Here is a 115,343-nt window from a genome sequence, read left to right on the forward strand (position 1 = left end):
GGCAAGGAGGCGAAAAAATTAGCGCGACTCAATCCTGGCGAAGAATTAACCTTTACAGTCAATGCGGATGGAAAATTGCAGGGTTTAGCGCTGCAAAAAGACCAACTCAGTCAGGTCAGATTTACCCGCGATGCGGAAAGCAGGTTCCAACACGATTTAGTCCAGCGTGAACCCGACAGCCATCCAGCTTATCGCCAGGGACAAATTGATAGCTCATTATTTGTTGCCGGTAGTGATGCCGGTTTGAGCGATAGCCTGATCATGGAAATGGCCGATGTCTTCAGTTCGGATATCGATTTCGCACTGGATATTCGCAAAGGCGACAGTTTCAGTGTGATGTTTGAAGAAAAATTCCTCGACGGAGAGAAAATCGGCAATGGTCCTATTCTCGCCGTCAGCTTTACCAATCAGGGGCATACTTACAGCGCAGTTCGCTATGTCGATAGTAGTGGCGATGCCAATTACTTCACACCTGAAGGTAAAAGCATGCGCAAGGCGTTTATTCGCACGCCATTGGATATAGTGCGTATCAGCTCACACTTTAATCCTCGCCGTCTACATCCAGTGTTCAAGTCGCGTCGTCCTCACAACGGTACCGATTATGCGGCTCCGCGCGGCACTCCAGTTTACTCAACGGGCGACGGCCGAGTCATTGCATCCGGCTACAGTAAGCCCAATGGCAACTATGTATTTATTCAGCATGGCGAACGCTACGTTACCCGCTATTTGCACCTAACAAAGCGCAAAGTGAAGAGAGGCCAGCGAGTAAAACAGCGCCAGGTTATTGGTACTGTCGGCTCTACTGGCTATGCCACCGGCCCCCACTTGCACTATGAATTCCTGGTGGATGGCAGACACCGCAACCCGGCCACAATCGTGCGTAAACTGCCCAAGGCCAAGTCTGTGCCCTCAGCGGAAATGACGCGCTTTAAAAACCAAACCCAGCCGCTGCTGGCTAAGCTGGAAAATTATCAGGGCCCCGCCCTGGCAAAACTCGAAGACGACAACTAAACAAGCACTATTTTTATGTCCGATCTTTTTATCGGCCTGATGTCCGGTACCAGCGTCGATGCTATCGACGCGGTACTGGTCGATTTTGGCGGCGAAGAGAAAATCAAGCCGCGCATCCTGGCAGCTCTAAGCCACCCTATCCACCCTTCATTGCGCAGTGCCATCCTCGCTCTATGCTCTCCAGGTCCCTCAGAATTAGACCGTGCGGGACAGCTGGATCGACAGCTTGGCCAAGTATTTGCCGAGGCAACGAATACCCTATTAGCTCGTGCCGGTATAGAACCGAGCGATGTCACCGCAGTCGGAAGCCACGGACAAACTGTCAGGCACCGGCCACCCGGCACCGTTAGCTCCCCCTTTACCCTACAGTTGGGCGACCCCAATACCATTGCAGCACTGACGGGTATCAGCACTATCGCAGATTTTCGTCGACGCGATATGGCCCTGGGAGGCCAAGGGGCACCATTGATGCCCGCCTTCCACCGCGCCGCATTCAAAACCGAAAGCAACCGTGCCGTTGTCAATATTGGCGGCATGGCCAATATCACCGAGCTGAAAGCCGATGGCAGCATTTGTGGTTACGATACTGGCCCCGGCAATGCCCTGCTGGATTACTGGGTAGGTCTACACAAAAAACAGCCTTTCGATCGGGACGGCGGATGGGCAGCCAGCGGACGCGTAAGTCCCGAGTTGCTCAATCGTTTGATGTCAGCCCCCTACTTTTCCGCTGAGCCTCCCAAGAGCACTGGGCGTGAAACTTTCAATGCCAACTGGCTAGAACAGGCCCTGGCTGGGCTAGAGCTAGCTCCCGCAGACGTACAGGCAACTCTATCGGAAGTTACCGCTGCGAGTATTGCTGAAGCCGTGCATTCATTCGCTGATGGTGGAGAGTTGCTAATATGCGGTGGCGGGGCCAGGAATAAGGATTTGTTATCCAGGTTGCAGAGGCGGTTGCCCACTTGGTCGATTGCCGATACCGGCACCTACGGTATTGATGCCGATTGGCTTGAGGCAGTGGGCTTTGCCTGGCTGGCACGGCAGACATTACTCGGCCTGCCCGGTAATTGCCCCGGTGTGACCGGAGCAAAAAAAGAAGCCGTGCTAGGGGCTATCTATCCCCCTTGAGCGGCTAGCTGACGAGCGGCTCAGATTGAGAAAGATGAGCCGCAGCCACAGGTCGAAGAGGCATTGGGGTTTTGCACCACAAAGCGGGAACCGGCTAGTCCCTCTTCGTAGTCCACATTGGCACCCACTAAATAGGGGTAGCTCATCGCATCAACCAGCACCTGGATACCATCCTTTTCGATAATGGCATCGTCTTCGGCAACCAGTTCATCGAAGGTAAAACCGTACTGGAATCCAGAGCAGCCGCCACCGGTTACAAAGACCCTGAGCTTTAATTCCGGGTTGCCCTCCTCTTCCAACAGGCTCTTGACCTTAGCCACCGCTTTATCGGTGACCACTAGTGGTGCAGGAGAAAAGGATACAGCTTCTGACATAAGTCTCTCTCAACTCATCGGGACGTTCGCAGCTCGTATAAAAACCATACTGAGCACAGCCTCGGGGGCGTCATCTTGCTTAAACCCAGCAAATCAGTCAAGTATTTGGCACAACAGACCCCAGCATCAGTGAGAACCGGGGCAGTAATTTAAGGTTTAGTTTATGAGGCTTCTATCACCGTCTCGTCTTCGGAATACCCAATCATAGGGGGCTCACCCGCAGAACTGAGGTCGGCATTGGAAACCAAGGCGCCATTGACCTGGGCACCTTTCATCATCTCAATCAACTTGTAGTGTACATTGCCCTCTACCATCGCCTTGGAAGCCAATTCCAAATGACGGGCAGCAAATACATCTCCACTCACATTACCATTGATGACCACCTGGGGCACACGGATTTCTCCCTCTATAACGCCACCCTCGACAATCTGTAAGCGGGCATCGCTGTCGCTATGAGCGGAAACATTGCCCTTTACTTTGCCCTCGATTACCAGGTTACCTCGAAAGTGTATATCGCCAGTGACTTCCGTCTGGCGCGCGATCAGAGTGGTATGGTTACTACCGGTGCTGGCCATAGTTACGTGCTTCTCTTTTTTTCTTAACATAATCCCTAAAACCTCATGCCTTTGGCATCAATGCTAGCTTTTCTGTACCAACCAGCCGTAGCGCTGTTCAATATTGAAACCCGTGCGCCCACTGGACTTGAGCGACAGCTCCACACCCTCTGGAATAAATCCTTCCGGTAGGCTCAACTCACCCTCAATGTTCTGAAAATATTTAAAACGCAGCGGTATAGACTCTGTATCCACCTGCTCCGATAAGTCTTTGAGGGCGTAGCGCATTGGCTCACCATCCTGACGACCCACAACTGTAAAAGTGGCAGCCCCCTTGATTACATTGCGGCGCGCTGCCGACTGCTGCACTTGCAGCTTGTACTGATAGCTGTGCGCATCAGCAGTCTGGGAGAGAATAAAACGTCCAATTGAAACCCCTTCCCCTCCTTCTGCTGGCGCCATGACCCCTCGATAAAAAGAGATTTCCTGCTTCAGCTCGGCAATCTGACTCTCTTTCTGTACCAACTCAGTTCGCACCGCTTCACTGGCCTGCTCACCGATTACCAAAGACTGCTCGGCGGTAGCTGCACGCAGGCGCAACTCTTCATTCTCGCTATTAAGCGCCTCGAGTTTCTCCAGCACCCGGGTGTACTCCAGAGTCTTTTCATCGAGGTTTTTACGTAGATGGTATTGGCCCGCAAAATAAGAGCCAGCAGCGGTGACCAAAACCAACAAGGTGACTCCACCTACCGCAATCACGCCGGAGAAGGGGCGATGAGGCACCACTTTCATACGGTACTGCTTGCTGCCTTTCACTTTGAGCTCCATAAAATTCGCTGGGGCTAAACCGGAATTGCCGGTTGTCGTAATTATTTGATTTTAAGGCAGCAGCGCAGGGCTCTCCAAGCCCAACGTCTCAGTTAAGCCAAACATAATGTTCATATTTTGGACCGCCTGAGCCGAGGCGCCCTTGGCAAGATTGTCGATCACCGACATTACCACCAGGGTATCCCGATCCTGGGGCTGCATCACGGAAATCCTGCACATATTTGTTCCGCGCACACTACGGGTTTGAGGGTGACTTCCAGCCGGCAGTACATCCACAAAGGGCTCATCTTTGTAACGCTGCTCAAATAGCATCTGCAATTCACTTGCCGACAGGCTCGCTGAGGAGCTGGTTTTAGCAAAAAGTGTGGCGTGGATGCCCCTGACCATAGGAAGTAGGTGCGGCACAAATGTCACCTTTATCGGGTTGGCACCGAGTGGTTGTATATCCCGCAACCCCTGCTCAATCTCTGGTAAATGGCGATGGCCCGCAGCGGAGTAAGCGCGGAAGTTATCGCTATTTTCCGCCAGAATTAGATCGGTCTTGGCCTGACGCCCGGCACCACTAGCACCACTGGCCGCACTGGCAATCAGTTCTGATGGTTCCACTACCCCCGCTTCCACTAGAGGGATCCAGCCCAACTGAATCGCAGTGGGATAGCAACCGGGACAAGCCACCAGTTGCGCAGCTGCAATATCGGCGCGGTTGACTTCGGGTAACCCGTAAACCGCCTCCTTGGCCAAGGCCGGAGCTGCGTGCTGCTGACCGTACCAGGCTTCCCAGGAGGGAATGTCCTTGAGACGAAAATCAGCGGAGAGGTCGACCACCCGCACGCCGCGTTCAATCAGCGCCGGCACCTGCGCTTGTGCAACTCCATGGGGAGTCGCAAAAAATACAAGATCACAGCTAGCCAGCTGCTCAACATTCGGTTCACAAAAAGCCAGGTCATAATGACCACGCAGACTGGGAAATAATTCAGCGACAAGTGTTCCCTTCAGGGATCGTGAGGTGATTGCGGTTACCTTTACCTGAGGATGTGTCGCCAAAATCCGCAGCAGTTCCACTCCCGTGTAGCCGGTGCCTCCGACAATTGCTACCTTAATCACCTTGCAAAACTCTCCCGATAAATTCGTCAATTGAGACGATAATCATAAAATCAGCCAAGCACTCTAACACAAGCCCCGGACCTTGAAGGATGTGCGGTGTCACAGCGCCCCAGGATTTCACTTAAAAGCACCCTGAGCCGTTACTTACCAAAGACAAACGGCCTGGAACAGATCCGCCTGCAACTCTCTGCCCGGGAAGCCCTGGCGCCACTGCTTGGCATGGCTTTGATTACCGGAGCACTCGCCGGTGGAGTCACAGTGTTATTCCGTTTTGCTATGGAGTGGCCAACAACTTTTTTTCTTTCAGTCCCCCAAAATTATGAGTCGTTGCCCCCACAGTGGCGGTTTGCCCTACCGATAATCGGCTCTCTACTCATCGGGGTTATTTACCTGGCGCTCAGTCCCAAGCGCTACGACGTCGGTGTAGTGCATGTGCTCGACCGTCTCTATAACCACCAGGGCAATATGCCGATATCCAACGCAATACTGCAATTTTTCGCCGGTGCCATCGCCCTAATTAGCGGGCATTCGGTCGGGCGAGAAGGCCCAGCTGTACATCTGGGTGCCGCCAGCGGTAGCTGGTTAGCCCGTACACTGCGACTACCCAATAATTCTGCGCGCAACCTGCTAGGTTGTGGTGTTGCCGCCGCGATTGCCGCTTCTTTCAACACCCCCCTGGCCGGTGTGGTATTCGCTATGGAAGTGGTAATGCTGGAATATTCCGTGGCCGGTTTTTTACCGGTTATGTTGGCGGCGGTAACTGGGAGCGCAATCACCCAGCTCACTTTTGGGCGCGAACCAGACTTTAATGTGCCGGCAATCCATCTCAACTCCCTGGCCGAACTGCCAATTTTATTTTTGTGTGCACTGGCTATCGGCTTTCTGGCTGCACTTTTCATACTGGCCCACCGCAAACTCACCAAGCAGAATAATCGATCCCCACTATTGCGTTTTTTAGTGGTCGGACTGGTTACAGGCACCATAGGAATCTGGGTCCCAGAAATTCTCGGTGGGGGCTACGACACATTGCAAATGGCCATGCTGGGAGAGTTGGGCGTAAACACTTTGGTGGTTATTGTTGCGGCCAAGCTGGTTGCCACCGCTCTAGGGTCCGGGTTGGGTATTCCCGGAGGCGTCATTGGACCCAGTCTGATCCTCGGTGCCTGTCTCGGTGGCATCGCCGGCGGCCTTGCCAATATGTGGCTGGGTGAGCACACCGCAAGCCCTGGCTTTTACGCCATGGTGGGTATGGCAGCAATGATGGCTGCCATGCTCAACGCACCCCTCGCCGCCCTACTCGCTATTCTCGAATTGACCTACAACCCCAATGTGCTGTTCCCAGGCATGATGATGATCGTGGTAGCCACCTTGATCAGTCGACAATTTTTCGGCACCCAGGGAATTTACCTGGAGACACTGCGTGCATTAGACAAGGCCGGTACCCCAACCTGGCGTCAGCAGATGCTCAGTGGTGTGGGTGTTGCAAGTCAAATGGATCGGCGTTTTATTGTTGCTCAACAGGAAATTACTGTAGAGCAGGCACAGAGTTACATCGCACAACACCCCCAATGGATATTGATCGACCTATCTAATGAAAAACCGCCTGAACTCTTACGCGCCGCTGACTTGGCTACATTCCTCCAGGGCAGTGGAGAGGAGGGAAGTGAAGAGTCTCTTGTTGAGCACGAACAAAAAATCGGGGAAAAAGCAGCAACTATTGATTTGTTAAAAATTCCCGGTGAGCGCAAACAAATGGCGGAATTAAATTGGCGGGCAACTATGTTGGAGGCCCAGCAGGAACTGAAAAAAACCGGTGCCGACGCTCTCTACATCAGCCGCCATCAGAGCGGTTCTCTGGACAATCGCATCGCGGGCATTATTCTGCCGCTACAGATCGATAACTTTTACCGGAAATAATCGTTTCCGTTTTTATTTTTGAGGGGATATTCCATGTTGTGGATCAAGGCTTTTCACATTATTGCCATGGTATGTTGGTTTGCCGCGCTGTTTTATTTACCGCGTCTTTTCGTCTACCACGTAGATGCTACCGACGCCCTTAGCCGCGATCGTTTCTGCATCATGGAACGGCGACTGTATCGGGGGATCGCCATTCCGGCCATGCTCGCCACCGTCGGCCTGGGTATTTGGCTGTACAGCTTGAATCCCAGCTACTACACCTCAGCCGGCTGGATGCACGCGAAACTCACCTTCGTTGTATTGCTCCTGGCCTATCATCATATGTGTGGCGCCTACGTTCGTAAGTTCGCCCAGGGCACCAATACCCGCAGCGGGCGTTACTTCCGTATCTTTAATGAGGTTCCAACAGTGGCTCTATTCGCCATTGTAATTTTGGCAGTCGTGAAGCCATTTTAATTTGGCGCAAAATCATTCTTTGTGTGGGGCTTACAGGAACTAAAATTAGGCGCACAGCAATTGGCAGTCATGTAGATCTTTTATGGATACACCGCAGCCCATTATTTTGACCGTCACCCACCACGACCCCAGTGGCAGCGCAGGAATAGGCGCAGATACAGAAACGGCCGTCAGTTTAGGATGCCACGCAGCCTCCGTCGTCTCCGCCATTAGCGTCTGCAATACCGGGGAACTGCTCGGCGTAGCGCCAGTGGATGACAGCCTTTTAATTGAGCAGGCCCGCACGGTCCTTGAGGATATGCCGATAGCCGCTATCAAGGTTGGTTATCTCGGTTCGGTGGAAAATGTGCGGGCATTGCACAGCGTGCTGCGCGACTACCCGGACGTTCCAGTCATTATCGATCCAGATGCCACCCTGGCCGATAAAGAGAGTGTACTGGCCCCGCCTCTTTGGGAGGCCATGACCTCTCTGTTATTGCCATATGCCACCATGGTCTGCCCCAACCGCCGTGAGGCGCGCGCCATGGCAGTAGAGGCCGACACCCATGATGCTATGGCCCAGGAATTGTTGGAAAGCGGTTGTCGCTACCTGCTACTCACCGGAGTACCGCATGAGCAACAACTGCAGAATCGCCTCTACGATGAACGCGGCCTGATCCGTGAATTCCACTGGGAGCGGTTGCCGCCTGCAGCCTATGGGGTCTGCGGCACCCTCGCCACCGCCATCGCCTGTCATATCGCCCACGGCCTGACCATCACCGAGACAGTGAGCCGCAGCCAGCAATACGCCTGGAGCGCCATCCGCGACAGCCGTCGTCTGGGGATGGGACGGCCGATTCCCAACCGCTTATTCTGGTGTGAACGCTAGGGCACTTCTCACCTCATTGCACAATAGGATCCGCACCGACACTAAGGTCGGTGCGACTTACCAGCCAGCCTCCCCTACTGCGCCCTGACTCTTCACGCATTGTCCTTAGAGCTTCACCCCCTGATAATGGTCGCTGATTCTTGGCCTTTTTCGCAATTTCTGAATGAATTCTATGAGTAAATCCGAGCAGCTCTTTGCTGAAGCCCAGCAATTTATCCCCGGCGGCGTTAACTCACCGGTGCGCGCTTTCCGCGCTGTGGGCGGCACCCCTCTGTTTATCCGTCGCGCCGAAGGCGCCTACCTCTTCGATGCGGACGATAAGCGTTATATCGACTATGTACAGTCCTGGGGCCCGATGGTGCTGGGTCATGCACACCCGGAAGTGATTGAAGCGGTTGTGGAGCAGGCCCAGTCAGGCCTCAGCTTCGGTGCCCCCACCGAGCTGGAAACCGAGCTTGCCGAAGAGCTCTGCCGCCTATGGCCCAATATGGACCTGGTGCGCTTCGTCAACTCCGGTACCGAAGCCACCATGAGCGCTATCCGCCTCGCTCGCGGCTTCACCGGGCGCGATAAAATTGTGAAGTTTGAGGGCTGCTACCACGGTCATTCCGACTCACTACTGGTCAAAGCCGGCTCCGGAGCCCTAACCATGGGCGTGCCCTCCTCTCCCGGTGTTCCTGTCGCCCTGGCCGACCACACGATTACCCTTAGCTATAACGATGCTGACGGCGTGCGCGCCTGCTTCGATGAAATTGGCGACCAAATTGCCTGTATTATCGTGGAACCAGTTGCCGGCAATATGAACTGTATTCCTCCAGTCCCCGGTTTCCTCGAGACATTGCGCGAAGTCTGCGACCAGCACGGCGCCCTGCTGATTCTCGACGAAGTAATGACGGGCTTCCGTGTAAGCCTTACCGGAGCCCAGGGCCACTTCGGAATCGAGGCGGACCTGACCACCCTAGGTAAGGTTATCGGCGGAGGCATGCCGGTAGGCGCCTTCGGTGGAAAACGCGAAATTATGGAGCAAATCGCCCCCCTGGGACCGGTTTATCAGGCCGGCACTTTATCCGGCAATCCCGTGGCCATGGTTGCGGGCCTCGAAACTTTACGTTTAGTGGAGGAAGCCGGCTTTTATGAGCCTTTAGTAGCCAGAACAGATCGTCTGGTAGAAGGTATCTTGGCCGCAGGTAAAAAGGCCGGTATTCCCATCACCGCCAATAAAGCCGGCAGTATGTTCGGATTCTTCTTTACCGAAGAACCCCAAGTCACCAATTACCAGCAGGTAATGGCCTGTAATAACGAGCGCTTTAATCAATTCTTCCACGGAATGCTTGAGGAAGGCGTATACCTGGCACCTGCTTCCTATGAGGCCGGGTTTATGTCCGCCGCCCATAGCGACGAGGATATCGAAGAGACTATCGCTGCCGCAGAACGCGTCTTCGCCCGGCTCGACTAGCCCTTCTCTCTCAGGCATCCATCGCAGGGTGGGTGCCTGTACGCTCTCCCAGTATCACAACGGCCCCCCAAGCACTGTAGATCAACGCTTTGTCGAAGAAACGTTGTTCTTTTGTTATTAGTGATCAAAAATGTATACAAAATTAAAAAGGTATACATTTTGAGAAGCTTGCTTTCCGATACCAGCCTGTCCACGATCAGCGCTGGCTTTATCGCCGTGCTGGTCGCCGTAACCAGCTCCGCAGCCATTGTGTTTGAAGCAGCCCGCACAGCCGGCGCAGACGAAGCGATGATTGCTTCCTGGATCGGCGCTTTGGGGTTGGGGATGGGGCTCTCCGGTATCTTCTTCTCCTGGTATTATCGCGCACCGATTGTTACCGCATGGTCGACTCCCGGCGCAGCATTACTAGCAACCAGTCTCAGCGGTATCCCAATTGCCGAGGCCATCGGTGCATTTTTTTTCAGCGCTATGCTGACCCTTGTAGTAGGCCTCTCCGGAGCCTTCGAACGAGTAGCCAGGCTAGTACCCGCCCCAATTGCCGGCGCCATGCTGGCGGGCATATTGCTCCAGTTCGGCCTCGCTACTTTCACCTCATTACAATCCCAGCCTGTACTAGTGGGTGCCATGTTGTTGGCCTATTTCATCGGGCGGCGCTGGATACCCCGTTACGCCATTATTTTGGTACTCGCTTGTGGGGTGGCTGTCTGCTGGAAACTGCAATTGTTCGTACCTGACCAGATTCACTGGCAGGCTGCAAAGCCCATTTGGGTTACACCGGAATTCAAACTCTCAACCCTAATCAGCGTCGGCATCCCGTTGTTTATCGTCACAATGACTTCCCAATATCTACCAGGGGCTGCAACCCTGGCTGCCAGTGGTTACCAACGAGTGCCAGTTTCTCCACTGATTAGCGGAACAGGATTAACCAACCTGCTTCTCACTCCTTTCGGCGGCTTCACCCTGACCCTGGCGTCGATTACCGGGGCAATTTGTACCGGACCCGAAGCACACCCCAACCCAGACAAACGCTATACGGCCGGGATTGCCGCGGGCTTCTTCTATCTTCTGGTAGGATTATCCGGCGCCACCGTAGTGGCATTATTCAGTAATTTCCCCAAGGCACTCATAGCCGGCCTGGCTGGCCTGGCGCTGCTTGGGACACTAGGCAACTGCTTAGCGAGTGCTACCGCAGATACAGAAAACCGTGAGGCGGCGCTAATCACCTTTCTTGTCAGCGCTTCAGGCATCAGCTTCTTGGGCATAGGCGCTGCTTTTTGGGGCCTGGTCGGCGGACTGGGCTGTTATTGGTTTTTCAAGCAGGATAATAAATAAAGGGCCAATGAACCTTTACGAGAAAATCAAAGCCGATTTACAGCGGGGACATTTTCCCGCAGGCCAGGCATTGAAGCAGGCTGAACTGGCCGAGTTCTACGAGGTCAGTCGTATCCCCATAAGGGACGCCTTGCAGCGGTTGAAAAATGAAGGCTGGCTATCGCCCCATGGCAAGCGGGGTGTCGCTGTACCCGAGTTCGATCCGTTGGAAGTAGAAGATCTGTACCTGATGCGTATGCGCCTGGAACCTCTAATACAGACCCTTGCGCAAAAAAAACTCACCGGGGAAATTCTTGGTCGGGCACGAGACATTCTCGATACCATGGAGGGGAACCCCAACCTCTCAGCCGAGCAGATCGGCATTCTTAACTGGCAATTTCACGCCACTATCTACCTCGCCGCAGAGCGCCCCACCCTTTTCGCTACTGTGGAGCAGCTGCACAGACAATGTGAGCGCTATATTGGTTACCAATCCCGCAGCCTGGACTACCAAAACACCAGCCAGAAAGAGCATTACTCAATTCTCGAGGCCCTACAACAAAAGAAGGAACAGGAAGCGGCAACCCTGCTAGCCACGCATATCGAAACCGCCGGCAAGCAATTGGTGTCCTTTCTTCACACCACGCCAAACAGCCCCTAAAGCAAGTTGAGGGAAATCACCGGTGGCGGCAATTTGATATGATGGCCGCCAATTGCGGTCGCGGGATTGCTGCGGCCTTATCGATAGCCGGAGTAATTCCCTATGAGTCAAAATCTCGGCCGCGGAGCCTACCCCAACACCCGCTTGCGCCGCCTGCGGGCGCAGGATTTTTCCCGTCGACTGGTGAGGGAGAATCAGCTCAGCTGCGACGACCTGATCCTGCCCCTGTTTGTCATCGAGGGGCGCAGCGAAACTCAGAGGGTGGCTTCGATGCCCGGCGTCGAGCGCCTCAGTGTGGACCTGTTGGCCAATAAGGCCAAGTCCCTGCAACAGCTCGGTATTCCCGCCGTCGCGCTGTTTCCCGTAGTGGACCCCTCGGTAAAATCCGACTGCGCCAGCGCTGCCCACGATGCCAATGGCCTGGCCCAACGTGCCGTGCGGGAATTGAAGAATGCCGTGCCGGAGTTAGGGGTTATTACCGATGTGGCCCTGGACCCGTTCACCAGCCACGGTCAGGATGGCTTGATGGATCACAGCGGCTATATCGTCAATGATGAGACGGTTGAGGTACTGGTACAGCAGGCACTGTCCCACGCCGCAGCTGGGGCGGATATGGTAGCGCCGTCAGACATGATGGACGGCCGTATCGGCGCTATTCGTACAGCACTTGAAGGCGCCGGGCACAGCAATACCCTGATCATGTCCTATGCTGCCAAATACGCCTCCGCCTACTACGGCCCCTTCCGCGATGCTGTCGGCTCTGCCGGTAACCTCAAGGGAGGCAGCAAAGCCAGTTACCAGATGGACCCCGCCAACTCGGATGAAGCCTTGCACGAGTGTGCCCTAGATCTACAAGAAGGGGCGGATATGGTGATGGTGAAGCCCGGTATGCCCTATTTGGATATCGTGCGCCGGGTGAAAGAAGAGCTGCGAGTACCCACTTTTGCCTACCAGGTAAGCGGCGAGTACGCCATGCACTGCGCCGCGTTTGAAAATGGCTGGCTGCAGCGCGAGGCGGTAATTCTCGAGTCCCTATTGGCGTTTAAGCGCGCGGGCGCGGACGGAATCCTCACCTATTTTGCCGAGGAGGCCGCACAGCTACTGCAGGGCTGAACCCTTGTAAATTTTGCGCGGCCTGCGCCGCGCCACCGGTTCAGGGCCATTGGTCTTCCAGCGCGGGGCCCACCGGCTGGGCCTCCTCAACGGGGACACCCCGGTAGTCCACCTCTGTGGACTGTCCGCGAGGGAGCTCCAAAGGCTCCAGACTGGAATCCCCACCCAATGTCTCGGCATCATCACGGCGCAACTGCTCTCGCATTTGATGGCGGCGCTCACTTTCATATTGGCGCCGCTCTGTATCATTGCCCCAACCCGGTGTCATCTGTTCCCTTGGAGCCGCCTCGGAGCGCTCATTGCCAAACAGGTTGCGGAACCAGCGCCAGCGGTCGCGCCCGCGACATTCAGGCGCAGGTTGCAAGTGGGTTTCGTAGGAGAAGGGAATCTCATAGCCGCCCCGACAGTAATCCGGGTCCATAAACTGCCCGCGCGCATTCACCTCTTTGAACTCAACACCCCGCGGTGCCTCGACAGGACCATGCTGATGGGGCAACTTGCGCATGATTTCCGTCCAGATCGGCAGAGCTCCGGTAGAACCGGTTAGACGGGTGCGTACGTTGTCATCGCGCCCGAGCCACACCACGGCGGTAACCTCAGGGGAAAACCCTGCAAACCAGCTGTCGCGGTTATTGTTGGTAGTACCCGTCTTACCGGCAAAGGGCACACTACTGGGCAGACGCTTGGCCGACCTGCGCCCGGTGCCTTCGCGCATCGCCTGCTCCAGCCCCCAGCGCAATAGGTAGGCGGGCACCGGATCGATACCGCGATTAGTGCGCGGACGGAAGTGCTGTACCCGCCCTCCCTGTGCATCGGATACTGCCATCAAAGTGCGCGGTTGCACCGTCTCGCCATTATTGGCGATGGTCTGATACATGCCTGCTACCTCAAATGGCGTCATCTCCACTGCGCCTAACAACATTGCAGGCACATGCGGCAGACTGGTATCTACACCCAGACGTCGAATTGTCTGACGCACATTCTGCAGTCCCAGATCGAGCCCCAGATGGGCAGTAGCCAGATTGTAAGACTTGGCCAAGGCGACATAGAGAGGTACCTGACCGTGGGCGAGCTTATCGAAGTTCTGCGGCATCCATACATCGCCATCGGCTTCCTCAATTCGCACTGGCGCATCGTCGATCAAGGTTGCCAGGTTGTACTCTTCGGGACGCTCCAAGGCAGTTAAGAAGACTGCCGGTTTGATCAGAGAACCCACCTGGCGGCGCGCCTCCAGGGCTCGATTGAAGCCGGGATAATCCGGATCACGGTCTCCCACCATGGCCAACACATTACCCGTGTTGTTATCTAGCAATACCGTGGCAGCCTGAAGAGTATTCGCCTTAATTTTGCGATCTTTCTCCAATTTCTGTACGCCTTGACTGATGGACTCTTCCGCGAGTTTCTGCACCGACGGCGCAAGGGTTGTATAAACCCGCAAACCGGTGGTGCGCAGCTCCTCGTAGGAGTAATAAGGACGCAGCTCTGAAAGCAGGCGCTCGGTAAAGGCCGGGTAGGGATTCTGTGCGGTTACACCGCCTTTCACCACACCCAGTGGTTTGGCGGAGTAGTGCTCGAACTCTGCCTGGGTAATCAGGCCCTGCTCGCGCATCAGTTCCAGAACGGTGTTGCGACGCTTCAATGCGCGCTGGGGATGGCGCCAAGGGTTGTAGTAGGAGGCACCCTTGGCCAGCCCCACTAGCAGGGCGACCTGATGGGGCTCTAGAGTATCCAGCGGCTGTTGGAAATAGAACTCCGATGCCAGGCCAAAGCCATAAATACCTCTGGCTCCCTGCTGGCCCAACCACACCTCATTGATGTACTCCTGCAGGATATAACCCTTGTCGTAGTGAATCTCCATCAATACCGCCATCAAGGCTTCATTGATCTTGCGCTGCAGGCTCGGCTTATGGTCGAAAAAGATATTCTTAACCAGCTGCTGAGTAATGGTTGAGCCGCCCTGCACCAGACGACCCGCCTTGATATTCGCCACCATGGCGCGGGCAATGCCTCGCGGAGAGATGCCGAAGTGGTTGAGGAAGTCTTGGTCTTCCACCGCTATCAGGGTATTCGCCACCAACGGCGGGATATCCTTGAAACGCACCGGGTTGCGATCGTCTCCGCCCCCCAGCAATGAACCGATATTAGCGGCATCCAGGCGGAACTCGGCGATGCGCTGCCCATCTTCATCGCGCAGGTTGTCAATTTCATCGTTACGCAGGCGGAAAGTAACCATAGCCGCCGGCTCACGGCCATCGGCATGAATAAAGTCCCGGCGCCAGACCCGGTAATTCATCCCCTCGTGTGTCCAGGCGCCAGGTTCCGTCAGAGTCTTTTGTTTGCGGTAGTTGAGGGCGGCAAACTCGCTTTCCAGCTCATCAGGGTGCATTGCCATGCCTTCCCGCAGTACCAGAGGGCGCGCAAAAACCCGCGCCGGCAACTGGTACTGGCGGCTATCGAGACGCTCCCGCAGCTGTACGTCGAGGTATGCCATATAGCCGGCAAGGGCCATTGCCCCCACCAGGGCCAGCAGGAATAAGAACTTTAACCAGCGGTAGCGTCTTTTCGGTTTTGACGCTTTACTGCGCCGGCGTTTCGTCGAGGCCATATAAGAGTTTTCCAGCTGCCATCTCGGTACATCTCTAGACAGTGGGGATCTTCAGGAGTCTCATCACTATCACAGGCAGGACACCAGCAGGTGGCAGCTCCGCTGGTATCTTGCCGTAGACGCCTGAACCGGCGCCTTGGGGAACATCCGTGAACCGCCAGAATCCGGGCTGAGTATCCCGGTAGTCATACCACAAGCACATAAAGTACCTGTTCGAGGATTGACCGCAATTGCCTCCTATAAGTTCATATTGAGGCATATGACGCCTTTATAAACGCTGACCGCTTTAAGTCAAACCAACCACCTTGCACTTGCCATAATCACAGCCATAATGCGGCGGAAATCTATACAAATCGCCCGAAAAGGATGGATATGCAGCAATATGATCTCTACGGCATCGGCGCCGCCCTCTTGGACACGGAAATTGAGGTATCCGACAAGGATCTTGCGGAGCTCGGTGTTGAAAAGGGGATTATGACCCTAGTGGACGATGCCCGGCAAAAACAGCTGGTAGACGACCTTCGGGACCACATGATCACCGCCAAACGCGCCTGTGGTGGCTCTGGTGCCAATACAGTTATCGCCGCCAGCTATTTTGGCCTGAACACTTTCTATTCCTGCAAAGTTGCCGCCGACGATAACGGAGATTTCTATCGCAGCAACCTCAGCGCCGCTGGCGTTGACTATCCAACCACTTTGCAGCAAGCAGATGGCGGCACTACCGGTAAGTGCCTGGTAATGATTACCCCCGATGCCGAGCGCAGTATGAATACCTACCTGGGTATCAGCGAGCAACTCTCGGTAGCCGAACTGGATAGCGAAGCCCTGAAAGCCTCCAAGTGGGCCTATATCGAAGGTTATCTGGTCTCCTCCGAAACTGGGCGCCGCGCCGCTATCACTCTGCGTGAACAGGCCCAGCAAGCAGGTGTGAAAACCGCGCTGAGCCTTTCAGACCCGGCAATGGTGCAATTCTTTGGCGAGGGCTTGCGAGAAATGATTGGCGGCGGCGTAGATATGCTGTTCTGCAATCGCGATGAGGCCCTGGGCTTCACCGGCACCGACTCACTGGATGCTGCGGCAGAAGCAATGAGCGATTACTGCCGCAGCTTTGCCATCACTCTGGGCGCCGATGGTGCGCTACTGTGGGATGGCACCAAGCAATACCGAGTTGCCAGTCCGCAGGTGCGCGCAATAGACACCAACGGTGCCGGCGATATGTTCGCAGGCGCATTTCTATATGCACTCAACCGGGAGATGGGCTTTGCTGAGGCCGGCGAACTCGCCTGCCGCGCCGCCGCCCAGGTAGTCAGCCAATACGGTCCACGACTACAAGCAGAACAACACCCAGAGCTATTGGCAACGGTTATCTGAAGTCAGCGGTAGAGATTGAGGGCGGCCTTTACCGGCCGCTCAGCTTTAAACCTTAGGGCTCACCAATATCGGGCAATCCCGAAGCGGCAGCAATACCGAAGCCCTGGGCGTAATCCACCCCCATACGACAGAGTTTATCCATCAGTTCGGGGCTCTCGACATACTCGGCGATAGTGCTGATCCCCATACGCTTTGCCAGGTGATCAATGGTACTGACCATCGCGCTGTCGATCTCATCCGCAAGCATATTGCGCACAAAGCTCCCGTCGATTTTGAGGAAGTCCACCGGTAACTGACGCAGGTAAGCCAGCGAAGAGACTCCACGGCCAAAGTCGTCCAGGGCAAAACTACAGCCCGCAGCGCGCAGCTTGTGGATAAAAATCAGAGCCCTTTCAAGGTTGTTGATGGCACTGGTCTCGGTAATCTCAAATTGTACCCTTGAAGGCGTTACCCCCTCCTCACTCATTGATGCGAGTACAAAGTCTGCAAACGTATCATCGCCCAAGCTGATACCGGAAATATTGATGGCATAGCTGGCCGTAGCAATACCGATCAGTTGCTCCTGGGCCATATAACGGAACACGCGCTGAATAACCCAACGATCTACCTCCTCAATTAGGCCATAGCGCTCCGCCGCGGGTAGGAACAAGCCCGGCGAGATCACCCCTCCATCCCGTCCGCGCATGCGTACCAGAATTTCATAGTGATGAATCTGGCGCTCCCCTTTCAGGGAGACCACCGGCTGCCGATAGAGGATCAAGCGATCTTCTCGCAGGGCAGCGTGAATTTCTGCAACCCAGGTGGACTCACGACGCTTTTCCAACGCCTTGCGCGAATCTCCAAACAACTTTATCCGGTTGCGCCCCTGATCCCTGGCTGAGCAGCAGGCATCATTGGCGGTTGCCAGCAGCTGGCTGGCACTGGGAGTGAATCGGTCCACACCCACCACCCCAATTGATATCGCTACACGGTTATCATTACCCTGCCAGTGGAAGCTAAATTCCTGAACAGATTCGCGCAGACGCGCAACCACGCGCCCGCCCTCTTCAAGGGTGCAATCCCGCAGCAAAATGGCGAACTCATCACTGCCCACACGTGCAAACAAATCGGCCCCAGATAAGCCCTTCTGTAGCAGTGCAACCAGTTGCACCAACAACTGGTCACCGGCGACAAAACCCAGGGTGTCGTTGATTACTTTGAATTGATAGACATCCAAGTAAAGGAGTACATGATGCTGACGCTTATCGACGCACTGCGACAGGAGCTTTTGCAACTCGCTCTCGAAATACTGTCGATTGGGTAAGCGGGTTAACGCATCGTGGCTGGTCTGCCAGCTCAGGCGAGTAGACACTCGTCGGGCAGCAGAGGTATCCCGCAAGACCAACACATAATTTTTTAATGTGCCGGCATCCCACAAAGCCATCACCTGCACAGAGACTTCCAGCGGTGGACGATTTTCCCCAAGTCGCCAAATAAAGGCGCGAACCTCCCGCACGCTGGGTACTTCGTGAGAAGGGGAGTCTGGTATCAGCGCAGGCAACAGGGTGCCCTGACTATCGCGAAGCCGCAGGCCCTCGTTCACAGGCTGACCAGGCAGGAGTCCAACCAGGTCACCACTCATCTCACTGACCAACGGATTGGCATATTGCACAATACCGCGGGGATCGGTGACGATCACTCCATCGGCAATCTCCCCCAGCGCCGCCTCAGCGGCCTGTAGGCTGATCTGCTCACAGGGTTTGAGTTGAGCCTCCAGCTCCCCCAACAAACCGAGGTATTCGGCGGATTGAGTGTCAAATAAGGCCACAGCCACACTCCCAGTGGAAACCGAAATATCCCTGGAAAAGGGTGGCTGGCGCAGCCCTTGTAGGCATGTCACCGCAAGAAATGGCTAAAAATAGCCTTATCATCGCCCAAAATCGCCGATTGTATTCAATTATCCAGCCTCCAGCCGGCTCACTTCAGTAGATCCCTAAATTGCACATTCAAAGATTTGCGCGCAAGAATTTTTTCAGTTTCTCATCTTCGAATACCCGCTGCATAGTCGCACTCAGCAGGCTATTCACCCGGCTTTCCACCTCTTCGCGGCTGGGCTTAATCAGATTGCGGTCTTTGCCAGAGGAACTGTAAGTTCCAAAATAGGTGGCATGGCCCACCTTAACCTCCAAGTGAATCTCAGCAGAGGTATCAACCTGGGTGGTGTAGACCTGACTGGGGCTGTTATACGTCAGCTTCACCAACTTCGCCGTCACCTGCACCTCAGGTGCTGAGTCGGTGATACGGAATGACCAATTGGCAAAACCCTGGCTCAACCCTGCGGCGATAGCACTACCTGCATCGTTGGCAATACTCACCTGGGATGTGTCTGCATAGACTCCGCCGAGAGAACCGAGCCCCCCACCGGATAGTTCATTAACACCGCGAACATTGAGGCTATAGCCCGAACCAATGGATTCGGGAGCCACCTGAACCTGTGGATACAATTGGATTTGCAGTGGGCTGTGAGCACACCCAGCCACGACCAGGGCCCCCAGCAATAACAATAACTTCTTCATTTTTCTTACCTTTACTTCAACAGGATTTTTTTACCCAGCACCGCCATGATGATGGTGGTGATCTTTTTCAAGTCCATCTCGCCCCATGATCGGAACCACGACCTCCAAACTACTTCCGTCGTCAAAAAGCAGGCGTAGGGGCAGTGTATCTCCAGCCTGAAGGCGCACCCCGTGAATCATCAAGTGGATACCACCTGGCATCATCTGTAGTTTCTCTCCAGCGGCAATCGACAGTTTCTCCAGTGGACGCATACGGTTGACGCCCCGCTCACGCTCAGTGGTATGCAAATTGACAGCCCCCTCCACACCTCCGGGCAACTCCACCGCCGTCAACTGCAGCGGTTGTTTGCCGGTGTTGTGCAGGGAGAGGTACGCCGCGCTCATAGGTGCTCCCGGCGGAGTCTCTCTGGCATAACCCTCAATCATAAGAGACTGGGTGAGGGCCAAAGCCCCCAAGGTGTACAAAAGGCTGCTGGAAAGCAGAATCCACACAAATACATTTGGCTTTTTCACTGGACCCCTCCACTGGGTTTAATAAGAAGTAAACGCGCGGGACTGCCAATCTTTATATCCCCCCGCACCCGATAACCGGGCACCGCTTCACGCAGCTGCTGGTAAACCCAGCGACCTTCCGCGTCATTACCGGTGACAATTATGACGCGTAGTTGTTCTCTGCGAATACGCTGGGCCACTTGGCGCAGCTGTGTGACCAAATTTTCCGATCTCGCCCGCAGCCCAGCCGCAGGCAGGCCAATAGCCTCTCCCTGTGGTAGATCCAGCTGTGCGCGGCCGCGCTCATGGACTAGCTGTGTACGCACCTCAGCCACCAAAGGATTCCCCGGAGCCAGCATTTCTGCGCGCTGTAGTAGGCCACCCACTTCGGTAAAAGCACGCCTGCGCAGCGCTTCCCGTGCACGCTCAACGTAGGTAACCACAATTGTTTGAATTCCAGTCTGCGCCTTACGATTTCCAGGGTCCAACTTCTGCACGTTTAGGTAGTAGTCATAGGCACTGGCGCCGGCAGGCTTGGTAAGATGGCCTTTGCGTAACGCCTGTTCAGCACGCTTTAAGAAGTAGGCCACATTGTTACGCCGCACCTCATTAACGGATGGTTTGGCTTTCTGCGGAGGTGGGCTGGGCGCCGGGGGAGGGGGTTGTTGCGAAGCACAGGCACCAAGTAACGCCGCCATCAAGAGGCAGATAGCAAAGCTGTGAAGGCGTTCAAGTGACGGCAAAGCAATTCTCCGCTGTTGTTTTTTTGTACCACTAGCATCGCTATACTGCTGACGCGACTGAACCCCCGTCCGGCGTAGCAGTCAGAACCATGCGCCCGACTATAATGAATTTTTTCATCTATGGCTGTGATGACCAAAAGTTTCAGAAATAATTTCCTCGCACTGCTGGCAATATTGCTATGCCTATCCACAACCAACGCTTTTGCGCAGGCGGAAAGTAACCCTTTTGCGTCTTCTATCGGCCAGCAGCAAAATACCTTCCTGCCAGTGGACGAAGCCTACCGGCAGGACCTGCTGCTGAGTGGCAACCAGCTCAGTGCGCTGTTTGAAATAGCTCCAGAATATTATCTCTATCGCGACAAACTTGCCCTTTACCTTGTAGAAAACGGACAAAAGACCGCAGTTCCACTGAATCTCCCCAGCGGTGAAGTTATCTGGGATGAGTATTTCGAGAAGGAAACCGAGGTCTATCGCGGCCAGCTGGAATTCCCCATTCCCCTCAACGACAGCGCCAATAACTTACAATTAGAACTGCACTATCAGGGCTGTGCCGATGCGGGGCTCTGCTACCCGCCAGAGGTACGCCACTATCGCGTGGATATTGGCTCGGGAAGCATCCAGCCTATTGAGGGAGGCCCGCAAAATTCTTCTCCCCAAAGTACAGGTGGCAGCTCCTCGCCTCAGGGAAGTAACGCTAGCGCCATCACGCTCCCCCTGGCACTACTTTTCGCCTTTGCCGGCGGCCTGCTGCTCAACCTGATGCCCTGTGTTTTTCCAGTGCTTTCAATCAAGCTGCTGGCAGTTAGCCAGACAGCACAGAATGCCAATCAACGTCACCATCACGGCTGGGCCTACTCCGCCGGCGTTGTACTCAGCTTTGTCGCCATTGCCGCCACCATGCTGGCATTGCGCGCCGGCGGTGAGGCGATAGGTTGGGGGTTCCAGCTACAGTCTCCCTGGTTGGTAGCCGCATTGGCCTACCTGTTCTTTATCATGGGGCTCAGCTTGTCCGGTGTCACAGAGATCGGCAGCAGCCTGATGGGCGTTGGTAGCAATTTAAGTAACAGTCAGGGGTTGCGCGGCTCTTTTACCTCCGGCGCCCTGGCCACACTCGTGGCCAGCCCGTGCACAGCGCCCCTGATGGGTTCGGCGCTGGGCTTTGCAGTTACACAATCTCCAGCCGTGGCGCTCAGTGTTTTTGCCGCCCTTGGCGCCGGTATGGCCGCCCCTTTCTTGCTGCTCACCTATGTTCCCGCTCTAGTGGACAAACTGCCACGCCCCGGCCCCTGGATGGACCGCTTAAAGCAACTACTGGCCTTCCCCATGTACTTGACCGCAGTGTGGCTGCTGTGGGTATTGGGACGTCAGACTGGTGGCGATGGTATCGCTCTGGTTCTCAGCGGCGCTGTGGCAATCGCCTTTGCGTTATGGCTTTGGCCCAGCCCTCAGTGGCACTGGCTGCGGGGCTCGCTGGCGGTTGTGGCCCTGAGCTTTGCGCTAATGCTACTGCCACGCCTCAGTACTGCCCCCCAAGCACTTCAACAGACCAGTGACTACTGGCAGCCCTACTCCGCCGAACGGCTCGAGACAGCGCGGAGGGAGGGGCGCCCAGTGCTAACCAATATGACCGCAGCCTGGTGTATTACTTGCTTGGCCAATGAGAAAGTGGTGCTGTCGAGTGATGCTGTGAGCGACGCCATTGAGAGACTAGGGGTAGTAGCTCTTAAAGGGGACTGGACCAATCAGGACCCACATATCAGCGAGCTCCTGGCGAAATACGGCCGTACCAGCGTGCCGCTTTACTTGCTTTACCCCGCCAGTGGTGGCGAGGCCAAAATCCTGCCGCAAATCCTCTCCCGCGAGGAGCTATTGATGGAGCTGGAAGCCGCTGCCGGGAGCGAACTCAGTAGATCCTCTGCCCCTTAAAGGAAACTGCCGCCTTTGTAGCCAATCCCAAGGGTAAAAAGGCCACATTGCGGATATTTCGCGCTAATTTTTAGGCAAATATCGCCGAACTGCCGCTAACTTCGATAAACTGCCCAGCAGGCATGGACAGGGAGTCACTTTTGCGGCACACTCGCCTAAAGCACTCGGGCAAATAGGCCAAAAATTCGAGTTTGCCCGCAAGATAGCCAACTTTAGACCATTTTTTTGGGTTTTTCGGCAACTTTCCCCAGGGCATACTATGGCTAAAATTCTTCTCCTGCACGGCCCCAACCTCAACCTGCTCGGCAGTCGCGAGCCGCATATCTACGGCGCCGCCACCCTTGCGGAAATCAATCAGGCCGCCGAGCGCCAATGTGATGCTGCAGGCCACCAGCTGGAAACCCTCCAGAGCAATAGCGAGTCTGCCTTGGTGGAACGCATCCACTTAGCCGCCAATACCAGCGTGGATTTCATCGTAATCAATCCCGCCGCCTACACCCACACCAGCGTGGCTTTACGAGATGCTTTAGCGGGCGTTGCCATACCATTTATCGAGTTACACCTTTCCAATCCTCATGCCCGCGAGGCATTTAGGCACCATTCCTATTTATCCGATTTAGCCCGTGGTGTGGTGTGTGGCTTCGGGCCACACAGCTACACCCTGGCACTTCAGGCGGCCATACACCAACTGGGTATGGCGTCTCAAAATCAATGAATCAAACCTGCGAGTGAAAGAACTATGGATATCCGCAAAATTAAAAAACTAATTGAGCTGCTCGAAGAATCGGATATCGGCGAGCTGGAAATTAAAGAGGGCGAGGAATCGGTGCGTATCAGCCGCGGGGTCAGCGGTGCAAATCAACCGGTTGCTCCAATTTACACGGCTCCAATGGCACCGGCACCGGCTCCTGTTGCACCTGCCCAAGCTGCGCCAGCCCCGGCGGCGGTAGAAAAAGAATCCAAACCAACGATCAGCGGCCATGCGGTGAAATCCCCGATGGTGGGCACTTTTTACGCAGCTCCCAGCCCCGGTGCCGAGCCCTTCGTCAAAGTTGGCCAGCAGGTTAAGGTCGGCGACGTCGTGTGCATCGTTGAAGCCATGAAAATGATGAACCAGATCGAAGCCGACAAGGCCGGTACCATCGATTCCGTTCTGCTCGAAGATGGCCAGCCGGTAGAGTTCGATCAGCCGCTCGTGACCATCGTCTGAGTGGGGTAAGTCACTATGTTCGACAAAATCCTGATCGCCAACCGCGGTGAAATCGCCCTGCGGATTTTGCGCGCCTGCAAAGAAATGGGCATCGCCACAGTTGCGGTTCACTCTTTGGTGGACCGCAATCTCAAGCATGTACGCCTGGCCGATGAATCTGTCTGTATTGGTCCCAACCCCTCGCCGCAGAGCTACCTGAATATTCCTGCCCTGATTTCCGCTATGGAGATCACCGATGCAGTAGCCGTGCACCCAGGCTACGGCTTCCTCGCAGAAAATGCGGACTTCGCTGAGCAAGTACAAAAAAGCGGCTTCACTTTTATCGGCCCAGACCCGGATGTCATTCGCCTGATGGGTGACAAGGTATCCGCCATCGCCGCCATGAAAAAGGCAGGCGTCCCCACCGTACCCGGCTCCGATGGTCCCCTACCCGAAAATAGCGAGCGCTGCCTAGAAATAGGCGAAAAAATCGGCTATCCAGTCATTATCAAGGCCGCCGCCGGTGGCGGTGGTCGCGGTATGCGTGTCGTGGAGCGCGCCGAAGACCTGATCAACGCTATCGCTGTTACCAAGTCTGAGGCTCAAGCTGCCTTCGGTGATGGCACCGTGTACCTCGAGAAATTTCTGCAGAACCCACGCCACGTCGAAGTCCAGGTAATGTCCGACGGACAGGGTAATGCCATTCACCTAGGGGATCGCGACTGCTCCCTGCAGCGTCGTCACCAAAAAGTACTAGAAGAAGCTCCAGCTCCCGGAATCCCCGATGCCGTGCGTGAACAGGTACACGAATCCTGCGTGCAAGCTTGTATCGATATCGGCTACCGCGGCGCCGGCACTTTCGAGTTCCTCTACGAGAATGAACGCTTCTACTTTATCGAGATGAACACACGTATTCAGGTTGAGCACCCTGTTACTGAAATGGTGACTGGCGTAGACCTGATCAAGGAACAGATTCGTGTCTGTGCTGGAGAGAAGCTCTCTCTCAAGCAGGAGGATATTGTCGTTCGCGGGCACGCCTTTGAGTGCCGTATCAATGCGGAAGATCCCCAGACTTTCTTCCCCAGTCCCGGCAAGGTCAACAACTTTCATATGCCCGGCGGCCTGGGTGTGCGGGTCGATTCGCACCTCTACTCGGGTTATACGGTTCCCCCCAACTACGACTCGATGATCGCCAAGTTGATCACCTACGCCGAGGACCGCGAAACCGCACTGGCACGCATGCGCGTAGCCCTATCTGAGCTGGTTATTGATGGCATCAAGACCAATATCCCCCTGCAGGAGGATCTGGTACGCGATGAGGCCTTTGCCAAGGGTGGCGTCAATATTCACTACCTGGAGAAGAAGTTGGGACTCTAACCCTCGCCAGCCAGGGCAAAGTTGGAGAGAATTGCGGCCACAATACGATGATGCCGAACGCCAGGGATGGCGGCGGACATCGCAAAAGTAGGGTGGCCACTCCACCCAATAGCAGTTACTCACCACGGAATCCCTATGCCCTGGCTACAACTCCGCGTCGACACCGATCGTGCCCAAGCGGACAAAATTGAAAATGCACTGCTTTTTGCCGGTGCCGTATCCGTTACCCTGCAAGACAACGCAGACCAACCCATTCTCGAACCCGGACTCGGCGAAGTACCCCTGTGGGATCAAACACGGGTTACCGGTCTGTTCGATGCCGAGGTCGACACTGCTGTCACTGAGGCCAAAGCCGCTTCCTTCCTTTGCGAACTCCTACCCAATGCCCGCTGGGACCAACTTGAGGATAAAGACTGGGAACGCGAGTGGATGTCTCACTATAAACCCATTCAGTGCGGCGACAACTTGTGGATCTGCCCCAGCTGGTGCGAGCCGCCTCAACCGGAGGCGGTCAACCTGCTACTGGACCCTGGACTCGCCTTCGGCACCGGCACCCACCCCACGACCTACCTGTGCTTGCGTTGGCTGGCACAAGAGCCCTTGCAGGATAAGAGCGCCATCGACTTTGGCTGTGGTTCCGGCATCCTTGGCATCGGCGCCTTGCTACTCGGAGCCAAATGCGCCATGGGGACCGATATCGATCCACAGGCTCTGATTGCCAGTCGCGACAACGCGGTGCGCAACGGCATAGACCCGCAGCGCTTCCCAGTCTATTTGCCAGAACAAATGCCTCAGGAAGCCGCCGATCTCATGCTAGCCAATATCCTTGCCGGCCCATTGGTAGAGCTCTCCAAGCAGCTGATTGCGCTGACCAAAATCGGCGGGCGTATCTGCCTGTCCGGTATCCTCGCCTCCCAGGCCGAACAAGTAAAAACTGCCTACTCAGACCAGATCGATTTCGATGAGGATGCGGAGCACGAGGGTTGGGTACGCCTGAGTGGTACCCGTATTCGCTAAATACGCTAGCCAGTACTACGCGGGGACCGGGCAGACTGATAAACTTGAGCGCAAAATAAACTGCGCCATAGTCGAATGTCTCAACTGGTAACCCGCTGCCCCCATTGCAGCACCTCATTTCACGTTAATGACCAGCAGCTGCGCGCTGCCCGTGGCGCTGTGCGCTGTGGTTCCTGCCTGCAAGTTTTCCGTGCAGATGAGAACATTGTCTTTAATGACAATGGCCCCGACACACGCAGTGATCTGGAAACTCTTCTGGAAGACGATGACTTCCTGATTCATGACGATATCGAGCTGGAAGACGACGATCCGGCGGATGCGGATAAGGCAGCCCCCAACAGCGCCAATGCAAAGAAGCCTCCCATCGATTTTGAAGCCGGGGAACCCGCAGAAGACACCCAGCCTGAAGCACCACCAGCGAATTCCGAGAGCCTCATTGGTGACGCATTTGGCGATAACGAGTGGCAGGAGCTACAAGAAGAAAACCACCACGAGGAAACCCAGGAGGAAGACCTAGAGTCGGTACTCAAACCGGATTGGGACGATGTACCCGACTTCGATAACAGTACTACAGGCAATAGGGTTGACACCGATTATGACAATCGGGACACCACCCTTAAAAACGATAGCCTCAATGACCTGGATCCCTGGGAACAGCCCCTGGAGGCGCAAACAACTGCCACAGAGCCCAGCGATCTAAAATCAACATCCGAGACGCCCCCTAGCTCCGAAGAGATATTCCCTATATCCCAGCCTGAGGCAAGTGGTCAACGCAGGGAGCCTTACTTTGCCACAGAAGCTGAGGACACTCCTGAGCCGCAGGCCGAGCCCGCTCGCGAACAGCTGATCTCCGCCATTCAACCTGCCCCGCTGGAAATGAGCTGGGGTGCGACGCCATCGAAGAAAGCGGTGAGCCCCTGGCTGTGGCGACTTCTCTTGCCAGCTTTGGTAATTTTACTGTTGGTTCAAGTGGGCTACTTTCAGTTCGACCGTCTCAGCAAGCAGCAACCATGGCGCAAAATTTACGCTGTGGCCTGCCCACTATTCGGCTGTGCTCTCCCCCCATTACGCGATGCCAGAGCGATCCAGGCCTCCAACCTGATGGTGCGCAGCCATCCCCAGTTGGAGGGCGCTCTGATTGTGGACGCTGTGCTTCTAAATACAGCACCCTACCCCCAGGCGTTTCCCAATTTGCTGTTAAATTTCAGCGACCTGAAAAATAAAGCGGTAGCGAGTCGCCGCTTTAGTCCCCAAGAGTATTTACAAGGGGAGTTGGCTGGGCGCAAGCTAATGCCCCAGGGCAGCCCTATTCACATTGCCATTGAGGTGGTCGATCCAGGGGCCGAGGCGGTGAACTACGAGATGAAAATCGCTCCTTGAGGAAGGTTTGAGCGTCAAGACATTGGCCACCCTGGCGTACAAAGCCACTAAAATTGACCACTCTGCAAGCTAAACGCACAGGGATCGATCAATTTGCCCGCTTTTTCGCTTTGCCAACGCCGGGGCAGTCGTTATCATAGGCGGCCTTTTTGCCTGGGCCCAGAACGCCCTTCCAAAGCCCAAACGGAGCTACCGTGTCTATTGCTATAGGCCCCTACATTATCGACAACCCGGTAATCTTGGCGCCAATGGCCGGAGTTACTGATCGCCCCTTCCGTCAACTGTGTCGCCAACTCGGCGCCGGGCTGGTGGTATCGGAGATGGTGACCTCAGACACGCGTCTGTGGAATAGCCGCAAGTCACGACTGCGTCTGGACCACGGTGGTGAGGCAGCTCCCATATCGGTACAAATTGCCGGTGGTGATCCCGAGATGATGGCTCAGGCCGCTCGGGAGAACGTGCGTCGCGGCGCGCAAATCATTGATATAAATATGGGCTGCCCGGCAAAAAAAGTGTGTAAGAAAGCGGCGGGCTCCGCCCTGCTGCGGGATGAAAAGCTGGTTGCGGATATATTGCAGGCCGTGGTCCAGTCTGTCTCCGTCCCGGTGACGCTTAAGATCCGCACCGGCTGGTGTACGGATTCCCGTAATGGCGTCACCGTTGCTCAAATGGCCGAGGATGCTGGTATCGCTGCTTTGGCGGTTCACGGCCGCACTCGAGCCTGCGGCTACCACGGACAGGCTGAATTCGATACCATTGCCGATATTGTATCCAGAGTAGCAATCCCAGTTTTTGCCAACGGTGACATAACCAGTGCCGATAGAGCCCGCGAGGTGCTCAATTACACTGGTGCTGCGGCGGTCATGATTGGCCGTGCCGCACAAGGACGACCTTGGATTTTTCGGGAGATAGCCCACTACCTCGCCACCGGCGAGCGGCTGCCCGAACCAACATTGGACGAAGTGAAAAAAATACTGCTCACCCACTTGGGTGAACTGCACCGATTCTACGGTGAGGTGATGGGGGTCCGTATCGCCCGCAAACACGTGGGCTGGTACTTGAAGACACTCGCGGACAGCGAGTCCTTCCGCAAGACCTTTTTCCAAATAGAGAGCGCAGAAGTACAACATGCCAGCGTTCACGAGTGGTTTGAACGCCGAATAACGAGAGGGGCACAAGCGGCATGAATAATGAAGTATTGATTCCGGATACTGGCAGCGAAGAAGTATCCTCCAGGGGGCAGACGCAGCTGGCACAGCCGCAACAACAGTCCCTGCGCGATGCCGTTGAGCACGCGATGGAGAACTATTTCCGCCACCTGGATGGCCAGATGGTTACCGATGTCTATGACATGGTGCTGTCGGAGATCGAAGCGCCCATGCTCGAAGTGGTGATGAAATATACTCGCCACAACCAGACCCGCGCCGCGCAATTACTGGGTCTCAACCGTGGTACTCTGCGCAAGAAGCTGAAGCGCTACGGCCTGCTGTAAGCTTTCCACCGAGAGAAATTCTGAAGGGGGATGAGGTAACTCATCCCCCTTCGCTATTTTCCCGGCAGCAATTTTATACGTTGCCGCAGAGGACAACCCGCATAAACCCTTTAAATATCTTTTCCGAAAACCAGTTGGATCTAGTGCAATGACAGACAAGGTTTCCATCCGCCGCGCTTTAATTAGTGTCTCTGACAAGAGTGGCATCGTAGAGTTCGCCCAACAGCTCTCCGCAATGGGCGTAGAGATCCTCTCCACCGGCGGCACCCACCGCCAGCTCAAAGAAGCCGGGATTCCAGTCGTAGAAGTTTCCGACTATACCGGCTTCCCCGAGATGATGGACGGTCGCGTCAAGACGCTGCATCCGAAGGTACACGGCGGTATTTTGGGGCGCCGAGGCACCGATGACGCCATCATGGGCAAGCACGGTATCACCCCCATCGATATGGTTGTGGTCAACCTCTACCCTTTCGCTCAAACCGTAGCCAAGCCTGACTGTTCACTCGAAGACGCTATCGAGAATATCGATATCGGCGGCCCCACCATGGTTCGCGCTGCCGCCAAGAACCACAAAGATGTCACTATCGTGGTCAATGCCAGTGATTACGGCAACATCATTGAGGAAATGAAAGCTAACGATGGTGCCCTGAGCCACGCCAGCCGCTTTGACCTGGCGGTAAAAGCCTTCGAGCACACGGCGGGCTATGACGGCGCTATCGCCAATTACCTGGGCGCCATTAAAGGCGAAGAAAAGCAGCTGTTCCCACGCACCTACAACAGCCAATTTATCAAGAAACTGGATCTGCGCTACGGTGAGAACCCGCACCAGAAATCCGCTTTCTACACCGAAGCCAACCCAGCTGAGGCCAGCATTTCCACTGCCACCCAGCTGCAGGGTAAAGAGCTGTCCTACAACAATATCGCCGATACGGATGCCGCGTTGGAGTGTGTTAAGTCCTTCGAGCAACCCGCTTGCGTAATCGTTAAACACGCCAACCCCTGTGGTGTGGCAATCGCTGAAGATATTCACAAGGCCTACGACCTGGCTTTCGCTACCGACAGCGAATCCGCCTTTGGCGGTATCATCGCCTTCAACCGCGAGCTGGATGGCGCCACTGCCCGTGCGATCGTCGAGCGACAGTTTGTTGAAGTCATCATCGCACCGTCAGTCTCTGAAGAGGCAAAACAGGCCGTTGCCGAGAAGAAGAATCTGCGCTTGCTGGTATGCGGCCAGTGGAGCAACGAGCGCACCCCGGCACTGGATTACAAGCGCGTTAATGGCGGCCTGCTGGTTCAGGACCGCGACGACGGCCTGATCACCGCTGCCGACCTGAAAGTAGTCTCCAAGCACCAGCCCACTGAAGAAGAAATCCGCGATCTGTTGTTTACCTGGAAAGTGGCCAAGTTCGTAAAATCCAATGCCATCGTATACGGCAAAGACGGTCGCACTGTCGGTGTAGGCGCAGGCCAGATGAGCCGCGTAAACTCCGCGCGTATCGCCGCGATCAAGGCCGAGCATGCCGGCCTCGCCGTTGCAGGGTCCGTGATGGCCTCCGACGCTTTCTTCCCCTTCCGCGATGGTATTGATAACGCCGCCGCTGTCGGCATCCAGGCGGTTATCCAGCCTGGTGGCTCCATGCGCGATGAGGAAGTGATCGCCGCAGCGGATGAGCACAATATGGCCATGGTCTTTACCGGCATGCGCCACTTCCGCCACTAAACCGGCACTCTCCACGAAGCACTCTCTCGCTTCAAGGAGACTCGTGACAGTGACGCATCCTCTGCGTCACTGTTATCGAGTAGTTCCCAGCGCCCACTATCAAAGAGGCGCCTATTGCAGGCGTGTAACACCACCTGCAACGATTCCGCGCTAAACTAGCGCACCTGATACCTGTCCAATGGACCCAAGTGGTCGACTTAGGGGGATTTAAGAATGAATGTATTAATCATCGGCTCAGGTGGCCGCGAGCACGCCCTAGCGTGGAAAGCCGCGCAAAACCCAAAAGTGGGTACTGTGTTTGTAGCACCAGGCAATGCCGGCACCGCCCGCGAAGGCAAAGTGCAGAATCTGGCCATCGGTGTCGACAACTTCCCCGCATTGGCGGACTTCGCCGAGGAAAACGGCGTGGAACTCACTATCGTCGGCCCCGAGGCGCCACTAGTTGATGGCATCGTAGATTTCTTTAACGGGCGAGGCCTCGCCATCTTTGGCCCCAGCAAAGGCGCTGCACAGCTGGAAGGCTCCAAGGCTTTCACCAAGGATTTCCTTGAGCGCCACAAAATTCCCACCGCCGCTTATCGCAATTTCACCGAAGTTGAACCAGCCATCGAATATATTCGTGAGCGCGGAGCACCCATCGTAGTCAAAGCCGATGGCCTCGCCGCTGGTAAAGGCGTCATCGTCGCCGAGACCGAGCAACAGGCCGAGCTGGCTGTGCGCGATATGCTCTCCGGCAATGCCTTTGGCGACGCTGGCTGCCGAGTAGTGATCGAGGAATTCCTGCAGGGTGAAGAAGCGAGCTTTATCGTTATGGTAGATGGGGAGAATATCCTACCCATGGCCACCAGCCAGGACCACAAACGCGTCAGTGACGGCGATACTGGCCCCAATACCGGCGGCATGGGTGCCTACTCCCCGGCACCGGTAGTGACCGACAGTGTTTATCAGCGCATTATGCAAGAAGTGATTGAACCCACAGTAACAGGCCTCGCCGCTGAGGGTACGCCATATACCGGGTTTCTATACGCTGGCCTGATGATCGATCCGCAGGGTGCTCCCAGAGTGATCGAGTACAACTGCCGCTTCGGCGACCCCGAAACCCAGCCTATTATGATGCGTCTGAAATCCGACCTGGTGGATCTGTGCCTTGCCGCACTGGACAAAAAGCTCGATAGCGTGACGGCTGAATGGGACCCGCGCCCATCACTTGGGGTGGTACTGGCCGCACACGGCTACCCTGGCAGTTACCGCAAGGGCGATGCTATTAGTGGGCTTGAGAAAGCTGACGGCGATAATGCCAAAGTTTTCCACGCTGGTACTGCCCTGGACGGCGAACGTGTGGTCACCAATGGCGGCCGCGTACTCTGCGCCACCGCATTGGGCGACACTGTCGCCGAAGCTCAGGCCAATGCCTATGAAGCTGCCCGCGCCATCTATTGGGAAGGGGTCTTTTACCGGAAAGATATCGGTTATCGCGCGATCGAAAGAGAACAGACTAGTAGCGATAAGTAGTTTTACCCAGAATGGCGGTAGGGCTGACTACCGCCATACAGAGGAAGTCTTAAACATGAGTGAACGCAATTTGAGTGGCCTCGATCACCTGCTGATCCAGGCTGACCGCGCCCTGCGCACTCTGAGTCCCGGCGAGCCCTGTCACGGGCGCCCATCTCCGGCCAAAGGCGAAGCGGAGGCCGAGCTCAGCGATACCGAGCGCAAGCACGCAGCCGGTCTGATGCGGGTCAACCACAGCGGCGAAGTCTGTGCTCAGGCCCTCTACCAAGGCCAGGCACTTACAGCAAAACTGCCCGAGGTACGCGGTGAAATGGAGCGCGCTGCGGATGAGGAGATCGACCACCTGGCTTGGTGTGAGCAGCGCCTCAAAGAACTGGACAGCCGCCCAAGCCTGCTCAATCCACTCTGGTATGGATTGTCATTTGGACTGGGCGCCACCGCCGGCAAAATCAGCGATCGCATCAGTCTGGGATTTGTGGCAGCGACAGAAGAAAGGGTCTGCGAACACCTGGAGAGTCACCTGCAGAAGCTTCCAGCCCAGGACAAACGCAGTCGCGCCGTAGTGGAGCAAATGCTGGTCGATGAGAGCGAACACGCTCATGCCGCGCTAGCCGCCGGAGGCAAACGTTTCCCAGCACCGGTGAAAGGCGCTATGTCTCTGGTAGCCAAGGTGATGACCTCAGCCAGTTACAAAATTTAAAATATTAATAACCGGTTCGTAAAAATTGACTGGCCCGCTAAAAGCAACCGCTTTTGAGCAGGCCTTTTCTTTATCTGAGTATGCTCAGATCTCTTCTACTCGATAGCGATGCACAATCTCCACTCCCGCATTGCGCAACATAATTGAAGCAGAGCAATATTTCTCTGCAGATAGCTCCACAGCGCGGGCTACATGGGATTCTTTTATTCCCCGGCCTCGCACAACAAATTCCATTTCAATTCGCTCAAAAGGTGATGGGGTGGTATCCGGGCGAACGCCATTCAATTCGCAATGACAGGAAATAATATCCTGGCGCGCCTTCTGTAAAATGGAAACCACATCATAGGCTGCACAGCCACCAACTCCGAGGAGGATCATCTCCATCGGGCGCACACCGTTATTAGTGCGCCCCCCTTCCATCACTACCGAATTACCACTGCCGGCTTCGCCGATGAAGGTCAAATCATTAACCCAGGTTACCTTGCCCTGCATTGCCATTCTCCCGCTGAAATTCAAGCCGCGAAGCTTAGCACAGAGTACAAGATTATCCTGACAGGCAGAGTATTTCCGGTATAGTGTCCACAACACCTCCGCGCGAAATGTTCACTATTGAAGTTTCCCCCTTCGTTAGTGAACGCAATAGCCCGCTTGCAGTCCAATCGCACCCGCGCCAGAGTGTCACAGGTCACACTGCGGAACTTTGCCGCGACCAACCTCTGTTGGGGACTGTTTTTTCGCGCGATAATTCAATAGTGCTCAGCTGCTAAAGCCGGGATAGAGCACGAGACAAAAAATGAGGAATAAATCCGTGACGGTTGCTATCGAAGACCCCATGACTATCGGCAATATTGAAGACTTTCTGGCCCACTGCCACCGGCGACGCTATCCGGCCAAGAGCACGATTATCTATGCCGGCGACCGCTGTGAGTCCCTCTATTTCATTATGCGCGGTTCAGTCACCGTCTTAATCGAAGACGACGAGGGCCGCGAAATGATCGTAGCCTATCTAAACGACGGGGACTTTTTCGGTGAAATGGGGCTGTTTGATCAGGACACCCGCAGCGCCTGGGTGCGCACCAAAACCGAGTGTGAGGTTGCGGAAATCTCCTACACCAAATTCCAGGAACTGACTCGTCAACACCCAGAATTCCTGTTCGCTCTAGCCACACAAATGGCAGGGCGCCTGCGCAATACCACCCGAAAAGTCGGCGATCTAGCCTTCCTTGATGTTACCGGTCGTGTGGCGCGCACCCTTTTGGACCTGTGTAATGAGCCCGATGCGATGACCCATCCAGAAGGCATGCAAATCAAGATCACTCGCCAGGAAATTGGCCGTATTGTCGGATGTTCCCGTGAGATGGTTGGGCGCGTGCTGAAAACCCTGGAAGAGCAGGGCTTGGTATCGGTCAAAGGTAAAACCATGGTGGTTTACGGCACCCGTTAAATACCTGTCCCAGAGTCAAATATCACAGACACAAAAAAGGGCGATGTAATCAATCGCCCTTTTTTGTGTCTGTGATTTTATCTAGCTAACTTTCTAAAAACCCCACTAGCATCAGTTAAACATCTCCATCAATTTTCGTCCCGGTTCTTCCTCGCGCATAAAAGCCTCGCCAACCAAAAATGCATCGACACTGTGCCCGCGCATGGCCGCGACATCATCCGTCGTGTGGATACCGCTTTCTGTTACAACAATGCGGTCCTTGGGAATCAGATTGAGCAGTTTAAAAGTGTTCTCCAGCTGCACCTCAAAGGTGTGCAGATTACGATTGTTAATTCCAATTAGACGGTTGGGGAGAGCCAATGCCCTCTCCAGCTCTGCGCGATTGTGCACTTCCACCAGCACATCCAATCCCAGTTCCAGGGCCAAACCATTGAGTTCCTGCATTTGCTGATCTTCCAGGCAGGCGGCAATGAGCAGGATGCAGTCAGCTCCAATAGCGCGCGCCTCAAACACCTGGTAAGGGTCCACGGTAAAGTCCTTACGCAAAACCGGTAGACGAACCGCGTTGCGCGCCTGCTGCAAATAACTGTCATCGCCCTGGAAAAAATCCCTATCGGTGAGTACCGATAAGCATGCCGCGCCACCTCTCTCATAACTGGTCGCAATTTCTGCGGGAAGAAAGTCCTCGCGAATCACCCCCTTACTGGGGGAGGCCTTTTTGATTTCCGCAATCACTGCGGCTTCACCCTCGGCGATTTTGTATTCCAATGCCGCGACAAATCCCCGCGCCGGTAGTTGGTCCTGCGCGCTCAGACGTATTTCTTCCAGACTGCATTGAGATTTGCGCTCCGCCACTTCCTGCCACTTGCGCTCGATAATAGTTTTCAAAATGGTCGGTGTGCTCACGATTTCACTTCCTCGGGGCGAAAGGCGCTGGTAAAGGCTGCCAGGTCATTGATTTTTTCTGCGGCCAAACCGCTATCGATGGCGTCATGCGCCATGGCGACACCCTGCTCTGCCGTATTTGCGGTGCCGCTGACATAAATGGCCAGGCCGGCATTCAGGGCGATAATATCTGCAGCTTTTTTCCCTGCCTCAGTTTCACATTTACCCAATGCATCGCGAATCAAGGATAGAGACTCTGCGGCACCCGCAACAATCAAGCCATCCAGACTCTGGCGGGGCAGACCAAAGGCTTCCGGGCAGAGAGTAAACTCACTAATAACACCATCTTTCAATTCCACCGCAAAAGTATCCGCGGCGATACTGGCTTCGTCGAGGCCGTCATCGCTGTGCAGGACCAGCACGTGCTCAGAACCAAGTCGTTGCAGGACTTCAGCCAACAAACGACAGTAGCGTTTCTCATAAACACCAATAACCTTGCGCTTAACTCCGGCGGGGTTGGTCATGGGGCCGAGCAGATTAAAAATAGTGCGCAGCCCCAGTGCTTTGCGCGCTGGGCCTACATGACGAACGGCGCTATGGAAACTGGGCGCAAACATAAAGCCGATACCGAGCGTTTCCACACAGCGGGCCATTTGCTCCGCGCTTAAATCCAGATAAACCCCGGCGCGTTCGAGTAGATCAGCGGAGCCACTACTAGAAGACACCGAGCGGTTGCCGTGTTTGGCCACCCTGGCCCCAGCTGCAGCTGCAACAAAACTACTGGCACTGGATACATTAAATAGATTTGCGCCATCTCCGCCGGTGCCGACGATGTCTACGGTATTCTCAAGATCGAGTTCAACCTTAGTGGCCAGTGCGCGCATGGTTTCCACCGCACCGACGATCTCGTCGACAGTTTCACCGCGAATGCGCAACGCGATCAGCAGGGCCCCTATCTGCGCTTCCAGGGCTTCACCGCGCATGATTTGGCCTACAGTCTCACGCATCTCCTCACGGCTCAAATGCTCTCCATCCACCAGCTTGGCGATAGCATTTTGTATATTCATTGTGCCCCCCTTGTCCCGCTCAGTATTGATTGGTGCGAAGCGTAATTAACTGCCCCGCGTTTTGCCCTTCGCATCAGGACTCGAGAAAATTCTTCAACATATCGTGGCCATGCATGGTGAGAATGGACTCTGGATGAAACTGCACGCCCTCTATCGGTAATTCCCGGTGGCGCAGCCCCATAATTTCATCAATCTCGCCGTCAGGCGTCTCCGTCCAGGCGGTAATTTCCAGGCATTCAGGCAAGCTGCCCTTTTCCACCACCAGGGAGTGATAACGGGTGGCCTCGAAAGGATTGGATAGGCCGTGAAACACTCCCAGGTTGTTGTGCACTATAGGCGATGTTTTACCGTGCATAACCTGGCCGGCACGTACGACGCGACCACCAAAAACCTGGCCGATACTCTGGTGACCAAGGCAAATACCCAAAATGGGGATACGCCCGGCGAAATGACGAATCGTCTCCAGGGAAATTCCTGCCTCATTGGGTGTGCAGGGCCCTGGTGAAATCACAATTTTCGCCGGGGCCAACTGCTCTATGTCCTCAAGGGTAATTTCGTCATTACGCTTGACCACAACCTCAGCGCCCAGCTCCTCAAGGTACTGCACCACATTCCAGGTAAAGGAATCGTAGTTATCGATCATCAAAATCATTACTTGGCCCCCATAGCCTGTGCAGTATCGGTAGTTGCTTCCATGCGCTTTTGCAGTCGTGCGAGCGCCGCCTGGGTTGAGCGCAATTCGCGCAGTATTTCAGTTTGACTGGGTGGCAGACACATTTCATCCATCCGACGCAACTTGGCCTCCTCCAGATTATTGAGCACCACGCCAATAAACAGGTTAATCATGACAAAGGCGCCCATGACCACGAAGCTGACAAAGTAGAGCCAGGCCCAGGGCATTGCATCCATGGCGGTATACATAATGTCGGTCCAATCCTCGAAGGTCACTATACGGAACAGACTCAACAGGGCTATCGGCAGATTGCGCCAATGGGTTGGGTCTATCTCATGAAAGAGAAAGTAGCCCGCCACACCATAGATATAAAAGATAATTCCCATCAAGATTGCGATGTGCATCATGCTCGGCAAGCTGCGCAACAGTGTATCCACCAGAGTACGTAGTTCAGGGAAGGCAGAAACCAGGCGCAACACCCGCAGGATCCGTACCAGGCGCGCGAGTGTTGCTAGGGGCCCTGTGGCGGGAATCAAGCTTAAGGCGATGATGGTGAAATCGAAGCAGTTCCAGCCGCTGGCAAAATAACGCCAGGGGCGCGATCCGTGCGAAGTTATTTTTATCGCTGCCTCTAAAATAAAAGCAGTCAGTACCAATTGGTTAACAACGCCCAATGCAGTACCAAAACGCTCCATCACCCATATTGAAGTCTCCAGTCCTACCGCCAGTGCATTAACCAGGATCATGCCAATGATCACCTGATTAAACAGGGGAGCTTCGACTATCTGTTGACAACGGGCGGCAAGAGATACTTTTTGAGAAATACTAGCTTCGCTCATTTTGTTCGATCTTTACTTCTACTTCTTTACAACTACTCGCCAGAGCCATGCCCGCTGCACGGAACAACGCCCTAGCCTTATTCATGGTCTCATCCCACTCGGATTGGGGGTCTGAATCGGCCACCAGGCCGGCACCGGCCTGGATAAATAACTGTCCGTCCTTAATAACTGCGGTGCGAATTGCGATGGCTGTATCCATATTGCCATTCCAGGCCAAGTAACCCACCGCACCACCATAGATACCGCGCTTCTCTGGTTCCAATTCATCAATAATTTCCATAGCGCGGATCTTTGGCGCCCCGGATAAAGTGCCGGCCGGAAGCGCCGCGCGTAGGGCATCCATACCGGTGAGTCCCTCCCGCAACTGACCGGTGACATTGGAGGTGATATGCATCACATGGGAGTAGCGTTCCACCACCATCTGCTCAGTGACCCGCACGCTGCCAGTCGCCGCTACACGGCCCACATCATTGCGCCCCAGATCGATCAACATCAGGTGCTCGGCACACTCTTTCGGGTCTGCCAATAGCTCCTGCTCCAGGGCTTTATCCTCCTCCTCGGAAGTACCGCGACGACGGGTGCCTGCTAGCGGACGCACAGTCATCTCACCCTCTTCCAGGCGTACCAGAATCTCTGGACTGGAGCCCACAACCTGGTGATCCCCCAGGTCGAGGAAATACATATAGGGCGAGGGGTTCAGGCTGCGAAGGGCGCGATAAAAATTCAGTGGCGGGGCATCGAAAGGAGCCGACAAGCGCTGAGATGGCACCACCTGCATAACATCACCGGCGAGGACATATTCCTTTACCCTATCAACGGCCTTCTTGAAATTTTTCTCACCAAAGTGGGAGTGAAAAGCACCCTCCTCGATTCCCTTGCCATCCAGGTCCAGAGGCACTGTATCCGGTAAAGGCCGGGCCAACCTTTCCACCAGTTGATCCAGACGCTGCTGGGCCCGCTCATAGGCATCGGCCTGGGAAGGGTCCGCATGCACAATAAAGATAACCGCACCGGCGAGGTTGTCGAACACCACCAGCTCATCACTGACCATCAGCAGGATATCCGGATTACCCAGGCTATCCTGCGGTATACTGTGCGCTAAGCGCGGTTCAATATAACGCACACAGTCATAGCCAAAATACCCAACCAAGCCACCATTAAAACGCGGCAAATTGGCAAGTTCCGGTACCCGATAGCGCTGCTGGAACTGCTCAACAAATGCCAGCGGGTCGCGCTCGGTATAACTTTCTATCACCGCCCCGTCACACTCCACCGTAACCTCGTTGCCACGCACCCGGAGCAGAGTTCTGGCGGGCAATCCAATGATGGAGTAGCGCCCCCATTTCTCCCCGCCCTGTACCGACTCCAGCAGGTAACTGTAGCGACCTTCGGCAAGTTTCAGATAAGTGGACAGGGGGGTTTCAATATCCGCCAGCACACGGCGCACTAGCGGTATACGGTTATAGCCCTCAGACACAAGTTGGGCGTATTCACTAGGGGTCATAGAGACTCCGATCTATTGGGTATTTTTCTTGTTGGCGCCAAAGTATAGGCGGCGCCCACGGGAGAGGTGGCCGAACGGTATTGTTGACCAGTTGGCCTCAGCGGATCAGTGGCGCCATCGCCAACTGCTGGATGTGGGGATAGTGTGATTCACGGAAATTCCCTCTGTGCAGGCGCACAAGTTTACAAATCCCGTATGCGGCGGGCAAGGGGCTGCCCGCCAAGTTTTTCTCAGGACAGGCTTTCGCGCATAGCACCGATCACTTCAGCGTAGTCGGGGGCATTGAAGATTGCAGAGCCTGCAACAAAAGTATCCGCGCCGGCTGCGGCAATCTCCGCAATATTGTCACGGTTGACCCCGCCATCGATCTCAAGGCGAATATCGTAACCAGAAGCGTCGATCAGCTGGCGCGCCTCGCGCAGTTTTTCCAGAGTGCCCGGAATAAACTTTTGCCCACCAAAGCCAGGGTTGACTGACATCAACAAAATCATATCCAGCTTGTCCATCACATACTTGGCCGCATCCAGTCCTGTGGCTGGGTTAAAGACCAAACCGGCCTTACAACCAAGACTGCGGATCAACTGTAGGGAGCGGTCCGGATGACGCGAAGCCTCGGGGTGGAAAGTAATATAACTTGCGCCCGCATCGGCAAACATGCGAATCATATCGTCTATCGGCTCCACCATCAGATGCACATCAATGGGCGCCTCGACACCATGCTTGCGCAACGCCTGGCACACCATTGGGCCGATGGTGAGGTTGGGCACATAGTGGTTGTCCATCACATCGAAGTGCACCCAGTCAGCACCAGCGGCTAATACATTGTCCACCTCTTCACCAAGGCGGGCAAAGTCGGCGGAAAGAATCGAGGGGGCAATCTTGTAATCTGACATCATTATTTCCTTCAGTAACTCAATTTTCCGCGCTCAGGCGGCAATGCAGGTTTTCCAGGCGCTCGGGGGTGCCCACATCACACCAGTCCCCAGGGTGTAAGTCCGCCTGTAGTTTGTCCTCATTGAAAGTAAAGACCTCGCCAAGGCCGAAGCATTCACGCACTTTGGGGTAGCGGGTTAACACCTCGGGGCGCAGCCAACTGATACCGGCAAAGGTATAGCGGGGCTTGGCAGTCCCAGACAACAGGCCATTATCAATTCCGAAGTCTCCCTCGGGGTTATGTGGAGGGTTTGGCACCATAAGAAGTCGGCCGGGGCAACCCTTAGGTAGGGGACGATTCACCCACTGCGAAAGGTTAAAGTCACACCAGACATCCCCATTAACCACAAAGAATGGGGCCTCTCCCAGCAACGGCATCGCGTTGAGAATACCCCCTGCGGTCTCAAGGGGTCGGTCTTCTTGCTCCACAGAATACTGGATATCGAGCCCCCAGCGATCACCACTCCCCAGGTAATCACGAATCATATGGCCCAAGTGGCCCAGGTTGATCACTACCCGTTGAACTCCCACAGCCTGTAGCCGCTCAAGCACATGCTCAATGAGCGGCTTACCCGCCACAGACAATAAAGGCTTGGGGGTTTGGTCAGTAAGGGGGCGCATTCTACGCCCAAAGCCCGCAGCCAAGACCATAGCGGTAGTTGGGGCTATCTCAGTGAGCTGAGTCATTCAATTCATCTATCAGTTTTTATACAGCTTATTAGTGCTATTCACCGGCATAGCGATAATCACTGTACCAAGGCTGCTGCTCTATAAGCGGAAGTAGCTGTTGCTCAAACCACTGCGCAAACGGCTGAAGCTCCTCATAGCGCCCAGCAGTTTCCAGTACATAGCGTATCACCAGAGGCAAATCCCCCAGGTAGTTCTGCTTGCCATCACGCAATGATAGACGTGGAAAAAGGCCCAGTACTTTAATATGACGCTGGAGCCCCATCCAGTCGAACCAAGTTAAGAACTCTTTAGGCTCGACAGGTTCCAGCACCCCAGCAGCTTCTGCAGTAGCGGCATAGGCTAAAGCCCAGCGCTCGACCCGCTGGCGTGGCCAGCGGATATAGCAGTCTCGCAACAAAGAGACCAAATCGTAGGTAATCGGTCCCCACACGGCATCCTGGAAGTCCACGATTCCAGGGCGCTCACCTCCACGGATCATTAAATTACGGCTGTGGTAGTCTCTGTGCACCAGAGCTTGCGGTTGGCCTGCAGCACTCTTCAGCAACCGCTGAAAGGTCTCTTGTAGCAGGCGGTTTTCCACTTCACTCAGGGAATAGCCGAGTAACTTGCCTACCAGCCACTCGGGCATAATACGCATCTCTGTCAGCAATAGTTCCCGGTTGTAATCTGGAAACAGATCCTCTGTACGGGGTATCTGCTGGAGACTCAGCAGCTCACTCATTACCTCCGCATAGAGCCCCTCAACACTGTCATTACTCAGCACATCGAATAATTGGGTATCACCCAAGTCTTCCAATAGCAGGTACCCATTGGCTGTATCAGCTGCTATTACCATGGGGGTGTGCACACCATTGCGCCGCAGATAATCGGCAACTGCCACAAATCGGGCCGGGTTAGTACACTCAGGTGGAGAATCAACAGCGATTAACCTGGGCTCGGTAGAAGTGCGGAAATAGCGCCGAAAGCCCGCATCCCCGGCAAGGTTGGCCAAGTCTGCTGGAAATTCAATTTCCAGAGCCTTACCCACCCAAAGAGCCAAAGCCTCTTGTCGCAGGTCATCACTCACAGTACACCCTTCATTTATCATTCGGCCCATCAATGATTCTTTCTATCGCGGCAGTTTCCCATTAAGCAGCTCGTATTGAAACCCTGCCCCAGGGAGCTTGAAGCGACTATAACACTCTCGTCTCTTACATCCGTACCATCTGTGCGGCTATTAACCACTTCTACATTCAAGTAGAATCGGGCGATAATTTTTTGCGCGCCCCGGCTGGATAGCTGTCGCACGCATCTGCCGATACAAGAAACACCAAAGAATAGCCGGAACCTATCGATTGATGCTTGAAGTCTCCCGGTGGCGTCGCCTCGCTCTAGCAATAGCTCAGAATCCACGAGCCCACTCCCTAGCCCTCGGTTTGATGGCCGCGCACCCTATATGGACTCATGCGGACCAAACCGCCGTAGATCCCGAATACAACCCCTACCTGTACTTAGACTGGTTACCACGTTCTGAATTGACCCCTGAGGAAAGCGCCAGAGTACCGGCGATTTGCTCCGGAGCCTTTATCGAACCGCCTAGGGATTACCCCGATGCCAACTTGCCCCCTGAAGACGCACCACTACGTGCCACAGCCGAGCAGTCTCGCATCCTCGATGACGGATCTGCCGAATTAATTGGCAACGTCCATATCACCCAAGGCTATCGCCAGTTATTTGCCGATGAAGTGACCCTCAACCGCCAGACCAACACCGCTTTCCTAAGTGGTGCTATCGAACTGCGCGAACCCAATTTACTCGTTCGGGGGGACTCGGCAGAGGTTCACACCGATACCGAAGCGGCCTCCATTGAGGACGCAACATACGTTGTACACGACGAATTTATTCATGGTGACGCCGCCCAAGTCGCACGTCAGACCAGTGGTGAATTGACCCTTACCGATGGCACCTATACCCGCTGTGAGCCGGGCCGGGCTTTCTGGCGCCTGAGTGGCGGAGAAATCAATATCGATCAAGTGGAGAGCCAGGGAACCGCAAGGGATGTACGCCTGGAGATACTGGATGTTCCCGTACTCTACTTCCCTTATTTTCGCTTCCCGGTGGGCGATGCGCGCATGTCGGGCTTCCTTTTTCCTTCTCTAAGCAACAGCGATAAGAATGGCTGGGACTTATCTGTTCCGTATTACTGGAACATCGCCCCGGAGATGGATGCGACCATCACTCCACGCTACATCCAGTATCGCGGCACTGGTCTGGAAGTAGAATTCCGCCACCTAAGCCCTGTGTTCAACACCGAAATACGCCTAGCCGACCTCCCCAATGATAAGGGCGGCAATAGTGATCTCGCCCAGGAATTGATTGACCGGGGCTTCCCTGAGGATCTGGTTCTACCTTACAAAGGGGACGATCGCTGGTTAGTGAACCTGGAACAACAGGGTGGTTATAGTGGCAGTATCTGGCGTACCGACATCGACTACACCAAGGTGAGCGATCCCGACTATTTTCGCGATTTGAGTACCGCCAACCTTGATATCAACGCGGAAACCCAGGTTAGTCAAAAAGCCCAGGGTAGACTCACTTTTGAAAACTGGGCGATTAGCCTTCGTGCCCAGGATTACCAAGTGTTGGAAAATGATCGTTTCGATACTTTCGCTCAGCTGCCTCGGCTAGATGTGGATGGCAATTACCGCTGGGGTGACTGGCAGCTAGCCTTGCAAAATGAAGCCACTGTATGGCGACACCAGGACACTCAGACCATCAGGTTTATTAGAGATATTAATGACCCCGACAGTGTCACTGAACGAACAAGAAATTTTGTCACTGCAGACCGCTTGCGACTGGACTATGAGCTTTTTTGGGATAAAGAGTGGCTATGGGGTTACTTTAAGCCGGGGTTGGCAGGCCGCTATCTGGGTTATCAGGTCAGCGACACCTTCTTGCCAGAGGGCACCAACGACACCCCCAGCGCCTCTGCTGCGCAGCTCACTCTGGACACCGGCCTCTACTTCGAGCGAGATAGTTTCGCCTTTAATCATGAGTATATCCAGACTCTGGAGCCTCGCTTGTACGGGTTGCTTAGTAGTAATGCCAAACAAGAGGATTTTTTTAATATCACTGGTGCTGATATCAATAACCTAGGCCCCATTGATCCTCAAAGTAACAATCTACTCTACGATACCTCGCTGTTCACCTTCAGCTACGACCAGCTATTTCGCCACAGCCGTTTTACCGGCAATGATCGCATTGACGATGCAAGTAGGGTTGCTCTGGGGCTAACCACCCGCTTTATTGAGCCCATTAGTGGGCGAGACTTGCTGTCTGCCAGTATCGGCCAAGTCTTCTATTCCAGTGATACCCAGATCGGCCTGGAAGAGCTAATTGAAGAAACCCCTCGCTCTGAGCTTGCCGCTAGACTGGAAAGCCGCCCCATTCAATCCCTGCGTATTGGCAGTGAGCTGGTCTACGATGACACAGAGCACAATGTCAACCGCGGCAACTTCAGCTTGCGCTACTTTGATAATGAAGCACGTATTTTTAACCTCAGTTACTACTATAAGCGTGACAATGTCACATTTATCAATGAGGACGGTATTGAGCAGGTCGGCCCAACGCGCCAACTGAACAGCTCCGCTGTACTGCCTATCAACACGCATACCTCTATAATGGCTGGCGCAGCTTACGATTTGTCATTGAATCGGGAACTGGAATACCTGGCGGGTATCGAATATGACGACTGCTGCTATCGAGCTCGATTATTGTGGCGTCGCACTTTGGACAATGACCTAGCCGGTGTCGTTCGAGCTGAAGACCTCCGATACGATGAGGGTGTCTACCTCGAAATACAATTGAAGGGTTTAGCTGGGTTTGGCGCAACGGTCACTCAGATGCTAAGTCAAGGAATTGCCAATTTTGATCAGAGAGAAAAGCTGAAACCGTGATGAAAATAATGCAGAAATTGATGCCGAAATTAGGCTTGTCATCCGTTCTGGCTGCTTGTGTCCTGATCGCCGGCACGGTCACAGCCCAAGTACAAACCTTGGACCGGGTAGTCGCAGTTGTTGATGAAGATGTAGTTATGGCTAGTGAGCTGGCCCAGCGCATGAACACTATCGCCAGCCAGATTCAAGCCCAACAAGTTCAAGCACCGCCTGTGGATGTTTTGCGCCGCCAGGTATTAGAACAACTGATCATCGAGCGATTGCAGCTACAGATAGCCTCCCGGGCGGGCGTTACCATTTCTGAATCTGAACTCGATCAAGCCATCGCTCGCGTTCAACAAAATGCGAGTGTCAGTCCGGAAGAATTTCGTCAGCGCCTGCGTTCCGATGGTATGACCATGAAAAGCTTTCGCCAGCAGATCCGTCAGGAACTGATGATCCGCCGGGTAGAACAAGGCAGCGTCAACCGCCGAATCCAGATCACCGACCAAGACATCGACAATTTCCTTCGCTCTAAAGAGGGCGAGTTCTGGAAGTCCCCTCAGTATGAGCTGGGACATATCTTGATCCCCATCAGCTCCAGTGCTCCAGCCAGCGAAGTTACCCAGGCTCGCGAGAAAGCCGAGGAGCTGGTTCAGCAGGTGCGCGGCGGCACAGACTTTCGTCGCCTGGCGATCGCCAACTCTGCTGGGCAGAATGCCCTCGCCGGTGGCGACCTGGGTTGGCGCAAAACAGTGGAACTCCCCACCCTATTTGCTGATGCGCTAAGCGGCCTCAAGGTAGGTGATATCACCGAACCATTCCGCAGTGATGCCGGCTTCCACCTGCTCAAGATTCATGCACAAAAAGGTGCCAGCGAGCAATTAGTGGAGCAGACTAAAGTTCGCCATATCCTGCTCAAACCCTCAGCCATCCTCACGGATGATGAAGCCTACAACAAGCTGGTAGCCATGCGAGAAGAGGCGATGGCTAGCGATAACTTTACCGAGCTCGCTCGCGAGAATTCCGAAGATATTGGCTCCATGCTGTCCGGCGGTGATCTCGGCTGGTCTATGCCAGGACAATTTGTGCCCGAATTTACCCAGGCCATGAACACCACAAGCATCGGCGAAATCAGCCTGCCATTTCGCAGCCAATTCGGCTGGCATATCCTGATGGTCGAGGGGCGGCGCAAACAAGATATGACCGATCAATATATTCGAAACCAGGCTGCCAACCTCTTACGCAACCGCCGTTATGAAGAAGAACTGCAAAATTGGCGCAGGGAAATCCGCGACCAAGCTTATGTAGAAATTAAATTAAAAGATGAAAAGCAAGAAGGCCCTGAACAGGAAGCGCAATAAAAGCGTTTTTTAAGACCTCGAAGACCGGGCCAAAGCGCCCGGTTTTTTATTCGTATAAAGTGTGGCTCCTCTATGATACCCAGAATCGCGCTGACCCCTGGAGAACCCGCCGGTATTGGCCCAGAGATATGTGTAAAATTGTCTCAGCATGGCAGCCCTGCACAGCTGATTACCATTGCGGACCCAAGCCTGCTGGAACGGGCTGCTAAAAAGCTAGAACTTCCCCTTCAGCTTATATCTTTCTCTGAAGATACCCCGCTATCGGAAACACCACCAGGTAGCCTCTATATTTTAGAAAGTCCTTTAAAGCAGCCATCCCTACCTGGAAAGCTAAACACCGCCAACGCCTTCTATGTATTGAGGACATTGGAGATAGCCGCAGATGGATGTCAAAATGGTCAATTCGATGCGCTAGTGACGGGCCCTGTACATAAGGGGGTGATCAATGAAGCTGGATTTCCCTTCAGTGGCCATACCGAGTTTTTTGCGGAGCGAGCAGGCGTAGCACAAGTAGTCATGATGCTGGCTGCGCAGGAGCTTCGAGTAGCCCTTGTCACTACACATCTTCCACTTAAAGATGTGAGCACAGCAATAACTGGCAAACGTCTGGAGCTCATCACCGAGATTCTACACGGCGGTCTGCGCGATCAGTTCTGTATCCATTCACCTCACATTGGGGTTTGTGGGTTGAACCCTCATGCTGGAGAGGGGGGCCACTTGGGCCGGGAGGAAATCGAAGTGATTCAGCCAGCACTGGAAAGGCTGCGTCAACGTGGCCTTCATTTGACCGGACCACTACCGGCAGACACACTGTTTACCCCACCCCAGTTAGAGCATTTCGATGCAGTACTTGCCATGTATCACGATCAGGGCCTGCCAGTGTTAAAATTTCATGGCTTCGGCAAGGCGGTTAATATCACCCTGGGTTTACCTTATATTCGCACCTCGGTCGATCATGGCACCGCCCTGGACTTGGCGGGCACTGGCAAAGCCAGTTGTGGCAGTCTCGAAGCTGCCCTCACTCAGGCAATAGAACTGGCACAACTTCGGAAACAACAGGTGATATAGCATCCTGTTTGCCTAATACCACTATTTGAATTGCAGATTAATTAATGGACAATTTTTTCCAACATAAGGCACGCAAGCGTTTTGGCCAGAACTTTTTGGTCGACGGGAATATCATCGAGCGTATAGTTCGTTCAATAGCCCCTAAAGAAACCGATAAATTGGTCGAAATAGGCCCTGGCCAAGGGGCTATTACCGAATTGCTAATACAACGTTGTCCCTCACTCACAGCCGTGGAACTGGACCGGGACCTGATTCCTCTGTTGGAATTTAAATTCAGGGACTACCCCGATTTCAAGATTATTGAGCGAGACGCATTGAAATTCGATTTTGGAGAATTTGCCGGTGAGAACCCTCTGCGTATTGTTGGCAATCTCCCCTACAATATTTCCACGCCTCTTTTGTTTCATTTACTCAGTTTCAAAAGCAAAGTGCAGGACATGCACTTTATGCTACAAAAGGAGGTAGTCGATCGCCTCGGAGCCAGCCCTGGTACCAAGTCCTATGGCCGTCTCACAGTAATGGTACAGTATTACTGCCGTGTGCAAGGGCTATTTCCAGTACCACCTCAGTCCTTCAGGCCAGCCCCCAAAGTGGAATCTGCTATTGTCCGCCTAATACCCCATAGCAAAATTCCCTACATTGCCGAAGATGAAAAACTATTGGAAAGAATCGTCAATGTCGCTTTTCAGCAACGCCGTAAAACACTGCGCAATGCACTAAAGCCCCTGTTCCCAGACCTCGACCCAGATCAACTGCCAGTGGATGCCAGCCGTCGCCCAGAAACTCTGAGTGTGCAAGAGTTTGTACAGCTATCAAATTACTGCACAAAGCTTGGACAACACTGAGCAAGCTAAGCCTCGGGAGATAAGAGTTTGGCTACCTATGCTATTGGCGACATTCAGGGTTGTTTCGAATCTTTAAAGCGCCTATTAAAGAAAATCCATTTTAGTTTTGACATTGACAAACTATGGATCGCCGGAGATTTAGTGCACCGTGGCGAAGACAGTCTGGGTACTTTACGCTTTCTCTATGAACACCGTTATCAAGTTACCGCTGTTCTCGGCAATCACGATCTGCATCTCTTGGCCTTGGCACATGGGGCCAAGCATCTTGCAGAGAAAGAGCAAGATCTCGCAAAGATTCTAAGGGCAAAAGATTCAGATCGTCTGTTAAGCTGGCTACAGACCCTTCCCTTAATGGTACATAAAAAGGGATACACTATGGTCCACGCCGGTATCCCCCCTATCTGGAGTATTACCAAAGCCCAAAAGCTATCTCGTGAGGTAGAGCATGCTCTCTCGAATGAAGCCATGGCAAAGGCCTTTTTTTACGGCATGTATGGTAATGAACCCCATTGCTGGGATGATCACCTAATCGGAATTGAGCGGCTTCGTTCGATTACCAATTATTTCACGCGTATGCGCCTCTGCAAGGAGGATGGCACCCTCGACCTTGTTACCAAGCGTGGGCCTCAGGCATCCCATGGTGATTACAAGCCCTGGTTTAGTTTTTCTAATAGAAAGACCAAAAATGACAAAATAATTTTTGGCCACTGGGCCGCCCTTGAAGGAAGAGCCGATACCGAAAATATCTATGCTTTGGATACCGGTTGTGTATGGGGGGGATATCTAACAGCTATGCGCCTGGGAGACGAAGAGTTTTTTTGTACAGACTGCAGCCTCTGAGCCTCCACAAAACTATAAAAAATCTCAGGGGTCAATGGAGGCTACTAGAAATTTAGTTTTGTCCTTAGAGCTGTATACCTGACTTGAGGGTTTATACGCTCAACAATATCACCCCGGAGACAGCTAATAAAGGAGCTAAAATAACTCGCCCCCACCTATAAAGTGAAAGTAAAGAGAACCCCGTTATAGCAAGCATATAAATCAAAAAATGGGCCGCTGACTCCAACCCATTTATAAAGAAAACTGCCATAATCCCAGGCATGGATATTAGGATACCTTTGAAGTACTCCTGAATAACAATTTCACCCTTTCCACAAGATTTCATCATCATCCAAAAATTAACTTCAGCCTCATCCTCCAAAATGGAATTTATTGCGTAGGTAAAAATTATTGAAGAGCCAACTACCAATAAAATACGCAAGGCAATCAAAATCTCATTAGCCGCAAACACATAACAGTAAATAGTAATTGCAGACGCGATTAGCAATCTGATGACTATACGCGATTTTTTTAATAAAACTGCCCTTGATTGTGAAAACAGAATTTGCCTATATTTGAGCCCCATTAAAGACAAAAAAGAAAGCAATTGGATGCTACAGAATAAGAAAAACCAAATCAGGTACCCTAAGATACTAAATGGCTCCCCCAAGTACACCAACACTAAGAGCGGAAGCAACCATAGCGCCCAAAAAAGTGGATTGCATTTAAGCTGAACTATACATAGAGATTTAATCAAATCTAGAGGGTGAAAGCAGCTCAAATACCATTTTAACTCCGCAGGCTCAGGAGACAACAGAATTCCACAAACCGCAAAAACAATATGCGTCACTAGAAGAATAGAAAGAGAAGTCCTTATATCTCCACTTTCTCCTGTCAAGAGCAAGCTTACAGGAAGATGAATCATCATCAATACAGGGGTTATTATTGAGGCCAGCCCAATTAAAATCCATTGATTTACCTCAACCCAAATTCTCAGCCTAAAGGCAACCCCTGCAAACAACAAGTTATTCAAAGGCACGCTCACAACATTACCTCCGTTTCTTTTTCTGAAAAAGACACGGAATTATGACTCGCGTAAATAAGCATTCCAGAATAACCTGATAAGTGCTCGATCAAAGCTCTGCTAGAGTTCTCATCCAACGCATTGAAAGGCTCATCCAATAAAAGAACTCCATTTTCTTTAAATAAGGCACAAACTATAGCCACTTTTCTTCGCTGCCCTTCCGATAAGTCGGAAACTTTTGCACAAGAATGAATATCGCACAAAAACTCTTCTTTAAATTCTTTTAAACGGTCAGATTTTTGTATATGGCAGACAGATAGGACTTCCTCAACAGATAAATAACTTGGAAGAGTGATCGCATCAGAAAACACTCCACACCTTTCTCTTCGGCTTGACCTTTTTATTTCCCCAAGTAAATTAATAGTACCTGAGGATATAGAAATTAGACCTGATATCCCGAGCAAAAGACTTGTCTTTCCCGAACCATTCTTTCCCAATATTTTTATTATTCTGGCAGAGGCAGAGAAGGACAGATTTTCAATAACACTGTTTATTCCTCGATGGACATATAGAGCATCAACAACCAATTGATTCAAAACTTCTTCACTCCATAAAGAATAAGCTATCCTAAATAACAAAGAGTAGTGACTCCTTGTGGAGTTAATAGTTCCAGAGTTCTTAGAGAATTGGCAGTAAATAGTGGACTCCCTCCCACTACACAGCATTACAATCAGAGAAAATAGTTACTTAAGCTTCGTAACCATTTGGGTTTTGAGACTGCCATCGCCAGGTATCCTCTACCATCCGTTTCAGGCCATGCTCAGCCTTCCAGCCAAGCTCACTCTCCGCCAGAGTTGGATCTGCATAACATTCAGCAATATCTCCCGCTCGACGGGGTACAATTTTATAGGGTATAGACTTGCCACTAGCCGCCTCAAAAGCCCTTACCACCTCTAATACTGAGTTTCCCTTGCCTGTACCAAGATTATGGGTATAGCAACCTACGGGGGTTGAGGGTTTACTCAACATATTTAAAGCTGCAAGATGACCTCGAGCCAAGTCCACCACGTGGATATAATCTCTGACACCAGTACCATCTACCGTAGCGTAGTTATCCCCAAAAACCTGTAGGAATGGGCGCCGACCAACAGCAACCTGAGCAACATAAGGCAATAAATTATTAGGTGTACCACGAGGATCCTCACCAATTAAGCCACTCTTATGAGCACCAATTGGATTAAAATACCTTAAAAGACTTACCTTCCAACCGTTACCTGGCGCTGAGCAAATATCCCTCATTATATTCTCGACCATCAGCTTACTAGCACCATATGGGTTTGTAGCGCCAGTGGGAAAGCTTTCATGTATAGGTACCGTTTCTGGATCTCCATAGACCGTGGCAGAGGAACTGAAGATAATTTGTTTAGTGTCAAACTCCTCCATCACCTCCATAAGAGCCAAGGTACCTGCCACATTATTTTGGTAATAACGCAGAGGTTGAGCCACGGATTCACCCACTGCTTTAAGGCCTGCAAAATGAATTACTGCCTTTATCTTGTGATCAGTAAATACTTGGCGAAGCCTAGGCTTATCAGCAATATCCAGATCAAAAAAAGGTATATCCTCACCTGTGATCAGATTTACCCTATTTAAGGCCTCACGACTGCTATTGGAGAGGTTATCCACCACTACTGGCTGTAATCCAGCCAAAAGCATCTCAACACAGGTGTGGCTACCAATATAACCGGCGCCGCCAGTCACTAAAATCGTCATTTCAGTTCCTTATTAACCTACATACTCCTTATGGGTCGTAAGTAAAGACCAAAACTGCCATTAAATTCAACCTCTCTGAATGACAATCCAGTGCCGTAGTGAACCAAAAAGCTATGCTGGAAAAGCCGGAACCGTTTGATCGAATCCGGGGAAGGACAAGGTTAGCAACGGCGATAATGAATAGCGCTTTATGCCGGGCAACACTCAAACAAAGTAATGACTGGATAACCGCCAATCAAACACTTTGCGGGAGCCAAAGTAAATACAGTCTTCGAAACAACTAGTCAGTGCTCTGATTCAAAATGATAAGCAGGACGCTGGACTCTGCCCACCAGGCTACAGGGAGGTAAATTCCATGACAATTTTTAATCACTACCTGGAACGATACGAGTCAATCCAGGATGAAGAGCTCAGTATTCAAGAATACCTGGAACTCTGTAAGACAGACCGCAGTGCCTATGCGTCACCCGCTGAGAGAATGCTGATGGCCATTGGAGAGGCAGAGCTGATAGATACCTCTCGCGATCCTCGCTTATCACGTATTTTCTGTAATAAGGTTATCAAGCGCTATAAGGCTTTCGGCGAGTTCTATGGTATGGAAGAGGCAATTGAGCAAATCGTCTCCTTCTTCCGACATGCCGCTCAAGGGCTGGAAGAGAAAAAACAAATACTCTATTTATTAGGGCCTGTTGGGGGTGGTAAATCCTCACTGGCAGAACGTCTTAAAGCACTTATGGAGCAAGTGCCCATTTACGCAATCAAAGGGTCTCCGGTTTTTGAATCTCCTTTGAGCTTGTTCTCTCCCAATGAAGATGGGCGTATCCTTGAAGAAGACTACGGTATTGCTAGACGCTATGTAAATACTATCATGTCCCCTTGGGCTGTTAAGCGCCTTCATGAATTCAAAGGTGATATCAGTAAGTTTCGGGTAGTTAAGATTCGCCCATCTATTCTTGATCAGGTTGCCATCTCCAAAACTGAACCCGGCGACGAAAACAATCAGGACATCTCCTCCCTTGTTGGCAAAATTGATATCAGAAAACTAGAGGATTTTCCTCAGAATGACCCAGATGCCTACAGCTTTTCAGGTAGTCTCTGTCGTGCCAACCAAGGGCTGATGGAATTTGTTGAGATGTTTAAGGCCCCAATCAAAGTGCTTCACCCCCTCCTTACCGCAACCCAAGAGGGCAACTACAATAGCACCGAAGGACTCGGGTCTATACCATTTAATGGGACTATTCTGGCACATTCTAATGAGTCTGAGTGGCAATCCTTCCGGAATAATCGCAACAACGAGGCCTTCCTTGACAGAATTTATATTGTCAAAGTGCCCTATTGTGTTCGGGTTCAGGAAGAGATTCGAATCTATCAGAAGCTACTGGAAAACAGCTCCCTTTCAAAAGCTCCATGTGCGCCTGACACCTTACGTATGTTGGCTCAATTTTCGGTGCTCTCACGGATTAAAAACCCGGAAAATTCAAGCTTATACTCGAAAATGCGCATTTATGATGGAGAAAATCTGAAAGACACAGATCCCAAAGCCAAAACTATACAAGAGTATCGAGATAATGCCGGCGTCGATGAAGGAATGAATGGGCTGTCCACTCGCTTTGCCTTCAAAATACTCTCCAAAGTTTTTAATTTTGATGCTACAGAAGTAGCAGCCAATCCTGTGCATTTACTCTATGTCCTGGAACAACAAATAGAACAAGAACAGTTCCCTCCAGAAATACAAGAAAACTATCTTGGATTCATCAAGGAATATCTCGCTCCAAGATATGTAGAATTTATTGGCAAGGAAATCCAAACCGCATATCTCGAATCGTATGCCGAGTATGGACAAAATTTATTTGATAGATACGTCACTTATGCGGACTTCTGGATTCAGGATCAGGAATATCGAGATCCAGAGACTGGGGAAATCCTAGACCGTGGCGCTCTAAATGAAGAATTAGAGAAAACAGAAAAACCTGCTGGCATCTCTAATCCAAAAGACTTCCGCAATGAAATTGTCAACTTTGTTTTACGTGCTCGCGCCAACAATCAGGGGAAAAATCCAGATTGGCGATCCTATGAGAAATTGCGCGCTGTTATTGAGAAAAAGATGTTCTCAAACACCGAGGATCTCCTGCCAGTTATTTCCTTTAATACCAAAGCTTCTGCGGATGACAAGCGCAAGCATGCAGACTTTGTTGCCCGCATGGTAGAACGCGGCTATACAGAAAAACAGGTTCGCCTGTTATCAGAATGGTATCTCCGAGTACGTAAATCTCAGTAGCTGGATTAATTGCAATGACGGATAGAAACTTTCAAGTATCTATTCCTATTTTCCTAGAGCTGAAAAATTTCGTCTATTAGGCCCCCTACAGGGACCTAATAGACGACAAAAGCATTTCTGAATAGATTGTATGGTGGCCTTGCCAGATGGTTTTATTCAGACTAAAGGCAGAACTATGAGCTATATCATCGACCGCCGCCTAAATGGAAAAAAGAAAAGTACTGTAAATCGGCAACGCTTTTTAAGACGCTATAAAGCCCATATAAAGAAAGCCGTGGGTGACGCTATGAACAGCCGATCCATAATGGACATGGACAAGGGCGAACGTATCAGCATTCCTACCCGAGATATCAGTGAACCCCTTTTTTCACATGGCTCAGGGGGTCATGTCGAGCGTGTTTTACCTGGCAACAAAGAATTTATCACAGGGGATCGTATTCCACGCCAGCAACCTAAAGGTGGTGATGGCAGTGGCGGAGGAGCCAGTGATAGTGGCGAGGGAGTGGATGACTTTGTCTTTCAAATTTCACAGGAAGAATTTCTCGACTTTATGTTTGAGGGGCTACAACTGCCCAACATGGTTAAACAACGGCTCGCCGGTAATGAGTCCTTTCAAGTAGTCCGCGCTGGAATCAGTAACGAAGGCACCCCTGGTCGGCTAAATGTCATTCGCTCCTTAAGAGCAGCTCATGCTCGTCGTATCGCACTCACTAGTAGTAAAAGACGAAATATCCGTGAACTGGAGACATCCCTAGAGTTAGAGGAACAAAAAGATACTGCTTTGCGCGATCAGCGCAAGATAGAGGCTCTGAAAGGCGAAATCGCTGAGTTGCGCCGCCGTGTTGGGCGGGTGCCATTTTTGGATGATTTTGATCTGAAATACAATCTATTAATCAAACAACCAAAACCTCGTTCGCGTGCGGTTATGTTCTGCCTTATGGACGTATCCGGCTCTATGAATCAAGCCACTAAAGACATGGCTAAGCGCTTTTTCCTCCTGCTTTATCTATTCCTGCAACGCAGTTATGAATACACAGAAGTCGTTTTTATCCGCCACCACACTAGCGCCAAGGAAGTGGATGAAGAGGAATTTTTCTACTCTCGTGAGACAGGGGGAACCATCGTATCCAGCGCTCTGAAGTTAATGAGACGGATTATGCGCGATCGATACCCGGAGAGTGAATGGAATATTTACGGCGCCCAAGCTTCAGATGGCGACAACTGGAATGATGACTCCAGCACCTGCCATCGTATCCTAATTGACGACATCATGCCCCATGTACAGTACTACTCCTACGTGGAAATAACTCCCAGAGACCACCAAGCCTTGTGGGAAGAATACGAAAGTGTGCGTACCCTATTCCCAAATCACTTCGCCATGGAGCAAATTGTGGATGTGCAGGATATTTACCCTGTATTCCGTCAACTGTTCAGCCAGAAGGTAACCGCTCGATGCTAGATACATTTGCCAGCGGCAGCGATTCGCAAAAACCAGAATCAGCAAACCCTATCTCTACCACCTCAGAGTGGACATTTGAGCTGATCCAGGAATATGACCTCGCCATTGGCGCGTTGGCAGACGAATTTGGCCTGGATACCTACCCCAATCAAATTGAGGTTATCAGTTCAGAACAAATGATGGATGCCTACTCTTCGGTGGGTATGCCAGTGGGCTACAACCATTGGTCGTTTGGCAAGCAATTTATAAGTGTTGAGAATAATTATCAGCGCGGTTTAATGGGGCTCGCCTACGAAATTGTTATCAACTCCAACCCCTGCATCGCTTACCTCATGGAAGAAAACACCATGACAATGCAGGCCTTGGTGATCGCTCATGCCTCCTACGGGCACAATTCTTTTTTCAAGGGCAATTACCTTTTCCGCTCCTGGACGGATGCCAGTAGTATTATCGACTACCTAATCTTTGCCAAAAATTATATTTCCCGCTGTGAAGAACGCCACGGGCTTGATGAAGTCGAGGCCATTCTCGACTCCTGCCATGCCTTAATGAACTACGGCGTGGATCGCTATAAACGCCCTTACCCCATCTCAGCTATTGAAGAAGAGCGACAGCAACAGGAGCGTGAAGAATATCGGCAACGTCAACTCAACGATCTATGGCGAACGATCCCAAAACTTGGAGAAGGCACCGAGGAAACCAATGAGAAACGTTTTCCGGAGGAACCCCAGGAGAACCTCCTTTACTTTATCGAAAAAAATGCCCCCTTACTTGAAGGTTGGCAAAGAGAATTAGTACGTATCGTGCGCAAGCTCGCACAGTATTTTTATCCACAGCGCCAAACTCAAGTCATGAACGAGGGTTGGGCCACTTTTTGGCACTACACACTGCTAACAGAACTCTACCGGCGAGGACGAGTGACTGAAGGCTTTATGATGGAGTTCCTGCAAAGTCATACAAACGTGATCTATCAGCCCAGTTTTGACAGTCCTTATTACAATGGCATCAATCCATACACCTTGGGCTTCAGTATATTTAGTGATCTCCGGCGTATCTGTGAAGAACCAACCGATGAGGATCGCCGCTGGTTCCCAGATATCTCTGGAAGTAATTGGCGAGAAACACTCCAGTTTGCCATGCGCGACTTCAAGGATGAGAGTTTTATCCTACAGTTTCTCTCACCAAAAGTGATGCGTGATATGAAACTCTTTTGTGTCAGCGACAACGATCAGGAAAATGAAATTGTTGTCAGTGCAATCCATGACGAAAGTGGTTATCGACAACTTCGGGAGAATCTCGCGGGCCAGTACAACTTGGGTAATCGAGAACCCAACATACAGGTTTACTCTGTAGATACACGGGGAGATCGTTCACTTACCTTAAATCACACCCAGCATCGCCGCCGGCCACTTGGCAAAGATACTCCGGAAGTTTTAAAGCATCTACACAGACTCTGGGGTTTTGATATACATCTAAACAGCCTCAACGGCGATGAAATTACGGCTAGCTTCCACTGCCCTGAACAGGGCCGTGATCGGCAGGAAGGAGAAGAGGAGTCAATGCTGATTCCGAAACCTATCTGAATCTTTGCACGGGAGCTTTCTGTTAAAACTCCCGTGCAAACGGGGCGAATGGCCAGGAATAAATCCAGGCAGAAAACTTGGCTTAGTGATCAGCCTCTAGCAGCAACCTGGCTTTAGCAGCCAGTTCACCGCGTTCTTCACGATGTGCCAGAAGGGCATCGGCCCCCGCATCCAGCCAGCGGGCTTTATCCAGATCTTCCTCAGCAGCCACAACCAGGATACGTAGGCTGCTATACTCGCTGCGCGACCTCAAGTAATCCAGTACCTGAAAGCCCCCGTCACCAACCAATGCGGCATCGACAACCAACAGCGCCGGCTTGGCATTAGCTAATAAAACACCCGCAGAGAAACTGTCACCAGCCACTTCAATTTCGCAGCCTATATTTTTCAAGGCCTGGAGGCCTGAAGAAGTCAGTTCCGGATCTGTTGTCAGCAACAGAACTTTGCGACTGGGTATCGCCAGGTCATTCGGCACTGGCATAGAGTTATCCCGCAGGAAACCCACGAAGTCCTCTACACAAATCCGATGGTCGCCACGCCCAGGAAGCTTGTAAGCCTTGAGCTGCCCCCGCTCAATCCAGCGAATCACCGTTCGGAAGTTGACCCCACAATACCGAGCCGCTTCCCCGGTGGTTAGCACATGTAGTTCGCTCATATTTATTCTCCCCAACAACTGCAATCCTTGACGACCAGGTCAATTTCAAAAGCCCCAACTCCATCCCCCGAAGCCAGGCGCGAAATTATCCTGCCCAACAGGATCGCCCCTATAAATTATGCTGTTCAATGCTGCAAAACCAGCCCGAAATTCGGTCCATGTATTTAGTTAACGAACAGAGATACAACCCCCTCAAAAAATACTAAAAGATATAGTTGACAGGTATGACAGGTCACATAGAATGACTTCAGATTTAGCGGTACCAGTGTGTCGCCAGATCCTCTCCAGCGGGTATGGCCGGTAAGTCAGCGATCCCGCTATTGGCAATTAGATGTTTGCTAAGCGAATACCCTAAGACCCTGGGCCCCCTTGTTTTTTCGGGGCCTTTTTTTTATCTTGCCAAAACCTCTGACTCTCCTTCCCTGCATTCTTATCCAGCAGCACCCCTGCGGACATTGCCGGAATAAATGGACTTATGGCAGTACAATCACCTACCGAATTAATGATATCTCCAGCTCTGGAGAACAATTTTTGAAGATCTACCTTGTTGGCGGCGCAGTGCGCGACAGACTTTTGAATCGTCCAGTCACCGAGCGTGACTGGGTAGTGGTTGGGGCAGATGTAGATAGAATGCAGGATCTCGGATACAGCCCAGTCGGCAAAGATTTTCCAGTATTCCTACACCCTGAGACCGGTGAAGAATACGCGCTCGCTCGCACCGAAAGAAAGAGCGGACACGGCTATGGCGGTTTTACCGTTAACGCCGATGCCAATATCACCCTGGAAGAGGATCTCCTGCGGCGAGATCTCACTATTAATGCCATTGCAGAAGACACCGACGGCAAGCTAATTGACCCCTACGGCGGGCAGAAAGATCTGGAGGCACGGCTTTTGCGCCATGTTTCCCCTGCTTTTGCCGAAGACCCGCTAAGAGTTCTGCGAGTGGCCCGCTTTGCCGCCCGCTACCATCACCTTGGCTTTAGCGTTGCCCCTGAAACCATGATACTCATGCGCCAGATGGTAGAAGCGGGTGAAGTGGAATATCTGGTGGCCGAGAGAGTCTGGAAAGAGGTAAGCCGGGCGCTTACCGAGCCAGACCCCGATATTTTTATTCGAGTACTGCGAGACTGCGGTGCCCTCTCGGTACTGTTACCAGAATTAGAGAATTTGTTTGGTGTTCCCCAGCCGCCCAAACACCACCCCGAAGTGGACACTGGAGAACACGTACTGCTAGCCCTGCGCGCCGCACCGGCAGAGCTCCCCTTGCGTTTTGCAGTACTGCTACACGACCTGGGCAAAGGACTGACTCCCGAGGAGATTCTCCCCAGTCACCACGGCCATGAGGCCGCCGGCGTGCCCCTGGTAAAGGCCGTCTGTGAGCGCTGGCGTACCCCAAAAGACCTGACTGCACTAGCTGTCGGGGTCTGCGAATATCACCTGCATTGCCACAGAGCCTTCGAATTGCGCCCACAGAGCATTATGAAGATGATCCGCAGTCTGGATGCCTTTCGACGTCCCGAACGATTTGAAAACTTTCTTCGCGCCTGTGAGGCAGATGCCCGAGGTCGTGAGGGGCTGGAGAATCGAGATTATCCACAGGTGGAATTTTTACGCGCCGCTCGAGATGAGGCAGCGGCAGTAACTGCCGAGGAGTTGATTAAACAGGGCTACCAGGGTGCGAAACTGGGGCAAGCATTGGACCGGGAGCGTATCAAGGCAATCGCCAAAGTAAAGGATGACTACATTGCGTAATGTGTTGATTACCGGTGCCGCCGCACGCCTGGGCCGTGCTATTGCTGAGGAGCTACATAAAGATCACAGAGTTGTTATTCACTATCGCAACTCGGCTGATGCTGCCAAGGCCCTGGCAAACGAGCTGAACCAACTTCGCCCCAACTCTGCCATAGCGTTGCACAGTGAATTGAATAGCGCCGAAGCCTGTTCCAATCTGGCCCAGCGTGCACAAGAGGCCTGGGGCGGTATTGATGTTCTGGTCAACAATGCCTCAGCATTTCACCCCACACCTGTGGGAAAGGCGACCGAGGAGGACTGGGATCGGCTGGTAGGCAGCAACCTCAAAGCCCCCTTCTTTCTCACTCAGGCCCTGAAAGAAACACTCAGCCAACAGCTGGGTTGCGTTGTTAATATGGCGGATATTCACGCCGAGCGCCCGATGCCCAAGCATACTATTTACTGCGCCGCCAAGGCTGGGCTGGTAATGCTGACAAAAAGCCTCGCTCTGGAGCTATCGCCCCAGATTCGGGTCAATGCAGTCGCCCCCGGTGCCATTCTTTGGCCAGAACAAGAGGCAACTAACGAAGCCAAGAAAGCAAAAATCACCCAGCGCATTCCTTTGGCTCGAACCGGTGACCCCAGTGATATCGCCAAAACCGTGCGCTTCCTTGCCTGTGATGCCCCCTATATCAACGGTCAGGTTATTGCCGTTGACGGCGGCCGCAACCTTAATATCTAGGGCAGTCCAACCAATATCTAAAAAAGTTCAACAACGGGGCTTCACTTCAATTTCACCGACACTCTGTCAGAATGTTTTGTAACTTCCTCTGCCACAAGAGATTTGCCGGTGCGCTCACTGAAGATATTGTTGATTGAAGATAACCCCACTATCGCCCGCCAGCTTGCCGAATTCCTACATGCTGAGGGCTGGCAGATAGATTATGCCCACCGGGGTCGCCAGGGCTTACAGCTGACCCTGGAACAAATCTTCGACCTGATCATTCTCGACCTGGGCCTGCCGGATATGGACGGCTTAGAGGTCTGCGAAAAGATCAAGGCACAAGGGCCAGTTAACATGCCAATTCTGATGTTAACTGCCCGAGATGCTCTCGCAGATAAAGAACGCGGATTTGGTATCGGTGCCGATGACTACTTATGTAAGCCCTTCGAACCAAGGGAACTGATACTGAGATGCCGCGCCCTGGCACGTAGACACCAGCTGCATACCAGTGAAGAAATTAAGGTCGGTGATTTACACATAAACCAGCGCCAGCAAACGGCCTACCGGGATAAACAACCTCTGCCCCTGACAACTATCGGTTTTCGCATTCTCACTATGCTCGCCCAGGCGTCGCCAGCACCAGTAAGCCGCTCGGCAATAATCCACCATATTTGGGGTGATGAACCCCCAGAAACAGACGCCTTAAAATCCCACATTTATAATCTTCGCCAAACACTGGATAAGCCTTTCCAGGCCCCTATGTTGAAAACCATCACCAATCTCGGTTATCAGTTGGAAATTCCCAATGCGCGAAACCAGTAATTTACAGAGGAAGGTCTTCGCTATTTTTGGCAGTTTTACCCTGCTGCTATGTTTGGTGTTTTTTGCCATTTGTATGATGGTGGCCTATGTAGTTGAAGACCATTTACTCGATAACTTATTGGCCGGAGAAGTCCGCTACCTCGAACAGCAGGCAAGACTGACTAATGCGACCCCAGAGCCACGCCTACCCTATTTAACGCTATACACTGAAAACAAAATAATACCGGCCGAACTGCGCACTGCCCTACCAAGCTATGCAGAAAAGGCTGAGTGGTTTAGTGATACTGAACATCACTTCCATTTACGCAGAGTACATTTTCCAGACAACCATTCCGCCGTTCTCGTAGCTGAAGTCAGTGAATTGCTCACTGTTACCCGACAATCTTCAAAGCTTCTCTGGCTCTTTGCCAGCGCCTGTATCTTGACCCTACTCTTAGCCCTCTATTGTGCTTTTCGTATTTCCCGTAAAACCATCGCGCCTGTAGTAACCCTCGCTAAAGCAGTTCAGCAGCAGAGAAACTGCGATTCTCAAATTTCCCTGCCCTATAACAATGAACAAGATGAAATCGGTTATCTCGCAAGTACGTTGCAAGATACACTTAACCAGCTCAAGCTAACATTGCGCAGGGAAACTGAGTTTACCCGGGATACAAGCCATGAGTTGCGCACCGGGCTAACCATTCTGAAAAGCACACTGGCTCTCAGTCAAAATCGGGAAATGACTTTAGCTGAGAAAAATGAGCTATTAGAAACGGTTACCGGTATGGAAAAAACCGTTAAGACACTATTAGCCCTCGCCCGCTCTGAGTCTCTACAGTCGGAAGATATCCCATTGTGCGCTTTACTAGAGGAACGTCTTTTAGCTCAACACCAGTTAATTGTACAAAAGCATTTTAATGTTGATTTAAAGTTAGGGCACAAAGTCAGAGTTCTGGCCAATCGACACCTGGTAAGTCTGCTCTTCGACAACTTAATCAGCAATGCATTACAGCACGCTACCAGCACTGAGTTGGTTATTACTTATAAGGGGGACACACTCTTTTTTGAGAACGCCACAGACAACCAATTAGATCTAGAAACCTCCCTCTTACCCGGCCAAAAAAGGGAAGGCAGTGATGGTATTGGTCAAGGCCTTTTCCTGGCCAAGAGAATCTGTGAAGCCTTAAATTGGACCATCTCAATCCAATGTCGAAACAATACTTATCAGTGCGCTCTGTCTTTTACACAGTAGCGTTCTAAGATTCAAATTTTTACCGTATGCGCTCGATATGCACAGTGAATCGGCATCCATACCTTATACGATCTCGAGTGCAGCTTTTTCTTTCTTCCTAAATAGCAATTACAATCTCACCTGAATTTCACCTTCCATCCCTTATTCTCCTACGAACTCACTAGAAGATTTTCCGTCTACTACTGCAATTTTGGAGATTAATATGTTGAAGAAAATTGTTATTTCCCTGGCACTGACTTTGTCCGTATTTTTTGGTTTTATTATTTGGATTAAGGGCCTAATTCCACCCCAAGAGCAGGACTTTTCCACTACGACAGTAAGTGACCTGCCGTATTTACAACAATTACCCAGGGAAAGCCGAGGAAAAATCTTAGCTGTTGTCACCAGTACTGAAACGATGGGAGATAGTGGCAAGGCAACTGGTTATGAATTAACTGAACTGGCACGCCCCTATTACATCTTTTCAGCCAACGGATTTATTATCGATATTGCCAGTCCCAAAGGCGGCAAACCGCCTGCGGTGATCGATAAAGATGATCTGGGGCCTTTCGACTATGCCTTTCTCAATGACCCGGAGGCACAACAAAAGGTCAACAACAGTATTCCTATCGATCAGGTATCAGCAGAGGATTACCAAGCCGTATTTTTTGTCGGCGGTAAAGGCACTATGTTCGATTTCCCTGACAATCCCCATATCCAGTCCCTGGTGCGGGAAATCTATAACAGCGGCAAAATTATCGGAGCGGTATGCCACGGGCCAGCAGCCCTTGCCAATGTCACCCTGGATAATGGCAAGCTCTTAATCGCCGATCGGCAGATCAGTGCTTTTACTAACGAAGAGGAGCTTTTTCTTATCCCTGACGCCGAGCAACGATTTCCATTCCTGCTTGAGGATCGCTTACGTGAGCAAGGCGCGTTTTTTCAGGCTGGGCCCACTTACCTAGAACAAGTCAGCGTGGATGGCCAGCTTATTACCGGGCAAAACCCCTGGTCCACCTGGCTGGCGGCTGAGAGTATGGTAAGCGCGATGGGGTACACCCCTGTTCCACGCCAAATCACTCCGGCGGAGCAGACCGTCAAATTACTACTCACTTATGAGCAGAGTGGCTTTACCGAGGCCACAGAGAAATTACAAAAGCTTCAGAAGAAGGGGAAAATAGACCAGCGCCTACTGGCCATGCACGGAGTTGTCTCTGTTATGCGTTGGGAGCCGGGCAGGGCTCTGGACATAATCAGACTGCTGTACAAGAGCCAGGATTGATTGAGCCCCTCAAAAAGCCAACTAGCCAGCCTGATCCAGGGGCTGGCCATTTTCATCCACAAATAATACATCGCGAATACTGAGTTTTTGTCCCTGGGCATTCTGCACAGCCACTTCGGAGATAGGCTCACCACTGTTTTTATCGACCAGATGCATCCCATCTTTATTGCCGTTCCAGCGCAGATTCCACTGGCGTAGGGCGATTACCACCGTAAACAAGTCCCGACCTTTTTCCGTTAAGCGGTACTCGTAACGAGTGCCGTGTTCACCCGCATCAAAGCGCACCAGAACCTCGTTTTCCACCAGACGGGATAACCGATCCACAAGGATATTTTTGGCAATTCCCAGGCTTCTTTGGAAATCCACAAAACGGCGGGTACCCAGCATCGCTCGCTTAATTATCAGCAGGGACCACCAGTCCCCTACCTCATTCAGGGCGCAAGCCAGGGAACAATCCAGATCATCAAAGCGTTTACGTGACATATAGGGAGCCTCTAAATAACTCCGTGATACCTCTGGCATGCAGAGCGGTTCACAATCAAGGCGCGGCTTCGCAGGAATGTCTAGACCTTTCAAGAAGTCGCAACGCGGAGTGTGAATCGCTCTGCAAGCCCCGAAGGGCGGGCCTTGAAGGCCACAGCTGCTGCGTTGCAGCTCTTGCAAAGGACTGAGCCATTCGCGGCGAGCTGCGCCTAACATCTGAAGCCTTCAAGACCCGCAGAGGCATTACGGAGTTATTCAGAGGCTCCCTAGACCAGTATACCGGGAAAAGAGTTGCAATACGAAACCAGATATTGAACTCAACCTTAAAATAAGGTCTTATAACGCAACCGTTTTAATTGTGACCTAGTGGGACCAGTGAGTCCCAGTGTTGAATCGAGACATTCAGGAGAGAAATATGAGTGGTTCCCTGGACAACCTACTGCGTCCTTTCGAGCATAAATCCCTCAAGCTACGCAACCGGGTCGCAATGGCCCCCATGACACGCACTATGTCACCGGGCTATTCAGCCAATGACCAAGTGGCCGGCTATTACCGCCGTCGAGCTGAAGGTGAAGTGGGACTGATTATTACCGAAGGCACCTTCGTTAATCATAAAGCTGCCAACGGCTACGAGAATGTACCGGCAATCTACGGTGAAGCCGCTCTCGCCGGCTGGAAAAAAGTGGTAGACGAAGTACACGCTGCCGGTGGCCAGATTATCCCGCAGTTATGGCACGTAGGCTCCGTGCGCAAAGAGGGCATAGGCCCGGATAAATCAGTGCCCGGCTACTCCCCCTCAGGCCTGTTCAAACCCGGCAAGCCCAATGGCCAGTCGATGAGCAAAGAGGACATTCGGGAAGTTGTACAAGCTTTTGCAGACGCGGCGAAAGCAGCCAAGGAAATTGGGTTTGACGGCGTAGAGATTCACGGCGCCCACGGCTACCTGATCGACCAGTTTTTCTGGGAAGGTACCAACCAACGCGATGACGAGTACGGTGGCTCCATCGAAAATCGCACCCGCTTTGCAGTGGAAATTATCAAAGCGGTACGTGAGGCCGTAGGCGAAGATTTCGCCATAGTGCTGCGCTACTCCCAATGGAAGCAGCAGGATTACGAAGCCAAGTTGGCGCAAAACCCGGAAGAACTGAAACGCTTCCTGACTCCGCTAGTTGAAGCCGGCGTTGATATTTTCCACGCTTCTACAAGACGCTTCTGGGTGCCAGAATTTGAGGGTTCTGATCTCAACCTGGCAGGCTGGACCAAAGAGCTGACTGGAAAACCAGTAATTTCTGTCGGCAGTGTCGGCCTTGACGATGATTTTATCGGCGGCAATAACCAGGGCATGGGCGGCACTGCCAATCCTACCGATTTAAGCGAACTAACTCGCCGTATGGACAACCAGGAGTTCGACCTGATTGCCGTTGGCCGCGCACTATTACAAGACTCACACTGGTTCGCCAAGGTACGTGAAGATCGCGCGGAGGAAATCACGCCGTTCACCAAAGAGGCGCTAATGAGCCTGAGTTAATTTTTACTGATAAAAAAAGCAGCCTCTAAAGGCTGCTTTTTTATCTACATTTTTTAACAAATTATTGGAATCACGGCCAAATAAATTCTACCGGCCACAATTTTTGTGAAGCCTGGTCGTACTCATTCCACAGCTGACGGTAAGTTTTCTGCTCGATCGGATGCAATACTTCTGGAGCAATCTCTGCCAAAGGCTGTAAAACAAAAGCATTTTTTACAATCTCACCTCTAGGCAATTTCACTCCATCGATAGTCCCCGTAAGTTGATCATAGGTAAGAATATCAATATCCAGGGTGCGCGCACTGAATTTAGGTCCAGAGCGCAGGCGGCCGTTGGCATCTTCGATACCACGCAGACACAGGGCCAGCTGCCCTACCGGCAGGTCAGTTTGTAGTCCCACCACCAGGTTGTAAAAATTATCCCCAGGGAATCCTACCGCTTCGCTCTCGAAAACCTGGGACACCTCCAAGTCGCCAAACTGCCCTGCAAGGGCATCCAGCGCTGCGCGGATATATTGCGCGCGATTGATATTACTGCCGAGGCTGAGATACACCTGAGCCACGTTTACACTCCCGCAGACATCGCTGCTGCACCTTTTGCTGGCCTTTCGCCACGCTCAATAATGACACCCACATCCCTGGACCCTCGGACCGCACCCGGCTTGGACAAACGCAGTCGCAGCCAGCTTACGGAAAACTCTTCCCTGACAATTGCCGCAGCCTGTTCCGCCATAGTTTCCACCAGCAGGAACTCGCTGCTTTCAATAAAAGCGATCAAGCGCTTGGCCACTGCCTTATAATTCAGTGTGTGCTCGATATTGTCTGTACGCGCCGCCTCGCTGATATCGAAAGCCATTTCTATATCAAGGCTGACGGTCTGGCGTACTTCACGCTCCCACTCGTAAATACCGATAATGGTATTCACCTTTAAATCCCGTATATAAACAATATCCATTTATCGGCTCTTTTCTTTTTACTGCCAGGATGCCCCTGGGATTTCTTAAAGTTCGGTCTTGGGCAATTCTGTCATTGGCCAACGTGGACGCACATCAACTGCAAGGCTCGTCTGTTCTCCGGCTTGCAAACGCAAACTACCGGCATAGGCGATCATAGCGCCGTTATCGGTGCAAAACTCATGACGGGGGTAGTAGACGCTGGCACTATCCTTGCGCAGGCTCATTTCCAAACGTTCACGCAACAATTTATTCGCGGAAACCCCACCGGCAATTACCAGAGTTTTATAACCAGAGGCTTTAATTGCACGACGACATTTAATCACTAGAGTATCCACGACCGCCTCTTGGAAGGCTGCCGCAATATCCGCACAGGTCTGTTCATCCGGCAGGCCATCTTCGAGGGCGTGCTGACGCACAGTGGTCAGGGTGAAGGTTTTTAAGCCCGAAAAGCTGAAATCCAGCCCCGGTCGATCCGTCATAGGGCGAGGGAAGGTAAAGCGCTTGGGATCACCTTTTTCAGCCAAGGCTGCCAAACGCGGACCACCAGGGTAGTCCAGATCGAGCATCTTGGCGGCCTTGTCAAAAGCTTCACCAGCGGCATCGTCCAGGGATTCCCCCATCAGTTCGTAGTCGCCAAGACCGCGCACTTCGACCAATTGGGTATGACCACCAGAGACCAGCAAGGCCACAAAAGGAAAAGCCGGTGGATTGTCCTCCAGCATCGGAGCTAATAAATGCCCCTCCATATGATGTACAGCCACAGCGGGCACCCCCCAGCCATACGCCAAGGCGCGGCCGGCACAGGCGCCCACCATCAGGGCGCCAACCAAGCCTGGACCGGCGGTATAAGCTACTCCCTCCAAATCGGATGGCTTGGTATTGGTCTTCGCCATTACCTGCCGTACCAACGGCAACAGCTTGCGCACATGGTCGCGGCTTGCCAGTTCAGGGACTACACCGCCGTAATCGGCGTGCAGGTCAACCTGACTAAATAGAGCATGGCCGAGCAGACCGGACTCAGAATCGTAGATAGCGACGCCAGTTTCATCGCAGGAAGTTTCTATACCGAGGACGCGCACTTGATTTCATTCTCGTGACTACTTCGAGGGGCGGTTATCATACTGGAAAATGGGGTTGCGATCCCGTATAGGAGTGTTTAGAATTTGCGCCCTCGCTGTGAACCGGCCACCGGATGCAACTGCGAGAGCATTGCCGGAATGGCCGAGAGAAACGAATTTTAACAGGTATCCTAATGCCCTCTGTACGAATCAAAGACAACGAACCTTTCGATATCGCTCTGCGCCGCTTCAAGCGCTCCTGTGAAAAAGCAGGCGTACTGTCTGAAGTACGTCGTCGCGAGTTCTACGAGAAGCCCACCGCTGTTCGTAAGCGCAAAGCTGCTGCCGCTGTTAAGCGTCACGCTAAAAAGCTTCAGCGCGAAAACCGCAAGTTCCAGCGTCTCTACTAAGAGCCGCAGGCTGAATAAGCCTGTCGCAGCGAGGCGGCCGGACGGGCTTAGCCCGTAGCGGAGCTATAAAGAACGGCGTGCGAGCCCTACTCGCGCGCCGTTTTTCGTTCTGCCAACCGCATTCTCCATGCTCGGCGGACGCGCTATCCTTAGCGCTCAACCCAATAAACCACAATCAATGCCAATCCCGGAACACTCACTATGAGCACTCTCAAGGACACCCTGACTCAAGCGACCAAAGACGCAATGAAAGCACGCGACAAAGAGCGTCTTGCCACCCTGCGTTTAATCAATGCTGAGATCAAACGAGTTGAAGTGGATGAGCGCATCGATCTGGATGACGCGCGTATCCTCGCTCTGCTGGACAAGATGACCAAACAGCGCCGCGACTCCATCACCCAGTATGAAAAGGCCGGCCGCGCCGAGCTGGCTGCAGTGGAACAGGCGGAGATCGAAGTCATCCAAGAGTTCCTGCCCAAACAGTTGACCGAAGCGGAGATTAGCGAAATTGTCGCTTCCGCCGTGCAGAGCACCGGGGCCAGCGGCATGGCCGACATGGGTAAAGTGATTGCCCAGGTGAAGCCTCAGGTTCAAGGCCGTGCAGATATGGGCGCAGTCAGCAAATTGGTTAAGGCCCGACTGGCCTAACGCCCAGCCGGATTACAGAAAAGTATGCCCAGCAAGATTCCCCAGCACTTTATCGACGACCTGCTCGCCCGCGCAGATATCGTCGAGCTGGTGGACAGTAGGGTAAAACTGCGTAAGACCGGAAAAAACTACTCCGCCTGCTGCCCCTTCCACGACGAAAAAACCCCCTCTTTTACCGTGAGCCCAGACAAGCAGTTCTACTACTGCTTCGGCTGCGGCGCCAACGGCAATGCCATCGGCTTCCTGATGGAATACGATCGCCTGCCATTTCCCGAAGCCGTGGAAAAATTGGCGGCCACCCGCGGCTTGGAAGTACCCAGAGAGGCATTGGCTCCCGGGCAGGAAAAGCGCCAGAGGGAAAGCCAATCCCTGTATCAACTGACGGAAAAAGCTGCAGAATTCTACCGAGAACAACTACGCAACCACCCTGCGGCAGGTAACGCAGTGGCCTACTTGCGCAATCGCGGATTATCCGGGGAAATCGCCCGAGATTTCGACATCGGCTTGGCACCACCGGGCTGGGACAACCTGCTCAATGCCCTGGCCGACACTCCCGAAAAGGCCGACCAGCTTGAACTGGCTGGACTCGCCATTCGCCGCCAGGACAGTGACGGCAACAGCAAACCAGGCGGGCGTCACCACTACGACCGCTTCCGTAACCGCATCATCTTCCCCATTCGCGACCAGCGCGGCCGCACCATCGCCTTTGGCGGCCGGGTATTGGGGGACGAAAAGCCCAAGTACCTCAACTCCCCGGAAACCCCGATTTTCCACAAGAGCCGTGAACTCTACGGCCTATGGGAGGCGCGCCAGGCCAATCGCAACTTAGAGCGCTTGATCGTGGTGGAGGGCTATATGGATGTAGTGGCCCTGGCGCAGTTCGATATCCGCTACGCCGTCGCCACCCTTGGCACCGCCTGCGGCGAAGAGCACATTCAGCTGGCCTTTCGCCATACTAGTGAATTGCTATTCTGTTTTGATGGTGACCGCGCCGGCCGCGCCGCCGCCCGCCGCGCACTGGAATCTGCCCTGCCCCAGATGCAGGACGGCCGCAGCCTACGCTTTTTGTTGCTGCCGGAAGGAGAAGACCCGGACACTCTGGTGCGACAACTGGGTGGAGAACGTTTCCAGCAACTGATAGAAGAGCAGGCTCGCCCCCTGGAGGACTTTCTCTTCGACCTGCTCAGCGAAGACATCAACCTCCAGACCATGGACGGCCGCGCGCGCCTGTCCAAGCTGGCCGCCCCACTGCTGGATTTGCTGCCAGGAGGCGTATATCGCCAACTGATGTTCCAGCAGCTGGCCTCGCGTACCGGACTCGACAAAGACACTCTGCAGGAGGTGATTCACGCAGAGAAAGCTCGCAACACCCAGTTACAGCAAGCACAGGCACAGCCAACTGTCACCGGCGCACCCCTCTCTACCGAGCAGGATGAGGAACTCCAACACCGCACCCCGCCGGAACCCTGGCCCCGCGAAGACGAATCTGAATATTCCCCCACACTTGGGGACAGCCCACGCCGCACCGGCCAGTATCGCCTACCTCCTGAACGTATGCTAGTAGCGCTGATCCTCCACCACCCCGAGCTGGCCACGCAGATTGAGGACTTGCAACAGTTCCTCGGCGCCGACAACCCAGACCTGCTGCTATTTGCCCAGCTGGTGGAGCTTTTCAAGAGCCGCCCACAACTTAACTTTCGCCAATTGATCGGCCACTGGCGCGCCCATCACGGCGCCGAATCCAGCGATATTCTGGCTAAGCTGGCGATATCTCCCCTAGTTTCCGGGGTTCGTCACCTAGCCCAAGGCGATAGCAACCTGGAATACGATCCCCAGGCTGAATTTAACGACTGTCTACGTCACCTAGAAAAATCCGATGCCAAGCAGCGCAATCGCGATCTCTTGGCCCAGTTAAAAGCCGGTGCCCAGCTCAGCCAGGAAGAACAACTGGCTTTATTGGCCAACTGGCGCAGAAAAGACAATTAATCTGCAATAACCCCTTGAAAACTGCGGCCTCAACACTATATTCACTCACCCCGCCGGGCGGGAACGGGAACCTCAGCACCCTAAAATTCACACCAGAGCCGTTGCTTGACAGCTAGAGTGGTTATTGCTAGTGCATATACGCTATAATCCCGCGTCTTTGTCCCGTATTTTCATCCCCAGAATTCAGGGTTGTGCATGACCGACAAAACCCAGCAACAAACCTCCCGTATCAAGGAGTTGATCGCCCGCGGTAAAGAGCAGGGCTATCTCACCTATGCCGAGGTAAATGACCACCTCCCGGAAGATATTTCCGATCCCGATCAGGTGGAAGACATTATTGGCATGATCAACGACATGGGTATCAAGGTGTTCGAAAGCGCACCAGATGCCGAAGAGTTGTTGATGGCCGAGGGTGACAGCTCCGCCGACGAAATCGCCGCAGCCGAAGCCGCCGCCGCACTGGCCGCAGTTGAGTCTGATGTAGGCCGCACCACCGATCCGGTACGCATGTATATGCGCGAAATGGGCACCGTAGAGCTGCTCACGCGCGAGGGCGAAATCGCCATTGCCAAGCGTATCGAAGAGGGCCTACGCGAGCTGATGGCCGCCCTCGCCTACTGGCCTGGCGCAGTACAGCAAATCATCGATGAATACGCGCTAGTCGAGAAAGAAGAGCGCCGTATCCCCGATGTCATCGCCGGCTGGCTCGACCCAGCAGAAGATGTGCCCCCCGGAGCCCAGGCTGGCCAAGCCGCTGTAGTAAGCGACAACAGCAGCGAGTCCTCTGAAAACGAAGGCGAAGAGGACGATGACTCGGACGACGCCGACGATTCCTCCAGCGAGGAAGAAGAGGAAAACGCCGGCGGTCTCGACCCAGAGGAGCTGGCCGAGCGTATGAATGCGCTGATCGTCGCACAGAAAGCCGCCGATGAGGCCATCGCCGCCCACGGTCGTGACTCCAAGGAAGCCGGTACTGCTTTGGAAGCCGTCGCCGAGGTATTCCGCTACTTCAAACTGGCACCACGCCAGTTCGATCCTCTCTACGGCGAAGTTCGCGATATTCTCGATAGTGTGCGCAGGCAAGAGCGCATCACTATGAATTTGTGCATTAAGCGTGCACGTATGCCGCGCAAGACCTTTATCAAGGAATTTCCCGGCAACGAAACCAATGAAGAGTGGATCCCCGCGATCATCAAAAAGAAGCGCGACTACTCTGACGCCCTGCGTCATGTCGTAGACGATATCGTTCGCGCGCAACGCAAGCTGGCCCAGTGCCAAGAGCGCTCCGGTCTAGACGTAGGCCAGATCAAAGAGATCAACCGCCGTATGTCCATTGGCGAGGCCCGCTCCCGCCGCGCTAAAAAGGAAATGGTTGAAGCCAACCTACGCCTGGTTATCTCTATCGCCAAGAAGTACACCAATCGCGGCCTACAGTTCCTGGACCTGATTCAGGAGGGCAATATCGGCCTAATGAAGGCCGTGGATAAGTTCGAATACCGCCGTGGCTATAAGTTCTCCACCTACGCCACCTGGTGGATTCGCCAGGCTATTACCCGCTCTATCGCAGACCAGGCGCGCACCATTCGTATCCCGGTACATATGATTGAGACCATCAACAAGCTCAACCGTATCAGCCGCCAGATGTTGCAGGAAATGGGGCGCGAACCCACTCCGGAAGAGCTGGGCGAGCGTATGGATATGCCGGAAGACAAGGTGCGTAAAGTTCTCAAGATCGCCAAGGAGCCCATTTCTATGGAGACTCCTATCGGTGACGATGAAGACTCGCACCTGGGTGACTTTATTGAGGACCAGAACCAGTCCTCCCCGGTGGACACCGCCACCCAGACCGGCCTGCACGACGCCACCCGCTCCGTGCTCTCCGGTCTGACCGCGCGTGAAGCCAAGGTATTGCGTATGCGCTTCGGTATCGACATGAACACCGACCACACCTTGGAAGAGGTGGGTAAGCAGTTCGATGTAACCCGTGAACGTATCCGCCAGATCGAGGCTAAGGCCCTGCGTAAGCTGAGGCACCCATCCCGATCAGAGCACCTGCGGAGCTTCCTCGACGAGTAAGCCCCCACGAAAAAGCCCGGTTCGACCGGGCTTTTTTATGTGACACAATCATGACCGCCCGCAAGGGTCTACGGATGGCAGGAGAGCAGCATGCAAAAAGAAGTCGCCAATAAACCGGAAGAGTCTGAAGAAGTCGCCAACAAGCCAGGCAAAAAAGGCATTGCCCGCCTGATTGCCGCCGCCAAATATTCAAGCGAAGGTCTCAGCGCCGCCTGGCGTAATGAGGAAGCCTTTCGTATTGAAGTTATCCTCGCTATCTTCTTTGTCCCTTTTGCCCTATGGGTAGGAGACACCCCGGCTGAACGCGCCGTATTGATAGCTGTTAGCCTGGTGGTATTGCCTTTGGAGCTTATCAATAGCGCTATTGAAGCCACTGTGGACCGCATAGGAGCTGAGAAGCACCCACTAGCCAAGATCGCCAAAGACACCGGCTCTGCCGCAGTAGCGGTGGCCCTGCTAATGTGGTTTATCGTCTGGGGTTGTATTGTGATTCCCAAGTTGCCGATTTAACCGCACTACTTGAAAATCGTTAATTATAAAAAAGGGAGGCTACGTCTCCCTTTCCATAATCTGAACAATGGTACTAACTAACACCAACAAGCTGAACAGCCGTACCAACAAGCTCAAAATGGGATATCCATCCCTTACTTTCTAGACTGGGAAGTTAAAATTTAAAGACCGCTCAAATAATAGCTACTGAGATTGACGTTGTTGTGCAAACACCGCAAGAAGAAATTTCTGCCACAAAGGCATTGATTTGAAAGGAAAAATCTTGTACTTTTCCCAACCGCTTGCAACGATACCCGCAAGCAAAGTGTGGGCCCTTAGCTCAGTTGGTTAGAGCATCCGACTCATAATCGGCAGGTCCTGGGTTCAAGTCCCGGAGGGCCCACCATTTTAATCCCCAATTAACCCCTTCTCATGTGAGTGTAACGATAAGTTGTCGCAATACGACATTTTATGGTAACTATCACCTAACATCTCACAGAAAATCAAGCAGTTACGCCTGTGTGACAGCTTATGGTCCCTAAAGAAAAGTTCACCTTTCGCTAAATACCCCATAAGTTGTCATGTTTTACGGGATTGCTTTGGTACATTCCTGGAGCAGCCCCTTCGTGTACTTTCACAATACCTTTTAATCGCTTTCTCTTTAGCTAGGTTTAACTGCCTTTGGGATATCCCCAGAAAATCAGTAGACTTAAGTTCCGCCATAATATGAGGCCAGTCCAACGGGCGTTTTTTTGAAGCACAACGTTGAACTGCCAAGTTCATTTTATACTGCAGCGAGCTCTTGATACGTTTACGGCGATCCATTTTCAACTTTTCATACAGTTTGGAAACACTCTTCAACTCTTCCCGAAAGGCGTTTTCAAGCATTCCTGTACTAACCCCGAATTTCTTAGCAATTTCAGATCTAGCCTCCGGCTCCCTCTTTCCAGCCAAGGTCTCATTTAGATATCGTGAAATATCTGGCAAGTGTACCCGTAAGTCCTTTTTAACATTAAAGTTAAACTGCTTTGTCAGGTACCCCACGGACTGCAGAAGATCCTCCAGCCTACCAAATAAAAGACTCATTCTAGGCAACTGAAGCCCGTCGACTATTTTTGCCAAAGACTCAACTGAAACACCATGCCTATAAGAACACCAGTCTTTAAGTGTCATATTATTTATCCCAAAACACTCTGCCAAAGTATTTAGCCCATCAGCTCCTCCTTTATCTACAAGACCCCTTAAATTTCTGGATAGTATCTTTAGATCAAACTGGGAAATTTCAGTTGCTCCCGGTATAAAAATATCCATTTTTGCTAGATAGCTCTCTGCTTCAGCTTGGCTATGGCCATCTAAGTCGCAAATGATATGAGGTGCTTTCGTGAGAGAGGTGCCACAGTAATGGCAAAAACCAGGCTCATATTTATTTGATATAAATGGTTGACGTTGATAACAAACCCCACAGCAATAAGAGAGACTGCAAAGGTGCTTCGCACAATACTGGGAGATCGCGAGAGACCAATAAAGTTCATCGGCAACTTTCGCCTCAGATTCAGGACGTTTTATTTCCATTGATTCACGATAACATTGGGCACACCACTTCTTTTCCTTGGCAATAAACCCATGTGCCATCCTATCCAAAATATCACTTAAGTATACAAAGGATGACGGCCAGCCAATTTTCTTTCCAGTAATAGTCTCCAAGCGATTTGTGACTATTTCAGATTTAGCTGTTAATGAATTGCAAAAATTAGCTACATCTCGACCAAGACCTATACCATGTGAAGCATTATTCTGAAAAACAACATCTGATATAAATTTCGATGGATGCATTCGATATTTCCAGGAAATTCTTGCCATTAATGAAACATTTGACTCCGCCTCGACTCCCTCGTGAATTCTTATAAGGAACGGTGTAATCCTGTGATTTAAGAAAGGAATTACTCTCATCTCAACCCACCTTATCTCTTGTAGGAGAGCGCTGACCTGGGTTCTTGCCCCTAGAGGAGTTAGGCTTGTTGTTTCTTTTTTTCTCTGGCTTCCCTCCTAAAATATCCCAAATTTCATCATCACCCGGCTGTCTAAAGAAGGCTTCACCCTCTCGAATAGCTTCCGCAATAGTTTTTATTTGACTATTTTTCAGTCTTGTTTTATCGAGATGCTTGACAGTAAGGACTTTGTCTTTATCCTTCAAAGCCAAATTTAATGCTCTGCCTAACCATTCTTTTAAAATGCCAATACACCCACAACTCCCCATGAAAACAGCCTTAGCATTCTTAATAAGACTTGGCTCCATCATGATCGGCATATAAGCTAGTAGCCCTGAATAGGCTGAACTAAATTTAGCGACATCTCCCGGTCGTCTTATCGAGTAGGCAGGATAGTCCATAATTCCAACTCGCCGCGCTAATTGATCACTCATATCTAAAGAAAAAGAAATCTCATAAGTCCCAAGACCTACGAATCTACAACCGCTTCTGTTAGAAATGCCTTTGAGTATATCCATATTTTTTTCTCCAGACTGCCCACCATATTTAAAGATATGCTGGACTTCATCTACGATGATGTACTTTACACCGTAGTCTCGAATTCTGGAGAGAAAGTCTCTTTTTAAGGATATTTCATTTCTATTTTGAGAAAGGTACTTCCTCCCAATATTGGAACCTTCAATTTTGGGGTGGCCGTATATCTTTATATTTTGTAACTCACCCATAGCATTAAGAAGCTCTGAATAGAAATCTTTCCAGGAAAACTTGCTCCCCCCCAAGACATCAGCTTCAACATAGATCATTGGCAATTCATTCACCTGCTCATTCATTACATCTACATTCTTATAGGCTTCTCGCATTAAATATTCAGAAAGGCATGTTTTTCCAACACCTGTTGGCCCTTGAACTAGAACAACATCCTTTTCCGATGAGTCGAAAAAAAGTTCCTGAAGATGGTCATATGCACAATTAACAGCATCATGTCTCATGAAAAAGCCTGATTTAAAGTAATCAATCTTTTCCGTGTCACTGGCACTCTTCAAGCCTTCGGGAAATTTTGCATTTGGATGCCACATATTTAAACCTCATCATCTGAATCTGGGATAGATATATCCCAGTCAACTGATGACCACTCATCACACCCTGACCCTTCCAAACTAGGGGTGGCAAATTTATCATTATCAACTTTACAGTTATTACTTAATGAACCGGAGCTAAGCTTCCTTTTCTTGAGTTTAGCTTTTGCATCTTGATTTAGCTCTTCAACAAAACCTGCTAGATCTGCTCGACTAGTATCTTTTGATCTTTCATTGATATAGAGAGTCTGACGAGCTACTTCGGCGAGAATAGCACCCTCCAGCTCATCTACACGGCGATGTTGTGGCTTGGTTGCCTGGAAACGTATCCATCTATTTTGGTAAAAAACAAAGATATAATTGAGATCAAATGGATCAAACCGGATATCCACTGCAATACTTTCTCGAGAAGCAGATTTCAAACAAATATGCCAATAGCGAACTCTATTAACCTGAATCGCATGATTTCTCTTCAACTTTGTACCACTGCGTAATGGAGGCAACAGAACATTCATAAGAAAAATCTCATTAAATTCAATTTTTCTAGAGCAGCTAAGACCAAACCTTTCGATTGATTTATCACGTATTTGGGCAGGAGATAACCCACCGGCTTTGATACTCTGTTGATTAAACTTATCTATATACTGTAGAAGCCCATGATAAAAATCTACTGGCTCCCAAATAGAAAGGTTTTTAGGGTTATGGCTCTTTGAAACCTCTCTAATATTTTTCGCTAACTTATTGCTCCCACTTAGGTTGTCTAGAAATATCGTATTCAATGAACCAAAGTTACGCTCAACTGCCGACCCACTCCTTGGTTTTCCTTCTCTTGAAATTATCGTAGTCCTATAGCGGGCCATTAAAGTTTCAAAGTAAATGCTTTGAAATTCCTTTCCTCCATCAACCACAACAGCTTCGGGAAAGATCTCATGAGTTTTTACCATTAATCGTAGCGCCGACATCACAGAGATATTGGATGGATGCCTAAATGAAAGATAACAACTCAGAACATAACCTGAGTATTCATCAACTATGGTAGTTAACCAAGGCTTTCCAAGATGCACACCCTCGACCGAAACCAACTGCAAATCAATCTGCGTATGATCTATATGACAGCGCTGTAAAAAACGATTAACTCCAATTAGAGGAAGCTCTTTATGCTTCCCATCCATACCCTGATAGGCTGTATATTGATAGGCACTTTTTGCACCCTCTCGGACTTTCTTTGAAACTTCCTCTGCTATAGGTAGGATTCTCCTCCTAACAGATTTTTTAGAGGGCGGAACTAGTCCTCTCTCTTTACATTCTCCACAAATTAACCCATAAATATGTGGGAAATTTTGACTGTCGCTATTAAGGAAGTTGGACTCTATGGTTTGCTGAATAATCAACTCGAGTTCTTCAGGAAGTTTTTCTACATAATTACCTTTCTTATGGTGTTCAGGCTGCAGGCCATCGATCCCTTTCTTACGATAAGCACTTAACCAACGTTGCAGTGTACGTACGCTAATATTTGCTTTACTTGCCACATTTACAACACTCTCCCCAGCCAGGACAGAATTAACTAAATTAATACGCGCCAGGCTCTCCTCAATTTCTTTAGGTGAAGCATCTAGGATGATACGGTCACGTACAAATTCGGAAGTCTTCTGAGTCATTACCCCTTCTAGCTGGTTTGGTTCAGCAGCGATTAAAACTCTCTCTGGTTCATTTAGTCGACAATTCCGCAAGTCAATATAAAGTGACTGTTGAGCTATTGCCTGCATCACTTTATCGCGCGTAACTCCAGCTATTGAGCCTTCAAGTACATTGAAAGGCTGTGGACCTTTGGCCAGAAGTAACTCCTTACAAAGAGTCCATAAACGTTGATCTTCCTCAGAGGTCATATCGGGAAGGTAGTTATAAAGCAGTGCAAGATTATCTATGTAGATGGGGTTGATTTCTTTGTCACTTACTATCCGGTACGCTAGCCCAGTACCCTCTAAATAATCTGCCATCGGAGGGATCTCGAAGCATTTTAACTCTTCGTTCCATTGATAGCGGCCAGGTGTTTTACTGGCCAATTTCTGCAAGGCGTCAAACGGCTTACACTCTTCAAAACCAATAAAATCCTCAGCGATGACAAAAAAGTCCAGTGTCGTAGGCACCCTTACATAACGCTTGCCGCTACGGTATGACAGCACTACCTTGTGAAAGGGCTGATCCCAGTACCCCAGTACTTTGGGGTCGAACTCCTTTAGGTAAATGGAGGATAGTTCTAGTGTCCGACTCTCAGCCTGGATGGTGAGCCCCATCTTGTGACTAGGAAAGCGACTAGTGATGTTAGGCCCCATGGAGCGAGTTCGAACCCGACGCGCAGGCGGGTTGGATATGATTTCTTCCACAACCCTCAACCCTGTCTCAGTAACGCCTTTTGACTGACAAAAGGTTAAGTAACGCTCAAGATTTTGTAGTTCTTCCGACATAAAAGCTCCTACGAGACTGAGGGCAGCCCGATAATTAAGCAGCAGCTACCCTCGAACTCTCAGCTCGTGATACGTATTGCTTGACGGAAAACTGATAGAGAAAGATACTCAATGTGCCTATACGAAGAGCAATCTTCCCTAAAAGCCGGAATCAAGCGATTGATTTCGGTTTTTTTGTTTGAATTCAATTCATTTACTGACTTCCTTCCAATCAGCCTTCAAAGCAGAAACTGCCAGATAGCATTTAAACTACTATAAATTACACACCTACATCATACGCCATGATGCATAGAGTCACGAATAAAAGTAATTTGACGCCCGCTTCAAGCCGATTGATGCAAAAACTCTTGCTGCCCGTTGTCCTATCAAGCTAATATTTATGCATCAATGCCATTACTGCATAAGAATATGAATCTACTAGGCCCATTAGCCACGATCAGAGCGGGGCACGCTTTCCGAACAAAACTCATCGACGATCCAGGAAGTGAGACTCGTGTATTACAAATGAGGGACATTGACCCTTCTAATGGAGTGGATTGGCAGAGTGTTGTTAGGTGTCAGCCTGTCGGAGTAAAAAAGGAGTGGTTACGCACAAGCGATATCCTCTTAGTCGCCCGGGGGGGACGTAATTACGCTTACTATCTTGACGAGCAGCCACTATTTCCAACTCTGGCTGCCCCACATTTTTTTCATATCAGTCTGAGGGACTCAGCCAAGCAGATATTGCTGCCGGAATTTCTTGCCTGGCAACTTAACCAACAACCTGCCCAGGACTATTTTAAGCGCAATGCTGAGGGGTCTACTTCTAAAAGTATTCGGCGTACTATCGTTGAGAACACACCCATTATTATTCCTTCAATGTCACGCCAGAAGACCATATCCAGACTTCACACTGCTGTTGTTAGCGAACGTCGGCTCGCAGAACAACTGATTACGAACGGTGAAAATCTAATGTCCCGGATTTGTGCCGACCTTCTCAAAGAGGCTAATGAAGAAGACCGCATCAGAGGGTTACTTTATGACTGACAACATCAAGCAGGAGATGATCAATAAAGCTTTATGGGCTGCCTGCGATACCTTTCGCGGCACGATCAGCGCTGATTCCTACAAAGATTTCATCCTGACAATGCTATTCCTCAAGTACATCTCAGATGTCTGGCAGGATCACTACGAAGCCTACCAAACTCAGTATGGTGACGACTCAATATTAATTGAGGAGAAGATGAGGACCGAACAGTTTGCACTCCCCAGAGAGGCAAACTTTTATACACTGTTCGAAATGCGCCACGAACCAGACAATGGAAAACGCATTGATCAAGCACTAAAAATCCTTGAAGAAGCAAATTCCGGCATGCTGAAAAGCGCGGGGAAGAGGGTATTTCAAGACATATCTTTCAATACTGATAAGCTGGGAGAAGGCAAACACAAAGACCTTATTCTCCGTCATTTATTAGAGGACTTTGCAGGCCCTCAGCTCAACCTCAAGCCATCTCGTGTTGGTGCACTAGATGTGATAGGTAATGCCTATGAGTATCTGATCAGAAATTTTGCTGCTAGTGGTGGGCAGAAAGCAGGAGAATTTTATACACCACCAGAAGTTAGTGACTTATTGGCAGAATTACTCGACCCACAGCCTGGCGACGACATTTGCGATCCGACTGCTGGTTCCGCATCATTGCTATTGAAATGTGGGCAAAAAATATTTACCAATCATAAAAGCAATAAATATAAGTTGTATGGCCAAGAGGCCATCAGCTCTACTTGGTCATTGGCCAAAATGAACATGTTTCTACACGGTCAAGATAACCACCAAATTGAGTGGGGCGATACGATCCGTAATCCGAAGCTATTGGATCCCCATGGCAACCTATTGCAGTTTGATGTTGTTACTGCCAATCCACCATTTTCACTTGATAAATGGGGCTATGAAGAAGCCGCTCATGATGAATTCATGCGTTTCGAGCGAGGCTTACCGCCAAAAACGAAGGGGGATTACGCTTTCATTCTCCATATGGTCAATACCCTAAAGCCAGAAACTGGCAGAATGGGTGTGGTTGTCCCGCTTGGAGTACTCTTCCGTGGTTCTAATGAAGCTGTTATCCGAAAAGACTTAATCGAAGAAAATTTGCTTGATGCGGTAATTGGCCTCCCTGAAAAACTCTTTTACGGCAGCGGCATTGCCGCAGCAATCCTTATATTCAAAAAGAAAAAAACGAATACTAATGTAATTTTTATTGATGCTTCTCGAGAATACAAAGCTGGCAAAAATCAGAACCTGCTATCTAAAGAGAACATTGACAAGATTCTTGAGGCCTACAAAAATGCTGCAGATATGGATAAATACTCCCATATCGCAACTCTCGAAGACATTCGGAAAAATGGCTACAACCTTAACCTTCCACGCTATGTTGATAGTCTAAAAAAGAAAGAGGAAGGTACTTTTTCCGCCATATATTCGGAGCGTAAGAAGTTAAAATCCCAGCTAACCGAAGCAGAAAATGAGATAACAAGTCTACTAAGAAGACTTGGCTATGTCACCTAGGCCGCAACTTTAATATTATGGCAAGATGAAAATATGCTTTTTTATCTTTAAAAATCTAGATCTCGAGGTAATGTTGGCCTTCTATATTGAAGGCCAACGGCAACTATTCTTTCCAAAAAATCAAAAATTTAATTTCACTCTACTAACAAGCTATTAAAAGTTGATAGAGTAGATTTTTTACCTATGGTGCAGAGCATTAAACCTCACACCTACACACCGTCCAATTCAACCAGCTAACTCCATAAGTAAGATGATATGTATAGAACCAACCATCTCTTCTACAAGATTATTTTGGGCTGCATGCCTATAAGAACTTACATACTCATTCATCAAATTTTCATCAAAATCAAAAATTCCGTTTTTATTTAATTTACTGCTGTACACGTTGAATATTTCAGGATTCGTATAGATACCTGCTCTTATCAGAGACCCATATCCATCACAATACATATCGCAGCCTACTATTGAATTTCCTTTATTCTGGCCTAGTTCATTTTTAATTGAAGAAAAACTTCCACAATAAATTTTAACCAATTCATTTCTTACTATTTCTTTATTACTATAAGCCAACAGCTTCTCAGCTTCTTCAAGGCTGCTACATAGCCTTATACCCCCTATTGCTCTACCACTGCTAAATATTTCATTTCTAAGCTCGAGTAAATTTGGGGGTAATTTCTTACTGTAATAATCCTCATCTATGTCGAACCACTGCATTCGATCAACACCACCATAATATAAGCACCCAACTTTTGGAGCATATGGCAAAAAAGCTCCACGCCCAAGTTCATCAAAATTGAATTCTGGTTTGCGTAAAACAAGATAACCCGAAAAAATCATATTTAAGTATTGTCCTACTTAGTCGGTATGTGGTTGATGCCTGATCCGGGCACATGAATGTGCTCACCTCCTGCCCAGTGGTCTTTTCCTCTGTCGTCCCTTGCTCCCTCAATTCCTAGTTCATCTGCCCAGTCCAGAATTGTATCAGCATCAGAACCAGAAAGAGGTAAACGTCCACCGTATGTCAGATCATTAATTAGGTCATTAAGTGCTTGTTGATCAGGTGAATGCCTCTTATCAGTAGGTGCTGGACACTGGTTTCCACTTCCTGGAGCCTCTTCAGATGCCCCATCATCAGCTTCTTCCGAACAATAACCAATTAATAAGCATGAAAAGACACGTCCTGCAGGGCGCCCAAGGGCTCCTTGTAATCCACGTGATATTGCCGCTCCAGCAGCACGACCGCCTATTACCCTAACGCCTACACCAGCTAAAACATTCGCCCATAAACCTTCAGGATCAACTCGATTTATTGGGTTACCGACCACATATTCATAAATGTTGATTCCGCCCGACTCTGCTATTGGATCTCGCGTAAGCCATTTACTATTGGCAGGAATATAATATCGATAACCAAAATAAGATAATCCTGTACTTTCATCCCACCGCTTGGTGGAGAACCGGAATGGCTGGTCCAAGGTTCCAGTTTGGTTATTGATACTGCCATATTCGGTATAGGTGTATTCGGCTACCTTTTGCTGCAAGGAGTCCGTAACGCTGGTGACATTACCTCTACCATCATAATGATAATAGTAGTCCTGTCCTCCGGCACTCATACTTAACAGACCGCCGATACCGCCGCCTATGCTCTGACCCCAGAGGTAATCTCGCAATGGAGCATTACTTCCGTCTCGATCCTGAATAGGAAGAAAGCCTGCGCGTACAATTTTTTGTTCGTCAGTCAGTTGGCCATCTTGGTAAGACTGGATTTGAGCCAGCAGGCTATTCCAATAGTAGGTGTAGGCCTTTCTATGGAGAATTCCTGTGCTGTCTGTATAGGTTAGTTCCTTGAGCCGGTTTTCTGCATCGTAGCTAGCGGTAAAGACATGGCCTTCCGGCGTATAGCCCTGGGTCATATTACCGTCAGCATCGTAAAGGAAAGTCTCCTCTCCTTTTTCTGTGGTCTGGTTTAATTCATTGTTGGCAAACTGGACCTGCTCTTCAACGCCAACATACGGCAGGGTATCTGTGCGGGATTCCGTTGCAATCAGATCCCGATCATTGTAAGTGAACTGATAATCAGTCAGCAGCTGCTCATCAATGGTCTTATTGGTGAGCTGCTGCAAGCGGTTCATGCCATCATAAGCATACTTGCTCAGAGTCTGGTTAGGTAAGGTTAGCGAATCAATGAGTCCACTGTTACCAACATACTGATAAGTATAAGTCTGCGAACCCACCTTGATATCTTTAAGGCGATTGAGGGTATCGTAGATATACTCCCTTTGCGGACCATTCTCGACGACAAGAGTTTTAATTCGACTATGATCATCATAGGTATAGGCAATAGTGTCGGATTCCCAGGGACCATCTATCGTAGCAATAGTGGAATTGGTGTTATAGGAAAAAGTTGTGGTTCCTACACCATCCTGAATGCTAGCAAGCCTGTCGTGATCATCGTAAGTGTAAGTGATACTTGGGGTGTCATCACTATAGCTGGTGGTGAGCTGATTACCGTTATCATCATAGGTGTAACTGATTTCAATGCCACGGGCATTCGTAATTTTCGACAGTAAACCTCGGTTATTGTATTGATAGCTTACCCCCTGATCATCAGCATAAGTTTTTGCCTTCAGGCGATCATTTTTGTCGTAGCTAAAGCGAGTACGGTTTTGATTGGCATCGATAAATTCAACCAAATTGCTGTTGGCATCGTAGACATAGCGATTCTTCCAGCTTGAGCTATTGGACTCCTCCACCAACCGCTTCATCTTGTCATAGCTATAAGTAGTCGTACGACCGCCGCGTCGCGAACTGTCCTGCATTAAGCGCGGGCAGCTGGCATAGTTGTAAGACTCGGTGCCGCCGTCTGGATAGCTGACTTCTGTAAGGCTATTTAGGTCGTTGTAGCTGTATTCAAGAGTGAAATTCGTAGCGTCGGTACTGGTCTTTAAGCGTCCCTTCGCGTCATAAGTGTAAGATGCCAACAACTGATTACTAAGGTGTATCTGTTCTAGATGCTGGTTAGTGTTGTAACTGTAGCGAGTCACTTGCTGCAAAGCATCGGTGACTGTTTCTAATTGACCAAAAGCATTGTAGGTGACAGTAGTGGATTTAGTATCGATATCTTTAAAACTGGTAGGTCGACGCTTCTCATCGTAACCAATCTCCACACTTCCCAGCGCAGTGGTTATAGATGTTAAATCGACTCCGTTACTTTCTTCATAAGTGAAAGTAGTTACTTGACCATCAGGCAAAGTGATCTGTGTAACCTTACCTTTATCGTTATAAGAATAACGGGTCGTTTTACCGGCTGCGTCGCTTATCGCTGTTACTAGACCAGTACTGTTATCGTAGGTATAAGAAAGATAGTCACCTTCTGGATTAGTAACCTTCTTGATACGACCGACATTATTGAAGACCTTAGTAAACTCATACTTGGTCTGTGGGGCTGTTTTGAAGTTGTTGGTAGTCTGGTCAACATATTCAACATAGTGCTCAGGGCTTACGTACCAAGAGTACCCAGAATAACCGTTATAAAAATACTCCTCTTTGCCTCCTTCCGGATTGGTAATGGTAATCCGGTAATTTTCCCACATCGGATCACCGGGAGCAGGATATACAATAGTGCCATTAGACTGGCTGACAGCCGGCTCAAAGTAAAAACTCCACTCACCAAGCGGGTTCTTTACACTGGAGACATAAATATCGGCATCATAACCAATCTCGGTCCAGTAGCCGCCCATATCGGTCAGTTTGACAAGGTTACGGTCTGTGTCGTACTCAAAGGTGGCAGTACGCTGAAATGGGTCGGTAATGGTTTTAACCAGGCCTTCGGCGTTATAAGTCAGGTTAGTCACCTGATTGGTAGCATCGGTAATGCTAGTCAGGTGAATATTTGCATCGTAACCAAAAGTAAGGCTGAAGCCATTCTTATCAGTCTGGCGAACCAAGAATGGCTGCATGGAGTCAGTGTTGTCAGGAATTGCATATTCAAATTCACTACCATCTAAAAACTGCAATAGGAAGTGGTTTTCCTTTAGCTTGATAAGCTTGTTGTAAACACCATAGGGACTGGCGTAGACACCGTCCGAGTCCGGGATATAGACATCGCGGCGACCATCAGGCATGAACACAGTGACGGTTTCACCGGGATCTACCAGCAGATAGCTACTGTAATTGAAGGCCCATTTATTACCAAAGGGCTCATGCTGAGCGATAGAAGACTGGGAATTGTAACTCAGCTTAATACGTACTTTGGGTCCGTAAGCAGGTGTATACCATATCGGTGTATCCACCATGTAGAAGTTCATATTGACGGGGTTAACTCGCCATATTGGAGCACCTTCGGAACACTCATCATCATCCTCAGGTGAGCTATCGTCGCCATCTGGATCGCCCAGATCGTCTTCAGGGCGCTGTACGCCACAGCAACCACCGTAGATCTGGTCTCTTTCTTCTTTGGCTAGCACTCTGCCCGGCAGGCCATCAGCTTCAGAAAATACCAGAGCATTACCACTCCATTCCCTTTGAAATTCTTTCAAGGTTTGTTTGAAACGGCGGGGTATTTGAGGGTCGCGAAGAGTCACGACTCCCTTACGAATTTTTTCAACAATCCAGTAGTGCCCAATACCACCTTTACCATTTGAATTAATCTGAACAATGGCAGGCAAAGGAACAGACTTGAGCTGCTCCATATTCAGCTCCATGGCAGTAACCGCAATACCATATTGGTTAGCCATTGTTTTTAGCTCGGCTAGGCTCTGTCCCTTCTCACCGGGCTGAATGGCAAGTACTTCTTTAGCTTCTTTTACTCGTCCCTGTTTCTTGAGCAGGTGCGCCAGAGCACGCGAGCCGCAGTCCAGAAGCGACACGTCATTTGCATTCTGTCGCCCGATACGTTGTATCCAGTTGGAGGCATATGTCCTCAAACGCCAGTCTTTAGCGTTAGCTTTCAGATCGGAAAGGTACTTAATGGCCTCCCCACGATTATTTTCCAGAACCTTCAATACAGCGAGGCGACTTTTAGCCTTGTCGGCCAACATCTGACTACCCGCGTAGTCGCTTTTGCTGTACTGCTGAATAATTTCGTTAAAAGTTTGTTCTGCTTCTGTATAGCGGCCGTTGTACCTTGCCTCGCATGCCATATGCAATTTAGCTTCGCCGGCCCAAGGGCTATCCGGATAGTCTTCCGCATAAGTCTTGAATTGCTGATATGCACGTTTGTACTCATGGTGATTCCAGTTCTGAATAGCTTCACCAAACTTCAGACGCATATCCTGACGCTTGGCTTTAAGCACTTTGTCGTCCGAACTTTCGTGCTCTTCAGTGGGGTACAAGTGTCCGCCGAGCTGGCCCGCAGCAATCAAATCCTCACGAGATAAATCACGTTTCAGATCCATGGGCTGGATCGACATTCTAGTACCGAGCAACTTCTCAGGCTCTTTTTGCTCTGCAAATATTGATACTGAGCTGGCTGCCAATGAGAACGCGATAACGGCGCGACTAATATATGCAAGCGCCTTAGACTTCTGGTGCATAACTACCCCAAAGTTATTCTTTTATTCTGAACTCCGCTTACCAAATAGGTAAGCGGAAGTAAAAAATGCTGAGATTAAAGATTAATTTAATGGATCGGTGCCATTGAGATATTCATTCAGGTCACTAACCGTATCGCCATCAGTATCCAATGACATATCGTGATCTAACCCATCGAAATAGATGTATTCCCAGGAATCTTTGATACCGTCTGCATCTTCATCAATCGGGCCAGGGATATAGATATCATCGATCCAAGCGGCATCAGAACCGGTGTTCACTGATCCATCTTTTTTGTAAACCCATTTAAAATTGTGTATGCCAGCTGTTATCGGATAAGCAACCTTCTCGTACGGTACATTTCCAGACCAGCTTCCTTTCAGCTCTCCATCGATATAAAAGTTCAATTTATCAGCAGTTTCAGAGCTTACTGATAAATAGAAAAGCATTTCTCCTGATGGAGTATTAACAATAACTTCGGTGCTACTACTTTGACCATGAGAAATATCACCTGATCGAATTGCATAGGAGCCCGCATAGGGGACTTCAGTGTCAATTCTCCAACCCTGATTATCACTGTTCTTCCAGTACCAAGGAGTAAACTCTCCGGTTTCAAAGCCAAAGCCAACCGGTTGATCCATATTATCCTGAGGGTTCGTACCGGAAACATATTCGACATAATTGGTAAACCCATCTTCATCCGCGTCCTGGGAGCTGTTATTCATCCGCGGATCCAGATTGTTATTCACCTCCCAAAGGTCAGGCATACCGTCAGCATCAGTATCACTGGTACTAGGGTCTATTTCTAAAAGACCTTCATCTTCATCGGTTAAACCATCACCATCACTATCTATTGACAAATCGTGACCTAACCCACCGAAATAGATGTACTCCCAGGAATCTTTAATACCATCTGCATCTTCATCAATCGGGCCAGGGATATAGATATCATCTATCCAAGCGGCATCAGAACCGGTGTCCACTGATCCATCTTTTTTGTAAACCCATTTAAAATTGTGTATGCCAGCTGTTATCGGATAAGCAACCTTCTCGTACGGTACATTTCCAGACCAGCTTCCTTTCAGCTCTCCATCGATATAAAAGTTCAATTTATCAGCAGTTTCAGAGCTTACTGATAAATAGAAAAGCATTTCTCCTGATGGAGTATTAACAATAACTTCGGTGCTACTACTTTGACCATGAGAAATATCACCTGATCGAATTGCATAGGAGCCTGCATAGGGGGCTTCAGTGTCAATTGTCCAACCCTGATTATCACTGTTCTTCCAGTACCAAGGAGTAAACTCTCCGGTTTCAAAGCCAAAGCCAACCGGTTGATCCATATTATCCTGAGGGTTCGTACCGGAAACATATTCGACATAATTGGTAAACCCATCTTCATCCGCGTCCTGGGAGCTGTTATTCATCCGCGGATCCAGATTGTTATTCACCTCCCAAAGGTCAGGCATACCGTCAGCATCAGTATCACTGGTACTAGGGTCTATTTCTAAAAGACCTTCATCTTCATCGGTTAAACCATCACCATCACTATCTAGTGACAAATCGTGACCTAACCCACCGAAATAGATGTACTCCCAGGAATCTTTAATACCATCTGCATCTTCATCAATCGGGCCAGGGATATAGATATCATCGATCCAAGCGGCATCAGAACCGGTGTCCACTGATCCATCTTTTTTGTAAACCCATTTAAAATTGTGTATGCCAGCTGTTATCGGATAAACAACCTTCTCGTACGGTACATTTCCAGACCAGCTTCCTTTCAGCTCTCCATCGATATAAAAGTTCAATTTATCAGCAGTTTCAGAGCTTACTGATAAATAGAAAAGCATTTCTCCTGATGGAGTATTAACAATAACTTCGGTGCTACTACTTTGACCATGAGAAATATCACCTGATCGAATTGCATAGGAGCCTGCATAGGGGGCTTCAGTGTCAATTGTCCAACCCTGATTATCACTGTTCTTCCAGTACCAAGGAGTAAACTCTCCGGTTTCAAAGCCAAAGCCAACTGGTTGATCCATATTATCCTGAGGATTCGTACCGGAAACATATTCGACATAATTGGTAAACCCATCTTCATCCGCGTCCTGGGAGCTATCGTCCACTCGCGCATCAAGATTGTTTTCCACCTCCCAGAGGTCAGGCATACCGTCAGCATCAGTATCACTGGTACTAGGGTCTATTTCTAAAAGACCTTCATCTTCATCGGTTAAACCATCACCATCACTATCTATAGACAAATCGTGACCTAACCCACCGAAATAGATGTACTCCCAGGAATCTTTAATACCATCTGCATCTTCATCAATCGGGCCAGGGATATAGATATCATCTATCCAAGCGGCATCAGAACCGGTGTCCACTGATCCATCTTTTTTGTAAACCCATTTAAAATTGTGTATGCCAGCTGTTATCGGATAAGCAACCTTCTCGTACGGTACATTTCCAGACCAGCTTCCTTTCAGCTCTCCATCAATATAAAAGTTCAATTTATCAGCGGTTTCAGAGCTTACTGATAAATAGAAGAACATTTCACCATCAGGGGTATTAACAGAAACTTCGGTGCTACTACTTTGGCTATGAGAAATATCACCTGATCGAATTGCATAGGAACCTGCATAGGGGGCTTCAGTGTCAATTGTCCAACTCTGATTGTCACTGGTCATCCAGTACCAAGGAGTAAACTCTCCGGTTTCAAAGCCAAAGCCAACTGGTTGATCCATACTATCCTGAGGATTTGTATCGAAAAGATACTCGATATAATTGGTAACCCCATCATCATCCGTATCCAGCAAAGTGTCGTTGACCAGCGGATCTAGGTTGTTAGCCACTTCCCAAAAGTCTGGCATGCCATCACTATCACTATCACTGGTACTGGGATCAATTTCCAAAAGACCTTCATCTTCATCGGTTAAACCATCACCATCACTATCTAGTGACATATCGTGATCTAGCCCGCCGAAATAGATGTATTCCCACGAGTCTTTGACACCGTCCGCATCTTCATCAATCGGGCCAGGGATATAGATATCATCTATCCAAACCGCATCAGAACCGGTGTCTCTAGACCCATCTTTTGTGTATTCCCACTTGAAGTTGTGTACTCCAGCTGTTACCGGAAAAATAACTCTCTCGTATGGAAACTCTCCGAACCAGGTTCCCTTCAGCTCATCATCTATATAGAAATTCAACCTGTCAGAATTCTCAGAACTCCCAGATAAATAGAAGAATATTTCACCATCAGGGGTATTAACAGAAACTTCCGTACTGCTGATTTGGTTATGGGTGATATCGCCAGATTTAATCGCATAAGTGCCAGCGTAAGGATTCTCTGTATCTACAGACCATCCCTGGCTACCGCTATGCGCCCAATACCAAGGCATAAATGCACCGGCCTCAAAGCCAAACTCAATCGGTAAATCCAGTTTGTCCTGAGGATTCGTACCAAAGAGGTATTCAGCATAATTACTAACACCGTCCTCATCTGCATCCAGCAAAGTGTCGTTGACCAGCGGATCTAGGTTGTTAGCCACTTCCCAAAAATCTGGCATGCCATCACTATCACTATCACTGGTACTGGGATCAATTTCCAAAAGACCTTCATCTTCATCGGTTAAACCATCACCATCACTATCTAGTGACATATCGTGATCTAGCCCGCCGAAATAGATGTATTCCCACGAGTCTTTGATACCGTCCGCATCTTCATCAATCGGGCCAGGGATATAGATATCATCTATCCAAACCGCATCAGAACCGGTGTCTCTAGACCCATCTTTTGTGTATTCCCACTTGAAGTTGTGTACTCCAGCTGTTACCGGAAAAATAACTCTCTCGTATGGAAACTCTCCGAACCAGGTTCCCTTCAGCTCATCATCTATATAGAAATTCAACCTGTCAGAATTCTCAGAACTCCCAGATAAATAGAAGAATATTTCACCATCAGGGGTATTAACAGAAACTTCCGTACTGCTGATTTGGTTATGGGTGATATCGCCAGATTTAATCGCATAAGTGCCAGCGTAAGGATTCTCTGTATCTACAGACCATCCCTGGCTACCGCTATGCGCCCAATACCAAGGCATAAATTCACCGGCCTCAAAGCCAAACTCAATCGGTAAATCCAGTTTGTCCTGAGGATTCGTACCAAAGAGGTATTCAGCATAATTACTAACACCGTCCTCATCTGCATCCAGCAAAGTGTCGTTGACCAGCGGATCTAGGTTGTTAGCCACTTCCCAAAAATCTGGCATGCCATCACTATCACTATCTCTGGTACTGGGATCAATTTCCAAAAGACCTTCATCTTCATCGGTTAAACCATCACCATCACTATCTAGTGACATATCGTGATCTAGCCCGCCGAAATAGATGTATTCCCACGAGTCTTTGATACCGTCCGCATCTTCATCAATCGGGCCAGGGATATAGATATCATCTATCCAAACCGCATCAGAACCGGTGTCTCTAGACCCATCTTTTGTGTATTCCCACTTGAAGTTGTGTACTCCCGATGTTACCGGAAAAATAACTCTCTCGTATGGAAACTCTCCGAACCAGGTTCCCTTCAGCTCATCATCTATATAGAAATTCAACCTGTCAGAATTCTCAGAACTCCCCGATAAATAGAAGAACATTTCACCATCAGGAGTATTAACAGAAACTTCCGTGCTACTACTTTGATTGTGGGTGATGCTGCCTGATCGAATCGCATAAGTGCCGGTATTCGGGTTTTCTGTATCAATCAGCCAGCTTGCAGAGCCATCATGCTTCCAATACCAGGGATCAAATCTACCATCTTCAAAATCAGCCAAGTTAAAGTCTTCAGACGGAATGCTATCCAACAAGCTTGGGTCCGATCCGGCCATGTATTCCTTAATATTGGACCAACCATCTCCATCCATATCGGAAAAAGCATCATTCAATAAAGGGTCCAATTGGTTAGCTACTTCCCATCCATCTGGCATCCCATCGCCATCGGTATCTGCACTACAGGGATTTGTTTCCCCTACATCGACAACTCCATTTTTATTGAGATCTTCCTCACCATCGAGCAGTAAATCTCCATCGGAATCTTTTTTATTTTTGTCTGTGCACCGCAGGTCTTCGATATCATCTGGAGTGCCATCTAAATCAGTATCAAGCGGATTAAATGACCATATGGAGCTGGATTTTTCAGCACCATGGTCATCAATAGCAACAACTTTCCAATAATAGGTTTTCCACGGATCAAGACCTGATAATTTCTTGTTGGTACTGGTGAAACCTTGCTCAAATAAAGCTGGTTCTGGTGATTCACTGAGATAAATGTCGTATGTAACCGTATCATCCGGATCAGCGTCAGCCACTTTACTCCAACTAAGAGTTATATCTTTGTAGCTTGTGTATAGATTATTGATAGGATTAACTTGACTGGGCGCAGCTTCTGGGGCGGTATTTGCTGTATTAAAGCTCCATATTGGGCTTTCTATTACAGCATTATGGTTGTCTCTAGCAACCACTTTCCAGTAGTAGGCCCTCTCTGAATATAAACCGGATATAGTAATACTATCGGCCTTGAGTCCAGATTTATAAAGCTCGGGGCTTGGAGTTAGTCCAAGGTAGATATCATAAAAGACAAAATCATTACTATTCGCATCAGAGCTACTCCATGACAGGGTAGTTGCTCCTGGGCTAACTCCATTGGCTCCTGACTGAGGAATCTCATCAGTAGGTACGGAAGGCGGCGTATTTTGGTCCTCTGCGGAGGAAGTAAGAGATAGAATATTTCCTAAGGCATCGTAACTATAATCAGTATCTACCTCTCCCTGGTAGCTTGCCTGAATCAATCGATCTGAATCATCGTATTGGTAGGTAAGGTTTTCAGCGCTTGCAATCCAAGGAATACAAAATATAGTGCTAAATAGAATCCGTTGTGCTCGCAGCACCCCCTTAGAAAAGTTACCTTCCATTCTCTTCTTACCCAATATTTTTTTATTAATTCATTATGTTAAGCAATACATTGCTACGTAATGCCAATGTCGCTTATATAATGAGTATTCTTGGCCCGATAATTATGCATCGTGATTTTAACGACATTCTTACATGCATTAAATTTTTTTTTCAAATAAATCAACCGTATTGGAGCTTCAGTACCAACAACCTATTGAAAAGTGACCATTCATACTTCCTAAATAGCCAACGTAAGTGACAGACACTTATTGGCAAAGGCCTAAACAGATAGCAGGTAAAAGAACAGACTTGAGCTACTCCAAATTCAGCTCCAAGGCAGTAAGCGCAATACCATATTGGTTAGTCACTGCTTTTAACTCAGCTAGGCTCTGCCCCTTCTCACCGGGCTGAATGGCAAGAACTTCTTTAGCTTTTTTTACTCACCCTTGTTTCTTGATTAGCCGGCCTAAGGGCTATCCGGATAGTCTTCCGCAATGGGTTGGATCGACATTCAAGTATCGAGCAACTTCTCAGGTTCTTTTTGCTCAGCAATTATTGATACTGAGATGGCTGCCAATGAGAACGCGATAATGGCGCGACCAATACAAGCAAGCGCCTTAAACTTCTGGTGAGTAACTAACCCAAAGTTACTCTTTTATTCTGATCTCCGCTTACCAAATAGGTAAGCGGAGATAGAAAATGCTGAGATTAAAGATTAATTTAATGGATTGGTGCCATTGAGATACTCATCCAGGTCACTAACCGTATCGCCATCAGTATCCAGTGACATATCATGACCTAACTCCTCAAAATAGATATATTCCCAGGAGTCTTTGATATTATCACCATCCTCATCAATCGGTCCTGGAATAAAAATGTTATCAACCCAGGCAGTATCGGAACCTACATCTTTGCTTCCATCCTTTACATATTGCCATTTAAAGCTGTGCACGCCGGAGGACACCGGATAAGTAACCAGTTGATAGAGTAACGATCCCGACCAAGTTCCTTTTAACTCTCCATCTATATAAAACTCTAACTTGTCGTGAGTAGACTCTGAGCTGACAGAAAGATAAAAGTATATTGTTCCATCCGGGGTGCTTGCCGCAGTTTCTATGCTGCTAACCTCATTGGCTGAAATTGCTCCAGAACGTATTCCATAGGCTCCATCATAGGGATTTTCTGAATCTACTTCCCAATTTACTGGACCAGCATGTTTCCAATACCGTAATCCAAAGCCATTTGTTTCAAAACCATTGGGTTCAGTATTTGAATTGGCATCATTAGGATCAGTATCATGAAGGTACTCGAAGTAATTATTATTTCCGTCTTCATCAGTATCCAATAGGGCATCACTTTTATCTAACGGATTGAGATTCCTCTCTATCTCCCACAAATCAGGCAGACCATCATCATCACTATCACTACTACTGGGATTTAGTTCTAACAGACCTTCATCTTCATCACTGATACCATCATTATCTGAATCTTGTGACATATCATGGTCCAGCCCCCCGAAATAAATGTATTCCCAAGAATCTTTAATACCGTCTGCATCTTCATCAACAGGGCCAGGGATAAAGATGTCGTCAACCCAGGCAGTATCGGAACCTACATCTTTGCTTCCATCCTTTACATATTGCCATTTAAAGCTGTGCACGCCGGAGGACACCGGATAAGTAACCAGTTGATAGGGTATCGATCCCGACCAAGTTCCTTTTAACTCTCCATCTATATAAAACTCTAACTTGTCGTGAGTAGACTCTGAGCTGACAGAAAGATAAAAGTATATTGTTCCATCCGGGGTGCTTGCCGCAGTTTCTATGCTGCTAATCTCATTGGCTGAAATTGCTCCAGAACGTATTCCATAGGCTCCATCATAGGGATTTTCTGAATCTACTTCCCAATTTACTGGACCAGTATGTTTCCAATACCGTAATCCAAACCCATTTGTTTCAAAGCCATTGGGCTCAGTATTTGAATTGGCATCATTAGGATCAGTATCATGAAGGTACTCGAAGTAATTATTATTTCCGTCTTCATCAGTATCCAATAGAGCATCACTTTTATCTAACGGATTGAGATCCCTCTCTATCTCCCACAAATCAGGCAGACCATCATCATCACTATCACTACTACTGGGATTTAGCTCTAACAGACCTTCATCTTCATCACTGATACCATCATCATCTGTATCTTGTGACATATCATGACCTAACTCCTCAAAATAGATATACTCCCAGGAGTCTTTGATACTATCGCCATCCTCATCAATCGGTCCTGGAATAAAAATGTTATCAACCCAGGCAGTATCGGAACCTACATCTTTGCTTCCATCCTTTACATATTGCCATTTAAAGCTGTGCATGCCGGAGGACACCGGATAAGTAACCAGTTGATAGGGTATCGATCCCGACCAAGTTCCTTTTAACTCTCCATCTATATAAAACTCTAACTTGTCGTGAGTAGGCTCTGAGCTGACAGAAAGATAAAAGTATATTGTTCCATCCGGGGTGCTTGCCGCAGTTTCTATGCTGCTAACCTCATTGGCTGAAATTGCTCCAGAACGTATTCCATAGGCTCCATCATAGGGATTTTCTGAATCTACTTCCCAATTTACTGGACCAGCATGTTTCCAATACCGTAATCCAAACCCATTTGTTTCAAAACCATTGGGTTCAGTATTTGAATTGGCATCATTAGGATCAGTATCATGAAGGTACTCGAAGTAATTATTATTTCCGTCTTCATCAGTATCCAATAGGGCATCACTTTTATCTAACGGATTGAGATTCCTCTCTATCTCCCACAAATCGGGCAGACCATCATCATCACTATCACCACTACTGGGATTTAGCTCTAACAGACCTTCATCTTCATCACTGATACCATCATCATCTGAATCTTGTGACATATCATGGTCCAGCCCCCCGAAATAAATGTATTCCCAAGAATCTTTAATACCGTCTGCATCTTCATCAACAGGGCCAGGGATAAAGATGTCGTCAACCCAGGCAGTATCGGAACCTACATCTTTGCTTCCATCCTTTACATATTGCCATTTAAAGCTGTGCACGCCGGAGGACACCGGATAAGTAACCAGTTGATAGGGTATCGATCCCGACCAAGTTCCTTTTAACTCTCCATCTATATAAAACTCTAACTTGTCGTGAGTAGACTCTGAGCTGACAGAAAGATAAAAGTATATTGTTCCATCCGGGGTGCTTGCCGCAGTTTCTATGCTGCTAATCTCATTGGCTGAAATTGCTCCAGAACGTATTCCATAGGCTCCATCATAGGGATTTTCTGAATCTACTTCCCAATTTACTGGACCAGTATGTTTCCAATACCGTAATCCAAACCCATTTGTTTCAAAGCCATTGGGCTCAGTATTTGAATTGGCATCATTAGGATCAGTATCATGAAGGTACTCGAAGTAATTATTATTTCCGTCTTCATCAGTATCCAATAGAGCATCACTTTTATCTAACGGATTGAGATTCCTCTCTATCTCCCACAAATCAGGCAGACCATCATTATCACTATCACTACTGCTGGGGTTTAGCTCTAACAGCCATTCATCCTCATCACTGATACCATCATCATCTGAATCTTGTGACATATCATGGTCCAGCCCCCCGAAATAAATGTATTCCCAAGAATCTTTAATATCGTCTGCATCTTCATCAACAGGACCAGGGATAAAGATGTCGTCAATCCAGGCAGTATCGGAACCTGCATCACCGGATCCATCTTTTATATACTGCCATTTAAAGCGGTGCACACCGGTGGACACTGGAAAAGTAACTAGCTGATAAGGAACTGAGCCAGACCAGCTACCTTTTAACTCGTCATCTATATAAAACTCTAGCTTGTCGCAACAAGACTCCGAACTGACAGAAAGATAAAAAAACATATCCCCATCAGGGGTATATACAGCAGTTTCTATACTACTAACTTGGCTAGATGAAATATCTCCAGAACGTATTCCATAGTTTCCATCATAAGGATTTTCAGAATCTATGGCCCAACTTTCTGTACCACTATGCTCCCAGAACCAAACTTCAAAAAATCCTTCTTCAAAATCAACATGATGGGTATGATCACTTGTTACAAAGTTCCATATTGGACCCTCGGAGATTGTATTATGATTATCTCTAGCCACTAACCTCCAATAATAAGTTGCCTCTGAATGTAAATTAGCAACTTTAAAATTATTAGCTTTAATTCCTGATTTATAAAGCGGTGGATTTTCTTCCAACCCCAAATAGAGATCATAAAATAAAACATCACCCTCATTAGTATCATAACTATTCCAGGATAGAATAGTCTCTCGTGGGTTTAAATTTTTACTACCGTTTATAGGGTGCTCATCAGCAGGAACAGAAGGCTTGATATTTTGAGCCCTCGGATAAGAAGTCAAGGACAGTAGATTACCTAAAGCATCATAGCTATAGTCAATATCCATTCCGTCTTGATAACTGGCCTGAATCAATCGATCTGATTCATCGTATTGATAAGTAAGGTTTTCAGCGTTTGCAATCCAAGGAATACAAAATATAGTACTAAATAGAAACCTTTGTGCTCGCAGCAACCCCTTAAAAAACTTGCCTTTCATTCTATTGATATCCAATATTTTTCTATTAATTCATTATATTGAGAAATACATCACTACGTAATGTCAATGTCGCTTATATAAAGAGCACTCTTGGTCCGATAATTATGCATCGTGATTTTAACGACATTCTTACATGCTTTAAATTTTTTTAAAATAAAGCAGCTGTATTGGAGCTTTAGTACCAACAGCCTATTAGAAATGACTATTATTATTTTCTAAATAGTCAACGTATGTGACACACGCTCATTAACAAAGACCTAAACAGTTTGAAAGAACAGACTGGCGATACAAGCCGTATTGTTGAGAGCCATACGGCCGAGCTTTCCTGGTAGATTGAGCATATCAATCTCATATGCAACGATATGTCTCTTCTCCGCAACTAAACTATAGGTATCTATAAAACTCGTCCAGAGTGACTCTGATCTTTCTCGATGGAAACGAATACCAATTTGGATAAGACGGTGGTCACCTGGAGTAAAATAGTTATCTAGCGAGCTTAAAAGGCGTTCTTTTGACTTCGAGATATGAAGAAGTTCAGCTTATTTGAAGAGAGCACGTAACCCTTACTCCTGGGTCAGTTCATCTGTTTGATTGGCCCGACATAGAGATACTCCAGAAAGTCTCCCTAGATCAAAATGTGATCAACTAGCTTAGCTGTCTTTGCCAGTGTTTCTGGCTACTTAATCTTAAGCATGAGCAGTACCACCAAGGACTTGCCCCAGATGAGTCATAGAACTGGGATCTATGACTCACTTGTTGCTCGTTTTGTGAGTCATAGATCTTACAGCCCCTAACTACGACAACTTATGGGGGAACGAATACGCCAACTTATGGGTACACTCACATCTCATGTGACTCACTGGGTTTCTAGGCGTCTAGGAAAAGCACCCACTTACGCACTCCCAACGTTGAAGTAGCTAGCGATATATCACACCTTTTCTAAAACCCACTAAATTCAAACATCAAACTATTAATCCGCCATCACCACCAAAATCTCCAAGAAACATAGAAGGCCATAAAAACTTTTACAGCGGATGATATTCACCACTGATAGAGAGCGATTAGAAGCCTGAACTATTATGAAGAGATCCATATCAAAACTACCCCTAACAACTAGTCGAAGTGTTGTAATTTCAAATAGGGTGTTCAATCCTCTCAGTAAACCATTAAAAATAGTGTTCAGTTATTTGAAACAGCAGTATCTCTAAATAAATTTTGATCATTCATCCAAGGTATTTTTTCGGCGACATGACATGTCATACATGCAGAGCGGGCATTGGAAAATCCTTGCCAGGCTTTTTTTATATCCCTGCTCTCAAATGCACTAAGTACAGCTTCATATGTTGAGTTTATAAAAATTGCATCCGAATTTGACCTCCGGGCAGGACGTTTTAGATAACCATTTTCAATGACAGCTTTAATTTTTTTCCAATGATATATAGCTAGGTCAAAGTTCTCATTCTGAAGTGCCGAGTATATGGTTTTGTAACGATCCCCTACTTCCCACATGGAAACAGAAAAACCACCAAGATAGTTTTGCAGCAAAATAAAGCGATCTTTATCATTTTCTGCATTCAACAGCCAATCACGCTCATCGCCCGTATCGTAACTCTCAGAATACGCAAAATTTTCTACAGATAAATATACAACCAGAGCAATTAAAAATTTACTCCCATTCAAAGTCTTCATCATGAGCGATAACCAGTTAACCAGAGGTGTATGCCAGCTAAATACTTATAGCAGCTTGAAGCAGACAAGAGCGCCAAATACTCTTTAACTGATCAAATAGTTGTTGGTTTATGTAACTTTAGCCCTATGATCAAATTTATTATGAAAATTCAACACTTCAACAAGGTATAACAATTATTTATATAAAAAATTCCAAATTAAACTAATGTTTCTCCGCCATTATGATCTTATGAACTCTCTGAATTAGACCTATAAGATTGAATGAGATACCGGTAAACCCCCAGGGAATAAGTAAATGGCCGGTGACAAAATCGAGGAAATCACAATGAGCGAAATCATTTGGCCTCAGGGCTTTGTTCCAGGATTTACCGATAACTATTGCTCTAATGAGCTAATTGTCGCAGGATTATCTACTTTGGATATATGGCCATTACTCAACACCCCATCGCTATGGCCCCGCTACTATACAAACTCTGCCAATATCCAATTCCAGGATGGGTTGGGGCCTGAATTGAGAGAGGGAACCCGGTTTTCATTTGAAACTTTCGGCTTTCCGGTTGAAGCGCGCTGTGTAGAATACGTTGCCCCGGTCAAAGGGCAGCCCGCGCGAGTAGCTTGGCATGGATGGGCTGGTGAGGGAGGTGCTCGCCTAGATGTTCACCACGCCTGGTTGATAGAAGATCTATCCGGCGACCGAGTACGTATCCTCACCCAGGAAACACAGAATGGTTTACCTGCCATTGAATTAGCGAAAACGCGACCTAACCCTATGATTAATGGCCATCAAGATTGACTAGAGGGCCTGAGAACAGAGGCACTTAAGATTAAAGGAAGAAAATAATGAAAGCACTGACACTAAAAGCACCTGGCGGTCTTGAAAATATCTCCCTGAGTGAAATTGATGACCCCGGCAAACCGGGGCCTGGGCAGATCCGTGTTGCCATTGGCGCATCTTCGCTCAACTTCCATGATTTGCTGGTTGCCGACGGCAGTATATCTACCGAAGATGGCCGTATTTTAATGTCTGATGGTGCAGGAACAGTTGAGGCCGTTGGTGAGGGTGTCACCGAATTTAAGATCGGTGATTCCGTGGTTTCCTGCTTTTTCCCCCAATGGCAGGCAGGGCCGGCATGTCACAATGTTTGGGGCTTCGCCAATACACCCGGAGATGGCATTGATGGAATGGCAGCCCAGCATGTAGTACGTGATGCCACTGCATTTACCCTGGCACCCAAGGGCTGGAGTCATACTGAATCTGCCACTATTACCACAGCGGGCCTCACGGCCTGGAGGGCCTTGGTCAGCGATGGCAAGGTTAAACCAGGAGATATAATTTTAACCCTTGGTACTGGCGGCGTATCTATTGCCGTAATTCAAATTGCCAATATGTTGGGCGCCCAAGTAATTGTGACCTCATCCTCCGATGAGAAACTAGAACGCGCCAAGAAGCTGGGGGCAACTCACGGAATTAATTATAAGACCCATACACAGTGGTCAGAAAAAGTACTGGAGTTAACCCATGGCAAAGGGGCCGATCATATTATCGAGGTGGGTGGGCCCGCCACTTTGGAACAATCCATTCAGTCGGTTAGGGTGGGGGGGCACATTTCCCTCATTGGGGTGCTAACTGGCAGAGAGGGAGAAGTCCCAACAGCATTACTGATGGGAAAACAGGCACGCCTACAAGGGCTGGTTGTGGGGAATCGCCGTGAACAGCAGAATTATGTTGCGGCATTGGAAAGTAATACAGTACATCCAGTTATCGATAAGACATTTCCATTTGCCAATCTTGAGGAGGCTTTTGAGTACCAAACCAGCGGTTCACATTTCGGTAAGATTTGTGTGGAGTGGTAATCGTTTATTTTAAAGAGCTATTCTCTAGAAAACGATTAATACACTGCTATCAGTATTTATTATGAATAAACTCATGAATGCGCTCAATGAGTGTTGAAACCTAATAAGATTTCGAGTGCAGTGTATTATTTTTTCAGTACAATGAAAGTCAATATTTACTATGACTTTACCTGATTTTCACGATCCTTTTCTTGAATATGATTTAGTAACTGTAATAGTGCTCCGTCCCTACCCTACTTATAGTCACGCCAGCTTGTCGTCATCGGAAAATCAGGGTAGAGCGCATCGGTAGGAGATTGAATAAAGCGATAATAGCGCTTGGCAATACTTATCTCTCTCTTCGAGTTTTTAAGCTTAAAACGGTTAGTTTCAGAGGCTATATTAGGATCGGCGCCTGTCGGAGTACCCACCAAGTTGGCATTGAGAATTTGCTGATACTGGGCCGCATTACTCATCGCTGCTGATTGAGTACCTTCATCAATCATTACATATATACCATTGCGCCAATCGAATTGATCCAAATTTTGAATACAGGAGGAGAGAGCCAAGCCTACGTAAAAATCCCCGCCATGATTATCTCGAAAATCGATAACAAGATTCTGAACTCTACTACCACGTATGATATCAACAATATTCTCACACTGCTCTTGAAGATCACTGAAATCCGGATAACTATCAAAGTCCACGTAAACTGCGTCGTACTTTCCTAGTAAAGCCAGGCGGATACCAGACAGGTCGATATTAAAATAATTAATATCAGGAACCAAAACCGGATACTGTGTGCTCAACCACCAAATTTTTCCATAGGCACAGAGTGCACTTTCATTGAGATAGATCTACCATCTTTTAAAAACTGGTAAGTCACCTCATCTTGTCCATCAATAATGCCAGTGCCATAAAGAAACTTTGCCAATACTACGCATTAAACGCATTATTCCCACCTCTACTTCTGCTTCATTCATATCTGGCAGAGATTTAAGTAGATTATGAATTTACTCATAGAATTCATATTTATCAACATTAACAAGCGGATCTATATGATGTGTTTCAATTAATTTCTGTAATTACTGTATATCTTCCTTCCACAAACTAACCTTCTCCGTTTCAAGTGTGTTGGCTTTATATGAAAAAAATAACAAGTAGATAATTAAAAATAATCTTTGTTTTATGCTTGATTCCGGCTGAAATATGAGGGAGAGACCCCAAACTGAAGGTAAAAGGCCCGGCGAAAACTATCGTAACTGGAAAAGCCCACTCTTAGAGCTACTAGCTCCAAGCTCAAGGACTCGCAAGTAATCAGGTCCCGCGCCCGGTTGAGACGAATTTGATTTAAATACTGGCTAGGCGTGCTGTGTAAATGACGTTTGAACAAGCGTGTTAACTGGCGCTCACTGATAGATATTCTCTCGGCCATATCGGAGACACTGATAGGTTTTTGATAATCTTGAGCTAACCACTCCAGCAATGGGTTGAGACGCATGCTATCGCCAGATTGTACCTGTAATAAGTCTGAGTACTGTGCCTGACCACCACGGCGCTGTAGATAGACCACCAGTTCTTTGGCAACACTCGCAGCAATAGTATTGCCGTGGTCTCTGCGGATGATCTCTAAGGCTAGGTCGACGCCAGATAAAACACCGGCGGAAGACCAGATTCCTTCACTTTCAATAAACAGCGGGTCTTCTTCCACTTGATAATTAACTGCCTGTTGTGCCAATTCTCGGCAATGTCGCCAATGTGTAGTAACTCTATGACTCTGTTCAGGAAAAATCTTTGCCAGAATAAAAGCACCGGTACAGATACTCATTACCCTACGGGCATTTTCAGCTATCAGTCTCAAGGCATTGAGTTGCTTCAAGCTCAGTTCCAATTGCCGCATTCCAACACCGCCACAAATGACCAAGTAATCGACTTGTGGTAATTCAAAGATATCGCAGTCTACAGAAAGGGATTGTCCATACGCTGTTTCAACAACCCCTGAAGACAAACCTAATAAGTAGCAAGAATAGGCCTCACTGATAAAACTGTTAGTCTCCATAAATGCATCCAAGGGGCCAAATAAGTCCAGGGCCTGAAAGCCATCGGCAATGAAAAAACCAATCTTTCTGCTCATAGTAATTCCTCCTTGTACCTATTCTACTCCTCTAGAAATGTCACAAAAGACGCAATTACGACAAAAACAGACATACCGATTGCAACGCAAAATACGCTGTGGATAACAGCTCGATTTCTATGTCCCCTTATGTACTCGTGTCGCAAGCCACAGATATTCGCTATTCAGAAGTACTCATTCCTTCAAATTTCTCCTTTTATAATTTCAACTGAGAACCGTCGAAGCGGTTAATCAAATGGAGATATTGCAGAGCAAAGAAATCAGTATGGGGATAGGTGAGAATTCATGAGGAAAAATAGGTTTAGCAGAGTGACCGGTATAGACCTGTCACTCTGCTGTGAGAGAGTATAGATGGACAAAACTCTGGTATAGATCACTACAGCTCTGTATCCGACTTAGTTATACTTCCCGAGTGACAGCTTAGTGCCTCAATTACCCCGACTTCGGCCAAAGATCAAGATTTATGCTCTTTTCATCTACCTTACTAGCCATGGTTATGTCCACCACCACACCAAATAATTGTACAGATGGCATTGCCCTGGCAAGGGGGGTAGCCGCCATTGCAAACGAATACCCTTGGTTAAGCGCAAACAAGAAAGACTACGTATTACGTAACTATCATCGTATGTACATCATTGTGCCCAAAAAGCCCGATACCAATATCAAGGGCGGTGGTATGCCAACGGCTACAGTAGGCAAGGAGAACTGTGAGGTAATTAATGTTCACTTAGCTCGTTAATTTATTGTCGAACACTAATAAGTGTGTATTTTTAACCCTGCTTTTTATAAACCAGCATATTGTTAGTTTCATCGCATTCCTCCACTATATTTTTATAGTCTGCGGTCACTTCCAGTACCGCATCAGGATCAAATACCCAATAATTTAAGGTAAAGATGAGGGTTATCGTCGCACTAACGGCTAAGGCTGGGATTGCTTGAACATCATTGGCCAAAGTATCGGGATCGATGAGGCGAGCAAAACTTGCGGCAGCTGCCATTTGCCCGACATTGGTGATATCTACAGCAATCAGAGATTGCCCTGAACCAGAGTCCCAGATTGGATCATGAATTTTGCTCACGATCAGGTCTGGTTTATCACATACACATAAGCACATGTAGTGATCATCTTCAATTACTCCAAAGGGTGTACCCGCATAACAATTAGCTTTGTCGTCAAATTGATTACCATATAACCAATGGGCCAGTGGATCATCATATGGCTTTTCAATAATCTCTGGATTGCGAGTGATTTTACAAACATTGGTTCGTTCAAACTCCTCTGTCATTTCCTTTGTCAATTCAGATTCTGGTGTAGCACCGACCCAAATTGCACAAGTTCTACGACAGGTCAATGGACCCTGACCTTGATAGAAGTTAGGGTACCAACCAGCATTATAGTTCTGCATACTTATATCCTGAATCGGATCTGCATAACTGATTATCGTAAAAATCAAAGTCAGTAAACTAGCTAAAAAACTGATTATCGGTCTCAACATGTTACCCTCCAAAAAGTATTCTTTTACTAACTATTTTACCCTTCAGCCATATGTCAAATAAAAACTACATTCTATTGGCTGGAGAGATTGTAAAGCGACCTTATGGAATATCTATATATAGCTGGAAAATATTGGCGGGATTTAATCTTAAACAGTTGCAGCTCTCTTATTTATCATCATTTTTTTAACTTTAAATTCAGTTTTATAATTAAGACACTTCAGCGCTAGAGAAAATGTAAATATAACCAAGATGCAAAGCATATATCCTCATCCACCCACATTAACTTATCCTCTTATAATCAAGGGTATTAAACGTGTATTTTTAATACCCTAGCGCCCTAATTACTACTGAGTGAGAACACCCGAAAATAAACAGAAAATACTAAAATTCCGCGACGCTATATAAAACTGCCAATGTAGCTCCAATTGAAAGCATTAGCGGATACACAACAGCTAGGAAAGAATACTTAATCAAAGTCATAATCCACCCTTGCCTATATAAACGCTTCTGCATGATTAAAAGATATACCGGCATCCAAAAGACAAGGATAGATATCAAACTCCACGTGATCTGCTCAACCCATGGATAACCGCCAAACCAACCCTGAACATTAAGTAGAAGAGTCGTCAATAATAGTGCCAAACTAATAAATGCATGGCTATGTAATGCAACAATTAAGTGTTCCATATATAACCTTCGCTTGAACAGATAAAGCACCCATAACATGAGTGCAAAAATAGGCAGCATAATAAATAGTGTGGAAGGTAAAGAACCAAGAAAAATCTTCTTGAAACGATTGGGATCAGCTTCAACTAGATCACTATTTTTTTCGATCTTTAGCAAGAATTCAGCCACGCTATCCACCAGGGATTGTGGTACACCTGAAAATCTTGGGCGTTCCGCTTTGTTATCCCAGCAAGCTCCACCAACCTTTACATTGCAATGTTCATCCCCTTCACTATCAAAAATATCAACTACCAATTTGGGCTCAGCCCTCTGAAATTCATCGATTATTTCACCAACTTTTTTTGGAGCCTCATTCGGCAAAAGCTCAGTCTCGACATCCTGATTTGATGTGTCTGATATAGTATTCCTCCCTTCATCAAGGGGCTGCTTTATATCAGATACTTCCTCAACCACAGTCTCATCATTCTCAGATGAATAATTCTTCCAATCAGTACTAAGCTGAATTGTAAAAAAAGTTGTTATACATAAGAAAATAAACAAACGTACTGGGCTTACATAACGTACCCGCCGTCCAGAAAAATACTCGACTGTTAGAAAACCAGGACGAAACAGCAAAGGCGCCAGAGTGCGTACTATACGCGAATCAAGCGCTAGTAATGTGTCAAAAAAATCCCCGATTATGTTAGAAAATTGGCGCACCATTCCTTTTACAGGCTGACCACAAGAATAACAGTGTGGCCCCAAAAGTTCGGTCTTACAATTTGCACATTCAGCAACACTTCCTTTTATATGTTCCACTGTTTCTGAACAACTCATTACCTCTATCCTTTTTTCTACTTCTAAGTATCAACCATAAAAACGTTCTATTTCTTTGCATCTTATTATGTGAAGAACGTCCTAAAAATACTAACCACTGATCAATTTCTTTTATTTCAAGAATAGCTAAAAACTAGAACTAAAGCTCTGCCAAGCTCCAGAGGACAGTCAAAGCTGCACCCAAGGCCAGCAAAATCAAATAAGCCCCTCCCAGAAAAGAGTATTTACATAAGGTAATAAGCCATCCCTGCTGATATATACGCTTTTGCATCCAAAATAGATAAATGGGGACCCAAATAATTAGCAGAAAAAACAGATTATCAAAAAGTGAAGAGATTACATTGTAATCAGAAAATTTTTCGCTTGCACTGTAAAACAGATTGGCAGTTAAAATACTTAAACAAATAAAAGCATGACTGTGCAGTGCAACAATCAAATGCTCCATATAAAGTCGACGTTTGAAGATATAAGCTACCCACAACATCATGGCGAAAATTGGCAACATGATTATTAAAGTAGAAGGCAAGGCTCCCAGAAATGCTTTCTTAAGTCGATTTGGATCTTCAGTGACTCGTTCTACATTTTTATGGGCACTGTCTACTTTTTTATTAACCCAACCTTCCAAAGAATCAGGAAGCCAGTCAATTTGAAAAAACTCTTCATCTATTTCGGTAATGGTTTCATTTAGTCCCGAAGCAATAGCATCCTTAGTGAAATATTCGGATTGCTTTGATGCCCCTGTAACTCCGTTTAGATTGACATTAACTTTATCTAGATCCGTATTCAGTTCGTCTAAATCTGTCTTAATTTCAATGCGTTCTTCAACAAGCTCAGATTCTACCTCCTCTAAATTGATGACCACCAAATTGTCTTCAGCATGTTTTTTTTGGAGGTCTTTTAAATTCTCAACAGCCTGATCAAGACCTCTTTCGGCAGACTCCGTATCCACAACTACAGATTTATTGCCACCAAAGTTAATAGCCCAGTCACTATTAATCTGAGTAACAAAAAAACTGGTGATACAAAGAAAAATGAACAACCTTACAGGACTTACATAGCGGACTCTACGACCTGAAAAATATTCAGTAGTTAAAAATCCAGGTCGAAAGAATAAGGACGGCACTGTTTTCCATGTACGCGAGTCAAATGCCAGTAGAGTGTCAAAAAAGTCTCCAATTATGGAGGAGAAATGACGCACCATCCCCTTGACCGGCTGACCACATTTGTAACAGTGAGGTCCCAAAAGTTCAGTTTCGCAGTTAGCACAACGATTTGATTTTAGAGCAGAATGATTTGCGGATGCCGTAGTACTCATTACCTATTACCCCTCGACATTTAAAATAAATTTCCGAATTACACAAAACGTATTTATGAGTCCAAGTCCCAATTAACGAGCTAAATTAAAAAAACCTCAACTAGTGAAAGTTCACTGATTAAAGCTTTCAAAAGGAATATAATTTCGTGAAAATTTACAGGCGCAGGTCAGGAAAAAATAGAAACGCGCCAATTTTAGGCGCGTTTTGCAAGGCTTTTGGCAGTAATTGCTGGGTATTAATTATCCAGTAGGAAACGAGCAATAGTTCTCAAGCCATGTCCCTTGGCACCAGCGGCCCAAAGGTCATTGGCACTTGGCTGGTAAGAGCCAGAGAGATCTATATGTACCCAGTTGCGGCCCTCCTCCGATACAAAACGAGCAAGGAAGGCCGCCGCAGTTGAAGCCCCAGGGCTACCGTCAGCGCCTATATTAGAAATATCGGCAAAGTTAGAAGGGGTCTGCTCCAGATGGAAGGGCTCCAGTGGCAAGCGCCAGGCCTTCTCATTTTCATGTGCTGCAGCATTCAGTACCTTCTGTGCCATTTCATCTTCAAAACTGAAGACTGAATTAAAGTCGCGGCCTACAGCCATTTTGGCAGCACCCGTCAGGGTAGCGGCATCCAAAACAAAGCGAGGCTTATCTTCCCCTGCGGCGAGTAGGCCATCCGCTAATACCAGACGCCCTTCCGCATCGGTATTCAGCACTTCAACGGTGACACCATTCTTGTATTCAATAATATCGCCCAACTTAAATGCGTGGCCGGAAACCAGGTTCTCCGCACAGCAAAGATACAGCTTCACTCTTTTTTCCAGACCACGCGCAATGGCCAGCGCGAGGCCTCCAGTCACCATAGCGGCACCGCCCATATCAGATTTCATGGTGGCCATGTTGCTTGAGGGCTTAATGCTGTAGCCACCGGAATCGAAGGTGATCCCTTTGCCCACCAGACAGATATCCACCTCAGCATCCGCATTGCCTGTAGGGTTGTAGTCGAGCTGTAACATGACCGGCTCGCGCACGCTACCACGGCCCACATTGTGGATACCAACAAAGCCATCGCGCAGCAAGTCATCCCCGGCCACTATGCGATAGTTAACTGCGCTCGGGGTAAGCTTCTGTAGCATTTCCGCCGCGCTCTCCGCCAGCACCCTGGGAGAAACATCATCCGGCGTGCCATTGGTAATCTCGCGGACCCAACACGCAGCATTTTTACGTGCTGCCAGTTCTTTTAGCTCGCCAGCATCCTCGCTGCCCCAGTGGATTTTATTATTGATACGTGGATTAAAATAACCGCCCCAGAAAGCCCAGCGACTTTCGATATCCCAACCCTCACCGCTGAGTATCACCTCATTGATTCCCATGCCATCGAGGCGCCGAGCCGCGCGTTGCGCCGCCACCAGTGCAGCACCTTTGGCCGCACCAATATGGATATGCGCTTCGCTGCCATTAAAACTGAGTAACGCCGCCTCGCCCCAGGGCTCTCCTGCAGTGCCTTCCACCAAATAAACGCGCATAGCTTTTGTCATACAACACCTTTTTTGAAACTTGTGTGCCAATTCTATTGGGATTCACGCTGTATTCTAACAGTACATCAAAAATACTCGACGATTGCGCCGCCACGATGACGGCGGATAAACTGTTAGAAAGAAACACAATAAACCTTCAGGAAGAAAAGTTTTTAGGGAAAATTCATGGCTGAATCCTGCCGCTACCATTCCAGTGCCGATGCATCCTGGCAGTGCCAACCCTGTCAGCGCAAATACTGTAGCGAATGTATCCCAGGCTCCAGTGCCAACTATCAGGGCCTTGGACCCGAGTGTCCGTTGTGTCGCGATCCAGCGGAGTATATCGGTGCCAGCAACAGTGCTAAGCCCTTTTGGCAGATGGGAATTTTTTATTTTCTCTACGCCTTAAAACCAGGTCCCCTGGCGATCATAGCACTGGCAGCTGCAGCCAGTTTGCTAATCTCAGGCCTGGGTCTTTTAGCAATCGTGGCCCTGGTGGGCATCGTTGCCCTGGTGAGCCGCTACAACTTGCTGGTTATCGAGCGGCTTGCCAGTGGCCAGTTGGAAGCTCTCGGAATTGGCGATGCCCTGGACGGTAATAGTGCATCGCTGTTCTTGAAAGTCATCGCTATGACCTTGATTGCCGGTTTTGTTGGTTACAAGCTCTTCTCTTTCGGTATGGGTGCCGTGCAGCTTTATGCTTTTGCCCTCTTCCTATTTGCGCCGGCAGCGATGATTGTACTGGCCCTTGAACACAGCCTGCGTGCGGCGATCAATCCACTTAAGTTACTACAATTCACTTTGATTATCGGCTGGCCCTACTGGCTGTTGTGGATTACCACCACTGCGGTTTCCGCCGCACCCAACCTGCTGATGGCCATTGCCATTGAAAAGCTACCCCCCTGGTCCCTGAGCCCGGTGATTGCAGCCACAACTACCTATTTCTATATCGTAACTAGCGCCATGATGGGTTACATCTGCCTGTCACGACAGCAAAAACTGGGTATTCAGGCCGAACTGGATGATGAAAGTACCTTTCTGGAAGAGGACGAATTCAACCGCGCACGCGCTTTGGCCGATGCACAGATTTTAATGCGCGAATCGAATCTTCCAGCCGCACGTCAGGCGCTGGTAGATGGCTTGCGCCGCTACCCCAATGATGAAGCCCTCAACGAACGCTACTACCGCTTGCTACTGGCAACCCAGGACCAAAAAGCCCTGCGGGAACTTGGCCCCCATTTACTGGATAAGTTCATACAACTCAACCGGCCACACAAAGCGGCGGAACTTTACCTGGCCACCGAGCCGGCCCCCCCTATTGTAAAACCCGAGCTTCGCCACACCCTAGCCAAGGTGCTCTATCAACAGCACAAATACCAGCTGGCGGCGCAATTATTGAACAATCTACACAAGGAAAGTTATCTACAGCTGGATGCGGCTTACCTGCTGCTGGCACAGGTATATATGGATGGGCTGAACCGCGAAGATCTGGCCAGGAAATTACTGCAATTCATTAGACAGAAATTCCCCAACAGCACTCTACGCAATCAAATCGATACTCTGTGGAAAGTACTAAATAGTTCAGAGAACACACACCAATAAATTCACAGGGTCAACGAGTCAGTAGCCTGTACCGATAGCACGCTTCCAGGAGAGGGTTGCGTGCTTTCTCTATCCGTTTATTCCACCCGGTAGAAAATTAGAAGCAATCTCACCAGTGCTTTAAAGCCCTATTCCATAGATAGAGGCAGCGGGCAAAGCCATTATAGATTTTGTTAAGACACCATCGCAGACCCGGTGTTTTTGACAACCTTGCTTTCCACTGTTCACTGGGAGAGTTCTCCCAAATCGCTATAAATGCTTCGTAACCCACTCGCAGGTGCCCCTGTGTATCAATCACGTGCAAGCGCTCTCGCACAAATTCCAGGTCCACATCGAGCTGCTGTGCTTTGGCATTATCAAGGTGAACATCTTCCCACTCTACACCGCAAGTGGTGTTTTTCTTCTTCTGAGCACGGATACCCGCATCGCATACCGGACAGGCAGAATTGTAGAAAACACGTACTTTTGTGGCCATACAGAATCTCTGTCTGTGGAGTTAACGAGGATGCTTGATATCTTTATGATCCACTAGTTCCCACGGCAACCCCTTATTACGGTAAATCCTCTTATTCTTATTGGGGTAGTCTGCCACATCATGATCCAGGCGCTGGCCCACTACGATACAGCGCAGATTATCGTTTCCGGTATTTTTCATCACATGGGGAAGGCCATTAGCCGGATATCCGATAAAGTCCCCTTCACCCACTATATAGTTTTCTTCGCCGATGAATACTGAAGCCTGCCCCTGCAGGATATAGACACATTCATCTTCAAATTTGTGGCAGTGATACTCTGTGGATTCGTACCCAGGCTCTATTTCAATAATGTGAAAGCCAAAGCCACTTATCCCGGTCATGTCTCCCAAGGATTTATTGCGGCGCACTGCATTCGGGTTGAGGAAATGCACCTTGTGCTCCCCCTCCATATCCAGGATTTGTTCTTTTTTAAGAATATATTTATTCATATGGCTCCCCTGCCAATTTGATCTTATGGATGCTCACTGGGACCTGTCTAACTGCCAATGTATCTTAATAAACAGGTTATTATCCTCTAGGGCTGTCCAGATATTTCCATCCCCTGGGTTAACGCCTTCATTTCCCGCGCACGCCCCTCCTCGCCCAGACGTCGGTAATAATTCACCAGAGTCATACCTAATTTGGGTATCAACGGGTGCTGTACTTTTTGCGCAATAAGCTTGTTCAAGAGTTCATCGAGCCAGGGCCAGTTTTTGGCTTCAGCAGCGCGGCGCGCCATCAGCAGGCAAGTTTTGGCAGTTAGGGCTCGAGGCTTCTGCGTAGTTTGCAGGTAACTGTAATAACCGGAGGAAATAATACGAGCATCAACTGTTGGGTTGGCCGCCTGGGTAAATAGCGCCAAATTGGCTCGGTGATACGCCTCACTATCGGGATTAATCGCGGTCAACTCGATAAGGCGCTGTATCAGCGGTAGGTGGTCGGGATACTGGCGTACTGCGGAGGCCGCAGCCTCTGCGGCTTCGAGCAGCTTGCCCTCTTCCTGGAATCGATCGATACGCGCCAGCGCGCTCTTTTGCGGGGATGGCAGCTCCTCTTCTTCTTGCGGCATCGCCTTTATCGGTGGTCGCCAGTAAATCAACAGTAAGGCCAGGACAAATCCAGCCAGCAAGCCGCCGGTATGGGCCCAATAGGCGATCCCGGCATCACCATATAAGTAGCCAAACACTTCCTTACCCAGCCACAGGGGCAACACCATCAGAGCCGGCGCACTGAACTCGCCAAACATAAATCCGACGGTGTAAAAAAAGCGCAAGCGCCGCACTCCGTATATAGCAACGAACATCCCCATAATCGCCGATACAGCGCCAGAAGCACCGACCATAGGTACATAACTACCCGATTCAACCAACATATGCAGGCTAGCCGCAGCCAAGCCACCGAGAAGATAAAGGGCGATAAACCAAAGCCCCCCCAGTGCCAGCTCAACCGATAAGCCAAACAGCAGCAAAAACACCATATTGCCAATCAGGTGATCCCAGCTGCCGTGTAAAAACATATGGCCTAAAAGTCCAGCCGCACTGGGCTCCGCCGGCGTCAGACCCAGGGCCATGCTGCTAATCTTGTCGCGCAGCCCGGCAAAATGCTGGCGCTGCTGTAACCACTGGGTTTGCCCCTCCTGTTCTAGCCGGGGTAGTAACCACTGGTGAAATTCCGTATTCCACAGTAGTTCCCGATAGACAAATTCCTCGCCCTCTACATCCATCTGCAGGCGCCACTCGGGATGCTCCTCATTGACATAAATCAGGAAGCGCTGCTCCTCCAGATCCGGTAAGTCACTGTCGAAGTAATACTCCTCAGCCTGCTGCCAGCGGGCATCGTCACCGCCTTGGTAGAACATAAATACCAGTAAGTTGGCGAGGATTAGCACAAAGCACATCAGAGGAGGTCGGCGCCAGTCTGGTTTATTCTGGATCGGGATTATCAGCACGGGCAGTTCCTTGTAGATATTGCACGAACGCCCAATAGCAAAACGCTGCAATAAAAATAACAGGGATGGGGCCGACATCACCGTCGGCCGCTTGGAAAATACTACGCCTGTTCACCGCAACTCAAGCCCGATGCTCTCCCTGGGCTACTACTTTCTCCCTGTGCGAGTAATCATTGCCGGTGCATCCCAACTGCGCAGGTGCAGATCCCGCTGTGGGAAAGGCACCTCGATACCCTTTTCACGAAATTCCCGCAACAGTTCTAAATTGTAAAGCGCATAGGAGTCACCCAGAGATGTGACCATGTTACTGTTCACCCATACCACCAGCTTAAAATTCAGCGCGCTATCGCCAAATTCCATCAGCCAGACTTCAGTTTTACGCTTCCAATCGGTATGAGTGATATTGACCCGCGAGGCGGCCTCCAGTGCAGCTTCCCGCACCAAGTCTGGATCGGAGGCATAGGAAACACCAAAGGACACATGAATACGACGCACCGGGTCATCGAGGGTATGGTTAATCACCCGTCCAGCGACAAACTCGGTATTCGGTACCAGGATATCCACATTGTCGCGGGTGGTGATACGGGTTGAACGCACATTGATATCGCGGATTCGGCCAAAAACACCGGACTCCAGCTCTACCAAGTCCCCAACCTTCAAGGGCCTTTCGAACAGCAAAATAAGCCCGGAAATGAAATTGGAAAAAATAGCCTGCAAGCCAAAACCAATACCTACAGATAGGGCTCCAGCCACCAGTGCCAGCTTGGAGGTATCCAGGCCGAGCATACTCAACACCACAATCAGGGCGACGCCGATATAGGTGTAGTGCAAAACGCGACTCAGGTTATACATGGAGGATTCGCTGGCGTGTTCCCTGCGTACCAGCCGGCGTAGGAAGGCGCGAGTCAGTACCGACAGCAACCAGGCGCAGACCAACACAAATGCCATCCTGGCAATCAGGCGCAACGTGATTGGGTTTTGCGCGATAGTAAACAGCTGGTAATCCGCCAGAGTGCGCCAGCGTTTGTATACCTGGCGGCCGGTCAGCGCCAAACGTTCGCGAACCGTGGCCCACCAGCCCTGGCGCTCGCGGTAAACTTCAAGTTGGGCCTTCTCATAACGCTGGATATCCTGCTCCAAGTCGTTGGCCCGCGCCAGACCACTGCCGATCCGTTCAAAGTAAGCCCACCAACGACTCAGATCGGCACTTTCCTCCTCATCGCGCCAAGCCACCACCTGCCTCTGTCGGATCGCCAGCTCCCGCGAAGTGCTATCGATCACCGCATTGGCATTCTCCAGCAGCTCGCGACTGACAACCAATGTCTCCTCGCCAGTTTCTGGATTCAATACGCGGTTGATGGATTGCAGTAACTCACTCTTGCGCTTACCCAGGTGTTCCTCTAAAAGGTCCACCTCCAGTTGCATCAGGGTGAGGTCCTTTTTCATATTGACGTCGGGATCAGTGGAGGGCTCGGTAGTGCTCTGGATACTGGTGCGAGTAGCGGCGATACGCTCAATTTTCTTATCGCTGTCGGTGATGGATTTCTCCAGCTTCTCGGCATCCTTCTCACTGAACTGCAGGTCGTCGAGCATACCGCGCAGCTTGGTTTCCGACAGTTCGATTTTTTCCTGCCAGGTGCCGAGAAACTCATTCACCGTATCCAGTTGCTCAATAATATTCAGGTGATTGATCTGCGCCAATAACAGCGCTTGTGCTGCTTGGTCTTCTTCCTCACCTTTGGCATCACGCAGCACAATTACCTGCTTGCGCAACTGCGCCAAGGATTGCGACCGGCTAGCGCGCAGCTGCCGCGCCTCTAGCTGCACACCACTCAGGCGGCGTTGACCGCGGCTAATGGCCGCATCAGCGCGGGCCCAGTCGAGTACGCTAGGGTTTTCCGGAAACTTCACCTCCGGCATCAACTCAACTTTTAAATATTCCTGACGCTTCTTCCAGGTGACCTCCACCCCCTCCAGGCTCTGGGTAATTTTTTTCGCCCCTTTTTGCAGCGCCTCATCCTCTTCAGGTAATTCTTGCTGCCACTCTTGCCAACCCTTTTTAATCGCCTGTAGCCACTCTCGTCGCTGCTCCGGTGATGCATTGCTCCAGCCGGTCCACCAATCTGCAGAAGGATCGGCAAACTCAGGCACCACCGCCTTGAATTCCTTGGGCTTGGAACCGGGTAACTGGGCACTAGCGGCCAGAGAGCAAAGGGCGAAAAAAATCAGGCAGAAGACGATCGGAAAAAAGTGGGAAAGTCGTTGCCCGGTGCGAGTCTTAGGCTTATCAGTAAAGAAGTAACCACCAACACCCAGCATAAAATACACATCTGTCCGTGAAGCAGTATCAGCAAGGGGAAGACCTTGCCCCTAGGGGCTTATTTCTTGAGTGTAGCCGAGAGCGGCCAGGCTCTCGGCTCTTCAACTTAAAGGGGCTCAGTAGCGTCTGCGCCCATAGCTGCGCATACAATTGAGGTATTGTCTGCGATAGGCGCGAGTACTAACCACAGATACTCTTCCAGGTCTATGCACACTTCTCACCAGATTGGC

General features: G+C 49.7%; 92 protein-coding genes and 1 tRNA gene (2 of these 93 only partly in view). 48 read left to right on the forward strand and 45 right to left on the reverse strand.

The window, feature by feature from the left end; all coding sequences use genetic code 11:
• Together ACJJH9_RS17695 and ACJJH9_RS17700 are read left to right on the forward strand one after the other, a co-directional pair.
• Positions 1–1,011 carry the 3' portion of a peptidoglycan DD-metalloendopeptidase family protein gene (locus tag ACJJH9_RS17695; RefSeq protein WP_444923532.1) on the forward strand. Its footprint begins 372 nt before the window's first position, so only the last 1,011 of its 1,383 coding nucleotides appear in the window; its start codon lies off the left edge, out of view; it ends in the stop codon at positions 1,009–1,011.
• Between the two features lie 15 nt (positions 1,012–1,026).
• Positions 1,027–2,136, forward strand: coding sequence for an anhydro-N-acetylmuramic acid kinase (locus ACJJH9_RS17700; RefSeq protein ID WP_444923533.1), 1,110 nt, complete (start codon positions 1,027–1,029; stop codon positions 2,134–2,136).
• A gap of 20 nt (positions 2,137–2,156) precedes the next feature.
• On the opposite strand, the gene erpA is transcribed toward ACJJH9_RS17700, so the two are convergent.
• The 4 genes from erpA to argC form a co-directional block, all read right to left on the reverse strand.
• Positions 2,157–2,510, reverse strand: a complete 354-nt coding sequence (gene erpA, locus ACJJH9_RS17705; protein WP_020411471.1) for an iron-sulfur cluster insertion protein ErpA — start codon at positions 2,508–2,510, stop codon at positions 2,157–2,159.
• Positions 2,511–2,671: 161 nt separating this feature from the next.
• Entirely contained in the window at positions 2,672–3,115 is a 444-nt protein-coding gene (locus tag ACJJH9_RS17710) for a bactofilin family protein (protein WP_252084393.1), read from the reverse strand.
• Between the two features lie 33 nt (positions 3,116–3,148).
• On the reverse strand, positions 3,149–3,880 hold the full coding sequence (locus ACJJH9_RS17715) for a DUF6776 family protein (RefSeq protein WP_444923534.1): 732 nt from the start codon (positions 3,878–3,880) through the stop codon (positions 3,149–3,151).
• 63 nt (positions 3,881–3,943) lie between these two features.
• Positions 3,944–4,996 carry an N-acetyl-gamma-glutamyl-phosphate reductase gene (gene argC / locus ACJJH9_RS17720; protein WP_444923535.1) on the reverse strand — a complete coding sequence of 351 codons (1,053 nt, stop codon included), beginning with the start codon at positions 4,994–4,996 and terminating at the stop codon, positions 3,944–3,946.
• Positions 4,997–5,092: 96 nt separating this feature from the next.
• Between argC and ACJJH9_RS17725 the strand changes: the two genes are divergently transcribed.
• The 7 genes from ACJJH9_RS17725 (at position 5,093) to hemB (ending at position 12,778) form a co-directional block, all read left to right on the forward strand.
• Entirely contained in the window at positions 5,093–6,913 is a 1,821-nt protein-coding gene (locus tag ACJJH9_RS17725) for a chloride channel protein (RefSeq protein ID WP_252084390.1), read from the forward strand.
• Positions 6,914–6,946: 33 nt separating this feature from the next.
• On the forward strand, positions 6,947–7,369 hold the full coding sequence (hemJ, locus tag ACJJH9_RS17730; RefSeq protein WP_252084389.1) for a protoporphyrinogen oxidase HemJ: 423 nt from the start codon (positions 6,947–6,949) through the stop codon (positions 7,367–7,369).
• An 82-nt stretch (positions 7,370–7,451) separates the two neighbouring features.
• Positions 7,452–8,237 (forward strand): bifunctional hydroxymethylpyrimidine kinase/phosphomethylpyrimidine kinase, encoded by a 786-nt coding sequence (gene thiD, locus ACJJH9_RS17735; protein ID WP_252084388.1) that lies wholly within the window; start codon positions 7,452–7,454, stop codon positions 8,235–8,237.
• A 172-nt stretch (positions 8,238–8,409) separates the two neighbouring features.
• Complete coding sequence (hemL, locus tag ACJJH9_RS17740) at positions 8,410–9,693, forward strand: glutamate-1-semialdehyde 2,1-aminomutase (protein WP_444887940.1); 1,284 nt, start codon at positions 8,410–8,412, stop codon at positions 9,691–9,693.
• Between the two features lie 159 nt (positions 9,694–9,852).
• Positions 9,853–11,025: a benzoate/H(+) symporter BenE family transporter gene (locus ACJJH9_RS17745; protein WP_444923536.1), complete on the forward strand. Its 1,173-nt coding sequence runs from the start codon at positions 9,853–9,855 to the stop codon at positions 11,023–11,025.
• A 7-nt stretch (positions 11,026–11,032) separates the two neighbouring features.
• Complete coding sequence (locus ACJJH9_RS17750) at positions 11,033–11,665, forward strand: GntR family transcriptional regulator (protein WP_444923537.1); 633 nt, start codon at positions 11,033–11,035, stop codon at positions 11,663–11,665.
• A gap of 102 nt (positions 11,666–11,767) precedes the next feature.
• Positions 11,768–12,778 (forward strand): porphobilinogen synthase, encoded by a 1,011-nt coding sequence (gene hemB / locus ACJJH9_RS17755; protein ID WP_252084384.1) that lies wholly within the window; start codon positions 11,768–11,770, stop codon positions 12,776–12,778.
• 40 nt (positions 12,779–12,818) lie between these two features.
• Here the strand turns inward: hemB and mrcB are convergent, their stop codons facing one another.
• A complete protein-coding gene (gene mrcB, locus ACJJH9_RS17760; RefSeq protein ID WP_444923538.1) occupies positions 12,819–15,383 on the reverse strand; it encodes a penicillin-binding protein 1B in 2,565 nt (854 codons plus the stop codon).
• 372 nt (positions 15,384–15,755) lie between these two features.
• On the opposite strand from mrcB, the gene ACJJH9_RS17765 reads away from it, so the two are divergent.
• On the forward strand, positions 15,756–16,754 hold the full coding sequence (locus ACJJH9_RS17765) for an adenosine kinase (protein ID WP_444923539.1): 999 nt from the start codon (positions 15,756–15,758) through the stop codon (positions 16,752–16,754).
• 52 nt (positions 16,755–16,806) lie between these two features.
• Here the strand turns inward: ACJJH9_RS17765 and ACJJH9_RS17770 are convergent, their stop codons facing one another.
• The 4 genes from ACJJH9_RS17770 to ACJJH9_RS17785 all read right to left on the reverse strand — a co-directional run bounded on the left by ACJJH9_RS17770 (position 16,807) and on the right by ACJJH9_RS17785 (position 20,544).
• Positions 16,807–18,561, reverse strand: a complete 1,755-nt coding sequence (locus ACJJH9_RS17770) for an EAL domain-containing protein (RefSeq protein ID WP_444923540.1) — start codon at positions 18,559–18,561, stop codon at positions 16,807–16,809.
• Between the two features lie 178 nt (positions 18,562–18,739).
• Complete coding sequence (locus ACJJH9_RS17775; RefSeq protein ID WP_444923541.1) at positions 18,740–19,309, reverse strand: YajG family lipoprotein; 570 nt, start codon at positions 19,307–19,309, stop codon at positions 18,740–18,742.
• Positions 19,310–19,339: 30 nt separating this feature from the next.
• Positions 19,340–19,822, reverse strand: a complete 483-nt coding sequence (locus ACJJH9_RS17780) for a copper chaperone PCu(A)C (protein WP_444923542.1) — start codon at positions 19,820–19,822, stop codon at positions 19,340–19,342.
• Positions 19,819–20,544, reverse strand: coding sequence for an N-acetylglucosaminyltransferase (locus ACJJH9_RS17785; protein WP_444923543.1), 726 nt, complete (start codon positions 20,542–20,544; stop codon positions 19,819–19,821). The genes ACJJH9_RS17780 and ACJJH9_RS17785 overlap by 4 nt, the downstream gene beginning before the upstream one ends.
• Before the next feature lie 120 nt (positions 20,545–20,664).
• Between ACJJH9_RS17785 and ACJJH9_RS17790 the strand changes: the two genes are divergently transcribed.
• The 11 genes from ACJJH9_RS17790 to coq7 all read left to right on the forward strand — a co-directional run bounded on the left by ACJJH9_RS17790 (position 20,665) and on the right by coq7 (position 32,857).
• Positions 20,665–22,470, forward strand: coding sequence for a protein-disulfide reductase DsbD family protein (locus ACJJH9_RS17790; RefSeq protein WP_444923544.1), 1,806 nt, complete (start codon positions 20,665–20,667; stop codon positions 22,468–22,470).
• Positions 22,471–22,729: 259 nt separating this feature from the next.
• Positions 22,730–23,185 carry a type II 3-dehydroquinate dehydratase gene (aroQ, locus tag ACJJH9_RS17795; protein ID WP_444883656.1) on the forward strand — a complete coding sequence of 152 codons (456 nt, stop codon included), beginning with the start codon at positions 22,730–22,732 and terminating at the stop codon, positions 23,183–23,185.
• A 24-nt stretch (positions 23,186–23,209) separates the two neighbouring features.
• Positions 23,210–23,680 carry an acetyl-CoA carboxylase biotin carboxyl carrier protein gene (gene accB, locus ACJJH9_RS17800; RefSeq protein ID WP_252084375.1) on the forward strand — a complete coding sequence of 157 codons (471 nt, stop codon included), beginning with the start codon at positions 23,210–23,212 and terminating at the stop codon, positions 23,678–23,680.
• 15 nt (positions 23,681–23,695) lie between these two features.
• On the forward strand, positions 23,696–25,036 hold the full coding sequence (gene accC, locus ACJJH9_RS17805; protein ID WP_444923545.1) for an acetyl-CoA carboxylase biotin carboxylase subunit: 1,341 nt from the start codon (positions 23,696–23,698) through the stop codon (positions 25,034–25,036).
• A gap of 135 nt (positions 25,037–25,171) precedes the next feature.
• Positions 25,172–26,053, forward strand: a complete 882-nt coding sequence (gene prmA, locus ACJJH9_RS17810; RefSeq protein ID WP_444883653.1) for a 50S ribosomal protein L11 methyltransferase — start codon at positions 25,172–25,174, stop codon at positions 26,051–26,053.
• A 75-nt stretch (positions 26,054–26,128) separates the two neighbouring features.
• On the forward strand, positions 26,129–27,433 hold the full coding sequence (locus tag ACJJH9_RS17815; protein ID WP_444923546.1) for a DUF3426 domain-containing protein: 1,305 nt from the start codon (positions 26,129–26,131) through the stop codon (positions 27,431–27,433).
• A 248-nt stretch (positions 27,434–27,681) separates the two neighbouring features.
• Positions 27,682–28,620 carry a tRNA dihydrouridine synthase DusB gene (dusB, locus tag ACJJH9_RS17820; RefSeq protein WP_444925233.1) on the forward strand — a complete coding sequence of 313 codons (939 nt, stop codon included), beginning with the start codon at positions 27,682–27,684 and terminating at the stop codon, positions 28,618–28,620.
• A complete protein-coding gene (gene fis / locus ACJJH9_RS17825) occupies positions 28,617–28,925 on the forward strand; it encodes a DNA-binding transcriptional regulator Fis (protein ID WP_152451046.1) in 309 nt (102 codons plus the stop codon). The genes dusB and fis overlap by 4 nt, the downstream gene beginning before the upstream one ends.
• A gap of 148 nt (positions 28,926–29,073) precedes the next feature.
• Entirely contained in the window at positions 29,074–30,645 is a 1,572-nt protein-coding gene (gene purH, locus ACJJH9_RS17830; protein WP_444923547.1) for a bifunctional phosphoribosylaminoimidazolecarboxamide formyltransferase/IMP cyclohydrolase, read from the forward strand.
• A 213-nt stretch (positions 30,646–30,858) separates the two neighbouring features.
• A complete protein-coding gene (purD, locus tag ACJJH9_RS17835) occupies positions 30,859–32,157 on the forward strand; it encodes a phosphoribosylamine--glycine ligase (RefSeq protein WP_444923548.1) in 1,299 nt (432 codons plus the stop codon).
• Between the two features lie 55 nt (positions 32,158–32,212).
• A complete protein-coding gene (gene coq7 / locus ACJJH9_RS17840) occupies positions 32,213–32,857 on the forward strand; it encodes a 2-polyprenyl-3-methyl-6-methoxy-1,4-benzoquinone monooxygenase (RefSeq protein WP_444923549.1) in 645 nt (214 codons plus the stop codon).
• A gap of 84 nt (positions 32,858–32,941) precedes the next feature.
• Here the strand turns inward: coq7 and ACJJH9_RS17845 are convergent, their stop codons facing one another.
• Positions 32,942–33,349, reverse strand: coding sequence for an OsmC family protein (locus tag ACJJH9_RS17845; RefSeq protein WP_444923550.1), 408 nt, complete (start codon positions 33,347–33,349; stop codon positions 32,942–32,944).
• 301 nt (positions 33,350–33,650) lie between these two features.
• Between ACJJH9_RS17845 and crp the strand changes: the two genes are divergently transcribed.
• Positions 33,651–34,301: a cAMP-activated global transcriptional regulator CRP gene (crp, locus tag ACJJH9_RS17850; protein WP_051089460.1), complete on the forward strand. Its 651-nt coding sequence runs from the start codon at positions 33,651–33,653 to the stop codon at positions 34,299–34,301.
• Between the two features lie 111 nt (positions 34,302–34,412).
• Here the strand turns inward: crp and trpC are convergent, their stop codons facing one another.
• From trpC to ACJJH9_RS17890, 8 genes are all read right to left on the reverse strand, one after another.
• A complete protein-coding gene (trpC, locus tag ACJJH9_RS17855) occupies positions 34,413–35,210 on the reverse strand; it encodes an indole-3-glycerol phosphate synthase TrpC (RefSeq protein WP_444925234.1) in 798 nt (265 codons plus the stop codon).
• On the reverse strand, positions 35,204–36,253 hold the full coding sequence (gene trpD / locus ACJJH9_RS17860) for an anthranilate phosphoribosyltransferase (protein WP_444923551.1): 1,050 nt from the start codon (positions 36,251–36,253) through the stop codon (positions 35,204–35,206). Before trpD ends, trpC begins: the two co-directional genes overlap by 7 nt.
• Positions 36,254–36,326: 73 nt before the next feature.
• Positions 36,327–36,905, reverse strand: a complete 579-nt coding sequence (locus tag ACJJH9_RS17865) for an anthranilate synthase component II (protein ID WP_444887925.1) — start codon at positions 36,903–36,905, stop codon at positions 36,327–36,329.
• The gene (locus tag ACJJH9_RS17870; protein WP_252084365.1) at positions 36,905–37,765 is read right to left on the reverse strand and encodes an ion transporter; all 861 of its coding nucleotides are present in this window, start codon (positions 37,763–37,765) and stop codon (positions 36,905–36,907) included. Before ACJJH9_RS17870 ends, ACJJH9_RS17865 begins: the two co-directional genes overlap by 1 nt.
• Positions 37,752–39,269 (reverse strand): anthranilate synthase component I, encoded by a 1,518-nt coding sequence (gene trpE / locus ACJJH9_RS17875; RefSeq protein ID WP_444923552.1) that lies wholly within the window; start codon positions 39,267–39,269, stop codon positions 37,752–37,754. The genes ACJJH9_RS17870 and trpE overlap by 14 nt, the downstream gene beginning before the upstream one ends.
• Positions 39,270–39,499: 230 nt before the next feature.
• Positions 39,500–40,162, reverse strand: coding sequence for a ribulose-phosphate 3-epimerase (gene rpe, locus ACJJH9_RS17880; RefSeq protein WP_444923553.1), 663 nt, complete (start codon positions 40,160–40,162; stop codon positions 39,500–39,502).
• Positions 40,163–40,181: 19 nt separating this feature from the next.
• Entirely contained in the window at positions 40,182–40,889 is a 708-nt protein-coding gene (locus ACJJH9_RS17885) for a nucleotidyltransferase family protein (RefSeq protein WP_444923554.1), read from the reverse strand.
• A 37-nt stretch (positions 40,890–40,926) separates the two neighbouring features.
• Positions 40,927–41,988, reverse strand: coding sequence for an aminoglycoside phosphotransferase family protein (locus tag ACJJH9_RS17890; RefSeq protein WP_444923555.1), 1,062 nt, complete (start codon positions 41,986–41,988; stop codon positions 40,927–40,929).
• 241 nt (positions 41,989–42,229) lie between these two features.
• Between ACJJH9_RS17890 and ACJJH9_RS17895 the strand changes: the two genes are divergently transcribed.
• From ACJJH9_RS17895 to ACJJH9_RS17915, 5 genes are all read left to right on the forward strand, one after another.
• Entirely contained in the window at positions 42,230–44,827 is a 2,598-nt protein-coding gene (locus tag ACJJH9_RS17895; protein WP_444923556.1) for an LPS-assembly protein LptD, read from the forward strand.
• Between the two features lie 20 nt (positions 44,828–44,847).
• A complete protein-coding gene (locus ACJJH9_RS17900; protein ID WP_444923557.1) occupies positions 44,848–46,170 on the forward strand; it encodes a peptidylprolyl isomerase in 1,323 nt (440 codons plus the stop codon).
• A 72-nt stretch (positions 46,171–46,242) separates the two neighbouring features.
• On the forward strand, positions 46,243–47,238 hold the full coding sequence (gene pdxA / locus ACJJH9_RS17905; protein ID WP_444923558.1) for a 4-hydroxythreonine-4-phosphate dehydrogenase PdxA: 996 nt from the start codon (positions 46,243–46,245) through the stop codon (positions 47,236–47,238).
• Between the two features lie 44 nt (positions 47,239–47,282).
• Entirely contained in the window at positions 47,283–48,083 is an 801-nt protein-coding gene (gene rsmA, locus ACJJH9_RS17910; RefSeq protein WP_444883639.1) for a 16S rRNA (adenine(1518)-N(6)/adenine(1519)-N(6))-dimethyltransferase RsmA, read from the forward strand.
• A 27-nt stretch (positions 48,084–48,110) separates the two neighbouring features.
• A complete protein-coding gene (locus ACJJH9_RS17915) occupies positions 48,111–48,923 on the forward strand; it encodes a symmetrical bis(5'-nucleosyl)-tetraphosphatase (protein ID WP_444923559.1) in 813 nt (270 codons plus the stop codon).
• Between the two features lie 91 nt (positions 48,924–49,014).
• On the opposite strand, the gene ACJJH9_RS17920 is transcribed toward ACJJH9_RS17915, so the two are convergent.
• The 3 genes from ACJJH9_RS17920 to galE all read right to left on the reverse strand — a co-directional run bounded on the left by ACJJH9_RS17920 (position 49,015) and on the right by galE (position 51,699).
• Positions 49,015–49,947, reverse strand: coding sequence for a hypothetical protein (locus tag ACJJH9_RS17920; RefSeq protein WP_444923560.1), 933 nt, complete (start codon positions 49,945–49,947; stop codon positions 49,015–49,017).
• Entirely contained in the window at positions 49,944–50,564 is a 621-nt protein-coding gene (locus tag ACJJH9_RS17925; RefSeq protein WP_444923561.1) for an ABC transporter ATP-binding protein, read from the reverse strand. Before ACJJH9_RS17925 ends, ACJJH9_RS17920 begins: the two co-directional genes overlap by 4 nt.
• Positions 50,565–50,673: 109 nt before the next feature.
• On the reverse strand, positions 50,674–51,699 hold the full coding sequence (galE, locus tag ACJJH9_RS17930) for a UDP-glucose 4-epimerase GalE (RefSeq protein WP_444923562.1): 1,026 nt from the start codon (positions 51,697–51,699) through the stop codon (positions 50,674–50,676).
• Between the two features lie 355 nt (positions 51,700–52,054).
• Here galE and ACJJH9_RS17935 point away from each other — a divergent pair, with 355 nt between their 5' ends.
• The 3 genes from ACJJH9_RS17935 to ACJJH9_RS17945 all read left to right on the forward strand — a co-directional run bounded on the left by ACJJH9_RS17935 (position 52,055) and on the right by ACJJH9_RS17945 (position 57,019).
• Positions 52,055–53,977 carry a PrkA family serine protein kinase gene (locus tag ACJJH9_RS17935; protein ID WP_252084352.1) on the forward strand — a complete coding sequence of 641 codons (1,923 nt, stop codon included), beginning with the start codon at positions 52,055–52,057 and terminating at the stop codon, positions 53,975–53,977.
• Between the two features lie 175 nt (positions 53,978–54,152).
• Positions 54,153–55,436 (forward strand): YeaH/YhbH family protein, encoded by a 1,284-nt coding sequence (locus tag ACJJH9_RS17940; protein ID WP_444923563.1) that lies wholly within the window; start codon positions 54,153–54,155, stop codon positions 55,434–55,436.
• Positions 55,430–57,019 (forward strand): SpoVR family protein, encoded by a 1,590-nt coding sequence (locus tag ACJJH9_RS17945; protein WP_444923564.1) that lies wholly within the window; start codon positions 55,430–55,432, stop codon positions 57,017–57,019. The genes ACJJH9_RS17940 and ACJJH9_RS17945 overlap by 7 nt, the downstream gene beginning before the upstream one ends.
• Before the next feature lie 82 nt (positions 57,020–57,101).
• Here ACJJH9_RS17945 and ACJJH9_RS17950 read toward each other — a convergent pair whose 3' ends face one another.
• Positions 57,102–57,674 (reverse strand): helix-turn-helix domain-containing protein, encoded by a 573-nt coding sequence (locus tag ACJJH9_RS17950; protein ID WP_252084349.1) that lies wholly within the window; start codon positions 57,672–57,674, stop codon positions 57,102–57,104.
• A gap of 531 nt (positions 57,675–58,205) precedes the next feature.
• Here ACJJH9_RS17950 and ACJJH9_RS17955 point away from each other — a divergent pair.
• The 5 genes from ACJJH9_RS17955 (at position 58,206) to ACJJH9_RS17975 (ending at position 63,443) form a co-directional block, all read left to right on the forward strand.
• On the forward strand, positions 58,206–59,426 hold the full coding sequence (locus tag ACJJH9_RS17955) for a multifunctional CCA addition/repair protein (protein WP_444923565.1): 1,221 nt from the start codon (positions 58,206–58,208) through the stop codon (positions 59,424–59,426).
• On the forward strand, positions 59,410–60,147 hold the full coding sequence (locus ACJJH9_RS17960; RefSeq protein WP_444923566.1) for a pteridine reductase: 738 nt from the start codon (positions 59,410–59,412) through the stop codon (positions 60,145–60,147). Before ACJJH9_RS17955 ends, ACJJH9_RS17960 begins: the two co-directional genes overlap by 17 nt.
• A gap of 108 nt (positions 60,148–60,255) precedes the next feature.
• Positions 60,256–60,951, forward strand: coding sequence for a response regulator transcription factor (locus ACJJH9_RS17965; protein ID WP_444923567.1), 696 nt, complete (start codon positions 60,256–60,258; stop codon positions 60,949–60,951).
• A complete protein-coding gene (locus tag ACJJH9_RS17970; protein WP_444923568.1) occupies positions 60,935–62,182 on the forward strand; it encodes a sensor histidine kinase in 1,248 nt (415 codons plus the stop codon). The genes ACJJH9_RS17965 and ACJJH9_RS17970 overlap by 17 nt, the downstream gene beginning before the upstream one ends.
• 202 nt (positions 62,183–62,384) lie before the next feature.
• Complete coding sequence (locus tag ACJJH9_RS17975; protein WP_444923569.1) at positions 62,385–63,443, forward strand: type 1 glutamine amidotransferase domain-containing protein; 1,059 nt, start codon at positions 62,385–62,387, stop codon at positions 63,441–63,443.
• 21 nt (positions 63,444–63,464) lie between these two features.
• Here the strand turns inward: ACJJH9_RS17975 and ACJJH9_RS17980 are convergent, their stop codons facing one another.
• Complete coding sequence (locus ACJJH9_RS17980) at positions 63,465–63,926, reverse strand: winged helix-turn-helix transcriptional regulator (RefSeq protein WP_444923570.1); 462 nt, start codon at positions 63,924–63,926, stop codon at positions 63,465–63,467.
• Between the two features lie 415 nt (positions 63,927–64,341).
• On the opposite strand from ACJJH9_RS17980, the gene ACJJH9_RS17985 reads away from it, so the two are divergent.
• Positions 64,342–65,454, forward strand: a complete 1,113-nt coding sequence (locus ACJJH9_RS17985; protein ID WP_444923571.1) for an NADH:flavin oxidoreductase — start codon at positions 64,342–64,344, stop codon at positions 65,452–65,454.
• A 70-nt stretch (positions 65,455–65,524) separates the two neighbouring features.
• Here the strand turns inward: ACJJH9_RS17985 and folK are convergent, their stop codons facing one another.
• The 3 genes from folK to tsaD are packed head-to-tail and all read right to left on the reverse strand — an operon-like array spanning position 65,525 to position 67,488.
• Positions 65,525–66,016 (reverse strand): 2-amino-4-hydroxy-6-hydroxymethyldihydropteridine diphosphokinase, encoded by a 492-nt coding sequence (folK, locus tag ACJJH9_RS17990; RefSeq protein WP_444891460.1) that lies wholly within the window; start codon positions 66,014–66,016, stop codon positions 65,525–65,527.
• A 2-nt stretch (positions 66,017–66,018) separates the two neighbouring features.
• Complete coding sequence (folB, locus tag ACJJH9_RS17995) at positions 66,019–66,408, reverse strand: dihydroneopterin aldolase (protein WP_444887906.1); 390 nt, start codon at positions 66,406–66,408, stop codon at positions 66,019–66,021.
• Positions 66,409–66,453: 45 nt separating this feature from the next.
• Positions 66,454–67,488 (reverse strand): tRNA (adenosine(37)-N6)-threonylcarbamoyltransferase complex transferase subunit TsaD, encoded by a 1,035-nt coding sequence (gene tsaD / locus ACJJH9_RS18000; RefSeq protein WP_444923572.1) that lies wholly within the window; start codon positions 67,486–67,488, stop codon positions 66,454–66,456.
• A gap of 173 nt (positions 67,489–67,661) precedes the next feature.
• Here tsaD and rpsU point away from each other — a divergent pair, with 173 nt between their 5' ends.
• The 6 genes from rpsU to ACJJH9_RS18030 all read left to right on the forward strand — a co-directional run bounded on the left by rpsU (position 67,662) and on the right by ACJJH9_RS18030 (position 73,482).
• Positions 67,662–67,877, forward strand: a complete 216-nt coding sequence (rpsU, locus tag ACJJH9_RS18005) for a 30S ribosomal protein S21 (RefSeq protein ID WP_020411530.1) — start codon at positions 67,662–67,664, stop codon at positions 67,875–67,877.
• 201 nt (positions 67,878–68,078) lie between these two features.
• Complete coding sequence (locus ACJJH9_RS18010) at positions 68,079–68,525, forward strand: GatB/YqeY domain-containing protein (protein ID WP_444883624.1); 447 nt, start codon at positions 68,079–68,081, stop codon at positions 68,523–68,525.
• A 24-nt stretch (positions 68,526–68,549) separates the two neighbouring features.
• On the forward strand, positions 68,550–70,511 hold the full coding sequence (gene dnaG / locus ACJJH9_RS18015) for a DNA primase (RefSeq protein WP_444923573.1): 1,962 nt from the start codon (positions 68,550–68,552) through the stop codon (positions 70,509–70,511).
• Between the two features lie 195 nt (positions 70,512–70,706).
• Entirely contained in the window at positions 70,707–72,587 is a 1,881-nt protein-coding gene (gene rpoD / locus ACJJH9_RS18020) for an RNA polymerase sigma factor RpoD (protein ID WP_444923574.1), read from the forward strand.
• Between the two features lie 90 nt (positions 72,588–72,677).
• The gene (locus ACJJH9_RS18025; RefSeq protein ID WP_252084337.1) at positions 72,678–73,097 is read left to right on the forward strand and encodes a diacylglycerol kinase; all 420 of its coding nucleotides are present in this window, start codon (positions 72,678–72,680) and stop codon (positions 73,095–73,097) included.
• A 308-nt stretch (positions 73,098–73,405) separates the two neighbouring features.
• Positions 73,406–73,482 (forward strand) — tRNA-Ile (locus tag ACJJH9_RS18030).
• A gap of 173 nt (positions 73,483–73,655) precedes the next feature.
• Here the strand turns inward: ACJJH9_RS18030 and ACJJH9_RS18035 are convergent.
• The 3 genes from ACJJH9_RS18035 to ACJJH9_RS18045 form a co-directional block, all read right to left on the reverse strand.
• Entirely contained in the window at positions 73,656–74,909 is a 1,254-nt protein-coding gene (locus ACJJH9_RS18035) for a hypothetical protein (protein WP_444923575.1), read from the reverse strand.
• A gap of 118 nt (positions 74,910–75,027) precedes the next feature.
• Entirely contained in the window at positions 75,028–76,140 is a 1,113-nt protein-coding gene (locus tag ACJJH9_RS18040; protein WP_444923576.1) for a TniB family NTP-binding protein, read from the reverse strand.
• Positions 76,141–76,142: 2 nt separating this feature from the next.
• The gene (locus tag ACJJH9_RS18045; protein ID WP_444923577.1) at positions 76,143–78,605 is read right to left on the reverse strand and encodes a TnsB C-terminal domain-containing protein; all 2,463 of its coding nucleotides are present in this window, start codon (positions 78,603–78,605) and stop codon (positions 76,143–76,145) included.
• A gap of 504 nt (positions 78,606–79,109) precedes the next feature.
• Here ACJJH9_RS18045 and ACJJH9_RS18050 point away from each other — a divergent pair.
• Positions 79,110–79,631, forward strand: a complete 522-nt coding sequence (locus ACJJH9_RS18050) for a restriction endonuclease subunit S (RefSeq protein ID WP_444923578.1) — start codon at positions 79,110–79,112, stop codon at positions 79,629–79,631.
• Positions 79,594–81,147: a type I restriction-modification system subunit M gene (locus ACJJH9_RS18055; protein WP_444923579.1), complete on the forward strand. Its 1,554-nt coding sequence runs from the start codon at positions 79,594–79,596 to the stop codon at positions 81,145–81,147. Before ACJJH9_RS18050 ends, ACJJH9_RS18055 begins: the two co-directional genes overlap by 38 nt.
• A gap of 225 nt (positions 81,148–81,372) precedes the next feature.
• On the opposite strand, the gene ACJJH9_RS18060 is transcribed toward ACJJH9_RS18055, so the two are convergent.
• The 5 genes from ACJJH9_RS18060 to ACJJH9_RS18080 form a co-directional block, all read right to left on the reverse strand.
• On the reverse strand, positions 81,373–81,984 hold the full coding sequence (locus tag ACJJH9_RS18060; protein WP_444923580.1) for a hypothetical protein: 612 nt from the start codon (positions 81,982–81,984) through the stop codon (positions 81,373–81,375).
• A gap of 14 nt (positions 81,985–81,998) precedes the next feature.
• Positions 81,999–86,681 carry an RHS repeat-associated core domain-containing protein gene (locus ACJJH9_RS18065; RefSeq protein WP_444923581.1) on the reverse strand — a complete coding sequence of 1,561 codons (4,683 nt, stop codon included), beginning with the start codon at positions 86,679–86,681 and terminating at the stop codon, positions 81,999–82,001.
• Between the two features lie 81 nt (positions 86,682–86,762).
• Positions 86,763–92,654 carry a hypothetical protein gene (locus ACJJH9_RS18070; RefSeq protein ID WP_444923582.1) on the reverse strand — a complete coding sequence of 1,964 codons (5,892 nt, stop codon included), beginning with the start codon at positions 92,652–92,654 and terminating at the stop codon, positions 86,763–86,765.
• 695 nt (positions 92,655–93,349) lie between these two features.
• Positions 93,350–97,267, reverse strand: a complete 3,918-nt coding sequence (locus ACJJH9_RS18075) for an RHS repeat domain-containing protein (RefSeq protein ID WP_444923583.1) — start codon at positions 97,265–97,267, stop codon at positions 93,350–93,352.
• 1,164 nt (positions 97,268–98,431) lie between these two features.
• Positions 98,432–98,944, reverse strand: a complete 513-nt coding sequence (locus ACJJH9_RS18080) for a hypothetical protein (RefSeq protein ID WP_444923584.1) — start codon at positions 98,942–98,944, stop codon at positions 98,432–98,434.
• 322 nt (positions 98,945–99,266) lie between these two features.
• On the opposite strand from ACJJH9_RS18080, the gene ACJJH9_RS18085 reads away from it, so the two are divergent.
• Together ACJJH9_RS18085 and ACJJH9_RS18090 are read left to right on the forward strand one after the other, a co-directional pair.
• Entirely contained in the window at positions 99,267–99,734 is a 468-nt protein-coding gene (locus ACJJH9_RS18085) for an SRPBCC family protein (RefSeq protein WP_444923585.1), read from the forward strand.
• Positions 99,735–99,781: 47 nt separating this feature from the next.
• Entirely contained in the window at positions 99,782–100,795 is a 1,014-nt protein-coding gene (locus ACJJH9_RS18090) for a zinc-dependent alcohol dehydrogenase family protein (protein ID WP_444891467.1), read from the forward strand.
• Positions 100,796–101,028: 233 nt separating this feature from the next.
• Here ACJJH9_RS18090 and ACJJH9_RS18095 read toward each other — a convergent pair whose 3' ends face one another.
• Both ACJJH9_RS18095 and ACJJH9_RS18100 read right to left on the reverse strand, forming a co-directional pair.
• Positions 101,029–101,583: a hypothetical protein gene (locus ACJJH9_RS18095; protein ID WP_444923586.1), complete on the reverse strand. Its 555-nt coding sequence runs from the start codon at positions 101,581–101,583 to the stop codon at positions 101,029–101,031.
• A gap of 377 nt (positions 101,584–101,960) precedes the next feature.
• Complete coding sequence (locus ACJJH9_RS18100) at positions 101,961–102,908, reverse strand: GlxA family transcriptional regulator (RefSeq protein ID WP_444923587.1); 948 nt, start codon at positions 102,906–102,908, stop codon at positions 101,961–101,963.
• A 463-nt stretch (positions 102,909–103,371) separates the two neighbouring features.
• Here ACJJH9_RS18100 and ACJJH9_RS18105 point away from each other — a divergent pair, with 463 nt between their 5' ends.
• Positions 103,372–103,647, forward strand: a complete 276-nt coding sequence (locus tag ACJJH9_RS18105) for a hypothetical protein (RefSeq protein ID WP_444923588.1) — start codon at positions 103,372–103,374, stop codon at positions 103,645–103,647.
• Positions 103,648–103,678: 31 nt separating this feature from the next.
• Here the strand turns inward: ACJJH9_RS18105 and ACJJH9_RS18110 are convergent, their stop codons facing one another.
• The 4 genes from ACJJH9_RS18110 to pepB all read right to left on the reverse strand — a co-directional run bounded on the left by ACJJH9_RS18110 (position 103,679) and on the right by pepB (position 108,749).
• A complete protein-coding gene (locus ACJJH9_RS18110) occupies positions 103,679–104,404 on the reverse strand; it encodes a CARDB domain-containing protein (protein WP_444923589.1) in 726 nt (241 codons plus the stop codon).
• 382 nt (positions 104,405–104,786) lie between these two features.
• Positions 104,787–105,908: a DUF3667 domain-containing protein gene (locus ACJJH9_RS18115; protein ID WP_444923590.1), complete on the reverse strand. Its 1,122-nt coding sequence runs from the start codon at positions 105,906–105,908 to the stop codon at positions 104,787–104,789.
• Positions 105,909–106,047: 139 nt separating this feature from the next.
• Positions 106,048–107,223 (reverse strand): DUF3667 domain-containing protein, encoded by a 1,176-nt coding sequence (locus ACJJH9_RS18120; protein ID WP_444923591.1) that lies wholly within the window; start codon positions 107,221–107,223, stop codon positions 106,048–106,050.
• Positions 107,224–107,459: 236 nt separating this feature from the next.
• Positions 107,460–108,749, reverse strand: a complete 1,290-nt coding sequence (gene pepB, locus ACJJH9_RS18125; protein WP_444923592.1) for an aminopeptidase PepB — start codon at positions 108,747–108,749, stop codon at positions 107,460–107,462.
• A 165-nt stretch (positions 108,750–108,914) separates the two neighbouring features.
• Between pepB and ACJJH9_RS18130 the strand changes: the two genes are divergently transcribed.
• Positions 108,915–110,330: a hypothetical protein gene (locus ACJJH9_RS18130; RefSeq protein WP_444923593.1), complete on the forward strand. Its 1,416-nt coding sequence runs from the start codon at positions 108,915–108,917 to the stop codon at positions 110,328–110,330.
• Positions 110,331–110,439: 109 nt separating this feature from the next.
• On the opposite strand, the gene ACJJH9_RS18135 is transcribed toward ACJJH9_RS18130, so the two are convergent.
• The 5 genes from ACJJH9_RS18135 to ACJJH9_RS18155 all read right to left on the reverse strand — a co-directional run.
• Positions 110,440–110,805, reverse strand: a complete 366-nt coding sequence (locus ACJJH9_RS18135; RefSeq protein ID WP_444883609.1) for a thiol-disulfide oxidoreductase DCC family protein — start codon at positions 110,803–110,805, stop codon at positions 110,440–110,442.
• A gap of 21 nt (positions 110,806–110,826) precedes the next feature.
• Positions 110,827–111,294: a cupin domain-containing protein gene (locus ACJJH9_RS18140; protein ID WP_444923594.1), complete on the reverse strand. Its 468-nt coding sequence runs from the start codon at positions 111,292–111,294 to the stop codon at positions 110,827–110,829.
• 86 nt (positions 111,295–111,380) lie between these two features.
• Positions 111,381–112,793 (reverse strand): rhomboid family intramembrane serine protease, encoded by a 1,413-nt coding sequence (locus ACJJH9_RS18145; RefSeq protein WP_444923595.1) that lies wholly within the window; start codon positions 112,791–112,793, stop codon positions 111,381–111,383.
• Between the two features lie 147 nt (positions 112,794–112,940).
• Complete coding sequence (locus tag ACJJH9_RS18150; protein WP_444925235.1) at positions 112,941–115,112, reverse strand: mechanosensitive ion channel family protein; 2,172 nt, start codon at positions 115,110–115,112, stop codon at positions 112,941–112,943.
• 117 nt (positions 115,113–115,229) lie between these two features.
• On the reverse strand, positions 115,230–115,343 hold the 3' end of the coding sequence (locus ACJJH9_RS18155; RefSeq protein WP_444887887.1) for a DUF6515 family protein. Its footprint extends 522 nt past the window's final position; the window shows 114 of its 636 coding nt (coding positions 523–636); its start codon lies off the right edge, out of view; the stop codon is at positions 115,230–115,232.

The sequence above is a fragment of the Microbulbifer mixtoriginis (SeqCode) genome, from assembly GCF_052466715.1.

Bases quoted from the DNA above. Each gene is read 5' to 3' on its own strand.
- ACJJH9_RS17700 (WP_444923533.1), top strand. From the start codon at position 1,027: ATGTCCGATCTTTTTATCGGCCTGATGTCCGGTACCAGCGTCGATGCT.
- erpA (WP_020411471.1), bottom strand. From the start codon at position 2,510: ATGTCAGAAGCTGTATCCTTTTCTCCTGCACCACTAGTGGTCACCGAT.
- ACJJH9_RS17710 (WP_252084393.1), bottom strand. From the start codon at position 3,115: ATGTTAAGAAAAAAAGAGAAGCACGTAACTATGGCCAGCACCGGTAGT.
- hemJ (WP_252084389.1), top strand. From the start codon at position 6,947: ATGTTGTGGATCAAGGCTTTTCACATTATTGCCATGGTATGTTGGTTT.
- thiD (WP_252084388.1), top strand. From the start codon at position 7,452: ATGGATACACCGCAGCCCATTATTTTGACCGTCACCCACCACGACCCC.
- hemL (WP_444887940.1), top strand. From the start codon at position 8,410: ATGAGTAAATCCGAGCAGCTCTTTGCTGAAGCCCAGCAATTTATCCCC.
- ACJJH9_RS17750 (WP_444923537.1), top strand. From the start codon at position 11,033: ATGAACCTTTACGAGAAAATCAAAGCCGATTTACAGCGGGGACATTTT.
- hemB (WP_252084384.1), top strand. From the start codon at position 11,768: ATGAGTCAAAATCTCGGCCGCGGAGCCTACCCCAACACCCGCTTGCGC.
- mrcB (WP_444923538.1), bottom strand. From the start codon at position 15,383: ATGGCCTCGACGAAACGCCGGCGCAGTAAAGCGTCAAAACCGAAAAGA.
- ACJJH9_RS17765 (WP_444923539.1), top strand. From the start codon at position 15,756: ATGCAGCAATATGATCTCTACGGCATCGGCGCCGCCCTCTTGGACACG.
- ACJJH9_RS17775 (WP_444923541.1), bottom strand. From the start codon at position 19,309: ATGAAGAAGTTATTGTTATTGCTGGGGGCCCTGGTCGTGGCTGGGTGT.
- ACJJH9_RS17790 (WP_444923544.1), top strand. From the start codon at position 20,665: ATGGCTGTGATGACCAAAAGTTTCAGAAATAATTTCCTCGCACTGCTG.
- aroQ (WP_444883656.1), top strand. From the start codon at position 22,730: ATGGCTAAAATTCTTCTCCTGCACGGCCCCAACCTCAACCTGCTCGGC.
- accB (WP_252084375.1), top strand. From the start codon at position 23,210: ATGGATATCCGCAAAATTAAAAAACTAATTGAGCTGCTCGAAGAATCG.
- accC (WP_444923545.1), top strand. From the start codon at position 23,696: ATGTTCGACAAAATCCTGATCGCCAACCGCGGTGAAATCGCCCTGCGG.
- prmA (WP_444883653.1), top strand. From the start codon at position 25,172: ATGCCCTGGCTACAACTCCGCGTCGACACCGATCGTGCCCAAGCGGAC.
- ACJJH9_RS17815 (WP_444923546.1), top strand. From the start codon at position 26,129: ATGTCTCAACTGGTAACCCGCTGCCCCCATTGCAGCACCTCATTTCAC.
- dusB (WP_444925233.1), top strand. From the start codon at position 27,682: ATGGCCGGAGTTACTGATCGCCCCTTCCGTCAACTGTGTCGCCAACTC.
- fis (WP_152451046.1), top strand. From the start codon at position 28,617: ATGAATAATGAAGTATTGATTCCGGATACTGGCAGCGAAGAAGTATCC.
- purH (WP_444923547.1), top strand. From the start codon at position 29,074: ATGACAGACAAGGTTTCCATCCGCCGCGCTTTAATTAGTGTCTCTGAC.
- purD (WP_444923548.1), top strand. From the start codon at position 30,859: ATGAATGTATTAATCATCGGCTCAGGTGGCCGCGAGCACGCCCTAGCG.
- coq7 (WP_444923549.1), top strand. From the start codon at position 32,213: ATGAGTGAACGCAATTTGAGTGGCCTCGATCACCTGCTGATCCAGGCT.
- ACJJH9_RS17845 (WP_444923550.1), bottom strand. From the start codon at position 33,349: ATGCAGGGCAAGGTAACCTGGGTTAATGATTTGACCTTCATCGGCGAA.
- crp (WP_051089460.1), top strand. From the start codon at position 33,651: ATGAGGAATAAATCCGTGACGGTTGCTATCGAAGACCCCATGACTATC.
- trpD (WP_444923551.1), bottom strand. From the start codon at position 36,253: ATGAATATACAAAATGCTATCGCCAAGCTGGTGGATGGAGAGCATTTG.
- ACJJH9_RS17865 (WP_444887925.1), bottom strand. From the start codon at position 36,905: ATGATTTTGATGATCGATAACTACGATTCCTTTACCTGGAATGTGGTG.
- ACJJH9_RS17870 (WP_252084365.1), bottom strand. From the start codon at position 37,765: ATGAGCGAAGCTAGTATTTCTCAAAAAGTATCTCTTGCCGCCCGTTGT.
- trpE (WP_444923552.1), bottom strand. From the start codon at position 39,269: ATGACCCCTAGTGAATACGCCCAACTTGTGTCTGAGGGCTATAACCGT.
- rpe (WP_444923553.1), bottom strand. From the start codon at position 40,162: ATGTCAGATTACAAGATTGCCCCCTCGATTCTTTCCGCCGACTTTGCC.
- ACJJH9_RS17885 (WP_444923554.1), bottom strand. From the start codon at position 40,889: ATGACTCAGCTCACTGAGATAGCCCCAACTACCGCTATGGTCTTGGCT.
- ACJJH9_RS17890 (WP_444923555.1), bottom strand. From the start codon at position 41,988: ATGGGCCGAATGATAAATGAAGGGTGTACTGTGAGTGATGACCTGCGA.
- ACJJH9_RS17895 (WP_444923556.1), top strand. From the start codon at position 42,230: ATGCTTGAAGTCTCCCGGTGGCGTCGCCTCGCTCTAGCAATAGCTCAG.
- ACJJH9_RS17900 (WP_444923557.1), top strand. From the start codon at position 44,848: ATGCCGAAATTAGGCTTGTCATCCGTTCTGGCTGCTTGTGTCCTGATC.
- pdxA (WP_444923558.1), top strand. From the start codon at position 46,243: ATGATACCCAGAATCGCGCTGACCCCTGGAGAACCCGCCGGTATTGGC.
- rsmA (WP_444883639.1), top strand. From the start codon at position 47,283: ATGGACAATTTTTTCCAACATAAGGCACGCAAGCGTTTTGGCCAGAAC.
- galE (WP_444923562.1), bottom strand. From the start codon at position 51,699: ATGACGATTTTAGTGACTGGCGGCGCCGGTTATATTGGTAGCCACACC.
- ACJJH9_RS17935 (WP_252084352.1), top strand. From the start codon at position 52,055: ATGACAATTTTTAATCACTACCTGGAACGATACGAGTCAATCCAGGAT.
- ACJJH9_RS17940 (WP_444923563.1), top strand. From the start codon at position 54,153: ATGAGCTATATCATCGACCGCCGCCTAAATGGAAAAAAGAAAAGTACT.
- ACJJH9_RS17945 (WP_444923564.1), top strand. From the start codon at position 55,430: ATGCTAGATACATTTGCCAGCGGCAGCGATTCGCAAAAACCAGAATCA.
- ACJJH9_RS17950 (WP_252084349.1), bottom strand. From the start codon at position 57,674: ATGAGCGAACTACATGTGCTAACCACCGGGGAAGCGGCTCGGTATTGT.
- ACJJH9_RS17960 (WP_444923566.1), top strand. From the start codon at position 59,410: ATGACTACATTGCGTAATGTGTTGATTACCGGTGCCGCCGCACGCCTG.
- ACJJH9_RS17970 (WP_444923568.1), top strand. From the start codon at position 60,935: ATGCGCGAAACCAGTAATTTACAGAGGAAGGTCTTCGCTATTTTTGGC.
- ACJJH9_RS17975 (WP_444923569.1), top strand. From the start codon at position 62,385: ATGTTGAAGAAAATTGTTATTTCCCTGGCACTGACTTTGTCCGTATTT.
- ACJJH9_RS17980 (WP_444923570.1), bottom strand. From the start codon at position 63,926: ATGTCACGTAAACGCTTTGATGATCTGGATTGTTCCCTGGCTTGCGCC.
- ACJJH9_RS17985 (WP_444923571.1), top strand. From the start codon at position 64,342: ATGAGTGGTTCCCTGGACAACCTACTGCGTCCTTTCGAGCATAAATCC.
- folB (WP_444887906.1), bottom strand. From the start codon at position 66,408: ATGGATATTGTTTATATACGGGATTTAAAGGTGAATACCATTATCGGT.
- rpsU (WP_020411530.1), top strand. From the start codon at position 67,662: ATGCCCTCTGTACGAATCAAAGACAACGAACCTTTCGATATCGCTCTG.
- ACJJH9_RS18010 (WP_444883624.1), top strand. From the start codon at position 68,079: ATGAGCACTCTCAAGGACACCCTGACTCAAGCGACCAAAGACGCAATG.
- dnaG (WP_444923573.1), top strand. From the start codon at position 68,550: ATGCCCAGCAAGATTCCCCAGCACTTTATCGACGACCTGCTCGCCCGC.
- rpoD (WP_444923574.1), top strand. From the start codon at position 70,707: ATGACCGACAAAACCCAGCAACAAACCTCCCGTATCAAGGAGTTGATC.
- ACJJH9_RS18025 (WP_252084337.1), top strand. From the start codon at position 72,678: ATGCAAAAAGAAGTCGCCAATAAACCGGAAGAGTCTGAAGAAGTCGCC.
- ACJJH9_RS18035 (WP_444923575.1), bottom strand. From the start codon at position 74,909: ATGCATCCATCGAAATTTATATCAGATGTTGTTTTTCAGAATAATGCT.
- ACJJH9_RS18040 (WP_444923576.1), bottom strand. From the start codon at position 76,140: ATGTGGCATCCAAATGCAAAATTTCCCGAAGGCTTGAAGAGTGCCAGT.
- ACJJH9_RS18045 (WP_444923577.1), bottom strand. From the start codon at position 78,605: ATGTCGGAAGAACTACAAAATCTTGAGCGTTACTTAACCTTTTGTCAG.
- ACJJH9_RS18050 (WP_444923578.1), top strand. From the start codon at position 79,110: ATGAGGGACATTGACCCTTCTAATGGAGTGGATTGGCAGAGTGTTGTT.
- ACJJH9_RS18055 (WP_444923579.1), top strand. From the start codon at position 79,594: ATGAAGAAGACCGCATCAGAGGGTTACTTTATGACTGACAACATCAAG.
- ACJJH9_RS18060 (WP_444923580.1), bottom strand. From the start codon at position 81,984: ATGATTTTTTCGGGTTATCTTGTTTTACGCAAACCAGAATTCAATTTT.
- ACJJH9_RS18065 (WP_444923581.1), bottom strand. From the start codon at position 86,681: ATGCACCAGAAGTCTAAGGCGCTTGCATATATTAGTCGCGCCGTTATC.
- ACJJH9_RS18070 (WP_444923582.1), bottom strand. From the start codon at position 92,654: ATGGAAGGTAACTTTTCTAAGGGGGTGCTGCGAGCACAACGGATTCTA.
- ACJJH9_RS18080 (WP_444923584.1), bottom strand. From the start codon at position 98,944: ATGATGAAGACTTTGAATGGGAGTAAATTTTTAATTGCTCTGGTTGTA.
- ACJJH9_RS18085 (WP_444923585.1), top strand. From the start codon at position 99,267: ATGAGCGAAATCATTTGGCCTCAGGGCTTTGTTCCAGGATTTACCGAT.
- ACJJH9_RS18090 (WP_444891467.1), top strand. From the start codon at position 99,782: ATGAAAGCACTGACACTAAAAGCACCTGGCGGTCTTGAAAATATCTCC.
- ACJJH9_RS18100 (WP_444923587.1), bottom strand. From the start codon at position 102,908: ATGAGCAGAAAGATTGGTTTTTTCATTGCCGATGGCTTTCAGGCCCTG.
- ACJJH9_RS18105 (WP_444923588.1), top strand. From the start codon at position 103,372: ATGCTCTTTTCATCTACCTTACTAGCCATGGTTATGTCCACCACCACA.
- ACJJH9_RS18110 (WP_444923589.1), bottom strand. From the start codon at position 104,404: ATGTTGAGACCGATAATCAGTTTTTTAGCTAGTTTACTGACTTTGATT.
- ACJJH9_RS18115 (WP_444923590.1), bottom strand. From the start codon at position 105,908: ATGAGTTGTTCAGAAACAGTGGAACATATAAAAGGAAGTGTTGCTGAA.
- ACJJH9_RS18120 (WP_444923591.1), bottom strand. From the start codon at position 107,223: ATGAGTACTACGGCATCCGCAAATCATTCTGCTCTAAAATCAAATCGT.
- pepB (WP_444923592.1), bottom strand. From the start codon at position 108,749: ATGACAAAAGCTATGCGCGTTTATTTGGTGGAAGGCACTGCAGGAGAG.
- ACJJH9_RS18130 (WP_444923593.1), top strand. From the start codon at position 108,915: ATGGCTGAATCCTGCCGCTACCATTCCAGTGCCGATGCATCCTGGCAG.
- ACJJH9_RS18135 (WP_444883609.1), bottom strand. From the start codon at position 110,805: ATGGCCACAAAAGTACGTGTTTTCTACAATTCTGCCTGTCCGGTATGC.
- ACJJH9_RS18140 (WP_444923594.1), bottom strand. From the start codon at position 111,294: ATGAATAAATATATTCTTAAAAAAGAACAAATCCTGGATATGGAGGGG.
- ACJJH9_RS18150 (WP_444925235.1), bottom strand. From the start codon at position 115,112: ATGCTGGGTGTTGGTGGTTACTTCTTTACTGATAAGCCTAAGACTCGC.